The sequence below is a fragment of the Agrobacterium sp. Azo12 genome (assembly GCF_029193765.2).
Lineage (GTDB): Bacteria > Pseudomonadota > Alphaproteobacteria > Rhizobiales > Rhizobiaceae > Agrobacterium.
The window spans coordinates 390,001-505,343 of the sequence record NZ_JARFYO020000001.1 but is presented as its reverse complement, the minus strand read 5'-3'; the positions used below and the strand labels follow the sequence as shown (position 1 = coordinate 505,343).

The following is a 115,343-nucleotide window of genomic DNA, read 5'->3' as shown; positions in this document are numbered from 1 at the left end:
GATGTTCAAATTTGTCTTCAACCGCGTAATCGGTCTCGATCACACGCTCGCCATCGCGCACCCGTTTCAGAGCGGCCGGCAGGCGATGATAGGTCTGCGGGCCAATCACCACGTCAACGGCCGGCGCACGGCGCAGAATTTCTTCGCCTTCAGCCTGTGCAACACAGCCGGCGACGCCAATCATGAATTCGCGACCCTCTTCCTGACGCGACTTCTTCATGTCACGCAGGCGGCCAAGCGCGGAGTAGACCTTTTCAGCGGCCTTCTCGCGGATATGACAGGTATTGAGCAAAACGAGATCAGCCTCAGCCATGTCCTCTGTGGGCACATAACCGTCCTTCGCAAGAGCATCGCTCATGCGAACGGAATCGTAAGCATTCATCTGACAGCCGTAAGTCTTGATGAAAACCTTGCGGTTGTTGCTACCGTCACGGAGCGATTGATCTGTTTCGGCGATTGCTGTCGTTTGCTGTGTCATGGCGGTTACCTAGTCATTTTCAGGACCATATTAAACAGAAAAATATGCCGCAGGCTATTTTCGTCTTTAAAGCGCCTGCTAAGCACAGCTGCGCTGACAGACTAAAGCCAATTGATAATTGCTAAATTTTTGCGATTTTTCGTCTGTAATTCTTGTGATTTTTACTGCTTATATAAGCTTGAAAGCTATGTTGAAGTATTGATCTCAAACACTACAGTTTTACATGAGTGAAATTCACCACGATATTGTCAGTCAAATCTATGCGGCAGGGCTTCTTCCAGAACTTTGGCCTTCTGTTATCGACAGCCTGTCAGACAAGGTCAAAGGACGTGGCGGTTCGCTGTTTATCCTGACCGACGGACAATTGACCTGGGATGCACCCCAGGCGACTAAAACCATCATGGAAGAGTATATTGCCGGCGGGTGGGCGGACCGGAACGTGCGTCTTCAGCGTCTTCTCGAAAAAAGCTACCCTGCATTTGTCGTGGACAAAGACTTTTTCGAAGAAGACGAAATACAGAGCCTGGCGATTTTTCGTGACTTTCTGTCGCCAAGAGACATCGCATTTACTGCCGCGACGGTCATAAAAGGCTCTGGCGACGACATCGCGGTGTTTTCGGTCGATCGGCGGTTTGCGGAAGGTCGTTTCGCAGGTCCAGAGCTTGATTTCCTCAACACTATTCGCCCCCATCTCGGGCGAGCCGTGGCCCTCGCTGGCCGATTGAGGATGAAACAAACGATGACAGCAATGGCGACGCTGCAATTGCTTGGCATTCCGGCGGCAGTTCTGTCCCGGAATTCAAAGGTCATCGCCACCAATGCCTCGTTTGATAGGCTGGCAGGCCAGATATTCCTTCCGGCAGCTTTCGGCCGTTTGGCACTTTATGACAAACGCGCGGATGGCCTTTTACGGCAGGCGCTTGAAGGCACCATTGTGCAGCAGCGGTCGGTTCGTTCGATTGCCGTTCGCTCCGAAAACAGACTACCAACAGGCATCCTGCACGTCATTCCGGCCTGCATGCAGGCGCAGGATATTATCGGGGCTGGCGGAACATTGCTTATTCTGGCTCGTCCCATCGGGGACATCACCCTGAATGCGGAGTGGCTGAAAGGTCTTTATGATCTGTCACCCACTGAAGCACGAATTGCAGCCCAGCTGTCCGAAGGAAAAAGTTTGGAGAAAATCGCTTCGCAGACAGGGACCGCCAAGGAGACAGTGCGCACACACGTTAAACATCTGCTGCAAAAGACCGGATTTGCGCGCCAGATCGATTTCGTGCGCGCCGCTGGCAGCCTTGCGGCCATTCAACCGCAACTGTCGAACACCACAAACGCGGTGCTTTCTGAAGTGTAGCGACTACCGCCAATAACCACGAAGACTTTGCTGTAACATGCGGCGGATCGCAGCTGTGACACTGACCGCCAAATGTTTGCGGTTGTCACCACGCTTGAAAGCAACGCTATCGCCAAACGTGACATCCACTTCGAGCGCGCCTGATCTCAAGACGCCGACCAGATGCGGCAGAAGGGTTAGAGATCCCGGCCATGCGACGAGCGGACGGTGGTAACGCCCCATCGCCATTCCATGAACACCGGTATAGGCTATTGCCACCGGTTGCACATAGACAATGCCACCCGGCACCTGCTCCACGGCGGTGGATGCAGCGCCAAACAGCGATGACTTGACCTCAAGAAGCCGGTTACCGTCCGATGTCGTTCCCTCAGGAAACAGCACAACAACCTCGCCGCCCGCCATCCTTTCGGCGATCTCGTTCACCTGCGTGCCCGTGCTGCGTTTCTGCTCGCGGGTGACAAAAATGCTTTTCTGTAGACGTGCCAACACGCCGAAAACCGGCCAGTCGCGTACCTCAGTCTTGGCGATAAAAACTACATCGGTAATGCTGCCAAGGATCATGATGTCCTTCCAGGAAGCATGATTAACCGCCAGCATCAACGGGCGGTTTTTATCCGGTGTTCCATGGACGGTGATTTTCAGGCCAAGGGTGTGGCAGGCAGCACAATGCCAGAAACGCGGCAGCCAGCGTCGTATCTTTAGATCAAATGCCAGACCCAAAAGCTGAAATGGCAGCATAAGTAGGGTCAGCAACGTTAGAACGAAAACGAGATAGATAATTCGCAGCCACAGCATCATAACGTGACTACTCGCACCGCTCAGTGATCTTCAGGTTTTAGCGGTACACCGTAAAGTTCAAGACGGTGGTCCACCAGTTTGAACCCGTGCTCGCGAGCGATCTTTTCCTGGAGTGCCTCGATTTCTGCAGAGCGGAATTCAATCACAACGCCGTTCTTGAGATCAATCAGATGATCGTGATGTTCTTCTGGCACGGTTTCGTAACGAGAGCGACCATCACGAAAATCATGCCGTTCGATGATACCGGCATCTTCGAAAAGCTTTACAGTACGATAAACGGTCGAGATGGAAATGCGTGGATCAACCTCAGACGATCGTCGATACAGCTCTTCCACATCAGGATGATCTTCCGATTCTTGTAAAACGCGGGCAATGACCCGACGCTGATCGGTCATGCGCATGCCACGTTCGGCGCATAGCTCTTCGAGCGTTTTGTTCAGATCTGTCACGTTGTAAGGCCTTCATATCAACGCCCCGCCCTCACGAAGAAGGCGGGATATAGAAAATGGTCATAAACGCAACTAGCGAAGATCGCGCCGCATGACAAGCGCCGTCGACTGTGTACCGTCGGGGGCTGTATAATAGGCCTTGCGTTCCGCGACCTGCTGGAAGCCCAGCTTGCGGTATAGCCCAAGACCTGCGGCATTGCTGGTATCAACTTCGAGGAACATGGAATCGGCGCCACGGCCTGCGGCCTCACGCACCGCCGCCTGCATCAGACGCCAGCCAAGACCCGCACGGCCCAATTTTTCCTGCACGGCAATGGTCAGAATTTCTGCTTCGCCACCTGCCTCACGGGCCAGCACAAAACCGGACAATGGCTTGCTGAAGAACGCGTTGGTCTGGCGTGCTACGAAGCCATAGCAATTGGATTGCACGAGAAGATTGCCAAACTCGTCTTCACTCCACGGCCGCGAGAACCGCAGCTTGTGCAGTTCGGCTATGGCATGGCTATCGTCTTGTACCAAAGGTACAATTTCGAACTGGGGCTTTAGTGTCAAATACTGATCGATCATCGCAGGGAATCACCGCATAAATACATATCATGCCCGATTATCAGGCATGGGCACGTCGTTCCAGCGCAAATCCCGTTTGCGGTCTGGCATCAGGGCCACGCAGGTAAAGCGGAGCCGGGCGAGGTCCGCCTTGCGGCCTGGCAGCACCAAGGCGTGCGACGGCGGTAATTTCGAACCGGTCAGGCTCCGCGGCATTGGCTTCGCCATTCAGAAGAATTGCAGCCGACCCAAAAACCTCACCACCAAGGCGTGAGAATAGAGAAACCGCATCATCCAATGGCAGCAGTTCCGCATTCGTGACAGACGAGCCATCGGCCGCAAAGGACTGGATGTAAACCTCGCCACGACGCGCATCCAACGCGATGGTGACAGGTTTCTGTCCATGCTGGTCCTGCCAATCCTTGGCCATCACCTCAAGCGTGGTTAGGCCGACAGCCTCAACCCCAAGGGACAAGGCAAAGCCACGCGCGGCTGAAACACCGACACGAATGCCCGTGAAGGAACCAGGACCAATAGTGACAGCAATCCGCTGCACGGCCTTCAGGTCAAGATTGGCTGCTTCGAGTGCCTTATCGACGATTCCCATCAACCGCTCGGCGTGGCCTTTGCCGATGGTTTCACACACTCTGCCAAGGACGGCATCGCTGGCGCTGTCATAAACACAGGCGGCGCAGTCGCCTCCCGATGTATCAAGCGCCAGAACGATCATGCCATTTTGCCTTTGTATTAAACGGATTCGACAGCCTGCACTTCAGGAACGAAGTGCTTGAGCAGGTTCTGAACGCCGTGTTTCAATGTTGCGGTAGAAGATGGGCAGCCCGAGCATGCGCCCTTCATGTTAAGGAACACGGTGCCGTCCCGGAAACCACGGAAGGTGATGTCGCCACCATCCTGTGCCACGGCAGGACGAACGCGGCTGTCCAGCAGTTCCTTGATGGTAGCAACGATGGTTTCATCGCCTTCATCGAAGAACTCGTCTTCTTCGTCAGAAAACTCGGCGGTGCGTGCTTCACCCAGAATCGGACGACCCGACATGAAATGTTCCATGATCGAGCCCAGGATCGCAGGCTTCAGATGGTGCCATTCAGCACCTTCCTTGGTCACGGTGATGAAATCGAAACCGAAATACACACCAGTTACACTTGGAATTTCAAACAGTGTCTGCGCGAGCGGAGACGCCTGCGCCTGCTCTGCGTTCAGGAATTCTGCCGTGCCGGTTTCCAGCACAACGCGTCCGGGAAGAAACTTCAGCGTAGCCGGATTTGGAGTGGCTTCGGTCTGAATGAACATCACATGTCTCCTTCGGAGCGATCGGCGCCCCTGAATTTAGAATAGTTCAAAAATACGCCGGACAGGCTCATTCTTCAAGCCCGGACATGAGAATTACATTCAACAAATGAGCTTTCGGCAAAGAAAGTCAATTTGTGCGTTTAAAGCATGTCGAACCGCACATCACCAATAGAGGGTGCTTGCGCTGTTTGTTTTATCGCACGCGCCTTGCCGCTTGGCGGACGCTCAGCAAAGTGCGTCAATTTCCTCGTCGCTCAGCGTATCTGGCAATACGGTAACAGGAATGGGGAATGCAGCCCCCCTGCCCGCTATGGACGAGACCAGCGGACCTGGGCCTTCCTTGGTTGAACCGGCAGCCAGGACCAAAATGGCAATATCCCGGTCTTCTTCAATCAAACCATGGATCTGTTCGGCGGCGGCACCTTCACGAATGACCACTTCCGGCTCTATACCGACGGTCTCACGTACTTTCTGCGCCGTTTTGGCCATCGAGGCTTCTGCCTCTTCCTGTGCCTCTGCCCGCATGATCTGCTCGACACCCAGCCACTGCTGGAAATCGCCATCCGGAATTACGTAAAGCAAAACAAGGCCGCCATTGGAGTTCTTGGCACGGCGACCCGCATAATGAACGGCCCTTTCGCATTCGGGCGTCCCGTCGATGACCGCCAGAAATTTACGGCGATGACCTTCAAGTCGAGACAGCCGTTTTGAAACCATAGAGCGTGCTCCCTGTTTCTGAAATTCCAGACGATGAAACTCGCCTTTGATACGATTGAGGCGGAGCTTATAGAAATTTGCCAAGCTGACAAGCCGCCCGCACAGACTGCGGGCGGCAAGTTATCACCTCAGAAAGCCAACGATATCGCGAACTTCATTCATGGTTTTTTCCGCAATCACGCCAGCCCGTTCAGAGCCATCTCTCAGAATGGCATCGATGTGGTTGGTGTCGTCAAGCAGACGACGCATTTCAAGATTGATCGGCGCCAGAACATTCACAGCCAGATCAATCAGTGCAGGTTTGAAGGCCGAGAACTGCTGTCCGCCAAACTCATGCAACACCTCTGCCTTGGATTTATCAGCCAGAGCCGCAAAAATACCGACCAGATTTTCTGCCTCCGGGCGACCTTTCAACCCCTCGGTTTCGCTCGGCAAGGCATCCGGATCTGTCTTTGCCTTGCGAATTTTCTTCGAAATGGCATCCACATCATCCATCAGGTTGATGCGCGACAGATCCGACGGGTCGGACTTGGACATCTTCTTTGAACCGTCCTTGAGCGACATGACACGCGGCGCAGGACCACCGATCAGGGGTTCAACCATTGGGAAATAAGCGTGCACCGGCTCTTCGCCAACCACGATATCCAGCCCAAGGCCGGCACTTTTGATCTGGCCACCAAAGTCGATATTGAACTTCTGGGCAATGTCACGCGCCAGTTCCAGATGCTGTTTCTGGTCATCGCCAACTGGCACATGGGTTGCGCGATAAACGAGAATGTCAGCCGCCATGAGGCTTGGATATGCCAGAAGGCCAAGCGACACCTGCTCGGCATTCTTGCCGGACTTGTCCTTGAACTGCGTCATGCGCTCCATCCAGCCGATGCGCGCCACGCAGTTGAACACCCAAGCCAGTTCGGCGTGCTGTGGCACGGCCGACTGGTTAAACACGATGTGTTTTACCGGATCGATACCGGCTGCGATGAATGCGGCAGCGATAGACCGTGTCTGCGCCCGCAGATCTTCATGCACCAGCTGTGCCGTGATCGCATGCAGGTCAACGACGCAGTAGATGCAGTCACTGTCTTCCTGCAGCGCCACAAACTTGCGAATTGCGCCGAGATAGTTGCCAAGATGCAGATTACCGGTTGGCTGAACGCCCGAAAAAACCAGTTTCTTGAATTCGCTCATGAGTGTCCTCGAAGGCTTGTGGAGGGCCTTGCTCCTTGGTTACATTTCGCGGGCGCTTATGCACCCGCAACACCGCGCAATCAAGTGGGTGAATGACTGGGTTCCAAAAGATCCCAGCGATTGCCGTAAAGGTCTTCGAACACGGCCACTGAACCATAGATCTCATGACGCGGCTGTTCCAGGAAATGCACACCCTTGGCCAGCATGGCGGCATGGTCACGTGCGAAGTCATCCGTGTTCAAAAAGAAACCGACACGACCGCCGGTCTGATTGCCAATGGCCAGCATTTGTTCATCACCGTCCGCCTCGGCCAGCAACAGACCACAACCATCCGCCCCTTTCGGCTTCACCACCAGCCAGCGTTTGCCATCCGGCAGCGGTTCATCAGCAAGGCACTCGAAACCGAGTGTCTCGCAGTAAAATGTTTTGGCCCGATCATAGGTGTCAACAACTAACGTAACCAACGCAATGCGGCGGTTTTGCGCAAAATCGGCACTCATGCTGTTTCATCCTTGGCGGGAGTATTTTTTGCACCGCCCCGTTTGAGATTGCGTCTGACCATGGAAAGCTGCGCTCCACCGGTGGCAAAAGCCAACGCAAAATAAACCACCATGGCAACGACAATCAAACCGGCAATGGTGCCAGCCCGCACGGCGAAATGCCCATTGGACAACCAGGGATGCAGCCAGCCCATGGCAAACCAGATTAATGTCGCCATAACCGCTGACGCAAAGAGCAGGCGCGGGATACGGGTCAGAAGCGGCGTATCAATCTGCCAATGGCCACGCTTTACCAGCATTGCAAACAACATGGCGGCATTGACCCAACCAGCCACGATTTCCGCAGTGGCAATGCCAGCGCCATCAAAACGCGGAAACAGATAAAGTGCCAGCGACACGTTTACTACAACGGAAATGCCAGCAAACATCATTGGCGTTCTGGTGTCTTCCCGCGCAAAAAATCCGGGAATGAAGGCTTTGATCAGAACGAATGCCGGAAGGCCAAGTCCGTAGATACCGAGAATTTCAGCGACCTTGACCGTCGCATCGGCTGAGAAGTTACCACGCTGGTACAGCAACTGAACAATCGGCTCTGCCATAACAAGCAGGGCTGCTGCGGCAGGCAGTGTCAAAAACAGGACAAACTCGACGGATCGGTTCTGCAACGTCGCCGCTTCAACATGCTGGCCGCCACGCAGGGCGCGTGACAGTTCCGGCAGCAATACGGTGGCAACGGCAATGCCGACGACGCCAAGCGGCAGTTGATAAACGCGATCGGCATAGGCAAGCGAAGCAATAGTCCCCTCGCCGCCAGACGCGATCGCCGTATTAATCAGCAGGTTGATCTGCGTGATGCCGCCAGTAATTGCCGCAGGCAATGCCAATATCAATAGCCGGCTAACGTTTTTTGTCAAACGCGGACGCCGGAAGCCGATGCGCATGCCAGCATTGCGAACCGCTACCCAGACGATGGCAAGCTGCACGACACCGGCAACCATCACACCCCAGGACAGGCCATAACCCACTTCCAGCGGATCATGACCACCATACCATGCCCAACCGAGGACACCGATCAGGATGATATTGAGGAAAACCGGTGCGATGGCGGCTGCGAAATAACGGTGCAGTGAGTTCAGCATGCCCCCCATCATCGCGGCCAGCGACATGCAGGCCAGATAGGGGAACATGATGGTGGCAAGCTGAACGGTGTTATCGAACTTGACGGGATCTTCAACAAAGCCCGGTGCAATGATGGTGCGCACCAGAAGCGGCATGGCCAGCTCCATGGCGATTGTCAGCGCCATCAGCACAGTAAACAGAACGCCGAAAACCTCTTCGGAAAACCGTCTTGCACCCTCCATGCCGCTCGCTTCGATTTCCTTGGCAAACAGCGGCACGAAGGCCGAATTGAAGGCACCTTCGGCAAACAGGCGTCGGAAGGTGTTGGGAAACCGGAATGCGGCGTTAAACGCATCCGCCACCGGTCCCGTACCAAGTGCCGCAGCCATCAGCATTTCACGCATGAAACCAAACACGCGGCTGCCCAGCGTGCCAGCGCCAACCGTTGCGAATTTTTTGAGAAGGCTCATGCCTGTGCTTTCATGCGATTGTTTGCGGCTTCCGCTGAGGAAACAGTGGCCGCCTCACCGGTTGCGGCCAACAAATCCTCGGGGTCGGCCATGATGTTTTTCAAACGCGCCACAATTGTGGACTGACGGTTGTCATTCATCACCTTCTGGCCGGTCAGATCGGTGACATAGAACGTATCGATGACCTTTTCACCGAACGTCGTGATGCGTGCCGAGGCAATATCGAGCGACAGATCGGCAATGGTCGCGGTGATGTCGGCCAGCAAACCCGTACGATCAAGGCACTCGACCTCAACAACCGTGAACTTGTTCGACAGACCGTTGGAGATGATAACCGACGGCGGAATGTTGAAGGTCCGGTTCTTTTTCTTCGACTTAGTGCGTGTCGCAATAACTTCCGGCAAACGTTTGGTGCCGGACAGCACTTCTTCGATCAGCTTGCAGATATTGGCGCCACGGCGCATCTCGTCCTCATCGATCGGGAATTCGCGATTGATAAGAATGGTGTCGAGCGCGCGGCCGTCAGAGGTCGTGAAAATCTGCGCATCAGCAATGTTGGCACCGGCAGCGGCACAAGCGCCGGCAATCACCGACAGAAGACGCGGATGGTCAGGCGCCAAAATGGTGATTTCGGTAATGGCATGGAAGGAGTGGGTGCGTACCATGGTGGCAAGCGCTTTTTCTTCCTTGTCGGCCGCCCTCAGGAACTTTGTGTGGCGTATCTGGTCATCGAGATCGACCGACAGAAGATAGGGTTCATAATGCAGACCGGTATATTTGCGACGTGCCTTCTGGCCCCAGTCGGTAAGCGCGTCATAGAGTTTTTCGCGAGCAACCTTTGCGCGTTCTTTACGGGAAACTTCAGAAAAACCGCCAGATAGCAGCAGTTCTGTTTCGTAATAGAGTGTGCGCAGAAGCTGGCCTTTCCAGCCGTTCCAGACATCAGGCCCTACGGCACGAATATCGCAGACCGTCAGGATTAGCAGCATTTTCAGCCGTTCCATCGACTGTACCTTGTCGGCAAAATCGGCAATGGTTTTGCGGTCATGCAGATCGCGTGTCTGCGCGACCATCGACATCAGCAGGTGCTGTTCGATGAGCCAGGTCACGGTTTCCGTCTGCTTTACGTTCAAACGGAAACGTTGGCAGAATTTACGGGCGACGCGTGCACCGGCAATCGAGTGATCTTCCTGCCGTCCCTTTGCAACGTCATGCAGCAGCACAGCAACGTAAAGCGCTTCGCGGTCTTCGATCATCGGCATCAACTGGTTGACCAGCGGATGCGTATCGATGGCTTGGCCCTTTTCGATTTCCGAGAGAACCGCAACAGAGCGGATAAGATGTTCATCAACCGTGTAGTGGTGATACATGTTGAACTGCATCATCGCGACGATCTTGCCAAATTCCGGAATGAATTTGCCGAGAACACCCGCCTCGTTCATGCGTCGCAGCATCAAAGCGGGGTCGCGCCGCGATGTCAGGATCGACAGGAAAAGACGGTTGGCCTCGTCATTTTCCCGCACCTTGTTATCGATCAGCGACAATGAGCGAGTGAGAACACGCAGTGCATCCGGATGCAGTTCCAGATCATTGATGTCGGCAATGTGGAACAGACGAATGATGTTGACAGGATCGCGCTTGAAGACATCGGGATCGGCCAGTGCAATACGACCGCGGTCTTCTACAAATTCCACGCTGCCAGCAATCTTACGCACGCGGTTGGTAAACCGGTTCAGAACACCGGTGAGGCCGGGAACAGCCTTGGCCTGCCGGTCTTCCAGCGCCGCGCAGACGATGCGCGTCAGATCGCCCACGTCCTTTGCGACAAGAAAATAGTGCTTCATGAAACGTTCAACGGCGGACAGGCCGGGACGCGGCTGATAGCCAAGCGCGGCGGCAATTTCCCGCTGTATATCAAAAGACAGCCGCTCTTCTGCTTTATTGGTCAGAAAGTGCATCTGGCAGCGAACGGCCCAGAGAAAATCATCTGCTTTTTCGAACAGCTTCAATTCGCGGCGTGAGAGCACGCCGAGTTTTACGAGTTCAGCGGCGTCGCGTACGTGGTAATAATATTTGGCGATCCAGAACAGCGTGTGCAGGTCGCGCAGACCGCCCTTGCCTTCCTTGACGTTTGGCTCGACAAGATAACGCGTGTCACCTGCCTTGCGGTGGCGCTGGTCGCGCTCAGCCAGCTTGGCGGCAATAAATTCCGGCCCGGTACCGGTGATCACTTCGGCGTCAAAGCGTTTTTGCAGATCGTCGGACAATGCCATCTTGCCGCAGATGTAGCGCATTTCCAGAATGGCGGTGCGGATGGTCATGTCGGATTTTGAAAGGCGGATACATTCCTCAACCGTGCGGGTGGCATGGCCAACCTTGAAGCCCAGATCCCAGAGAATGTAGAGAACAAACTCGACTGCCTTTTGCATATCCTGCGAATTCTTGGGTGGCAGAAGAAACAGAAGGTCGATGTCGGAGCCAGGCGCCAGCGTATCACGGCCATAACCGCCGACGGCGGTCACGGTAATTTCAGCAGCATCGCGTGGATAAACGTAACTGACCGCCAGATGGTACAACACCTCGATCAGACGGTCCTGCAACCAGGATATACGGCGTGCACAATCCAGTCCCCCACCGTCCGCATCCAGAATCTGGCGTGCCGTTTTCCGTCCATCGTTGCTTGCCTTGCGGAAGATTGGCAATAGTTGCGAACGTGCATCCAGAAGCGGTTTGCCGCTTCCGGCAAACACTGCGTCGCATTCCTTCTGAAAAGCCTCGACGTCGAGGATTTCGGAGTAATCGATTTCCTTGTGGGCCATAAAGCCTGCATCCATTCTGCTTAAGGGTCGCCATAGCCTACCGTAATGGCAAAGGCCTATAGCGATTTTGGGGCGTCATGGACAGGCAATTTAGCGCTCAAGCATTGCCAAGTTGTTTCTTGAGCGCATAAAGCGCGTCCAGAGCCTCACGAGGCGTCATCTCATCGGGATTGAGGGCCTTAACCGCTTCCTCTACCTTGGAAGCGCTGGTTTTACGGGTGTCCTCACGACGCACGGCCATCTGGAACAGTGGCAGGTCATCGATCAACTGGCTTGCCGGATTCTTGCGATCGGCATCTTCAAGTCGTGTCAACACATCGCGCGCACGATCCACCACCGAGGCTGGCAAGCCAGCCAGTCGCGCCACCTGAATACCGTAGGAGCGGTCTGCCGCACCGGGGCCGACTTCGTGCAGGAAAATAACCTCGCCGTCCCATTCCTTGACGCGCATGGTAGCGTTGGACAGTCGGCCAAGTTTTTCCGACAACACGGTCAGTTCATGGAAATGCGTGGCAAACAGACCGCGGCAGGCATTGATTTCATGCAGATGCTCAACGGCTGCCCATGCGATGGAAAGACCATCAAATGTCGCTGTGCCACGACCGATTTCATCAAGAATAACCAAGGAGCGTTCGGTCGCCTGATTGAGAATCGCAGCGGTCTCCACCATCTCAACCATGAAGGTCGAACGGCCGCGAGCCAGATCATCGGATGCGCCAACCCGCGAAAACAGACGGTCGACGATACCGATATGAGCAGTCTCGGCCGGTACGAAAGACCCTGCCTGTGCCATGATGGCTATCAAAGCGTTCTGGCGCAGGAAGGTCGATTTACCGCCCATGTTCGGGCCTGTCAGCAACCAGATTGCACCATTCTTGTCGCCGTTCTGCGCAGAAAGATCACAATTATTGGCGATGAACGGACCGACAGACTGGCGTCGCAGCGCCTGTTCGACCACCGGGTGGCGTCCGCCCTTGATTGCAAATGTCATCGAGCCATCAACGACCGGACGGCAGTAGGCCTGCTCAACCGCCAGATAGGCCAGACCAGCCGCGACATCGATAACCGCCAGCGCCAGCGCGCCGGCCTTGATGGCTTCAGCTTCTGAAACCACCGCCAATGTCATCTGCTCGAATGCCTCAAGCTCCATGGTCAAGGCCTGGGCTGCTGCATTGGCAATGCGGCTTTCCAGATCCGCCAGTTCTGTGGTGGTAAAGCGCATGGCACCGGCCATGGTTTGACGATGGATAAACCGGGCCTTTGCCTCATCGGTCGCCATCATGACGTCGGCATTACCGGCCGTCACCTCAATGAAATAACCAAGCACATTGTTGTGTTTGATCTTCAACGATTTGATGCCGGTTTCCTCGGCATATTTCAGCTGCAAACTAGCCACCACCCGCCGTGACTGGTCACGCAGTGCTCGGACTTCGTCCAGTTCCGGGTTGGCACCGTCGCGCAGAAAACCACCGTCTCTTTTCAACAGCGGCATTTCGTCGGCTAGCATGGAGCCGAGCATGGCCTCCAAGCCGTTTGGCAGGGATTTGAGGGCCGAGAGCGCGCCAGCCAGTTCTTCCGGCAACAGACCTTCCTCAAGTAGCGAGGCAATGCTGGATGCGATCGAAAGGCCTTGGCGGATGGCACCGAGATCACGTGGGCCGCCGCGTTCCAGTGCCAGACGCGACAAGGCGCGCGGCATATCCGGCATATGTTTCAGGGCTTCACGCAGCCGCTCAGCCATTGCGTTATCATCGATCAGCCATGAAACCGAATCGAGCCGCGCGTTGATCTTGTCCGGATCCGTCAGAGGTGACAGAAGGCGCTCGGCCAGAAGTCTGGCACCACCGCCGGTAACGGTGCGGTTGATTGCACTCAGCAATGCGCCTTCGCGGTCACCGGAAAGCGTTTTTGCGAGTTCCAGATTGGCGCGGGTGGCAGGATCGATAAATAGGGTTGATGCTGCACTTTCGCGCTCCGGCGCGCCCAAAGGTGGTCGCTCTGAAATCTGCGTTTTTTCGACATACGCAACGGCCGCAGCCGCTGCAGCCAGTTCCACACGCGAAAAACTGCCAAACCCATCCAACGTCGTGACGCCAAAATAACGGGCAATACGGCCTTCTGCCGTTGCGCTGTCGAACAAAACAGCAGGCTGCGGGACGGCAACACGGCCGAGCACATCAAATACCGGCTTCAGTTCGGCATCGTGAAACAACGTATCGGCAACGATCAGTTCGCGCGGGTCAATACGCCAGATATCGGCGAGAAGCCGTGTCAGGTTCGTCTCTGAAAGGCGGAAAACGCCCGTTGAAATATCGATCCAAGCCAGCGCGAACTGCACTTCGGCACCGCCACGGATGCGGGTCAGCGCCATCAGGTAGTTGGACTCGGTTGCAACGAGCAATTTTTCTTCGGTGAGTGTGCCGGGTGTAACAAGACGCACCACGTCGCGTCGGACGACGGATTTCGAACCACGCTTTTTGGCTTCTGCCGGATCTTCAACCTGTTCACAAACGGCAACCCGGAAACCGCGTGTAATCAGTTTCTGAAGATAATCATCCGCTGCATGCACGGGCACGCCGCACATCGGAATATCCTGTCCCAGATGCTGGCCGCGTTTGGTCAGCGTAATGCCAAGCGCCCGCGATGCCGCCACGGCGTCGTCGAAAAACAACTCGTAAAAATCGCCCATGCGATAAAACAGCAGCGAACCGGGATTGTTCGATTTTATCTCAATATACTGCTCCATCATCGGCGTTGCCGATGCACGGCTTTCTTCTGATATCAGCGAGGCGTGGGAATGAACGTCCATCAATGGCTTAGTCGACAATCTGGTCTGTTGCGGGAAACGAACGGCCAAACTAGCGGTTTTGCCCCTTGCAACACAACATGGGCGGCACCGCTTCCCACAGGAAGCTGGTGCGACGAGCCTTTATTCGAGCGCGGTAAGCACCCATCAATACAGGTCAGCTGGCGAAACGGCCGGCATCTGCGCCATAATAATTGACGTAACGGCCGGCGATTGCCGAAACGGGAAGCACGACCAGTACATCCGTTGTGTTGAAGGCGTGGTCGACAACGGCACCGGAACCGAACATCGCACCAAGGCGCATATAGCCCTTGACCAATGGTGGCATGGAAGACACGGCACGGCGGGCATGGACGGCCTCGACTGGCATGAGGTCCATGTCACGGTGAAGTTCGGGACGTGCACTGACTGCCCATTCGCCCTTTGCCGTGTTGTGATGATGCAGGAATGACAGCGCAAGCGCATGGCTTTCCGGGCTGACACCCGGGAACGATGCGCAACCGAACATGCCGTCCATTCTGTGGCGCAGGGCATAAGCCCAATTTCCTTGCCACAACAATTCAACGGTGCGCTTGGTGCGGTATTCCGGCAGCACGCAGGACCGACCTAGTTCCATGAACTGCTTGTCTGGGTGGCGCTCCAGGAGATCACCGATCTGGAATTCCGAAGCGGAATAAAAACCACCATGGGCCAGAGCCGTTTCCTGCCGCAGCAAACGGTATGTGCCGACGATCTGGTCTTCCGTATCGCCTTCGATAGCGCGGTCAAGCACCAGAAGATGATCACAGATAGCGTCGTAGGCATCGACGTCGCGTTTGCGCCGCATGGCGTCGGAAGGAAGGCTTGCCTTCATCTCCTCGACAAACACCCGGTAACGAACGGATTGGGCCGCATCAACCTCGCGTTCATTGACCGCAAGGCGGGTTTCCAATGTACCGATACGGCCCAGAAGACCGCTGTCACGTTGCGGCTTGCCGATGACCTGAGCGACCGATGCGCCCTGTTCGGAAATATCGCGGTTCAGTATTTCTGTGACCATGGAGAGTCGCTCCGCCACCGATTGAGTTCGGTTGTCATAAATCACTTATTGACGACAGAATAGTGACAACACAGCCCTGCGGCGAAAAGGAACATCTGTCAATTGTGAGAGGGAAATCCACTTAAGGTTGGTACCTACTGCACCATGCTTTCCATCGGCGGCAAAAGGGCGTGGATTTCCTCCAGCAGTTGCTTGGGATCGGCCGGTTTTGCCAGAACCGTACTCACACCTGCGTCTAATACGGATTTGCGCGTTTCAGCCGATGTGTCGGCGCTTAAAACGATAACCGGTACGCGCGGCCAAAGCGCATATTCCCGGCAAATATGCGGGAGAACATCCAGGGCTTCGCCGCCTGGCATATTGAGGTCCGAAATAATCAGGTCCGGACGAATGGCGGCACCGGGGACTGCGGCGGCCAGCAGCGCTGGAAAATCCGTCACCAATTGCACATCGTGGCCGGATTTTTCCAAAACAGCGCGCAGAATACGCGCGTTGACCGGATCATCTTCTGCCACCAGAACCATCGGCTTGCGGCCGGCCGGATGTTCGATATCAGCACCGCCGAAACCGGGCTGGTTGTCATTGATGGCATCACGACGCTCCATGCCACGAAGACGCCCCCTCAATACATCCGCGAGTGATTTTTCCCGCAATGGACGGATGAGCCAGGCGTCGTAACCGCCCTGAAGTTGGGTTGCACGCTCCTCGGGATTAACCATCAGGATGCGGCGCACTGGTTTTTCCGACAGGCAAGGCCAGCGTTTGACAATATCATCGAACAGGGTGGCACAGCGATGGTCGACAATGATGTCGCTGATCGCCTCGTCCTCCCGCGCGCTATCGAGATCAAGCGCCTCTATGCCTGCCATATCCGATACAACACGGCACCGCCCGCCCAAGGAGTGGATGGACGCCTTGGCGGCCATTGCTGTCATCCCCTCCGGCGATAGAACCAACACATTGCTTTTGGTCAGCATCGTGCGGCGGGCTTCATCATCCTCACCCGAGGTATCGGCAACGGCCCGAAAACGCAGGATGAAGACACTGCCCTTGCCCTTGGCGCTTTCAACGCTCAAGGAGCCACCAAATTCACGCACGATACGTGCAGAAATTGCCAATCCAAGTCCCGTTCCCGCACTGCGTTGGCGGGCAGAGCCGGCCTGTTCAAATTCTCCGAAAATCCGCGCCTGTTCCGTTTTGGTCATGCCCGGACCCGTATCGGATATCGAGAGAAGAAGATCGTCTCCATCCATCAAAGTGCGGATCAACACCCCACCTGAGGTGGTGAATTTGACTGCATTTCCGATCAGATTAAACAGCACCTGGCGCAATCTTGCCGGATCAAAATCCAGATATTCCGGCACATCGGCTGCCACCGTCGAGGCAATCTCAATGCCTTTTTCATGGGCACGATGGGCAAGCATTTCGACGATGCTTTCAATGAGCCGACGGAGATTTTCCGCACGCGGGTTCAGGCGGAAACGGCCAGCTTCCATGGTCGAAAAATCAAGTAGATCCTCGACCAGTTGCACGAGTGCCTGCCCGGACTGGCGGGTGCCATCAAGGTAGTTGCGCTGCTCATCATTGAGCTTTGTCTGCGACAACAAGTGGTTCATGCCGAGAATACCGCTGAGAGGAAGGCGAATTTCATGGGCGACAGTGGCCAAAAGCCTGCTTTTGACAGCACTTTCCTTTTCGGCTTTTTGCCGTGCTTCCTCGCGCATCATCAAGGCCCGACGTTCATCCGTCACGTCGCGTGCCACGGACTGGATAACCAGACGGTTACTTTGCCCCAGACGCACCACGGCATCCTGCCAGGTGAAAATGCGCTGTCCGTAGGGTGTGGCAATTTCCACGTCGTAACAATGCGCCTTGCCGCCGGGACGGAATGCAACGCCAATTTCCTCGCAGCTCATGCCATCAGGTGCATTGCAGCCAGTCATTTCCCGAAACGTATCATTGGCCTCAATGATACGACGATCCATGCCACGCAGAACCGCGATATCACCCATGGCATCATGGATGGCTGGCAAGAACGAGCCGCCTGCCTGCACATCAGGGCTGTCACTTGAGGTTTTGACAGAGTTATTCAGCCCGCGCAAACCCGGAACCGCGACAGCGCCCAGTGTAGCCAGAGAAGCGAGCGAAAGAGACCAGCCGGCTAGGCCGCTCCACAAAAACGGCAGAGTGGAAACAACGGCAGCACCCGCAGCAAGCCAGATGAACGGCGCTCTGCTCTGCTGACCCGCTGGGTCGAGCTGATCCGCATTGGTCGCGGTCTGCGCCTGATATCGGCCGTCTGCCTTGTCTTGCAGGGCAGACGCATCCTCAAAGACGCCGGAAATTTGCTTGCGAAGATGTGCAGGGTCGCTCATAGCCAATCTCTACCATGTCAGCGGTTTTGATTGGCTTTGCCTAAACGATAAAAGTTTAATCTTTCTGCGCGTCTTTGGCCGTTTTCATCTGCAAAACTTCATCCAGAATGACGCAGGCCGCCCCGATGCTGATAAAGCTGTCGGCAAGGTTAAACACGGCAAATGACCATGTTTGCGTGTGAAACAGGATGTAATCGATGACGTGGCCATACAGAAAACGGTCGAAGATATTGCCGAGCGCGCCGGCAATGATCAGTGCGAAACCCAGATGCGCAAAACTGCGGTCCTTGGGCGTTTTTTTCCACATCCAGATGACAAAAACCACAATGACCAGACGCATGGTCACGATGAACCAACCGTCCATGTCCGACAGCATGGAAAATGCAACGCCCAGATTATAGGTCCGGTAGAGCGCCAGCATCGGAATAACAGGCACCATTTCCTGCAGAGGCAGATAAAGCTCAACCAGTGTTTTGACGATCTGGTCGATAACCAGCAATGAGACAATGAGCGCCAAAGCCGGGACCAATCGGGAAAACATGCCTGTTTTTTCCATTACGTGCGGAGCTCCAGATCAAGCAGATGTCGCCGCGCTTCAAAAAGCATCACGGCTGTTGCCACCGCAAGGTTGAGTGAATCCGCCCTACCTTGCTGGGGAATACGCGCCAGACGATCCGCCTTGGAGGCAAGTTCCTCTGGCAGACCGGACTGTTCGTTGCCCATCATCAGCACAACCGGCTTGCCCTTGTACGCAATGGTCCGGTAATCGACCGAGCCGGCCAGATGCGTGGCGACAAGATTGACGCCGGACTGCTTTTTCCATTGCAAGAACTCGTCGACGCTGGCCCTGGTAACAGGAACAGCAAACACGGAGCCCATGGTTGCACGCACCGTTTCCAGCGAAAACGGATCCGTGCAATCGCCAATCAGGATAACGCCGGATGCGCCAGCCGCATCAGCGGTGCGGATAATCGTTCCGAGATTGCCGGGATCGCGCACTCTGTCGAGCGCCACGAAGGTCTGGCTTTCCGATGGCTGAATATCGCGCAGCGCGCGCCATTTCTGCTCGAAGATACCAACGACCATTTGTGGATTATCGCGACGGGTGATCGAAGAAATAACCTTCTCGCTGACTTCCAGAACCAGTCCGCCTGACGCAACTGTTTTTGTCGCAACCTTTTCCACCAGAGGCTTGCCCTTGGCAGCCTTGGCATAGACGAGCGTGCGGATTGTCCAGCCCAACTCCAATGCGTCGATGACCAGCTTCAGGCCTTCCGCCATGAAGGTACCGCTCTCTTCGCGACCTTTTTTCTGGGTCAGCGCCTTGATATCCTTGACGATGGGATTGGTCAGGCTGGTGACTTCCTTCACCTGGCCAACGCGCCGCGGTGTTCCGGCTTGATAGTCCTTACTCATTTCGGCTCCCACCGGCTAAACAGGGATGTAGACAGAGCACGACCCGGCGTTTTGCCATCAAGCCCCGCTTCACGAATAACGAGTTCGCCGGAGGCAATCGTTCCACCGGCCCCGCGCATGATATCCATCAGCAGCTCATGGGTGGAATAGAAACTGGCGCGGATCGAATAGGCCGTGAGAACAAGGCCTAATGCCTTTGGTGACAGGATTTCACGGCAGATATCCAGCATCAGCGGCAGGTGGTCGAAAAGCTGCCACACCTCACCATTGGTACCACGACCGAACTTCGGCGGGTCCGTCAGAATGATATCGTAGGTGCTGCCACGGCGCTCTTCGCGCTGAATGAACTTCATGGCATCTTCGCAAATCCAGCGGATTGGCGCTTTTTCAAGTCCGGCAAGTGCCTGGTTTTCCTTTGCCCAGTTGATCGCCTTTTTTGACGCATCGACGTGGGTTACTTCTGCGCCAGCAGCGGCGGCAACAAGGGAGGCAACGCCGGTATAACCGAAGAGGTTCAGAACCTTGACCGGACGGCCTGCATTTTCAACGGCATGTTTCAACCACTGCCAATGCACGATTTGCTCCGGGAACACGCCAACATGGCGAAATGCCGTGAACCGTCCGAGAAAATCGACGCCCAGCAGCGACAGCGGCCAGGTTTCACCAAGAGCCGCCTTCGGGAAACGCCAGCGTCCCATACCGTCTTCGTCGGTGTCGCCGGTAAAGACAGCGTCGACATTTTCCCAGACACGCGGGTCAAGATTTGGCCGCCACAGCGCTTGCGCTTCCGGTCTGACGATACGGTATTCACCATATTGCTCAAGCTTCAGGCCATTACCGCTATCGATCAGGTGGAAATCACCGGCACCGGTCGATTCCAGAATGACCGGCACCTGTTCTACAGGGCGTTCACCGGTGCGGTTCATCAGGCTACGCTGCGGGATGGGTGCCGCGGATGCAGCAGCAACATCCTTTTGCGCAATCTTGTCTTTTGACGCCACAGCGGGTCTGGCAGGCCGAGTGTCCTCCTGGCGGCGCTGCGTTTGCCCGCGCTCCCTGGAGGATGCGGATTTTTCCGGGCGGACCGGGCGGGATTGTTTTTTATCCTGTCCGGCAAAATTCTTGCCACCGGACCGGTTATCTTTTTTCTTCAACGGAAGTTTTCCCATTTCAGGCTATTTTGTCTTGCCAAAGCCAATAGCATCAGTGTGGCGCGTGGCAAAGGCCTCAGCGCGATTGCACGAAAAACAGCGATAGAAAAGGCGTTAATTCGCGCCAGCGTTCACTTGGCTGGCAGCTGGGCGTCTGAATGAACGACGGTTGCGCGGGCGGCGACAGCCTTCTGGCGGTCCGCTTCGGCATGCCAACGATTGGCTTCCTTCGCCTCAACACGCGCACGCTTGCGATGTTTGCCCTGTGTGACCCAGGTTGCCGCCGAGCCTACGAGAATACCGAAAATAACGGCGAGAAACAGGAAAACAAAAAACGGTGCGGAGAAAGACAAAACGCTGTCTTCCGGCCGGAACGGATTAAGCGCCAGCGTAACCGACTGGCGATTGGCAACGGACAGGACGATCAGCACGATACCCAGCGGAACCAGAACCAGAAGGTTGATGATCTTTTTCGACATGGGGTACTCCGTTCATGCTTTTCATCATGATGCGCAAAGGATGAAACCACCCAGCGGCATCCTCACAAACTCAATCTTCGTCGTCGTCTTCGACATCGCCCATACCAGGGTTCAGGCGCTCACGCAGTTCCTTGCCGGTTTTAAAGAAAGGAACCCACTTTTCTTCAACGAAAACCGATTCACCTGTACGTGGGTTGCGTCCGGAACGAGAAGGACGGTTTTTAACCGAAAAGGCGCCGAAGCCACGCAGTTCAACGCGGTTTCCACCCGCCAGAGCATCCGTGATTTCGTCAAGAACCGCGTTGACGATGTTTTCCACGTCACGGTGATAAAGGTGCGGATTACGCGCAGCAACAATCTGCACCAGTTCAGACTTAATCACGACTGCCCCCTGAAAGAATTGGCTTTTTAGTGTGGCTCAACCTGCCAAACCGAAACGAGACCGTCAAGAAACAACTTGTCGGTTGCCTCGCTTGCGGCCCCTGCAAGTGGCAGAAAATCCTCATATCCGAGCATTCTGGCAACTTTTGCCAACCCGAGAAGTGAAAATGGCGTGGATGATGACGGCGCGCGCCAGTCAGCGACCGGCAGATTTTCGTCTATACCACGCTCTTTAAGGTAAGCGCGAATCTCTTCATCGCCACCCAAACGGTCCACAAGCTTCACGGCCAGCGCCTGCCGACCGGTAAAGATCGAGCCATCTGCGAGTTTCAGAACCTCCTCGCGGGACAGTTTGCGACGATCGGCAACCAGATCAACAAACCAGTCATAGGTATCCATGATCATGCTTCGGATCATGGTTTTCGCCTCTTCAGGCGGCTCATGGAACGGTGACGGCTCTGCCTTCAACGGCGTCGATTTGATTTCCTGCAAGGACACGCCGAGCTTATCAAGAAGTGGGCCTACCTGTGGATACTGGAAAATAACGCCGATGGAACCGGTGATCGATGTTTCACCAGCTACGATAACGTCACCGGCACTGGCGATCATGTAACCAGCAGATGCTGCAAGAGTGCGGACGTCAGCGACAACCGGCTTCTTGTCAGACACGGCGCGAATTGCCTTGAAGATGCGTTCGCCGCCATAGGTCGTGCCGCCGGGCGAGGAAATGGAAACGATAAGCGCCTTGGCATTGTCGCTCTTGGCAATCTTGTCCAGCCGTTCCAGCAGTTCCGTATCGTCACGAATCAAACCGGAAATCTCAACACGGGCAACATGCGCCGAGCCGGATTTTGAGCTTGGAGTGTAAACCATGCGATATGCGGTAAAGCAGGCTGCTATAAGAAGAAGTACCGCTGCAACACGCCAGAATGTCAACTTACGGCGTAATTGCCGCCTGTCAGCGATTGCCATGCGATCCATTTTTTCACGTCCCTTGATGAGGTCTAGCGAAGGCTTAACACTATTTGCGTTACAGCCGGTTTTATATTGCCGCTCACGGGAAACAAATAAAAAAGCCTGTTTTCGGTAAAAATCACGCCCTACTTGTATGGCACGCATAAAAAACCATATTGGCAGAACCTTTCGCACATGCCAAAGACAAACGTTGAAACACAAAGGCCGACCCGGATTTATGGTATCCTGTCCGCTTTTACCCGGGACATCTAAGGAATGCTCGACAAGCTACGCGAATCGCCAGCACTTGCGTCTGTGCCCACCGATGGTGGCGCAGCCTATGGCACTGCTATGCGACATTCTTCGCGCGTTCGCCGGCTGAAAATCATTCTTCCGGCTGCTGCTCTGCTGATTTCCATGGTTTTTATTGGTGTGTCGCTGATCAAGGCCTGGTGGCCAGCTGACGTATCGGTAGAGAGCGCGACGATTGAAAACGGCAAGATCGTCATGGAAAAACCGGCTGTTGCGGGTCGAAATGATGATGGTATCGCCTATTCGATGACCGCCGATCGTGCCTTGCAGGACATTGCCAGCCCAAATTTGATGACACTTGAAAATGTGCTTGCCGCCGTTCCCATGAACGATATTGTGGCTAAGGTAACAGCAAGCGGCGGCGTGTTTGACCGCAACACCAACAAGATGCAAATGACTGCGCCGTTCGAGATCAATATGACCAACGGCATCAAGGCAAAATTCCAATCTGCAGATGTTGATTTGCGTGCTGGCAAGATGCAAACGAGTGAAGCGGTAGACATTACTACCAAAGATGGTTCGATTGTTGCACAAAGCATGCAGATCGCAGATAATGGCAGAACAATAATTTTTTCGGGGCAGGTTCGGGCACGGCTCGCTGCATCGACCATACAACAAGCTGAAAATTGAAAGCCCGACCCGATGTCACGATCCTTACGTTGTTCGATTTTCCCAATCCTCGCGCTGCTGTCCGGCTCGGCTGCGGTTTTGACGCTGGCAGGAACTGCCTCCGCGCAAAACACAACGAGCCAGATGGAGGGGCTGAAGCTCTCCAACGACCAACCGATTGCCATTGAAAGCGATCAGTTGGAAATTCAGGACCAGGAGCGCAAAGCCTACTTCACAGGCAATGTGAAAGTTGTTCAGGGAACTACAACCTTGAAGGCCGGCAAGATGACCGTGCTTTACAAGGGTGAAGGATCGTCGCTCACCAGCGGTAATGCCGATATCGAAAAGATTTTCGTCGATAACACGGTGTACCTGAATTCCGGCACACAGGAAGCAACGGCCGATCATGGCGAGTTCGACATGGCAGCCCAGACCTTTATCCTGTCGGGCAAGCAGGTGGTGCTATCTGAAGGCAAAAACGTTTTCACCGGCTGTAAGCTGACGGTGTTCATGAACACCGGACAGGCAAAGCTGGACAGCTGTGGTGGGCCGGTTCGCATTTTGCTCGACCCGAAATCACAGAAAAAACAGCCATAAGAATTGCTCGTGAAAATTCCTTCTCTATCTCGCCTGTTCTCCGACAAAGCCACGCCCGGCAACCCCCTCAATCTCTCAGGGGATAAAAGCCGTTACGAAGGCACACTGATCGCGCACAGCCTGTCGAAAACCTACAACACCCGCCGGGTAGTGAATGGGGTTTCCCTTGTGGTGCGCCGTGGCGAGGCCGTGGGCCTGCTTGGACCCAACGGTGCGGGCAAGACAACCTGTTTTTACATGATCACTGGCCTTGTGCCGGTTGATTCCGGGCGTATAGCCATCAATGGCAATGACGTGACGGGAATGCCGATGTACCGCCGCGCCCGCCTTGGCGTTGGCTACCTGCCACAGGAAGCCTCGATTTTCCGCGGCCTGACGGTCGAGGATAATATTCTTGCCGTTCTGGAAGTGCACGAGAAGGATCGCAAGAAACGCGATACTAAGCTCAACGAACTGTTGGAAGAGTTCCACATTGCGCATCTGCGCAAATCGCCGGCGGTGGCATTGTCGGGTGGTGAACGCCGACGTCTTGAAATTGCCCGTGCGCTCGCCACAGACCCAACCTTCATGCTGCTCGACGAACCATTTGCCGGTGTCGATCCTATTTCTGTGAGTGACATCCAGAACCTTGTGCGGCATTTGACGGCACGTGGCATTGGCGTTCTCATCACCGATCACAATGTGCGTGAGACGCTGGGACTGATTGACCGGGCTTACATTATTCATGCCGGTGAGGTTCTCACCCACGGTCGCGCGACCGATATCGTGAACAATCCCGATGTGCGCAGGCTCTATCTCGGAGATAATTTTAGCCTGTAATCGCTCATTCGCGAAAGAATCTTGCTTTAGACGCTCCTGTTGTGCTTGACCAAATCTCATAAAAAAGCAATTTTTGGGCCAAGTGCTATTTCATTCACCGCCAACCTTAAAAAAAGCGGTCAGGAAGGCGTTGAAGGGGAGTTTCGCGTCCGTCATGGCATTATCCGCCAGCCTTTTTCTGCGTCAAAGCCAATCGCTCGTCATGACGCCACAGCTGATGCAATCAATCCAATTGCTTCAGATGACTTATGGCGAGTTGGAACAATTCATTGCGCAGGAGGTCGAAAAGAACCCGCTGCTTGAATTTGCAGCAGGTGATGAGGGCGTGAGCAGTGACACCCCCGATGACAGCTTTGGTGTTGCCGAGCCGGATTTCGAGCCTTCAGACACACATGCTGCCGATCAGGATGAGTGGTACAACGAACGCAGCACTGGGCTTGGTGAACAGCTCGATACCAGTTTCGAAAACGTATTTCAGGATGATGGTAACCAGCGCAAGGCGGATGCCCCTGAACTGGCCGATCAATGGAAATCGATGCCAGGCAATGATAGCGGCGAGGCTTATGACCTTGACGACTTCGTCGCGGCAAAAACCAATTTGCGGGATTACATCAACCAGCAAGTGCCGTTCATTTTGCAGGATGCCACTTCTCGGGTAATTGCCGAAATCCTTGTGGATCAGTTGGATGAGACCGGCTACATCCACGCCGATACCGTGTCCGAGACAGCCGAGCGTCTGGGCAAGGATGCGCAGGATATCGAACGCATCGTTGCCGCCTTGCAAACGCTCGATCCCCCCGGGATCTTCGCCCGTTCTTTAAGTGAGTGCCTGGCGATACAGCTTCGACAAAAAGACCGGTTTGACCCCGCCATGCAGGCGCTCGTCGGCAATCTGGAGCTGCTAGCAAAGCGAGATTTTGTAACCCTGAAAAAGCTCTGCGGTGTGGATGAGGAAGACCTCCTCGACATGCTAGGCGAAATTCGTGCACTCAACCCGCGTCCCGGCTCAGGCTTTGAAGCCTCTGTTTCAGAAACGATCGTGCCTGACGTGATCGTTCGGGAAACACCTGATGGAACGTGGCTTGTCGAACTCAATCCCGACGCATTGCCGCGCGTTCTGGTCAATCAGTCCTACTATGCGCAGATTTCGCGCCTGCCCGCCCGTAAGGGCGAGGACGAAGGATTTTTGTCCGAATGCCTTCAAAATGCAAACTGGTTGACAAGAAGCCTCGACCAACGCGCCAAGACAATTATGAAGGTTGCCAGCGAAATTGTCAGGCAGCAGGATGCGTTCCTGATGCATGGTGTTGACCACCTTCGCCCTCTCAATCTCAAGACCGTGGCGGATGCGATCAAAATGCATGAATCGACCGTCAGCCGCGTCACGTCAAAAAAATATATGCTGACACCGCGCGGCATGTTCGAGCTGAAATATTTCTTCACGGTTTCCATTGGTGCCGTGGAAGGAGGCGACAGCCATTCGGCCGAAGCTGTGCGTCATCGCATAAAAGTGATGATCTCTCAGGAGACGCCCGATGCCGTTCTCTCCGATGATGACATTGTGGACAATCTGAAGCAAGGCGGGGTCGAATTGGCTCGCAGAACAGTCGCGAAATATCGTGAAGCGATGAACATTCCCTCGTCTGTGCAGCGCCGGCGGGAGAAGAAAGCCCTTGCAAAACTGGGCTAAGGGCGCCGTTTGCCACCGACAGCACATTAACGAACCGTAAATATATGCCTCCAGCCGCCTTTGGTAGCATTGACTCCTGATTGCCCCAAGAGTAGAAGCGCGCACCTTTACGGGATGATCGAGACGAACAAACTCCCTTAATCGAAAGGCAGAACGCCGCAGCAAGGCCAAAGAGGTCTGGAATCGCTTGGATGAGCGCGTGGCTTGACGTAAGCTGGTATTCGCAAATCACTACAAAAAGGAAAATTCCATGAGTGTGCGTGTATCTGGTAAGCATATGGAGATAGGTGAATCGTTCCGTCAAAGGATCGAGGATGCGGTCGGCTTGGCGGTTACGAAATATTTCGATGGGGGGTATTCTGCTCAAGTTACTGTTCAGAAATCGACGTCCCATTTTTCGTGCGACTGCAAGCTGCATCTGGACACCGGAGTGGTTCTTCATGCTGCGGGAGAAGCAAACGAGCCGCAAGGCAGCTTCGACGCAGCAGCGGCCCGAATCGAAAAGAGGCTTCGACGCTACAAGCGCAAACTGAGAGACCACCATGCTGGTGGGCACGTCCCTTCCTTCGAGGAAATTCCTTATACGGTTATGGACGCCGTTCCGGATGAAGATGATGAAGTGCCGGACGATTACGCGCCAACAATTGTCGCGGAAAGCTCGAAACAGATTAAAACCATGTCTGTGGCAAATGCCGTGATGGCACTTGATATGACAGACGAACCGGTCCTGCTTTTCCGCAGCCCGGGAACCGAATACCTCAATATCGTTTATCGTCGTCACGACGGTAATATCGGCTGGATTGATGCAGCCGCGATAAAGGGTTGAACAGTCGGAATACGTTTGGCGGACGTGGTCACCACGCCCGCCAATCACTCCGGTGATACAAAGGAAGACGAAATGGCATTGGCAGACCTGCTGCAACAAGATGCGATTATCCCCGCCCTCAAGGTCAATTCCAAGAAACAGCTTCTCCAGGAACTTGCTGCAAAGGCATCCCGGATTACAGGTGTTCCGGAACGCGAGGTATTTGACGTCATTCTGCAACGGGAACGGCTTGGTTCCACCGGTGTTGGACATGGCATTGCCATTCCGCACGGCAAACTCGAAAGCATTTCATCGATCGTCGGTGTATTTGCACGTCTGGAAAGCCCCGTGGATTTCGAGGCGCTTGACGACCAGCCTGTTGATCTGGTGTTTTTGCTGCTGGCGCCTGAAGGTGCAGGTGCTGACCACCTGAAAGCCCTCTCACGCATTGCTCGCGTTCTGCGCGACCAGGATCTTGTTGCCAAGCTGCGTGCAACCGATTCGGACACGGCAATATATGCCTTCCTGAACCAAGAGCAGGCCAACGCCGCTTGAGGCTGCACGACGGCGTGCAGCAGTCTATCAACAGCGATCTGCTTTAAAAATCCCCTTTAAATCAATTCCGATTTTTCATTCCATGCGGTAAATCAACCGTCATCAGACGTGAGCGCTGATGACGGAGGATGCATGGAGCCGGAAAAGCGTGGGGCCAGCGTTGGTGATGACTGTTCATTTGACCTCGACCAGATGCCTGATGTGCAAATGACCGGTGTAACCGGAGACCACCTGCCGGTTTTCAGTGAGCAACTGAAACAGCGACTGACCTTTTCAATGGCATGGACGCCTGAGGTCAGCGATCTCGAGGAGTGGAAGGCTCGAGCTCGAGCAAAGATCTGGGAACTCACTTGGCAGACACCAGACAGAACTGGTTTTGATCCCGAAATTGTCGATGAAATCGACCGTGGTGATTTTATTGCCCGGAAGATTGCGTTCAACCTTACGCGCGACAGCCGGGTTATTGGCTTGCTCTTGTTACCCCAGGGCAAGGGACCATTTCCGGCAACTGTTTTTTACCATGACCATGGTTCCAAATTCGATATCGGCAAAGAAAAACTAATTTCGCCTTGGGATGATCCAGATAAGCTGCACTCCGCACAAGGGTGGGCAGATAGACATTTTTCAGGAAGGTTTCCCGGTGACGAGTTGGCACGCCGCGGTTATGTCGTGCTGGCAGTTGACGCACTCGGCTGGGGCGATCGCGGGCCGTTGACGTATGATGGACAGCAGGCGCTGGCGGCCAATTTTGCCAATATGGGGAGTTCCCTTGCCGGTCTGATGGCGCTTGAGGACACCCGCACCGCAGAATTTTTGGCCAGCATGCCAGAGGTCAACAAACAACAGATCGCATCAGCAGGGTTTTCCATGGGCGCATTCCGCGCCTGGCAGGCTGCAGCTCTGACCGACACTATCACCGCGACGGTGGCGGTGAACTGGATGGCCACAGCAAAGAGTCTGATGGTGCCGGGTAACAACCAGCTGCGTGGTGGTTCTGCTTGGCACATGACCCATCCGGGCCTTATGCAGTTTCTGGATTATCCCGATGTTGCAAGCCTTGTGGCACCGCGGCCCATACTGGTCTTTGCCGGCAAGGAAGACAGGCTTTTTCCCGTCAGCTCCGTCACTGAAGCCTTGCAAAAAATGGGGCGTGTATGGGCTGCATGGCAGCGTGCAGACTGTCTGGACAGCAAAATCTGGCCAGGTGCCCATGTTTTCGAGGCCGAGCAGCAGGACTACGCCTTTGATTGGCTGGATCGGCAATTCTCCCGATCCTGACGCTAAAAAACCCCGATTGATGACCGGGGTTTAAAAGTTTCAAACGCTGGTGATCAGAGATCACGCATCTTTTTCATTCAGGCTGCCAGTCCCTGGCTCAGCCCCTGCTGCGGCTTCACCCTTTGGGCCACCCTTGGCAACACCAACCATGGCAGGACGCAGAACACGGTCACCAATGGTGAAGCCTGCCTGAACGACCTGAACCACCGTATTGTTGGGAACCGCAGGGTTTGGAATTTCAAACATCGCCTGGTGGAAGTTCGGGTCGAACTTTTCACCTTCCGCTTCGATCTTGCGAACACCGTGGCGTTCAAGGGTCGAAAGCATCGAACGCTCGGTCATTTCAACGCCTTCGATAAGACCTGCAATGCCGGCTTCAGCATTTTCCTTCAACTCGGCAGGAATTGCTTCGAGCGCACGACGAAGATTATCCGATACGGCCAGCATATCGCGGGCAAAACCAGCCACCGAATAAGCCTTGGCATCCTTCACATCGCGTTCTGTGCGGCGACGCAGGTTGTCCATTTCAGCAGCTAGGCGCAGGAACTTGTCGCGCAGGTCGTTGTTTTCCGCCTTTAGCGCCTCGGAAGGATCAGGTGTTTCTTCGACAGGCGCGGAATTTTCATCAACCGTAGCGTCCGCTACAGTTTCTTCATATGCCGTTTCCGCTTGCTTTGCGTCAGATCCGGTCTTGTTCGTGTCGTCGGTCATGACGGTCTCCAGATTAAATTTTGATGTTGCGCCCGATATCGATGTTTGACGGGCAAAAATCAAGGCTTAGCCGCCATTCGGTGCGCAAAGAACTGTCAGTTGAGGAATATGGCAGCTAACTATAGCGGTTTTCGCGATAACCGCCCCATCAACTGTGCCGTATAATCGACCATCGGCACAATACGGGAATAGTTTAGCCTTGTCGGCCCGATAACGCCAACAGCACCAACAATGCGATTGTCATCATCACGGTAAGGCGCGACGATCAGCGATGAACCGGACAGAGAAAACAACTTGTTTTCCGCCCCGATAAAAATACGTACCCCCGGCCCGCTTTCAGCCAGGTCGAGAATTTCAATCAGATTGTCCTTGCGCTCCAGATCGTCAAACAGCAGGCGCAGGCGATCCATATCTTCTTCGCTGCCAACCCCTTCCAGCAGATTGGAGCGTCCCCGAACAATAAGACGGCCGGGTTTACCCTCTTCGCTATCGCCGGCCCAAACGGCCAGACCACGTTCCACCAGATCCTGCGCCAATGTACCAAGTTCGGTCTGCACCTGTAATTTCAGCGCATTCAGTTCACTTCGCAGTTCATCCAGTGTCTGCCCGGACAAGTGGGCATTGATAAAATTGGCAGCCTCCGTCAACTGCGAAGATGTGATGCCGGCCGGCAGATCAATGATACGGTTTTCCACCTGATTGTGTTCACCGACCAGAATGGCGAGTGCTTTGAACGGCTCAAGCCGGATGAACTCGACATGTTTGATGACCACATCGTTTTTGGTGGTTATGACTAGCCCAGCGCCCCGCGACATGCCCGACAGGGTCTGGCTGGCCTGCGTCATCATTCCCTGCAGGGGTTGTTCGCGATTGGACAGTGGCGCGATATTCCGATCGATATTGGCGCGTTCGTCATCAGACAAGTTTCCGACCTGCATGAAGGCATCGACAAAAAACCGCAGACCGGAATGTGTCGGCAGGCGGCCCGCACTGATATGCGGCGAATAAATAAGTCCGAGCTCCTCCAGATCGCTCATCACATTGCGAACGGAGGCAGGTGAAAGCGACATGGGCAAAAGCCGCGACAGGTTACGCGACCCGAGCGGCTCTCCCGTCTCGAGATAACTTTCCACGATACGGCGGAAGATTTCGCGCGAACGTTCGTCGAGCGACGCGAATTGATCCTGTGCTATCGGAATGGAAAAACCCATATTGACCGTCATCTCTGTCGATTGCCTGAGACCATCAACTATAATCACTGATCGACCTTCGGCAAAACGGAAATTCCACTTCCCAAGATCGGTTTTGCGGCGCAAAACCGGGATAGATGGGCCAGAGCCTTCCAATTGCTTGGGAAAGGCACTAGAAGGCTCCGACCAATTCAAGAGGAGTCCGTCATGCGGCCGTCAGGCAGAAAAACAGACCAGATGCGCAAGGTTTCATTCGAGCGCAATTTTTCCAAGCACGCCGAGGGCTCCTGTCTCGTCAAGTTTGGCGATACGCATGTACTTTGCACTGCGAGCCTGGAAGAAAAGACCCCACCATGGCTGCGCAACAGCGGCAAGGGCTGGGTGACTGCTGAATATGGCATGCTGCCGCGCTCTACCCATGAACGCATGAAGCGCGAAGCTGCATCCGGCAAGCAGGGTGGACGCACACAGGAAATCCAGCGCCTTATTGGCCGTTCCTTGCGCGCTGTCGTTGACCTGCAGGCGCTGGGCGAACGCCAGATCAGCATCGACTGCGACGTCATTCAGGCCGACGGCGGTACCCGTACCGCTTCCATTACTGGCGCATGGATTGCCCTTCATGACTGCCTGAAATGGATGGAAAGCCGCAACATGCTGAAGGTCGAAAAGGTTCTCAAAGACCATATCGCTGCCATTTCCTGCGGCATTTTCGCCAACCAGCCAGTTATCGATCTCGATTATCTTGAAGATTCGTCTGCTGAAACGGACGCAAACTTCGTCATTACCGGTTCCGGCGGTATCGTTGAAATCCAGGGCACTGCCGAAGGCGCACCATTCAGCGAGCAGGAATTCCTGACGCTGCTCGGTCTTGCCAAGACAGGCTGCGCCGAACTGGTTTCCCTGCAAAAGCAGGCAATCGCCTGAGATCTGGATAAGACATGCGTAAACTCGACACCCGCACCATCGTCGTTGCCAGCCACAACAAGGGCAAGATTGCAGAAATCGCCGAACTGATCGGACCTTTCGGTTTTTCGGCAAAGTCGGCGGCAGAACTGAACTTCGAAGAGCCGGATGAAACCGGCAAGACTTTCGAAGAAAATGCTGCGATCAAGGCGCTGGCCTCGGCAAAGGCTTCCGGTCTTCCAGCTTTGTCCGACGACTCTGGCCTGGTGATTGATGCGCTCGACGGCGCCCCCGGCGTTTACACCGCCAATTGGGCAGAAACCGCCGATGGTACGCGCGATTTCGCCATGGCCATGGAAAAGGTTGAAAAGGCGCTTGCTGACAAAGGTGTGACGGATCCAAAGGATCGTGCCGCCCGCTTCGTCAGTGTTTTGTGCCTTGCTTGGCCTGATGGTCACACGGAAATGTTCCGTGGCGAGATCGAAGGAACTGTTGTGTGGCCGCCACGCGGCACGGCAGGTTTCGGTTACGATCCGGTGTTCCAGCCGGAAGGTTTCGGCACGACGTTCGGTGAAATGCCGTCTGAACAGAAACATGGCTGGAAGCCAGGCGACGCGACTGCACTTTCGCACCGTGCCCGCGCCTTCAAGCTTTTTGTTGAAAGCTGCCTCGAAGCATGATGACCAGCGCCGGGAGCGGTACTCTATCTGCACCCGGTGCTACTCTATTGCCTGATACCGGGGAACCCGGTTTCGGAATATATGTGCATTGGCCATTTTGCGCGGCCAAATGTCCTTACTGCGATTTCAATAGTCATGTCCGCCACAAGCCGGTCGATCAGGAGCGTTTTACAGCTGCGTTTCTGAAGGAAATGCAGACCATGCGCTCGCTTGGTGGCCCTAAGGTCGTCAGCAGCATCTTTATGGGTGGCGGCACGCCATCCCTCATGGAGCCTGCAACCGTCGGCGCCATTCTTGATGGCATTGCCAAATACTGGCATGTGCCTGACGGCATTGAAATCACTATGGAAGCCAACCCGTCCAGCGTCGAGGCTGAACGCTTCCGCGGCTACAGGGCCGCGGGCGTCAATCGCGTGTCGATGGGTGTTCAGGCTCTTAACGATCGGGATCTGAAGTTTCTGGGCCGTCTGCATGACGTTGCGGATGCGCTGAAAGCCATCAAGCTGGCACGCGAGATATTCCCACGCATGTCGTTTGACCTGATCTATGCCCGTCCCAATCAGACGGTGGAAGAGTGGGAAAAGGAACTGGCCGAAGCCATTTCCTACGCGGTGGACCATCTGTCGCTTTATCAGCTGACAATCGAAGAAGGAACAGCCTTTTACGGGCTGCACAAGGCCGGAAAACTGATTGTGCCGGATGGGGAGCATTCTGCCGTGCTATACGAGGCAACGCAGGAGATTACCGCCCGTCACGGCATGCCGGCCTATGAAGTTTCCAATCATGCCCGCCCCGGCGCTGAAAGCCGCCATAACCTGACCTATTGGCGTTATGGTGACTATGCTGGCATTGGTCCCGGCGCGCACGGACGCCTTTCGCAAAGCAAGGTGAAACTGGCGACCGCCACAGAGCGCAACCCGGAAGCGTGGCTTGAACTGGTTGAGCGGCAAGGCCACGGCATGATCGATCAGGAAATGCTGGGTTATGACGAGCAGGCAGACGAATTGCTGCTGATGGGCCTGCGCTTACGCGAAGGGATCGATCTGGTGCGCTGGCAGTCGCTGTCCGGGCGCGAACTGGACCCGGACCGCGAAGATTTCCTCATTCAGCATGGTTTCGTTGAACGTCTCGGCAATTCGCGCATTCGCTGCACGCCGTCAGGCATGTTGATCCTCGACAGCGTGGTTGCAGACCTAGCCTCTTAAGGCAGTTCAGGTATCCAATCCCTCATTGGCCTTGCGATCCGTATGGCCAAGATCACGTTCGGGATCGATCACGTCACGAATACGCTGCTTGAGATCTTTGGGTCCGGGAAACCCGCCATCTCGCTTGCGCTCCCAGATAAGAGTGTCGTTTATCGTGATCTCAAAACGACCACCGGTCGAGGGAACGAGTGCAACTTCGTGGAGGTCCTGACCAAAGGTTTGCAGCAATTCCTGCGCCATCCAGCCGGACCGCAGCAGCCAATTGCACTGTGTGCAATAGACGATGGCAACACGGGGCTTGGCGGTCGTATCGTTCACGGGCTTCTCCATCATCAAATCTCGTTCACGGAAATATTAACAAAAATAATCATGTTTTGACACGATGCTTGATTGTCTTCACGTCATACAGCTTTAGAGAAAACACCATGTTCAATTCATGGAGTTTCTTATGACGAATAATATTCAATCATCGCAGCGTCTCATCGTTCCGGCTGTCGCACCGGTCTATAACAGCACCCACCAAATCGTCGAAACCATTCTGCGTGTTGCTGCCGGTGTTCTTCTTGTGACGCATGGCTACGGCAAGATCATGGACCCCTTTCGCGCCGTTGGCATGGTGGAAAGCCTCGGATTTTATCCCGGCGTGTTCTGGTCACCTTTGCTCGCCGCGACAGAGTTTTTCGGCGGCATTCTGATTGCCATTGGTCTTTTCACGCGTCCTGCGGCTTTTGCCGCAACTATCGTTTTGCTTGTGACCGTTTACTTCCACGGCATCGTCAAAGCCGAGGGCTTGGCGGGCAGTGAGAAGTCGATCCTGTGGGCAGCTATCTTCCTGTTCTTTGCAGTGCGTGGCGGCAACAGCCAGTCCGTGGATGCCAAGCTGACAAAAGTGTTCTGATCTTTCTTACGCGCACAGAAAAATAGCTTCGACCAAAGGTGGCCAGCGCTGCCTTTGGTCTTGTCAAGCGACCAGTCGCATGGTCAATTTAGCGCGCTAAATTCGCTTACAGGTAGACTTCATGCGCGTCGCAATCATTGAGAACATGGCAGGTACACCCCACGGACAAGTGGGCGCCGCCCTGGCCGAGGTTAACGCCGAGCTTGATGTGATCAGCGTTTATCTCGGTGAGGCTGTGCCTGACAATGCAGACAGCTACGATGCGCTTGTGGTGTTCGGTGGCGAACAAAGCGCTGTGGATGATGAAAAATATCCCTACCTGCCCAAACTTGCAAAATTGATGCGTGACTTTACCGAAGCGGACAAGCCGGTTCTCGGTATCTGTCTCGGCAGCCAGTTGTTGGCGCGTGCCCATGGCGGCGAAAACCTTCTGAAGGTGACGCGTGAATTTGGCTGGGAAAATATAGAGGTCAACGAAGAAGGCCGACGGGATCCAGTGTTTTCCAGTGTTGGCGATAACTTCCGTATTTTCCAGTGGCACTATGACAGCTTTACATTGCCACAGGACGCGGTGCGGCTAGCCTCCAATGGCGCGGCAATCAACCAGGCTTTCCGGATTGGCCGCGCCTCCTACGGTACCCAGTTTCACTTCGAGGCAGACACCTCGGTGGTTGAGGGGTGGCGCAGCAATTTTTCCGACAGTATTGAAACGATTTCGCCGGGTTGGCTGGCCGGTTATGCCGACCAGAAGGCACAAAACGGCACACAGGCTGATGTGGCGGGACTTGCCCTGGCCCGCGCCTGGGTGAAGCTGATCGAGCAGAGGGACAACACCACGCAAAAGCAGGATCAGCAACCGGTTCTCGCTGGCTCGTAACGCTCAAAAACCGCGGTTCCGGCCTTATTGTCATTTTTTCAGCAAGCTTTGCGTGTGGTTGACAAGGCTTTAACGGCGTTCACCCACATTCATCAAACCTGCCACATTTCGCGGGCCTGAATTTCAAGTCTCTAGAAATGAATGGATTTTTACCATGTGGTCTCGCCACATTTCCTAACAGATCATCATGGTTGGCAGGTTCGGTTTCCGCTGAATGCGGCGCCGAAACCTCGGAAAATAGCCGTTTTACGGCCATAAACACATTCTGGTCGGACGCAATTTAATCTTTCTTGATAATTTTTCTTTAATCCTAGCAGAACGTTAGCGAGGAGGCTTTTCTCGTATTTTCTGTTTTGTTTTGAGTACGGATTCCCATGCGTTCATCTGTTGTGCCAGCATTGCTCCTTGCCTGCCTGACACTGTCCGGCTGTACATCCAGTTCTGGGCCAGAGAGCATCATGACAGGTGTTTCCTCTCCGTCCAGAGAAGTCACCAGCTCTGTAACTCCGACATCCGGCCCCATTCCTTCGGCGACAGTTGGCGGCGCACAGGCCTCCGGCTCTAATGAGCATCAGGAACTGCTGGCATGGGGCGGTCCCGTGCCGGAAGAACCTCAGGCATTTTCCGTTGTCGCGCCAAACGTTGGCATGCCGGTTCCCGACCAGCGCCCGGTCACGATGGCGATGGCAGCAAGCCCGGCGATCATGGCAGGCCCACAGGTACGCTCTCGGATCTATAGCCGCCAGTTCCGTGACGCTAAGCCGATCAATTTCGGCAAGGTTACGCCTAATCATTACGCCGTGCACGGCGTCGACGTTTCGCGCTGGCAGGCCAATATCGATTGGCAAAAGCTGCGCACACAGGGCGCAAACTTTGCCTATATCAAAGCAACCGATGGCGGCGACCATCTTGACCCGATGTTCAAGACCAATTGGAGGCTGGCCAAGGAAGCCGGTATTCGTCGTGGCGCTTACCACTTCTTCTACTGGTGCCGCCCGGCCAGCCATCAGGCCGAATGGTTCATTCGCAACGTGCCGCGTGACCCGGATGCCCTGCCGCCGGTGATCGACGTTGAATACAACGGTGAGTCCAGCTGCAAGATGCGTCTTCCACGCGCCAAGGTTCTGGAAAAGATGCAGGTGTTTATGGACATGCTGGAACGCCATTACGGCCAGCGTCCGGTTATCTACACCGCACCTGACTTCTACAAGGATCACCTGTCCGGCGAATTCCTCAACTATCCATTCTGGCTTCGTGCCGTTGCCCAGCATCCTTCCAAGGTTTATCCGGGCCGCAAGTGGGTGTTCTGGCAGTATTCAGGTTCGGGCCTGTCACAAGGCGTGTCCGGCAAGATCGATCTGAATGTGTTCAACGGCAGCATCGAAGACTGGCATCGCTGGCTCGCCAAATCCGGTCCGGCTCGCACCGCCAGCCGCTAGGGTTACTATTAAGATAGACCTAAAAGCGCCGTGGATAGCCCCGGCGCTTTTGTCATTTATGGCCAACGTTCCTCATGTTTTTAACCCTTGTTGACCGCAACTGGAACTCTTTTGCCGATCACGCGTTCTTGATCCAGAAGGAGGAAGTAACATGACGTATGATCCAAATGACAGAAATCCTGAACTTCGCCCACGGCCGGATTTGAATCCAAATGTGCCACCGCATATTGATCCAAATCTGGCACCGCCAGCACGCTCATCATCATCATGGGTTCCGTTCGGCGCTCTGATTGTGCTCATTCTGGCGGGTGTCTTTATCTGGTCGCAGATGGGTGGTCCAACAACGGACCCAACAACAACATCGTCAACGACCACACCGCCAGCCGCAACGGAGCAGGCTCCCGCAGTTCAGCCTATGGCACCAACAACGCCAGCTGAGCCGCCAGCTAACAATGCGGCGCCTGCTGCCCCAGCAACGGGTGGTGGCACATCGACCACCCCATAACCTAACGGTTACCGGGAGGAGCGAGAGCTGTCCGTCTTTCGAGGCGGGCAGTTTTCTTTTTACAGAATGTTTATTCTGAACAAAAAAGGGAGGCGTTCGCCTCCCTTTTTTATTGTGGATTTTGATGTGTAACGCTTAGTCGTCGCTCATCTTCAGGGCAGCAATGAACGCTTCCTGCGGAATATCAACCTTGCCGAACTGACGCATGCGCTTTTTGCCTTCCTTCTGCTTGTCCAGAAGTTTGCGCTTACGGGTGGCGTCACCACCATAGCACTTGGCTGTCACGTCCTTGCGCATGGCTGAAATCGTTTCACGGGCGATGACGTTTCCGCCAATAGCCGCCTGGATCGGGATCTTGAACATGTGGCGAGGGATAAGATCCTTCAGCTTTTCGCACATGTCGCGACCGCGCTTTTCGGCAGCGGTACGGTGCACCAGCATAGAAAGCGCATCCACCGGTTCGCCGTTGACCATGATCGACATCTTGACGAGGTTGCCTTCACGATAACCATCCAGATGGTAATCGAAGGACGCATATCCCTTGGAGATGGATTTCAAGCGGTCGTAGAAGTCGAACACAACTTCGTTCAGCGGCAATTCATAGGTAATCATCGCACGCTTACCGACATAGGTGAGTTCGGTCTGGACGCCGCGGCGATCCTGACAGAGCTTCAAAATGCCACCAAGATAATCGTCCGGCGTCAGAATGGTCGCCTTGATCCATGGTTCACGAATTTCGGCAATCTTCACCACATCCGGCATATCAGCCGGGTTGTGCAGCTCGCGCTCGGAGCCATCGGTCATCGTCAACTGGTAGACCACCGAAGGTGCAGTCGCGATCAGATCGAGATCGAACTCACGTTCGAGGCGCTCCTGAATAATTTCAAGGTGCAGAAGACCAAGGAAACCGCAGCGGAAACCGAAACCGAGAGCGGCGGACGATTCCATTTCAAACGAGAACGACGCATCGTTGAGGCGCAGCTTGCCCATGGCGGCACGCAGGTCTTCGAAATCTGCCGCATCGACCGGGAACAGTCCGCAGAAAACCACAGGCTGGGCGGGCTTGAAGCCCGGAAGAGCCTTTTCGGTCGGGCGCTTATCTTCAGTGATGGTATCGCCAACGCGCGTATCCGCCACTTCCTTGATCGAGCCGGTGATGAAACCGATTTCGCCCGGGCCGAGGCTATCGACGGCGACCATCTTAGGTGTGAGGACACCGACGCGCTCCACCTGATATTTCGCATCCGTGCCCATCATGCGGATTGTTTGACCCTTGGTCAAAACGCCATCCAATACGCGCACCAGAACCATGACGCCGAGATAGGTGTCGTACCAGCTATCAACGAGAAGCGCCTTCAGCGGGCCCTTTTCACCAAGCTCACTCTTCGGTGGAGGCAGCTGATGCACGATGGCTTCCAGCACGTCTGGAATACCAAGGCCGGTCTTGGCCGAAATGAGAACGGCTTGGCTAGCATCAATGCCAATGACTTCCTCGATCTGTTCCTTGATGCGATCCGGCTCGGCAGCGGGCAGATCGATCTTGTTCAGAACGGTAACGAGCTCGTGGTTGTTATCGATCGCCTGATAGACGTTGGCCAGCGTCTGAGCTTCTACGCCCTGCGACGCATCCACCACCAGTAGCGACCCTTCGCAGGCAGACAGAGACCGCGACACTTCATAGGCAAAGTCGACGTGGCCGGGGGTGTCGATAAGATTGAGAACATAGGTCTCACCATTGTTGGCCTTATAGTGCAGACGCACGGTCTGGGCCTTGATGGTAATGCCGCGTTCGCGCTCGATATCCATATTGTCGAGCACCTGCTCGGACATATCGCGTTCGGCAAGACCACCGGTCGACTGGATCAACCGGTCGGCCAATGTCGATTTGCCATGGTCGATATGGGCAACGATCGAGAAGTTGCGGATATGGTCAAGCGGGATGCGGTTCGGATTTGTGCTCATGCCCCGGGCTATAGCAGGGGCTTCGATAGTCGAAAAGTGGGAATTCGTTAAAAGGCCACTAAATATGGGCCTTTCATACGTCAAATTGCTCCGGCCAGTCACGGAGGGTGGCCACCTGCCCCTCGGTTCGCAGTTTTGCGACGGCGTCGAGATCGATGTCGGTGATCAGCCAATGGCTATCGACCACATTGTCGCTTTTGCTTTCTGCCACAATACCCGAAGGCGGCATGCCGTAGTCAGAGGGAACGTAGAGAGCAGCGCGGCCGCGATTTTCATCAACCGCTGGTGACCAGGGTGCTTCCCCCGCTGTTGGGGAGGACAGTACGGCATACTGATTTTCCAGCGCGCGGGCCTGCGCGCCGATGCGCACCCGGAATGCACCGGCCAGCGTGTCAGTGCAGCTGGGTGCCAGAACTAGCTCTACGCCCAGCTCCGCCAGCTTGCGGCCAAGCATCGGGAATTCGTTATCGTAACAAATCAGGATGCCGAGTTTGCCAACCGGTGTATCAAAGGCTTTTAGCCCCTCGACACCGGCGGCAATGTTCCATTTTTCCCGCTCAAACCGGGTCATGATCTGCTTGTCCTGATACCCGATCAACCCGTCCGGTCCAAACAGCCAAGCACGGTTGCGATATTTGCCATCTGGGTCCTTGACCGGCGCGCTACCCGGCTGAAACACGATGCCATGGCTGCGTGCCAGTTCTTCACATAGTTCCAGCCAAGCCGGCAGCAGGGGCTGCAGCGCATCGATGGACTTGTGCAGATCGGAGCGGATATCAGCCGGCAGCAGGCCGGTCAGTGTCAGCGCGGAATATTCCGGTAAAAGCGCAAGTTCGGCACCGTCCTGCGCCGCTTGTCGTATCAAAGCGCTTAAATGTGCAACGTAATCTTCCCAGCTTTCGATAAGTTCAATTGCGTATTGGCAAGCGGCAAGTCTGGTCATGAATTACGCCTCGATCTTTCGCATCCAGAAGGAAAGGGTTTTTGGGCTTTTTGCCGTCTCATCCAAATCCTGCCAGGTGAATGTGGTGCTCAGTTCCGGCTTGTGGACGTAACCGCGATTTTCCCAGAAACTGTTGAGTGGTTTGTAGTCTGCGGGCCGTCTTGGATGATCCACAGGACGTTCCACCGCACAGAAGGTGCAATAGTCAAAACCGCCAACCCGTTTTGCCTGCGCCTCTCGTTCTTCAAAAAACCGAACACCAGCGCCCTGCCCGCGATATTGTGGCAGAAGCACGCTCTCACCGAAATAAAAGATCCGAGCAGGATTATAACCAGCTGCGATGAAAGGTTTTTTCACCTCGTCGGTTTCTGACGCCATTGGAATTCCCGTCGACATGCCAACGACTTTGCCGTCATCCAGTGCCAGCACCACAACGGCACCTTGCGAATTGGCATAGGTGGCCAGATATTCCCGCTCATGCTCGATCGTGCCGTCATACAGATATGGGAATTCCCGGAAAACACCGATACGCAAGCGGGCGAGGTCATCAAAATAAGGTACAATATCGGCACCGGATGCGGATTTGATTTCGAGTGCTTTCATGTCAGTTGAGATACTTTCCGATATACAGCATTTTCACCTTGGTTGCGCCCGGTTATATCGTGACGACCAAAGTGAGCCAAGTTGTGTTGCAGACCGATGGAGATAAAGATGACAGCAGCCGCCACCATCCACGCCTATTACGATGCTTTCAACCGTCAGGACATGGATGCTTTCCTGGCCCTGCTCGACGAAAACGTGGTTCACGACATCAATCAGGGTGAGCGCCAGACCGGCAAGGCGGTATTTGCGAAGTTCATGGATCACATGAACCGTTGCTACAAGGAAACCCTGACCGACATGGTGATTATGGCCAGCGAAGACGGCAAGCGCGCGTCTGCAGAATTTGTCGTCAACGGTGAATATCTGGTGACCGATGAAGGTCTTCCAGAGGCCAATGGACAGAAATACGTGCTTCCAGCGGGTGCCTTTTTTGAATTAAAGGACGGCAAAGTTAGCCGGGTAACAAACTACTATAATCTGAATGACTGGATCGCTCAGGTCGGCGCATAAGACTATCAAAAACAACGAACCTGCTTTCACGCAGGTTCGTCACTTTTCGAATATTCCACTATAATACCCGTTGACTCCATTATAAGAGAATGCAAATCTCTGATCATGGACATGGAAAACGACATTCTCGAAAAATCGATTGGCGAGCGGGTCCGCACGTTGCGTGCTGAAAACGATATGACGCTCGACCAGCTCAGTCTTGCTTCGGGCGTCAGCCGGGCGATGATCTCGCGTATTGAACGCGGCGAGGCGAGCCCTACCGCCTCGCTCCTGGCCCGGATTTGCGCCGCACTTGGCCTTTCGCTGTCAGGCTTTTTTTCTGAAGACGAGACAGTCACTCCAATTGTCCGCAAGGCAGAACAGAAAATCTGGCAGGATCCGGAAACCGGATATGTACGCCGCGCCATTTCACCGCCGCGCGTCGGCTCGGATGTCGATATTGTTCAGGTGGAGTTTCCAGCTGGCGCAAAAGTCAGTTTTCCACCGCACTCTGCTTCGCATGGCATGACCCAACATGTCTGGCTGCTGCAAGGCACGCTGGAAATGACGACACAACAGGATGTCTATCTCCTTTCGCCGGGCGATTGCCTGTTCATGCCGGTTGGCGAAGGCCACGTTTTTCACAATCCGGGTGAGCGGCCCGCCCGCTATTGCGTCGTTTTGGACCGGCGAGCCCGCTGACACGCCGATAAAACACATCACAAATTTCTCAATGACAGTCCCTCATCGATTTACGTTTACCGGCAGGTACCTATGGCAACGATCCGAATTTTAGATGCAGCAGATACATTAAATGCCCTGCCTCACCTGTGCGAGGTTTTGTCGGATTGCGTCAATGACGGGGCATCGGTTGGTTTCATGCTGCCCTTCACTCCGCAAGACGGGGCAGACTTCTGGCGGAATGTGGCTGCCGGCGTCGATACCGGTGACATCATCCATGTTGTCGCGGAGGTTGACCGCGTTGTTGTCGGAACCGTTCAGGTGGGTCTGGCGTCAAAACCAAACCAGCCACATCGCGGCGACCTGATGAAACTGCTCATTCATCGCTCGCAACGCGGACAAGGACTTTCTCGTCTGCTGATGGATGCGGTAGAAGCAGAAGCTGCCAAACGCGGGCGCACGCTTCTCGTTCTTGATACGGCAACCGGTAGCGATGCTGAAGCAATCTATCCACGGTTCGGGTGGCAACGGGTAGGCGTTATCCCCGATTACGCTCTGTTCCCCGATGGCCGGTATTGCAGCACGACGATCTTTTACAAACGCATCGCGTGATAAAACGCCGGGTTTTCCCGGCGTTTTGTTTTACTGACATTTGGTTCAATGGCCGTTTTTCAGGGTGCGGGTGAAGCTATCGACAATGGTTTTAATGAGTTCCTGATGAATTTCAGCACGGTCCCGCAGACCGGCATCGCTGCAAATGGGGTCCAGTTCACCAATGGATTCAAGAAAAGCATTGGCGTCCTTTTTGCAAACCGGCAGAAAGCTGAAATGGTCGGCACCGCCGAGCCGAACATAATTTGCCGAGGAGATCTGATGCGACAGCTCATCCGCTTTGACGGCAACCGGAACCTTGCCCTCATCGCCGAGATTGATGAAGGTCAGTGGGATCGTCACGTCCTTGATGCTTTCGGGCTGGATGACCGTTGCCAGAGCGGGATCAACAAGAACCGCCGCCTTTATGCGCGGGTCCCTGTTGGATTGCTCAAACCGTCCCTTGTCGACGGTGCGCAAATCAAGCTTCGGCACGGATACCGCTTCGTCATTCACATAACCGCGCCCACCGGCAAACCAGCGGCAATCCATCATGTCTGAATGGTCTTCACAATAACGCACAAACGAATCAAGATCTGCACGCAAACCGGAAATTTCCATGGCCGCCGCACCGCCCAGCGAAAAACCCAAGACACCTACACTGCTCTGGCTGATGGAAGACACCCAGGCCTTGTCGGTGGTCAGGCTTGTGACTAGGTTTGAGAGGTCTTGCGTACGCTCCCAGATTTTTGGTGTGTCCTGTGGTGTAGAATAACCGCTCGTGGTGCCGGGATGGTTGGTGCCAGCCACGATGAAACCGGCCTCAGCCAGTTTCACCGCAATCCATGCCATGCCTTCAACTCTCGAACCTGAGCCATGAGACAACAGGACGAGCGGAAACTGGCCCGTTTTGATGGTGGCATCCTTGAAAGCCTGTGAACCTTCAAAAATCCTGGTATCGCTAACCAGTGTTTTTTCACCATCCCCCGCTGACGGGTACCACACCGTCACCTCGAGATTGCTGTTACGCTGTGGGGAAAAAACATTGATGTCGCGCACACCGACTGGCTCTGCTGAAAAGGCACCCGAGCCAGCCGTGCAGGCCATAAAAAGGGCAGCGATGGGAAGTTGAAACCGCATGAAAAACCTCGTTGAGTTGGATGAACGATGGCTCATGCTGGCAAAAATCAGATATTTAGCGTCCTTAATCACGATCAAGGTCGTACCGGAACGTGATCTGGTCCATTCATTGAATACTCAACCGGAGCAATCGGCTCATCTGCTGCACTTCGCGTATAAACTTCGTTCGTCAAGGCCTTTAACGTGCTGTTTATTCCCCTGCCCTTTGTCGTTGCCCTGTTGCTCGGTCTCACCCTGATCACATTGTTCAGGGCCCGTGAAAAAAAAACCAACCGGCCATTTCTGGCACTGATCGGCCTTTGTGTGCTGCAATCGATTTCCGTCGGAGTGCGCTGGGGTTATGGTGTCGAGGACGTGCGTTATGTCTTGCCTATTATTGCCGGATGCCTGCCACCGCTTGTCTATGCCAGCTTCCGCAGCCTGATGAATGACCAACCTGCCACCCGCAACTTTACCCTGACCGGTATCGTCGTTTCTCCGCTGATCATTCTGTTGCTGATGCTGGTTTATCCGCTGGCGATAGACTTTGCTCTGATCAGTCTGTTCGTTGGTTATGCGGTTGCCATTATTGCGCTGGGTCGTTCAGGTCCTGATGGGTTGGATGAGGCGCGTTTTGCGAGTGTAGTGCCTGCCCACCGTGCACTTTACATCGCCGCGGGCGCGTTGTGCCTGTCTGCCTGCTTTGACTTTCTGGTGCTGCTGGACTTCGAGTGGACACGCGGTGCCAATGTCGCCGCCATCGTCAGCAATGCCAATCTTCTAGGCCTTTTCCTGATCGGTCTGACGGCGTCGGTTGCAGAAGGCAGCAAGGTCGAGCCGGAGGCTGGCACGGAGGCGCCCAGCGACATGCCTATTCCACCTTCGACTGAAGACCGTGAAGTGATGGAGCGGCTGGAGCATATTATGCAAAAGGACAGGCTGTACCGCGATGAGAATCTCAATCTCACACGGCTGTCGCGCCGACTTGGCCTACCCAGCCGGCAGATTTCCAATGCCATAAACCGGTCTGCCAATATGAACGTGTCGCAATACGTTAATCAGCTGCGCATCCGGGAAGCCTGCCGTCTTTTGGAAGAAACCGAACAATCGGTGACCTCGATCATGCTGGATGCCGGTTTCCAGACCAAATCCAACTTCAATCGCGAATTTCGCCGCATAACTGGCCTGAGCCCGGTAGCATGGCGCGAGCGTGAGGTGTGGAAACTGGTCTCCACCCACAAAAACGGTCACCCGGACCAAACCGGGTGACCGTTTGACTTTTCCTGATCTATGATTACAGCGTGCCGTTGCGCTGCTGGATCATCATGTAGGTGTCGTAGGTGTATTCAGCGATCTGCGCCCAGAGATAGGCGTCCTTCTTGAAAGCCTGCTGGCTGTCATAGATCTTCTTGAAGGCTGGGTTGGATGCAGAGATTTCAGCGTAGGTCTCCAGTGCTGCCTTGTGGCAAACATCGAGGATTTCCTGACTGAACGGGCGCAGGACGGCACCCTGTGCCACCAGTTCCTTCAATGCCTTCGGATTGCGCGCGTCGTAACGCTCCAGCATGCTGGCGCTTCCGGCCGCGCAGGCGTCCTTCAAGATGCGCTTGTAGTTTTCGGGTAGGCTGTTGAACTTTTCGAGATTGACGAAAGCATGAACAGCCGGGCCGCCCTCCCACCAGGCAGGGTAGTAATAATACTTGGCGACCTTGTAGAAGCCGAGCTTCTGGTCGTCATACGGCCCAACGAATTCGGTCGCGTCGATCGTGCCCTTTTCAAGCGCTGCGTAAACGTCACCGCCCGCGATCTGCTGCGGCGTGACGCCTACCTTCTGCATGACCTGACCGGTCAGACCGGCGATACGCATTTTCAGACCCTTGAGATCATCGATGGTGTTGATCTCCTTGCGGAACCAGCCACCCATCTGCGCGCCGGTGTTGCCGAGCAGGATAGAGTAAATGTTGTGCTGGGCTAGGAATTCGTTCAGCAGTTCATTACCGCCAGCCTGATTGAACCAAGCGTTTGTCTGGCGCGCATTGAGACCGAACGGAACCGACGTGCCAAGCGCGAAGGTCGGGTCCTTGCCCACGTAATAATAGGAGCAGGTATGCGCCATTTCGACCGTACCGGCCGTCACCGCATCAGCAGCCTGCAAAGCTGGAACGATCTCGCCGCCGGCAAAGTGTTGGATGGTAAAGTTACCGCCGGTTGCTTCCTTCACATGGTCAGCCACAATCTGGCCCGCGCCAAACAGAATATCCAGACCCTTGGTAAAGGATGAGGTCATGCGCCATGTGATTTTAGGGTTTTCTTGAGCGATGGCCGGAGCGGCCAATGCAGTTGCCGTGACACCGGCGCCAACCGCGCCTGCATTGCGGATAAAAGATCTGCGATCCATGTTGGTTTGCCTTGTTATGAAGAGTTTCATAAGGCGAACCGCCGGGTACGCCTCCCACAGTTTAATAATCATTTCTTCTTGGTTGCTTCAAGTGGGAAAATCGATCCTTTCGCAAAAGGCGGCTTTGGTGTTCCGAATCTTGCGCGGGAAGCATTTTAACAGCCGAGGATTGCAAGACTACGCCATATGATTGTAGCCTTCGGTCGCTAATCATAGACAAACCGCAACACCACTTGACTTGCGTCAAGGAGAAGCCGGTCCAAGCAGTATCTTCTACGCATGGAACTGCACCAGCCCGCAAAGTGGGTTTCGATTTTTGGGACCAGTCTGGTGCGTCGCAGTGAATTTTCTGGAGAATATTGTTGCGTCCAATCGGTGCGCAACTCTCCAAAACATCACCAGAGTGAGGAGCACGTATGACGCAGGCAACAAAAGCAGTATCCGGTGAAAATACATTGACGGCAGATGAGCTTTCGCTGATCGATCGCTACTGGCGCGCCGCTAACTATCTGTCCGTCGGGCAGATTTACCTTCTCGGCAATCCCCTTTTGAAAGAGCCTCTACGCGCAGAACACGTCAAACCACGCCTGCTGGGACACTGGGGCACGACCCCCGGTCTCAATTTCATCTATGCTCATCTCAATCGGATCATCAAAGCGCGCGACAGCAACGTCATCTACATTTGCGGTCCCGGCCACGGCGGCCCCGGTATGGTAGCCAGCACATATCTCGAAGGGATCTATTCGGAAATCTATCCCGGAATTACCGAGGATGAAGCCGGGATGCTGAAGCTGTTCAAACAGTTCTCGTTCCCCGGCGGTATTCCAAGCCACGCGGCACCGGAAACACCGGGTTCGATCCATGAGGGCGGCGAGTTGGGTTACGCGCTGGTTCACGCCTATGGCGCAGCCTTTGACAATCCTGATCTGGTCGTTGCCTGCGTGGTGGGGGACGGCGAAGCCGAAACCGGACCACTGGCGACCGCCTGGCATTCCAACAAGTTCCTGAACCCGGCAAGTGATGGGACCGTGCTGCCAATCCTGCATCTGAATGGCTATAAAATTGCCAATCCGACCGTGCTGGCACGCCTGTCCGACGAAGAACTGACACATCTGTTTACCGGCTATGGATATGAGCCGTTTTTTGTCGAGGGGCATGAGCCGGAAGCCATGCACCAGCAAATGGCGGCAACGCTGGATGTCATTTTCGATCGCATCAAGACAATCAAACAGAAGGCGCAAGACGACGCGTCCGAGCGTCCGCGTTGGCCGATGATCATCCTGCGTTCGCCCAAGGGCTGGACCGGCCCCAAGATGGTGGACGGCAAGATCGTCGAAGGCCATTGGCGTTCGCATCAGGTGCCGGTGGCCAATTGCCGACAGGATGCCGGGCACCGCAAGATCCTTGAGGATTGGTTGAGGAGCTACAATCCTGACGATCTTTTCGACAAAAACGGCACGCTGAAAGAGGAACTGAAGGCGCTGGCGCCCCATGGCGAACGCCGCATGGGCGCCAATCCACATGCCAATGGCGGATTATTGCGCAAGGAGTTGCATACGCCTGACTTCCGGACCTACGCCGTTTCCGTCACCACACCCGGTGCAACCGAGGGGCAAGCGACCAAGGTTCTCGGCGATTATCTGCGAGATGTTATCCGGCTAAATGAAAGTGATAAGAACTTTCGTATCTTCGGGCCAGACGAAACAGCATCAAACCGTTTGGGCAGTGTGTTTGAGGCCACCGACCGCGTGTGGATGGCGCAGACGCTGGAAACCGACGACAATCTCGCCCCGCAGGGCCGGGTGATGGAGGTACTGAGCGAACACCAGTGCCAAGGGTGGCTGGAAGGATATTTGCTCACCGGCCGACACGGTTTATTCTCTTGCTACGAAGCCTTTATCCATATTGTCGACTCCATGTTCAATCAGCATGCAAAATGGCTGAAGGTTTCGCGTGAGCTGGAATGGAGAAAGCCGGTTTCGTCCCTCAATTATCTGCTGACGTCGCATGTCTGGCGGCAGGATCATAATGGGTTCTCCCACCAGGATCCGGGCTTCGTTGATCTTGTTGCCAACAAAAGCTCGGAGATTGTGCGGGTCTATCTGCCACCGGATGCCAATACCCTTCTGTGGGTTGGCGACCATTGCCTGAAAACATGGGACCGGGTGAACGTGATCGTGGCGGGCAAACAGCCTGCCCCGCAGTGGTTGACCATGGAAGAAGCCGAGCGCCATTGCGAAGCAGGGCTTGGCATATGGGAATGGGCGGGGACCGAGGACGGGCTGGAGCCAGATGTGGTGATGGCTTGCGCCGGCGATGTGCCGACCATGGAAACACTGGCGGCGGTTGATCTGTTGAGGCAAGCATTGCCACATCTGCGCATTCGCGTGGTAAATGTGGTGGATCTGATGACACTGCAGTCACCGCAACATCATCCGCACGGCATATCCGACGAGCAGTTCGACCGGATATTCACCACAGATCGGCCGGTGATCTTTGCCTATCACGGCTACCCCTATCTCATTCACCGGCTGGTCTATAAGCGCACCAATCACCCGAACTTCCACGTGCGTGGTTTTATTGAAGAAGGAACGACCACAACGCCGTTTGATATGGCCGTGATGAATGAGCTGGACCGCTATCACCTGGCAATCGAGGCGATCAACCGGTTGCCGGTTCTCAAGGAAAAGGCCGCAGATGTCGTGACCGCGCTTCATGAAAAGCTGATGCAGCACAAGATGTTTGTGTGTGAACATGGCGAGGACATGCCGGAAATCCAGAACTGGAAATGGCCTTATCCCAAACCGTAGTCAGAAAATAAACAATTGGCGCGCGCCCTGTCGAGGGGCGTGCCCCCCTTGCCCTGTCAGGTCCGTTTTATCGCAGGATCATCCAGTGCCGGATTGTAAAACAGTGACAATGTCAGGCTGCGGGCGATACGCTCGGCCGTTGCCATGAACCAGTCATGCGCTTCACGGCTGGGGGCGATGTCACTCAGCGTTTCCGAAAAGAGCGCCAGCCATTGCGGAAACAGACCGGACGTCATGCCCTGTACGCCAACATGCGCCTGCACCGGTTTTCCCGCATAACCACCATTCTTGAATGCGATGGCCGACCAGAAACTCTTCATCTTGGCCATATGTTCAGGCCAGCGGCCGTGCAGCCTGCCATCAAACACCGGCCCCAGCTCCGGGTGAGCGAGAACACGACCGTAAAAGGTCTCCACGAGATGATCGATAAAAGCTGCATCGATCCCCATCCGCGCCATCTCACCCTCGGCACGGCGCTGAATTTCAGCATTGTGGGCGGCTCTTGCCTGTAGATCATCGCTCATGCTCGCCCCGGCGGTTCTTTCTGTACTCATGTCTTACTGCCACCCTCATATGGTCTTCATGGGCAATTTTCGCAATGCGACCTTTTGCATCCCTTGCTTCTCAGCGCGACATTGAATATATTTAGAACAATTCTAAACTAGGACATTCCCATGTTGCGCTCGCTGTTTGCCTCTTCAAAACGTGATTTTTCTTCGCTGAGCGAACAGGAGATATTGGCACTGGCCATTGCGAGTGAAGAGGACGACGCCCGGATCTACCGCGCCTATGCCAGCATTCTGAAGCAGGATTACGCGGCATCAGCCAAAATTTTCGACGACATGGCCGAGGTTGAGCAGACGCACCGCAATATGCTGATCGACATGCACATACGCCGGTTTGGCGACAATATACCGCTTATTCGCCGTGAGCATGTCAGCGGTTTTTATGACCGCAAACCGGACTGGCTGGTTAAGAACCTGTCGCTTGAGAAAATCCGCCTGCAGGCCGAGCTCATGGAACAGCAGGCGGCGAATTTTTATGACCAGGCAGTCGCCCGCGTGTCCAACGCCGATACCCGCAAACTGCTTGGCGATCTAGCAGATGCGGAACGTGGACACCAGGACATCGCCGAGATGCTGGAAAACAAACATCTGGCCGACGGCGTTGATGAGACCGAAAAAGAAACTGCGAAACGCCAGTTTCTGCTGACCTATGTGCAGCCGGGTCTTGCCGGTTTGATGGATGGTTCGGTTTCGACACTGGCGCCGATTTTCGCGGCGGCCTTTGCCACCCAGGATACTTGGCAAACATTCCTCATTGGCCTTTCCGCCTCCGTCGGTGCCGGCATCTCCATGGGCTTTACCGAAGCGGCCCATGATGATGGCAAACTTTCCGGCCGAGGCTCACCGCTCAAACGCGGCCTTGCCTCGGGTATCATGACCGCCGTTGGCGGCCTTGGCCACGCACTACCCTATCTCATTCCACATTTCTGGACGGCCACCGCCATCGCGGCCGTCGTGGTCTTTGTTGAGCTGTGGGCAATTGCTTTCATCCAGAACCGCTTTATGGAAACGCCATTCATGCGGGCGGTCTTTCAGGTGGTGCTGGGCGGATCGCTGGTGCTGGCAGCCGGCATTATCATCGGCAACAGCTGATAACGGTTTATACCGATTGCTTCCAGAAACACCTCGTCATGGCTGACGACCAGCAGCGCGCCGTCATAGGCGCGCAATCCCGCTTCCAGGGCTTCGATCGCCTCCACATCCAGATGGTTCGTCGGCTCATCCAACACCAGCAAGGGTGGCGGCGATGAACCACCCAGTGTGCAGGCAAGCCCTGCCCGCAAAAGCTGACCGCCACTGAGACTTCCGGCAATCTGCAGGGCAGCGTCGGCACGGAACATGAATCTCGCCAGTGCGGCCCTGCATTGATTGTCATCGGAATTCGGGTTCAGTCGGCGGAAGTTATCAAGAATTGAGGTCGCGCTATCCATCAGGCTGACCTGTTGGTCGAGCATGGCCCAGGGGGTGAACACACGCACCTGACCGGCCCACGGTTTCAGCGCACCTGTAACCAATGACAGAAGGGTAGATTTTCCCGCACCATTTTTGCCTGTGATGGCAATACGCTCCGGTCCGGTGATGGTAAAACTGACATCGCGCAGAACGGGTGCTTCAGGCTGATAGCCTGCTGTGACGTTTTCCATCTGCAGGACCATTTTGCTGGCTGGCAGACCGGTTGACGCCAGTGTTACCACCAATGGCTGGAGGATTTCCCTACGACGTCGTGCCGTTTCCAGTGCTGCTGTAGCTTCAGTCTGGCGGCGCTCGGTCAATCGCGCATAGCCTCCACTGGTACTTTCGCTTCGCCCTTTCATGGCGCCAAGCAAGATACGTGGCTGATCACCCTTGGCGGCTTTCTGCTTACCCGTGCTATCCTTGCGTGCCTTGGCTTCTGATCTCGCCTGCGCTTTGCGTGCAATGTCGTTAAGCTGCTTTTCGGCCTCGGACATATCCTGCTCGATAGCAGAAAGCTCCAAGGCTTTGGCTTCACGATAATCGCTCCAGTTGCCACCGTAACGATTTGCGCCAAGCGACGTCAATTCCACGATGCAATCCATCGTATCCAGCAATTCACGGTCATGGCTGACGACAAGTACACCGCCGCGCCATGTCGACACAAAATCGATGACCGCTTGGCGACCTTCACGATCCAGGTTGTTGGTAGGCTCGTCCAGAACGATAAAGTCAGGTTGCGTGAAGATCAGTGCCGCAAGGCCGGCACGGGTTCGTTGCCCACCGGACAAGCTGGAAAGCAGGGTTTCAGCCGTGACAGCAAGGCCCAGAAGATCAAGCGACGCGCGCATGCGATCTTCCAGCGTCCAATCGGCATCCGCCAGTTCTTCCATTGTCGCTTCGCCATTTTCAGCACGGCGAAGAATGGTGAGAGCACCAGACACGCCAAACAGATCCGCAACGGTTTCATCAGCTGCGATCTGCACAATCTGCTTCATGGCGCCAACGCTGCCAGAGACCGAGATATCACCCGCCAGCGGCTGCAGTGCACCGGTTATCAGTTTCAGAAGTGTCGATTTACCGACGCCGTTGCGGCCGACAAGGCCGGTCCGTTCTGCCTCGAAAGCAAGCGTAAGGTGGGAAAAAAGCGGGCGCCCCTCAGGCGTCGACCAGCTTAGATTGGAGAGTGTTATCGAAGTTGACATGAACAAGGACTTTCCCGTGAACAACAAAATTTGTGACTGTTGTTGCTGGGTTGAAATCCATGTTGCACACATCCTGTAAGCATTAAAACTGGACCATATAATAGGATCCAGTTTCCTTGGCTTCAAGAAAAATGGTTTGTGTGCCAAGTCTTACCGCACAAATCCCGTCGCTGTTAGTGATGAAGGCGGGTGGGCATGGGCCGGTAAAGCACGCAAATACCCCACGTGCTTCACCGGGAACAAACAATCAGTTCGATTGCGGAATGCGGGCAATGACCTTGATTTCGAAGTCGAAACCGGCCAGCCAGTTCACACCGACAGCGGTCCAGTTCGGATATGGCTTTTCCGAAAATGCCTTGTTTTTGGCTGCCATCACCACCTCGAACTGGTTGGCAGGGTCGGTGTGAAATGTCGTGACATCGACAATATCATCAAAGCTGCTGTTTGCTGCTTTCAGGACCGCTTTGAGATTGTCGAAAGCTAGCTGCACCTGCTTTTCGAAATCCGGTTCTGGAGATCCATCTTCACGGCTGCCGACCTGGCCGGACACAAACAGCAGATCACCGGATCGGATTGCTGCGGAGTAACCGTTGATTTCATAGAGTTCTTGCCTGCTGGCAGGGAAAATAGCATCGCGTTTGGTCATTGTGTGCTCCTTTAAAACGCACTCGTCCAATTCCAGAACACGGGTCTGCGTTACGCAGTGGCGTTCTTGGATAAATCGGTCGATTTTTCATTGCTTTAGTGAGCGGGACGCAGCATTGATATACGGCCCGTATGCTAATATATGTTAACATACATCGCGTATGTCAATACGCATACGGATCGTATGTTAATTTCAGGAGAGCCGAATGGCTGCGAAAACACGTGCCCAGATGGTTGAAGAAACCCGCGCCAAGCTTATCACTGCAGCGCGAAAAGCTTTCGCAACAAAGGGTTATGCCGCCGCGTCCATGGACGACCTGACGGCCGAAGCCGGTTTGACGCGTGGCGCGCTCTATCACAATTTTGGTGACAAAAAGGGCCTCCTATGGGCCGTCATCGATCAGATTGATGGTGAGATGCTGGCACGGTTGCGCGTCGTGCAGGAGGGTGCAGCGACGCCCTGGCTCGCATTGCTCGCTGAAAGTACCGCTTATATCGAAATGGCCCTGGAGCCTGAAATCCAGCGCATCATGCTGCTGGATGGTCCGGCGGTTCTGGGTGACCCCGCAAATTGGCCCAACCAGACGGCTTGCCTGCAACGGATTGAAAAAACCGTTCAGGGCCTGATTGACGATGGAACACTGAAAAAAGTCGATGCAAAGGCTGCGACATGGCTGCTGAATGGCGCTGTGCTGAACTCAGCACTGTGGATTGCCGCCGCTCAAAATCCGGAAGAGGCATTTCCAAGAGCTGTCGATGCTTTCCAGCATCTTGCCTCGGGATTGCTGGCCGACACATAAACTGAAGCCTGCACAGGCAGGCTTCACTTAAGACAGTTATCTCAGAGCACCAACCAGAACGTCGCGACCATCTTCGATGGAAACCCAACGGCCGGAGTTAAACGAGGCCTGGCGCTTCAGGTATGTGTATTGTGTGTCTGTCCAGAGTTTTACCTCATCCGACAGGTTGTCGAGAATGAAGTCACCTTCAGTGGTGCGCAATGTCAGTACAGCGTGTCCCTCGCCATCAGGCTTGCGAACGACGGTGATCAGAAGGTCGGACACGGAAAATCCGTTCTCGATCAGCATCTTTCTTTTCAAAAGAACATAATCTTCGCAGTCACCGGCCGTGGTCGGATATTCCCAGACCTCATCGCGACCATAGATTTCCTGATCTGTCATGGCGATGATGCTGTTGTTGACCGACGCATTGATCTCGCGCACCAGCTTCCAGCCATATTCGGTCACACGTGGTGGAGCTGTCAGTTTGCTGCGCACATTGCACTCGGCTGTGTATTTCTGACAGAACTCATAATGGCCAATTGGCTGCGAGGTAACACCGCCTGTCACCATAGACAGGCTGCCCTTGTTTTCCGCCTGCACGGAAGCCGCAGAGAATAATCCCGCGACAGCTGCTATCAACAGCGCACGCGCCAGCGGTGCTTTCATCATGAAACCGTCCCTTACATTCTTAACAAAACGTTAAAATGAGGGACGGCTTTGAGTCAATCATTAGCGATTGCTGAAGGCAGAGAGATGTTGAATATGGTTAAGACCGTTGCGGTTTTGCCGAAAACGCCATGTCTTTTACCGCCTGCAGCATACGCTCGATATCCTGCGGGCGTGAAAGCCGGTGGTCGCCATCCTGTATCATGGTCAAAACCACATCATCGGCCGGCAGAAACTGCATCAACCTTAGAGCATGGGTGTAAGGCACATCAGGATCTTGTCCACCCTGCAGAATATGCACCGGGCAACCGGTTTCGATCATGCCCTTGAGCACCCGGTTTTCGCGGCCATCCTCAATCAGCGCGCGGGTAAAGATATTTGGTTCAGGGCTGTATTCGGAAGGCTCCTCGAAATAACCACGCTCTGCAAGCGAGGCTTTTTCTGCATCCGACAGGTTTGGCTCGATCAGTTCGGCTGTAAAATCCGGCGCCGGGGCGATCAAAACCAGACCGTCTATCGTTGCTGTCTTGAGCTTCTTTAATTCCTGCACCAGGCGCAACGCGATCCAGCCGCCCATCGATGAACCGATGGCAATGATGCTCTGCGGCTTCTGATCTGCGATCACGGCCAGCGTCTCATCCAGCCAGCGCGAAATGGTGCCCTTGGTGAAATCCCCGCCGGAGACGCCATGACCGGAATAATCGAACCGAATGCAGGCCAATCCATGTTCACTTGCAAAACGATCAAGCTCGACGGCTTTGGTTCCGGACATGTCTGAACGATAGCCACCCAGCCACAAAAGGGTCGGACCCGTCGCACCAGCCTTGGCAGGACGAACTATCATTCCTATATTGCGCGCATCATCATCGTTACCGACAGTGATGTATTGAACCGGATTTTCGCTGTTTTGCATGCCTGCACTCCTCGATTTTGACGTCTTGTAGAGCAGATTCGCAAAAACCGCGACAAGTGGTGATTTTTTCCAGCACTTATGCTATTGACTTCGCCACGGCAATCACGACATTTCCGCCATTTGCTTCGGCAGGAGGTCATTGCCGCAGCCAATCCGGAAAACAGTTCAGGAGAATACGACCATTCGCAGACCTTTCAAAGCCGATGCCCCCGTCAAGGAGGGCCCGCGCTCCAACCGGGAAATTCGGGTTCCCCGCGTTCAGCTCATCAATGAAGAAGGCACAAACCTCGGCCCGATGCCGACGGATCAGGCCCTGAAACTGGCAGAGGAGGCCGGTCTCGATCTCGTTGAGATTTCGCCGAACGCCGAACCGCCGGTATGCAAGATTCTCGATCTCGGCAAACTGAAGTACTCGACCCAGAAAAAGGCCGCTGAAGCTCGCAAGAAGCAGAAGATTGTCGAAGTCAAAGAAATCAAGATGCGCCCCAACATCGACACCCATGACTATGAGGTGAAGATGAAGGCTATCAGCCGTTTCTTCGAAGAAGGCGACAAGGTGAAAGTGACCTTGAAGTTCCGTGGCCGTGAAATGGCGCACCAGGAACTCGGCATGAAGCTTCTTTTGCAGGTTAAGGAAGACACATTGGCGATCGCCAAGGTGGAAGCCGAGCCGAAACTCGAAGGCCGTCAGATGATGATGGTTCTCGCCCCCAAATAATAAAGCCTGACAGGGCTTTTTATAAAGAGTTGCGCTTTTGGCCGACTGCGGTTATAAGCGCGCGTCCGAACGGTCCGGCAGGGCATGCCGAGGCCGTTCCAGAATAGCTTGAAACAAGGCCTCATCCGCCAGTTTCGATACAAAAAACGGAGTAGCAAAATGCCCAAGATGAAGACTAAATCGGCTGCCAAAAAGCGGTTCAAAATCACCGCAACCGGCAAAGTCGTTGCAGCCGCTGCTGGCAAGCGCCACGGCATGATCAAGCGTTCCAATAAGTTCATTCGCGACGCGCGCGGAACCATGGTTCTCGCCGAGCCTGACGGCAAGAAAGTCGTCAAGAACTACCTGCCGAACGGTCTCTAAGACTTTTCCGCGTATTTGGACACTTTAAGGAGATCATGATATGGCTCGCGTAAAACGTGGCGTTACTTCCCGCGCCAAGCACACCAAGACACTCAAGGCCGCTAAGGGCTTTTACGGTCGTCGCAAGAATACCATCCGTACAGCTAAGGCTGCTGTCGACAAGTCCAGACAGTATGCAACACGTGACCGCCGCGTCAAGAAGCGCAACTTCCGCGCTCTCTGGATCCAGCGCATCAACGCTGCTGTTCGCGAATCCGGCCTGACCTACGGCCGCTTCATCGACGGCCTGAACAAGGCTGGCATCGAAGTTGACCGCAAGGTTCTGTCTGACCTGGCAATCCATGAGCCGGCAACGTTCGGCGCACTCGTAGACGCTTCCAAGAAGGCTCTCGAGTACCTCAAGGAAGCCGGTACGAAAAACGAGTTTGAAGCTGCTGTAAACTAATACGGCGCTGAACATCTTCGTTCTTATTAAACCCGCGCCGGTTCATCCGGCGCGGGTTTTTTCTTTCGATGACATGCGTCCGGAGCATTGGACCGAAAACGCCCAGCGGTTCTCGATCTGATGCCCAATGACAGCTTGGAGCGACGGAACTTAATCCAGTTCAACTCTCGCCGCTCTGCACATGAAACAGGGAGGATCGCCAGCATAACGCGACGATCGGAGGCTTATGTTAAATGCAACGGATATGGACACGAAAAAACGTGGGTTCCGCGTCACGCTGAAAGATACGGATGTTGCCGCCCTTATGCAGGCACTGCTGGCCAGTGACCGGCGCATCCAGCGGCTTGAGCTTGACAGCGGTGCTGTCTGGATCAAACGTCAGGGGACGGAGAATTCCTCCTGGTGGATTTCGCTGCAGGCTTTCCTGGCAAAGCTCCTGCCCTATTCATTTCTCAAGCCGTCACCACTTCTCAAACCTGCAGCCATGATGGCGCGGGAAATCCGTCGTATGGAGCGTTTTGCCGAAAAGGGCTTTCCTGTTGCAGAGATTGTCTATGCGTCCGATACCGCGATTGCGCTTGGTGATGTCGGACCGACCGTCGAGGTCATGCTCAAGGGTTTGAAAAACGCCTCTCCGGCAGAAAATGACGCACTGCTGGTCAAGGCAACAGAAGCGCTTGGAGCACTGCATGCCGCCGGTCTGTGCCATGGACGCCCACATGTGCGCGATTTCTTCCTGCGTGACGGCCGCGTCGGCTTCATGGATTTCGAAGAAGAGCCGGAAGCTGTCATGCCGCTTGAATCTGCGCAGGCCCGCGATCTGTGGCTACTGTTTCTGATCGTTGCGACCCGCTCCGTCGAACAACAAAAAACCTGTGATGAAGCCTTCCGCCTGTGGCGGAAGCAGGCCCCTGCCGCCACCGTTCAAGAATTGCAGCGTCTGGTGACCGTTCTTGCGCGATTTTTACCGCTTGCCCGGTTGATCGGGCGCGTGCGGATGGGTAGTGATCTGCGACGCTTTATCATGGCGACCGACTATCTGAAGAATGCTGTGAAACCGCAAGCCGCTGGAACATATCCCGGCGAGGCAGGAAAAGATGACTGAACTTGATACTTTGAAATCGCAATTGATGTCGGAGATCGCCGCAGCCGGTGATGAGGCAAGCATTGAAGCTGTGCGTGTTTCGGCGCTGGGCAAAAAGGGTTCGGTTTCCGAACTTCTCAAAACCCTGGGCACAATGACACCGGAAGAGCGCCAGACACGCGGCGCGGCCATCAACCAGCTGAAGAATGAAGTCACCGACTTTATCACTGCGCGCAAGAGCGAACTAAAAGATGCAGCCATCACGGCCCGCCTGAAAGCGGAAACAGTCGATGTCAGCCTGCCTGTTCGTCAGTCCCCTGCCGAGCGCGGCCGCATCCATCCGATCAGCCAGATCGTTGATGAGATCACCGCGATTTTTGCCGATATGGGTTTCTCGATTGCCGAAGGTCCGGATATCGAAACCGACTATTACAACTTCACGGCTCTGAATTTCCCGGAAGGCCACCCTGCCCGCGAAATGCACGACACCTTTTTCCTGCCTGCCAATGACAAGGGCGAGCGCAAGGTTCTGCGCACGCATACCTCGCCAGTGCAGGTGCGTACGATGGAGGCCCAGAAGCCACCGATCCGTATCGTCATTCCGGGCAAGACCTACCGTCAGGACTCTGACGCCACCCATTCGCCGATGTTCCATCAGGTCGAAGGTCTGGTGATCGACAAAAAGGCAAATGTCAGCAATCTGCGCTGGATTCTGGAAGAGTTCTGCAAGACCTTCTTCGAAGTCGACAGCGTTGTGATGCGCTTCCGCCCGTCATTCTTCCCGTTCACGGAGCCATCTTTCGAAGTGGATATCCAGTGCGACCGCTCCGGCCCGATCGTTAAGTTCGGCGAAGGCAAGGACTGGATGGAAATTCTCGGCTGCGGCATGGTACATCCCAATGTACTGCGGGCAGGCGGACTGGATCCGGACGAATATCAGGGCTTTGCCTGGGGTATGGGTCTCGACCGCATTGCCATGCTGAAATACGGCATGCCTGATCTGCGTGACTTCTTCAACGCCGACGTTCGCTGGATGAACCACTATGGCTTCCGCCCTCTCGACATCCCGACCCTGTTCGGCGGCTTGAGCCAGTAAGGAGAAAAGACGATGAAATTCACACTCTCCTGGCTGAAAGAGCATCTTGAAACCGATGCCACGCTTGATGAAATCTGCGAGCGCCTGACAGCCATCGGTCTTGAGGTTGAAGACGTGGATGACAAGGCGGCCTACAAGCCCTTCGTTATTGCCAAGGTTCTGACGGCTGAAAAACACCCAGAGGCAGACCGCCTCAAGGTATTGAGCGTTGATGCCGGTGACGGCAAGCCGGTTCAGATCGTCTGCGGTGCACCAAACGCGCGCGCCGGTCTTGTGGGTGCACTGGCACGTCCGGGCACCTATGTTCCGGGTATCGATGTGACCCTTTCGGTTGGCAAAATTCGCGGCGTGGATAGCCACGGCATGATGTGCTCCGAAAAGGAACTCAACATCTCCGACGACCATAATGGTATTATCGATCTACCGGAAGATGCGCCAATCGGCACATCCTTCGCAGCCTATGCCGGTCTTGATGACCCGGTTATCGAAATCAACCTGACGCCAAACCGTCCGGACTGCACGTCGATCTACGGTATTGCCCGCGATCTGGCCGCATCCGGCCTTGGCACGCTGAAGACAAAACCGGCACCGGCTTTCAAGGTCGAGGGCCTGACACCGGTCGACGTAAAGCTGGATCTGGAAGACGCGGCCCTTTGCCCCGGCTTCTCCCTACGCATCGTCCGTGGCGTGAAAAATGGCCCCAGCCCAAAATGGATGCAGCAGCGCCTGATGGCGATTGGCCTGCGCCCGATCAACGCGCTGGTTGATATCACCAACTACATGACTTTCGATCAGGGCCGTCCGATGCACGTGTTTGACGCTGCAAAGGTCAAGGGTAATCTGGTGGTCCGTCGCGCTCAGGAAGGTGAAACTATCCTGGCGCTTGACCAGCGAGAATACAAGCTTGGTCCCGCCAACATTGTCATCGCTGATGACAATGGTCTGGAATCCATCGGTGGCATCATGGGCGGCGAACATTCCGGCTGCGATGAGAACACCACAGACGTGCTGATTGAATCGGCTCTGTGGGACCCGATCAACATAGCCAAGACCGGTCGTACACACGGCATCATCACCGATGCCCGTTATCGTTTCGAACGCGGTGTCGACCCGGAATATATGGTTCCGGGCCTTGAGCGCACCACGGAACTGGTTTTGGAACTGTGCGGAGGCACAGCGGGTGAAGCCAAGATCGTTGGTTACAAGGGTTTTGAACCCAAGTTCGTTGACTTCCCGCTGTCCGAGGTCAAGCGCCTCACCGGTCTCGACGTTTCGACGCAAGAAAGCCTTGAGATCCTCAAGGGGCTTGGTTTTGGCATTGAAGGTTCGGGTGAGCGCGTTAGCGTTTCAGTTCCATCATGGCGTCCAGACGTGGAAGGCAAAGCCGACCTGGTTGAAGAGGTCATGCGTATCCATGGCGTGGACAACATCAAGCCACAGCCACTGGAAAGCCTTGGTGCCGTCAACGGCCGTATCCTGACCACGCTTCAAATTCGCACGCGCACCGCGCGCCGCGCATTGGCCAGCCGTGGCATGCTCGAAGCCGTGACATGGTCGTTCATTCCCGAGGCACAGGCCAAGCTGTTTGGTGGCGGATTGCCTGCCCTGAAGCTTGCCAACCCGATTGCGGCCGACATGTCCGACATGCGGCCTTCGCTGCTGCCAGGTCTGTTGACCGCCGCTCAGCGTAATGCCGACAAGGGTCATGGCGACGTTGCCATCTTCGAAGTGTCCGGCACCTATGAAAACGACACCCCGGAAGGTCAGCGTCGTGTTGCTGGCGGCGTTCGTCGCGGCACAGCATCGCTTTCCGGCGCTGGCCGCATGTGGTCCAACGCAGCGAAGGGCGGCGGCAAGCCGGTAGACGTCTATGATGCAAAGACCGATGCACTGGCCGTGATTGAAGCTTGTGGATTGCCAATGTCCAATGTCCAGATCGAGGCAGGTGGACCGGACTGGTACCATCCGGGCCGTTCTGGCACCATCAAGATGGGGCCGAAGATTGTGCTTGGGTATTTCGGTGAATTCCATCCGAAAACACTCGGTGAACTCGACGTGGCGGGCGTCTATGCCGGTTTCGAGATTTATCTCGATGCCATGGCAGAGCCTAAGAAGAAGGCCACCCGCACCAAGCCGGCGCTTGAACTTTCGCCATTTCAGGCTGTTAAGCGCGACTTTGCTTTTGTGGTCGACAAGTCGGTGGAAGCTGGTGCGGTCATCAAGGCTGCAACAAGTGCGGACCGCAAGCTGGTGACCGGTGTGAACGTGTTCGATGTTTTCGAAGGTGCGTCCCTTGGCGAGAACAAAAAGTCCATCGCAATCGAAGTTCAGATCCAGCCGGTCGACAAGACCCTGACGGATGAGGATTTCGAAGCGCTGACTGCCAAGATCGTCGGCAATGTCGAAAAGACAACCGGCGGCGTGCTGCGCGCCTGAGACAGCATTGATTTTAAACGATCAAGGCCCGCGAAAGCGGGCCTTTTTGTTTTGGTTGGCTGTTGTTGCGGCAGACGTTTCAAGCCGTCGCCGTTTTTCGGGGTGTAGGTTGTTTTGCAAAGATCACCACATTGCCGGCCAGCGTCAGCAGCAGGCCAATGCCGCCAAGCAAAGTCCACTGATACCCTTCATAAAGCGTCGAAAGCGACAGCGCGACCACTGGAAACAGCACTGTGGCATAAGCGGCCCGCGACGATCCGATGCGCGCGACCAGCATCAGATAGGTGGTAAAACCAACGACGGAACCAATGGCCGCGAGATAGAGCATGGCCAGCAGGTAGCGTGTGTCGGGCGGTGCAACGACCGGCGTTCCAGTGGCCGCAATCAAAACCAGCAGAATGATTGCCCCATAGGTCATGCCCCAGGCATTAGCTGTGGCCGGTGTAATGCCAGCCGCGCTGTTGCGGCGTGACACCATGTTGCCGAGGGAAAAGAACAGCGTGCCGAGCGCCGACAGGCTGACACCTTTCCACGTGTCGACATTGTAGTGGATGAGGATATCAGGCCCAAACAGCAACACCAGACCCGATGCGCCAAGAGCGGCCGCTACCAGCGTGCGCCCGGTAATCGCATCGCCGAAAAACAGCCGAGCATTAATGGCGTTGTAGATCGTCGCCAGCGAAAAGATCACCGAGATCAGGCCCGATGGCACGTAGCTTGCGGCATTGTAGAAACAGATGAAGTTGAGGCTGAACAGGCAAAATGCCTGCGCCAGAATAAAGGGCTGATTTTTCAGTGCCGGAATTTTCAGTTTTCCCATCACTATCAGGACGATGATAAACAGAACTGCTGCGGTGGCAAAGCGGTAAAAGACCGAAACCAGGACCGGCACCGGCCCGACCTGCATGGCAATTGCGATCCAGGTGGTGCCCCAGATCAAGACGGTGGAAATAAATAGAATGATGTTGGCCATTTGGTCCTCGCGGTATTGCGAGAAAGATATGCGCCGCCAGTGAACCGCATTCTTGCATATTCTTGCGGTGAAATGATCTCGGCTTACCTGAACCGTTGCGTAGATTGTGACAGGACCCAAACTATTCGGTAGAATGGCCTCATCGTCAGGGTTCATCATGCAGGCTCAACCGCAATCCGTTTTCAGTTTTCTCAAGGCGTCGCCTTCCGCAGATGTGGTTGGTGCGATCGATCTTTCGTTTGGGCGCTCGGCAGCAATCTGGCGCAATGCGCATGACCGCATGAAATATGAGCGGACTGACGGACACACATTTAGCCTTTACCTGCAAGGCGGCACCGGCACGCGGCGGTTGGACAATGGCGGTGTGAACGGTTGGCCGGGGGCCTTGTGTGTCATGCCGCAAGGCGCCTCGTCGGAATGGGAAATCACTGATACCTTCGAGTTTGTGCATCTCTACGTAGAGGATGACGACCTGCGCCGTTTCTATACGGAAATGTTTGATCGGGACGCCAGATTGATGGTGTTGCCCGAGGCAACCTTCGACAATGCGCCTGAAATGGCAAAGGCTTTGCAGCGCATTGCAGAGGCAACCCGGCAAAGTGATAGGATGGCCGCAGATGCAGCCGTGACCAGCGCATTGACTCAACTGTTTACCGATCCGCGTTACGGCGGAAAGCAGTTCCCTTCGATCAAGGGTGGCCTGACGCCAGCGGTACGGCGACGGCTGATTGATTATATCGATGCCAATCTTGGTCAGACGCTGGCCCTGCATGATCTGGCAGGGATTGCCGGCCTCAGCGAATTTCATCTGCAGCGCATGTTCCAAGCCAGCTGTGGGGTTTCCCCACATGTCTGGGTGATGCACAGACGCATCGCCCAGGCCAAAGTGCTTTTGGCGGGACGCGATCCGATTGCTCAGATCGCGTCCGCCTGTGGTTTCAGCAGCCAGAGCCATTTGACACGGGTGTTCAAGTCCCTTGTCGGCACTACGCCTTCAGCCTACCGCCAGGGTGTCCTCACTCACGCCTGAGGCCGCCTGTCAGCGGCTTGCCATCGAAGCCAGTTGCTGCGGATAACGACCGCCTGCAACTTTTGCCGGAGACAGCATATCGCCAAGCTCCTTGACCTCTTCCTTGGTCAACACAACGTCTGCCGCAGCAATGTTCTTTTCCAGATTGGCAATCTTGGTGGTTCCGGGGATTGGCACGATAAAATCACCCTGCGCGAGGACCCAGGCCAGAGCCAGTTGACCGGCTGTTACACCCTTTTGTTCTGCCATCTCTTCCAGCAGTGTAACCAGCGCCAGGTTGGCATCGAAATTCTCCGCCTGAAAACGCGGAAGCGAACGACGGAAATCATTATCCGACAGGCCATCCAGCTTTTTCAGCGCTCCGGTCAGTACACCACGACCAAGCGGGCTGAACGGCACAAAACCGATACCCAGCTCGCGGCAGGTGTCCAGCACGCCATTTTCTTCGACATCGCGTGTCCAGAGCGAATATTCGCTTTGCAATGCCGTGATCGGATGTTCGGCATGCGCCTTGCGGATGGTATCGGCACTGGCTTCGGAGAGACCGAGATATTTGACCTTACCCTGCTTCACCAGATCAGCCATAGCGCCCACCGTCTCTTCAATCGGCACATTGGGGTCGACACGGTGCTGGTAAAACAGGTCGATGACATCAACGCCCAGACGTTTCAGAGAGGCTTCGGCCACGGCGTGGACATTTTCAGGGCGGCTGTCGGTGCCCCCCATCATCTGGCCGGCCGGTTTGCTGGTATCGATCTTGAAACCGAACTTGGTGGCAATCACCACCTTGTCGCGGTAGGGCTGCAGCGCCTTTCCGACAAGGATTTCATTGTCGTAGGGACCGTAAACTTCCGCCGTATCGAAAAAGGTGACACCAAGCTCCACCGCCCGGTGCAACGTGGCAATCGAACCACTGTGATCTGTTGAGGGACTGTAGGCGTGGGTCATGCCCATGCAGCCAAGGCCAAGCGCCGAGACAGAAAGATCTTCTCCGAGAGTTCTGTTTTTCATTTTGTCCGTCCTTTCAGGAAGGAAATATTCTTTGAGGAACAGACACACCATATGACGATGCGCGGATAAAAATAATCGCTGCAAAATCGCGTGGGTTGTTCTAAATAATAGAACAATGAATCGTGTTCAGCTTTCACAACTGGCCGTTCTGGCCACCGTCGCAGAAGAAAAAAGCTTCCGCAAGGCGGCCGCTGAACTGGGCATTGCGCCATCCGCGGTCAGCCATGCGGTCTCTGCACTGGAGGCTAGCGTTGGCCTGCGGCTGCTTCACCGCACCACCCGCAGCGTTTCACCGACAGAAGAAGGCCGGCGGCTTCTTGAAACACTGGCACCAGCGTTGAGCGATATAGACACAGTCATCAGCACGCTTGCCGAACAGGGTGGTCGCCCGGCCGGACCGTTGCGCGTGACCTTGCCGCGCCTTGCAGCAGAAGAATTGCTGATGCCGCGGCTAAGCGAGTTTCTGGAGCTTTATCCCGACATTTCCCTTGAAGTCGCCACCCATGACAGCTTTGAGGATATTGTCGCCAAGGGTTTTGATGCCGGATTCCGGCTGGGCGAAAATCTGGAAGCAGACATGATTGCCGTTCGTGCCAGTGGCCCGTGGCGCGGCGCGATTGTCGCGTCACCTGGTTATTTCGAGAAACATCCAGCTCCCCAACATCCACGCGAACTGATGCAACATCGCTGCATAAGCCGTCGTTTTTCAAGTGGGCGGATTTATCGATGGGAACTGGAAAAGGACGGAAAACCGCTGGTCGTTGATGTGCAGGGCCAACTGATCCTTTCGGACCAAAACCTCATTTGCCGTGCGGCAATTGACGGTGCAGGTCTTGCTTTCGTGTTCGAACAACGGGTCGAAGACCACATAAGGGCTGGTCGTTTGGTGCGTGTGCTGGAGGACTGGTGTGCACCGTTTGACGGTTTTTATATCTATTACCCCTCGCGCCGGCAGATGCGGCCGGCGCTGAGGGCCTTCGTCGATTTTTTCCGCTTCAAGGGCTGATCAGAACTTGAGGCGGTAGCGGATATGGCCATCGCTTTCGACATAGCTGTCATAAAGCTTGCGAGCGCGCTGATTGTTTTCATCGGTATGCCAATAGAGGCGTGACCAGCCCTTTTCCTTGCTGATGGCAATCAGATCATCAATCAGGGCGCGGCCGATACCCTTGCCACGAATGGTCTCATCGATGAACAGGTCTTCCAGGTAACAATCCGGGGTCTTAACCCAGGTGGAGTCATGAAAATGGTGAATGGCAAATCCCACCGTCTGCCCATCCAGGACCGCCAGACGCATGGACAGACGCGAGACCGGGTCCATCACCCGGGCCCAAGTATGAGCCGTTACCTCTTCAGCAAGATCAACATTGTAAAAGGCGAGATAATCGCGCCACAGTTTTAGCCAGTCGGCCTGATCCTGTGGCTGGGCATCACGAATTTGCAGGCTCATTATGCACCTGCCTTATCGAGAAGCGTCATCATGTCGTCTGTCAGTTTCAGGTCCGTTGCCCGCTTGAAACTCTCCAGCTGCGACAGGCTTGTGGCGCTGGCAATCGGTGCAGTTACCGCTCTCTTGCGCAGCAACCATGCCAGCGCGATATCGGCAAGTTTGGCACCGGTCTCGGCAGCAACCGTATCCATTGCACCGAGAACAGCCAGTCCGCGATCATTGACGTAACCTTCCACCCGATACGAGCGTGCAGCACCTTCCGTATCGACCTTGGCACGGTATTTTCCGGTCAGGAAGCCGGCAGCAAGGCTGTAATAGTTGATGACGCCAATATCTTCCTTCACGCAGAGTTCAGCCAGCGGGCCTTCAAAATCGGCACGGTTATAAAGGTTATATTCCGGCTGAAGCACATCATAACGTGGCAGGTTGGTGCGTGCGGCAACATCCAGCGATGCCTGAAGCTGTTCGGCACTATAGTTCGAGCAACCGATTGCGCGGATCTTGCCCTGCTCTTTCAGCCGCGCAAATGCGCCAAGCGTCTCCTCAAGCGGTACATCCTCATCCGGCTTGTGGGCCAGATAAAGGTCGATGTAATCGGTCTGCAGGCGCTTGAGCGATGCATCGACAGCCTCGTTTATCCACTTGGCGCTCAGACCTGTCTTGCGCTCATTATTATCGAAGCCGACTTTGGTGACGATGACAGCATCTTCGCGTTTTACCGAACTCTGTTTCAACCACTTGCCGATGATTGCTTCTGACTCACCACCCTGATGGCCGGGAACCCAGGCGGAATAGACATCTGCCGTGTCGATGGCATTAAAACCCGCGTCAAAAAAAGCATCCAGAAGCTGGAAAGAGGTTTTTTCGTCGGCAGTCCAGCCAAACACGTTACCACCGAAAACAATGGGTGCGATGGATAGGCCGGTGCGGCCAAGGGCGCGTTTTTCCACGTCAAATACTCCTTTTCAAAACTGCTTTTGCCAAACTAGCAATCCTGCGGAGACATAACCATTGAATTTCCCTGATGGGATACTGCCTGCCCGCGTGATGAATCGCGGCGGTCACATCTCACGACAGATGCGAACGGTAATGACTGGGTGAGTGGGAATTATGTTCAGACCACACACGGCGAAGATGACGTGTCGAGGCAAAACCGGAGCGTTCCGCCACGCTTTCCATGTCCAGTCGGGAGTTGCTGATCAGATCGCGCGCCAGATTCACCCGCATCAGGTTCACATAGTCCACCACGCTCATGCCGGTATGTTCGCGAAACAACCGCGAGAGATGCCGCTGGCTGAGACCAGAACGTCCCGCCAGTTGCGGTAAAGACCACTCTTCAGCGGGAGCAGCCATAATGGCATCCTGCGCCTTATGGATTGACGGATGAATATGGTTGCGACCGCTCAGCCATGGCGAAATCTGCGGATCATGGCCACTGCGACGGAGATAGACGACCATGGTTTGCGCGATGCGCGCCGCGACAATGGGTGTCGTCAGACCCGACACGATATGCAGCAGCAGATCAATGCCGGTCGAAATTCCCGCACTTGAGAGACGTTTGCCATCCTCGACAAACAACCGGTTTTCCAACACCTGCGCCAGAGGCGCTACACGGCGCAATTCACTTATACAGTCGGTATGGGTGGTGCATTGGTGTTTGTCGAACAGTCCAGCTTGCGCTGCGATCAATGCACCGGAGCAGATGGAAATAATGACGGTATCGTCTCTGACGGTGCTGCGCAGCCAATCGGCCAAAGCACGCCTTTCCCGGCTGATATCACTGTCTGAACCGGCACCGGGCGGCGTGACAGAAGAACTGCCTGAAATCAGCACCATGGCATTATCAGGCAACTCGTTCGGCAGAGTCTCAAGCCCCGCCAAGGTCAGGCCAATGGTGGTGGACTGTGTTTCGCCTGACGCGATGAAATGGCAATCAAAATGAATGTCGTTTTGCTGTTGATTGGCATAACGCAGCACCTCCAGTGGGCCAGCGACGTCCAGCAGCAGAGTTTGCGGCGGCAGAACCACAAAGACAGAAATAATTGTTTTTGAAGCGCCGCCGCTTGTGTTCATCATGCTGTTGCTTTCGTTCCTGCCAAAACGTCATCGACCGTGGCGATACGTGCAAAACGCCCGGCGAGGACCAACTCGGTTCGTCTGGCAATCTGTTCGGCAGAAAAGACTTCACCGGAAGCATGTGTCATCGGGAAGGTTAGCGTCGCCTCGGTTACGTAGTCCACGCTGTAACCAATATCGGAGCCATGGCGGGTTGTCGTTTCGCAGCATTGCTCAGTGCGAATACCCGAAACGATCAATCGCGTGATGCGATTTTCTTTCAGCCAAGCGTCAAGCTGCGTGCCGACAAATGCCGAATGGCGGTTTTTGCGAAACGTCACGGCGGGGTTGATCTGAATGCCATCAAGCGTGCGAACAAATCCGTTTTCTTCGGAAAATGCGTGGTCACCATCAACGTGAAAAATCTGGACGACCGGAATACCAGCAGTGTCTGCACCATCGATCAGTTTCTGCTGTGCCGAAAGATAGGTATTCAGACCGCTTTCCTCGAAATACGGTGTGTGCCGGAACGATTCCTGCACATCGATCACCAAAAGCGCTGTTTTCTCATCGGACATTTTCTGTATCTCCAGTTTTCAATGGATACAGTTTTTCGCATTTCTATAAAAGTAAAAAGTCGGCTACACGCCAAATGCAGGACATATCCGGCCATCAATGTGATCAACATATCTGGTCCTTCGTCTTCGGTTGCTTGTCTATCATGGCATGCTAAGGTGCGGTCCACATTCTAGGGAGATGAGCATGCTACGTTTTGGAGTTCTGTCGACAGCGAAAATCGGCCGGGATCTGGTTATTCCTGCCATTCAGGATGCAGAAAATGCCGTTGTCACAGCGATTGCCAGCCGCGATCTTGCCAAAGCACGTCAATTGGCAGACCGCTTTTCGGTGCCACACGCCTTTGGTTCCTACGAGGAAATGCTGGCTTCCGATGTCATCGACGCCGTCTACATTCCTTTGCCCACTTCCCAGCATGTTGAATGGACGATCAAGGCCGCTGACGCTGGCAAACATGTATTGTGCGAAAAGCCGATTGCCCTGAAGGCCGGTGACGTCGATAACCTGATTTCCGCGCGTGATCGCAACAAGGTGTTAGTGTCGGAAGCCTATATGGTTACCTACGCTCCTGTGTGGCTGAAAGTGCGCGAACTGCTCTCCTCTGGCGCGATTGGCACGCTGAAACATGTGCAGGGCGCATTTAGCTATTTCAATCGGGATCCAGGCAATATGCGCAATATTCCGGAACTTGGTGGCGGCGCCCTTCCCGATATCGGCGTATACCCCACCATCACCACCCGTTTCACAACCGGCAAGGAGTCTAAGAGGGTGCAGGCCGTGGTGGAGCGTGACCCGGTTTTCGGAACCGATATCTATTCCAGCGTCAAAGCTGACTTCGGTGATTTTGAACTGAGCTTTTATGTCTCGACACAGATGGCCAACCGCCAGGTCATGGTGTTCCACGGCACCGAAGGTTTCATCGAGGTGAAATCACCCTTCAATGCCGACCGTTACGGCGCCGAAGAGGTCGAGTTGACCAACCAGAGCCACGGCCTGTCACAGATCTTCCGTTTTCAGGACAGCCGCCAGTACCGATGCGAAATTGAAGCCTTTGCGGCCGCCGCAAAGGGTGGCGATGCCGATGTCGTGTCACTCGAAAGCTCTAAAAACAGCCAGCGTTTTATCGATGCGATTTATCGCGCGGCTGACAAGGATGGTTGGGAAACGGTGTAAACCTTTTCCTGTTCCTCGAACACTATCAGCCACCTTCGCGACGGCGAAAGACGAACCTTGAGTAACCTAAGTAGCTGAATGCCATTGCCGACAGCGATGACAGAAATAGCGCGATGAACGGTTGCAGGTCGGGATTGCGCAGCAAAAGAAGAGCGTAAATGCCGTAATTGATGAGGGCCGCGACGACGCCAACAAAGGCATATAAAAAGCCCTCATGCAAAACACGGCGATCCGACTTGCCAAAGGTGACATGGCGATTGACCAGCCAGGTGAACAACATGGCAGTGGCAATCGCAAAAATACGGGCGATGAAGGGACCAGCTGACGTGTAGGCGATCAGCAACAGCGTTACGCCGGCATCCACGGCAAAACCCGAGCCGCCCGCTATCACAAACCAGAAAAGTTTTTTCACGCCACCCTCACATCCTTGTCGTTGCCGTTCTTGCGCGGGACAGGTGTTTCGGCAAGGGCTTTGGCCGATATTTGTTTCTGATTCAGATAATGGATGCGCAGCTGTTCGTTACGCGAGCGCGCAACGGAATCGAGAACCAGACCGGCTGTAAAGATCAGGAACGAAATCATCAGGAGAGCCATGGAGAGAACCCAGGTCGGCATTTTGCTGACCAGACCGGTGGCTAAATACTCCGCCAGAACCGGCGTCATAAAGGCCATGCTGATCGACAGCGTTACAGCGCTTATCATCGAGAAGAACGCGAAAGGCCGCGTCTCCTTCATCAGCATGGCGAACATCCATAGAATGCGCACACCGTCCTTATAGGTGGAAAGTTTGGAGTGCGATCCTTCCGGGCGGCGACCGTAATCCAGCTCCAGCTCACATACCGGTAACTTGAGACGCGATGCATGCACCGACATTTCGGTTTCAATTTCAAAGCCTGCCGACACCGCTGGAAAGCTTTTTACGAAACGTCGAGAAAACGCCCGGTAGCCGGAGAAAATATCGGTAAAATCGGTGCCAAAGATACTGCGATACAGGATATTGAACATACGATTGCCAGCAGCGTGGCCCTGACGTCCCGCATCAGCCGTGACGCCACGTCGTGTACCCACGACCATATCGGCGCGTTCCGTCAGCAATGTGCGGATCAGTTCTTCGGCATCTGCTGGAGAATAAGTGCCGTCTCCATCCGCCATAACGTAGATATCGGCCTCGATGTCTGCGAACATGCGGCGCACGACGTGACCTTTGCCCTGACGGCGCTCACGCAGAACTTCCGCGCCCGCCAACATAGCCTGAAGGGCCGTCCCATCAGTGGAGTTGTTGTCATAGACCACGATGCGGGCACTTGGCAGAGCCTCGCGAAAACCTCTCACGACACCGGCAATTGTTGCCGCTTCATTATAGCACGGCAATAACACGGCCACGGTTACATCGCTGCTGGGCGCAAAGGTCATGATTTCTACTCAATACAACAGAAAATCTTCAGCCGGAGAACAAGAACCAGCCCGTTTTACTATTTCTTGAGAAGGTTAAATCTAGGTTGAAGAGACTAGTAAACACATACGGAAAATAACAGCATGACAGACGAGACCCTGCCGGGACTTTCGAGGGAAACATGCAGGTCCAACCTGACAGAGGCAAACGGCAGCACTCTCTCCAATGGGCGTTTCTGGCTTATTGTGCTGGCCTATTTCCTGATCACGGCCGGTATTATTTTCTTCGGTAACCTGTCCACGGCAACGGATTATGTCGGCCTCGATAATGACGACACAATGCGTCTGGTGGAAGTACGCGACCTGCTTGCCGGTCAGGGATGGTTTGACCTGATGCAATATAGGCTTGGCCTTACCGGCGGAACGCTGATGCACTGGTCGCGCGTCATCGATGTGCCTATCGCCGCCTTGATCAGCTTTTTTGGCCTGTTCCTATCGCCTGAAGGTGCGGAGAGGGTCGCACTTGCTGTCTGGCCACTTTCGCTGCTGTTTCCGCTTTTTGCAGCAACGGCTCTTGCCGGTCGTCGCATGGGTGGAGAAGCCACCATGCATATCAGCCTGCTGATGGCCGCCCTGCTCGCCTTCGGCAGCAGTCGCTTCTATCCCGGTGCGATTGACCATCACAATGTGCAGCTTGTGCTGACGATGGTAATTGTCGCCATGCTTCTTGACCCCAAACTTCGAGCCTCAAACTACGCGGTGGCCGGTGCTTGTGCCGCCTTTGCCATTGCAATTGGTGCAGAAACAACGCCGCTGATTGCAGCAACGGCTCTTGCGGTCGCCTTGTCGTGGGCCATCATTGGTGAAGCATTCCGCGCTGCTGCCAAGGCGTTCGGCCTTTCTCTGACGCTCACGATATCAGCCCTGTTCTTTCTAACCGTTCCATCGTCATCCTATTCACTGGTAACCTGCGACAGCCTTTCTCTCGGCTTTTACGGGCTGTCCGCAATCGGTGGAACGCTACTTTTCCTTTCCGCCAGCGCCGCCTCAGCTCTTTCCAGGACAAAACGCTTCGCACTTCTGGCGATCAATGGCGTTGCCATTCTCAGCACAGCATCGGTGCTGGCACCACAGTGCCTGCAAAGCCCACTTGCAAACCTCGATCCGCTGCTGGTCAAATTATGGCTCAACAATGTGGGTGAGGCACGCAGTGTCATCGCGCAGGCACGGATCGAGCCGGAGGGACTTGGTGCATTTTATGCGCCGGGCTTCCTGGCTATGGGGCTCTGCCTTTACCGAATTACCAGCGGTCACAAGGCCCTTCCTCACGCCGTGCTGTTTCTTCTGATCCTGATCTGCTGGGTAATTTCATTGATCCAGCTTCGCGTCGCAGTTTTCGCAAATCTGATTTCCATTCCCGTTCTCGCGGTTACGATTGCGAACCTGCGCGAAGCAGCAATGCAAAAACGGTCTTCTGGTACAAGCTTCGGCTATCTTCTGCTGTTTGCCATTTCCACGCCGCTGATCTGGGCTCTGGCGGCCTCTTGGTCTATTACCGGGTGGAATATGATTGGCGGTCGCACTGTTGCTGCCGTCGTAGGTAACACAGCCTGCGTGAGCAGAGGCGATCTCGCGCAATTGGCACACCTGCCAGCTACCGTTGTCGCGGCCCCTGTCGATAGCGGCGCACCTATCCTTCGATTTACCGATCACAGGGTGCTCAGCGCACCTTATCACCGCAATCAGGGTGGCATGCTGGCGGAAATCCATATTGGCCTGTCATCGCCCACGGAAGCAGAGGCTTTCCTGCGTGGTGCAGATGTTGGCATTCTTGCCTTCTGCCCCAGTGATATTGGCACGAAAAATCTTGTCGAAGCGGCACCGGATGGGCTGTACGCGTCGCTGGCGCGTGGTGTTGTCCCGGATTATCTGGAGGCTCTGCCCAAGGATGAAACGTCCAGCCTGCAGCTTTACACGGTTCGCCCCTGAGGCGGACCTGTTGGGTGATGACTTGAGTGTTAGGCGGCGCGCAGTCTGTGAACCAGCAGCATGCCGCAAAGCAGGCTGATGATACCGGTATTGTATCCGGCAACAGCGATCACCAACGGCAAGAAGGCGACAGGACCGGCTGAGACAAAAGCTGCAGCTGCGAAGGTGCCACCGATCATCAAACAGATGAGGATGATGCAAAATGCCGAGCGAAGCATAACGGCTGTCATGCCCAAAACCATGGCGGTTAAGAAGATCATTTGTCCGCCTCCTGTGCGACTTTAACTGACCTCAAAATGGCCCGCATATCCTAAAGAAACATTGCGATAGGTCATGGAAGCAAGCAGGTTTCAGCCCTTTGTAGGGTTATGGTTTCACCGTCATTAATCGTCACGTTACAATCTATCCATAAACGTTCACAAACCGGTCATCATTGGCTAGAAACGGGAATGAGCAATTTTTTCGAGAGCGATTCTGGCAGCAATCTCACCGAGTTTTCCGTTTCGGAACTATCCGGTTCCATCAAGCGGACGGTTGAGACGGCGTTTGATCATGTGCGGGTGCGCGGTGAGATTTCCGGTTATCGTGGGCCACATTCTTCGGGCCATGCGTACTTCTCCTTGAAGGACGACAAGGCGCGGATCGATGCAGTGATCTGGAAAGGCAGTTTCAGCAAGCTGAAGTTCCGGCCGGAAGAAGGCATGGAAGTGATTGCCACGGGCAAGATCACCACATTCCCTGGCTCGTCCAAGTACCAGATCGTTATCGAAAACCTGGAACCGGCCGGCGCCGGTGCGTTGATGGCGCTTCTGGAAGAACGTCGCCGCCGGCTTGCTGCCGAAGGGCTGTTTGATCAGGGGCGAAAACAACTGCTGCCGTTCATGCCCAGGGTTATAGGCGTCGTAACTTCGCCCACCGGAGCAGTTATTCGCGACATCCTTCACCGTATTGCCGATCGTTTTCCGGTTCACGTCATTGTCTGGCCGGTGAAAGTGCAAGGTGACGGTTCGGGAGAGGAAATTGCAAATGCCATCAGGGGCTTTAATGCGATCGCCCCCGGCAGCGCTATTGCCAGACCGGATGTCCTGATCGTTGCGCGCGGCGGCGGCAGCCTTGAAGACCTATGGAGCTTCAACGACGAAATTGTGGTTCGTGCAGCCGCTGACAGCGATATTCCACTGATCTCAGCCGTTGGCCATGAAACCGACTGGACGCTGATAGACCACGCAGCCGATGTGCGTGCACCAACTCCAACCGGTGCTGCCGAAATGGCGGTTCCTGTTCGTGCAGATTTGCAAGCGCAGCTTGCTGGACTTGCTGCACGACTTGCCGGTTCAACGACACGGCAAATGGACAATCGTCGCCAGGGTCTGCGGGCGCTGGTTCGTGCATTGCCTTCGCTAGACCAGCTTCTGGCCCTGCCCCGTCGTCGTTTTGACGAGGCTGCCAGTGGGCTTGGTCGCGGGCTTGAGTTGAATACGCTGAACAAGCGGCGCACCTTTGAACGCATCGCCTCGGGTCTACGGTTAGACATGCTGGTTCACCGCCTGCAAGTGCAGCGTCAGACGCTTACTGAGCGTATGCAGCGGGCTGATCGCATTGTCGAACGTCGGCTATTACAGGCTACCTCTCGCGTATCGTCGTTTGATTCCGCCCTACGCTCCTTGCCTGTGCGGCTGCTGGGACAAGTTGAACGCCAAAAAGAACGGGTCACCGGTATTTCGCGGCGCGCCGATACAGCGGTTCTGCACCGCATGGCACAGAACCGCTCAGGACTGGCGGCACATGAGCGTATTCTACAATCTCTGTCTTATAAAAATGTTCTGAAACGTGGTTATGCTGTCATCCGCGATGAGGAAAACCGGACATTGACGCGCGCCGAAGCCATAAGCAGCGGCATGTTTGTGTCAATGGAATTTGCCGATGGTCGTGTGTCAGCCGTTACCACGGATGAGGCCGGGGCTTCATCTCCAACGGAGACGTCGGCGCCTAAAAAGAAGCCGACAAAGCCAGCATCATCCACCCCGACGGATCAGGGCAGTCTGTTCTAAAGGTCATCGCGCAAAGCTGGCTGGCAACTTTGCGCGATGAATGATCGGTTTAGATCGAATTGGCATCCGAGAAACGACGGCTGACGGTGAAGGCCTTTTCGAGATCCGGGTGCAGTTCCATGCCGAGGCCGGCACCGGGTGGCACAGTGATCATGCCGTTTTTCACTTCAGGCAACGCCGTCACCAGATCGCGGTACCAAGTCTTGTAGAAGGCACGGACACTTTCCTGAACCAATGCGTTTGGCGCATTGAGCGAGAGGTGGGTAGAAGCGCACAGCACAACCGGACCGGTGCAGTCATGCGGCGCGACCGGCAGGTGCCAGGCTTCAGCCATGGAAGCGATCTTGCGGGCTTCTGAAATACCACCGCACCAGCTGATATCCAGCATCATCACGCCAGCGGCACCGGTTTCTAGCAGGTCACGGAACGCCCAACGAGAGCCGAGCGTTTCAGACGCCGAAATTGGTGCCGGCGATACGGCAGCGTAACGTGCGAGGCTGGACAGGCTGTCCATTTTGATCGGGTCTTCGTGCCAGAAGGTGTTGTAGGGCTCCAGTGCCTTGGCAATCTGCATGGCGGGCAGAAGTTGCCACATGGAGTGGAACTCCACCATGATGTCCATTTTGTCGCCAACGGCCTTGCGGATTTTCTCAAACGGTACCAGTGCGCTTTTCAGATCCGGCATCGAGATATACTGACCACGGGTCTTTTCGGCGGCCGCGTCAAACGGCCAGATTTTCATGGCTGTGATGCCTTCTTCCAGCAGTGAATGCGCAAGCTCATCGGCATTGTGCAGGAAGCCGTTGAGATCGTCATATTCCTTGCCGCCGGACAGGCCGTAATTGCCGGTCTGCTGACCGGTCGCCTTTTTGATATATTCCGTGCCTGCGCAGGTGTTGTAGGTGCGGATTTCTTTGCGGCTGAAACCGCCAAGGAGCTGAGCAATCGGCTGGTTCGTTACCTTGCCGAATATATCCCAAAGCGCGATGTCAAAAGCCGAGTTTCCGCGTACTTCGGCACCGGACGACCGGAAACCGAGGTAACCGACCAGATCCTGCGCCAACAGGTCGATCTCCAGAGGATTACGCCCGATCACTCGTGGTGCAATATATTCATGAACATAGGCTTCGACGGTTTCAGCACCGTAGAAGGTTTCACCCAGACCGGTTATGCCTTCGTCCGTGTGAACCAATACCCATAGAAGGTTCGCCCGTTCCGCGACGCGGACGGTTTCAAGTTTCGTAATTTTCATAGATTTCCTCCTGGAAAGCGGTTCAGGGAAAATCAGCTGCCCCTGAACCACATAAGACAGATTATGCTATTCCTGCTGCGATGAGTGCGTGCACGCTCTCGTCGAAATGTTTCGCCATCAATGTCGCGGCGATTTGCGGATCACCTGCGGCAATGGCCTGCCCGATCGCAATGTGAAGTTGGCCTGCCGCATGGCGTTGTTCGTCCGATGTGCGGCTTTTCCAGCCAATCGGCCATGTCTGGCGTGTGACATTCTGGAACGCACCCAGAATGAGCTCAAACACCGGATTTTTAGAGGCTTTTGCAACGGCAAGATGGAAGGCGAGGTCGTGTTCCATGACCTTTTCATTGTGGCCAAAATCGACTTCCATCTGGTTGGCATGGTGCAGAATGTCCAGCGCCTCGCTGTCGGTGCGGCGTAGCGCAGCCAGCGTAACCGTCCGCACCTCTATGGTACGACGAACATCGTAGATCTGCTGAATAGTGATCTGTTCGGTATGAATGCCATGTTCGAACATCAGCGACATTGCACCATGATCAAGCGTGGCAACTGTTGCACGCTTGCCGGGACTCATATCAATCAGCCGCATGGCGGAGAGCGACCGGAATGCCTCACGCACAACCGTGCGCGACACACCAAGCTGCTGCGACAGCGTCATTTCGCTTGGCAATTTTTCACCCGGAGCCAATTCATTTTCTCTGATATGGCGGGTGATGGCGCTGATGGCACCACTGACAAGGCCAAGGTCCTGCGAAACCTCTGTAAACATTTCTCCTCCAACCTGTACTACAGGTTTATGGATTATTGCGTACAAGAGTTCGTTGATATGCGCAAGGTCACGTTACGGCATAATTCGCCAAATCGTAGCCTAATTTAGGAAAAAATTATGCAGTGAATTGCCGAATAGCAGGATTCCCAATGTACTATCGGCGGCAATACCAGTGAAAGATTGTCCAGGCTTGCCCAAACTCACCGGGCGACCGCTGCGTGGTCTTGTCGTGTTCTAGGGCACGGTCATCACGCCGATCCAGCAAATCGACGATCAGGACGACACATCCGTTTTCTTTCTCGGCCACCTTACCCAGACAACGCTAAATACAACTGACTCAGAAGGTGGTTCAGGTCAGTTCAGCCGCTAGACTGCCATTGTTCTGGGAACGCGGTCGGGAGTTCGCATTGGGCCTCCAAACTTCAAACTAACTGGCCGATAAAAATATCTTGACATCAAGATAAAATACGTCAATCCTAATTTATCTTGATGTAGAGTTTGTTTTATAATGCGAAATTTCCGGTACACAACCGATGTTGCAGCGACGGCCATTGCCCCAGGGATCTGGGGCAGCACCTATTTCGTCACCACGTCGTTTTTGCCGCACGGCTACCCATTAACTGTTGCTATGTTGCGCGCCCTCCCCGCTGGCCTGCTTTTACTGTTGCTGGTGAGAAAACTGCCGAACGGTATCTGGTGGGGGCGCAGCTTCCTTCTCGGAAGCCTCAACTTCTCGTTCTTCTGGGCCATGCTGTTTGTTTCAGCATATCGATTGCCCGGCGGTGTCGCCGCTACAGTTGGCGCAGTTCAGCCTTTGATCGTGATTGCCCTTTCACGCGCCTTCCTTGGCACGCCAATCCGTTTTCTTGCGATTGTTGCTGGCCTAATCGGCATAGCGGGCGTGGCACTGCTGGTTTTGACACCTCAGGCCGCACTTGATCCCATCGGTGTCGCTGCGGGTATCGCAGGTGCGGTATCAATGGCGTTTGGCACGGTTCTGACGCGTCGCTGGCAACCGGCAGTTTCCAGTCTAACCTTTACAGCGTGGCAATTGACGGCCGGTGGAATTTTGCTTGTACCAGTGGCGCTGCTGCTGGAGCCAGCCCTGCCGACGCCCAGCACAGCAAATATTCTGGGTATTGCCTATCTCGGCCTGATAGGTGCAGCATTCACCTATCTGCTCTGGTTCCGCGGGCTCTCCCGTATTGAACCGTCAGCCGCTGCTTCTCTTGGCTTTCTTAGCCCACTGGTCGCAACATTGCTCGGCTGGCTGGCGCTTGGTCAAAGCCTAGCGCCAGTCCAAATTGTCGGCTTCATAATGGTGCTGGGCAGCGTCTGGTTAAGTCAGCGCAGCCAGATGCCCCGATAAAGATCAGGCCCATTCGCCCTTGCGCATGACGGGCACCTTCGTACCGTCTGCGCGAACACCATCGATATCGACCTTGTCGGAACCGATCATCCAGTCGATGTGAATAAGGCTTGAATTGCCGCCTTGGGCCTTGATCTGCTCCTGGCTGAGCGAGGCACCATCAAGGAAGCACTTTGAATAGCATTGGCCAAGGGCAATGTGGCAGGATGCATTTTCATCAAACAGCGTGTTGTAGAACAGAATGCCGCTGGCCGAGATCGGCGAAGAATGTGGCACCAGCGCCACCTCGCCCAACCGGCGAGCACCTTCGTCTGTATCCAGTACCTTGTTCAGGACCTCTTCACCCTTGCTTGCCTTGGCCTCTACGATACGGCCAGCCTCAAACTTCACCTGGATGTTGTCGATCAAGGTGCCCTGATGCGACAAAGGTTTGGTACTCGAGACATAACCATCGACCCGCAGCGCATGCGGTGTGGTGAACACTTCTTCCGTCGGAATATTCGGATTGCAGGTCACGCCATTTTTTGCCGTCGATGCACCGCCGTGCCATTCATGGCCATCAGCAAGGCCGATCGTCACATCCGTACCGGGGCCGGTAAAGTGCAGGCTGGCGAAACGTTCGCCATTCAACCACTTTGAACGTTTGGCAAGGTTGGCATTGTGCTGAACCCACGCAGCGACTGGATCAGCCACGTCAACACGCGATGCCGCAAATATCGCATCGGCCAGTTTCTTGACCGCCTCGTCTTCCGGCACATCGGGAAATACCAACTTGGCCCAAGAAGGGTTGGGGTAGGAAATGATGTTCCAGTTGATATCAAAATTGGAAATCTTCTCCAAAGCAGGTTTGTAAGCCATGGAGTTGGCCTTGTTGGCGCGAGCAACCTTTGCCGGATCTTCCGCCGAAAGCAGCATTGGATTGTCGCCGGAAATAGCCAGGCGTGCAGCGCCGTTTGCATAGGCTTTTGCCATGCCTTCGTACAGCCAGCCGGACGCTCTGTCGAAATTGCCATCGCTGGCATGGCGATAGCGCGCCAGCGTGGTTTCCTCATCCGAATAGAATGTCGTCACCAATCCGCTGCCAGCCAGATAGGCGTGCTTGGTCAAAAACCGAACCAGAGGCAGGGCAGCGAGCGGCGCCGTGATGACCAGATCCTGATCCTTCTGCAATTGCAGACCCACCTTGATGGCCACTTCGGCCAGCTTTTCAAGTTTGACAGGATCAATGGATGACGAAGATGAGAGTGTCATGATTTACCTCGAACTTTGTTACCAGAACGGAACGCAGGGCTGGATTCTTAGAGCCTGCGGCCCGACTTGGGAACCATGAACGTGATAAATTTCAGGCGGCGAACAATCACCTCTCTCCGTCGACCCGCAACACCACCCTGTCTTGAGAATAACTATTCCGCGACAATCGGGGCGACAATGGCATTGAGTGTTGTGACAGCATCTTGTGGCGACAGGCGCACCTGAAGGCCACGCTGACCACCATTGATGTAGACATACGCCTCAGTCATCGCCTGCTGCTCAACTGCTGTTGGCACTTTCTTTTTCTGTCCAAACGGGCTGATACCCCCGACGTGGTAACCGGTGATGCGCTCCGCTTCCGCAGGCTTCATCATCTGGGCCGACTTGCCACCAAAGGCCAATGCCAGCTTTTTCATGCTGACTTCCTTATCTGACGGAACTACGACGCATACAGGTTTGCCGTCCAATTCAGCCATCAATGTCTTGAGAACGCGATGCGGAGGCTCACCGATCGCCTCTGCCGCCTGCAGACCGATGCGATCCGCCCCGGGGTCATAGTCATAGGTGACGGTCGAAAACGTGATCTTGTTCTGGCTGAGAGCCTTAGTCGCTCGCGTGGTCTTGGACATTATTTCTCACTTCAAGCGGAAAACAGGCGCTCGTAAATTTCAGGCTTAAAACCGACTGTTACGGTTCCGTCCTTTTCGAGCACCGGACGTTTGATCATCGAGGGTTGTTCGAGCATGAGGGCAACTGCCTTATCTCTCGACAAATCAGCCTTAGATGCATCGTCCAGCTTTCTGAAGGTCGTGCCGGCGCGATTTAGCACCGTTTCCCATTCCGCCTTGTCACACCAGTTTTCAAGGTGCGCACGGTCAATGCCTTCCGCCTTGTAGTCGTGAAAACGATAATCGATGTTGTGCACTTCCAGCCACGTGCGGGCCTTTTTCATCGTGTCGCAATTCTTGATGCCATAAATGGTGACTGTCATCGGCTTCCCGTATTCTTGATCAAACAGATGCAAGCCATAACAAATTCTAGCGACTGTGCAAATTTCCCGAGCAGCTTTTGCGCCAGATCAAACATTTCTGCATGGCTTGCCTGCTATATCATCGGTTGTAAACAGTCTCTTTGAGGACCATTATTAGGGCGTAAAAGAAACGGAGAGTAAAATGCGTAATATCGCAAAGAATTCGCGTAATTTCATTGGCCAGACGATCGCTATCTTTGGTGCCGCTGCATCGGTTTCTGCCGCTGTTCGCGCTCACCGCAAGCCAGCGCAGTCCGACCTTGAAGCCCTTGGTATCGATGCTGCTACTTTCGACAAGGTGCAGCTTTAATTCCGAGTCTACAGCCTGTTGCGTGGCGAGACATCTGTCTCGCCCTGTTGAGAAAGATTAGGCGCATCTAGCCTTAAAACACTTGAAGCCTCACCATATTGCTTAAAACCACGCAAGGTGATGCACTGAAAATATAACGATATATATTTTCACTTTATTTCCCGTATAAATTTTTCGTTAATGATATACTTGGATCGCATGAGGCCGCCGTCATACGCCGCGCCCATACCATGCGCTAGGCATCGTCATATTCATCGGCTAAACAAAGGCCTTTCAGCACGTTGAAAGGTATAGTCATATGGATTTTCAACTTCTTGATATTGCCGGGAAATCAATTCTTTTTGCCATGGCAGCAGAAGCGGAGTACGGCCCACACCTCAAAGCAAGAATATCGCCACTGATGATTGGCGTTGGACCGGTCGAAGCTGCTGTGTCCCTGACCGCCGCCCTGTCTCTGCTCAAGACCAAGGGTGAGCTGCCTGACCTTGTTGTTTCACTTGGCTCTGCCGGCTCGCGCAGTTTGGAGCAAACAGGTGTTTACCAGGCTACGTCCATTTCCTACCGCGACATGGACGCATCACCCCTCGGTTTTGAGAAGGGCCGCACTCCATTTCTCGACCTTCCAGCAGAAGTAAAGCTACCGCTTTTCATTCCCGGAATTGAGGGTGCTCGACTATCGACCGGAGGCAACATCGTGTCCGGTTCCGTCTATGATACGATCGACGCGGATATGGTGGAGATGGAGAGTTTTGCCGTGTTGCGCGCCTGCCAATATTTCGGCATTCCGATGGTCGGGCTGCGGGGAATTTCCGATGGCAAGGCAGAGCTTCACCACGTCAATGACTGGACGGAATATCTTGACATCGTTGATGAGAAACTGGCGCTGGCCATTGACCGGCTGACATCTGCAGTTGAACAGGGCCAGATTGCCCTTTGAACCATTGCCTCACCGCAGAAATTCTGCTGTTTGGAGTCATCTGACAGTTGCCTAATCTGCCGGATTTCTTTAAAGGCTCGCCATGGAAAACACAGCACATCCCGACAGCGTTCTCATCATCGATTTCGGTAGCCAGGTCACGCAGCTCATTGCGCGCCGTGTCCGTGAAGCCGGCGTGTATTGCGAAATCGTTCCCTTCCAATCAGCTGAAGACGGTTTCAAACGTCTGCAGCCCAAAGCGGTTATCCTTTCTGGCAGCCCAGCCTCGACACTGGAAGACGGTAGCCCACGCGCTGCACCAGTTCTGTTCGATAGCGGCGTTCCAGTTTTTGGTATCTGCTATGGTCAGCAGACCATGTGTATGCAGCTCGGTGGCAAAGTCGAAAGCGGGCACCACCGCGAATTCGGTCGTGCCTTCCTCGAGATCGACAAGGACTGCGCCCTGTTTGACGGCGTCTGGTCTGTTGGTTCTCGCCACCAAGTGTGGATGAGCCATGGTGATCGCGTAACGGCTCTGCCAGACGGTTTTGAGGTGGTTGCTACCTCATCCAATGCGCCGTTTGCATTCATCGCCAACGAAAAGAAGAAATATTACGCCGTTCAGTTCCACCCGGAAGTCGTGCATACGCCCGATGGCGCTAAACTGATTTCCAACTTTGTTCACAAGGTTGCGGGCATCAAGGGCGACTGGTCGATGTCGGCTTACCGTGCCAAAGCTGTTCAGGCTATCCGTGACCAGGTTGGCGACAAGCGTGTTATCTGTGCCCTCTCTGGCGGCGTAGACAGCTCTGTCGCAGCGCTGCTCATCCATGAAGCCGTTGGTGACCAGCTCACCTGTATCCTCGTGGATCATGGCCTGATGCGCAAGGACGAGGCAGCCAATGTGGTTGCCATGTTCAAGGAACACTACAACCTGCATCTCATTCACGTTGACGCTGTTGATCGCTTTATCGGCGAGCTCGAAGGCGTCAGCGATCCTGAGACAAAACGCAAGATTATTGGTCGCCTGTTCATTGAGACCTTTGAGGACGAGGCCAAGAAACTTGGCGGCGCCGATTTCCTCGGCCAGGGCACTCTTTACCCTGACGTTATCGAAAGCGTCTCCTTTACCGGCGGCCCTTCCGTGACCATCAAGTCGCACCACAATGTCGGCGGTCTGCCTGAGCGTATGAACATGCAGTTGGTTGAGCCGCTGCGCGAACTGTTCAAGGACGAAGTGCGTGTGCTCGGCCGTGAACTTGGCTTGCCGGACAGCTTTATCGGCCGCCATCCTTTCCCAGGCCCTGGTCTTGCCATTCGTTGCCCAGGCGGCATTACCCGCGAGAAGCTTGAAATCTTGCGCGAAGCAGACGCCATCTATCTGGATGAAATCCGCAAGGCTGGCCTTTACGATGCTATCTGGCAGGCATTTGCTGTTTTGCTGCCGGTTCAAACCGTTGGCGTCATGGGCGATGGCCGCACATACGAGTTTGTTTGCGCTCTGCGCGCTGTAACCTCCGTAGACGGCATGACAGCGGATTTCTATCACTACGATATGGAATTCCTCGGCCGTGCCGCAACGCGCATCATCAACGAAGTACGCGGTATCAATCGCGTTGTTTATGATGTGACCTCGAAGCCACCTGGCACAATCGAGTGGGAATAAGGCTCGTCCTTTGAGAGATGCTTCTTGAACCAAGTAACTGAGGGCCGCCGCTGGAGATATCCATCGGCGGCTTTTCTCTGGCCGGCGCTGGGGGCGTTTTTCCTGAATGGGCTTGTCGGGAGCAGAAGTGAAATCCGGCCGTCTAGTGCTGCCGCATTCTCCTCACCTATTCTGATACGCTGGCCGCCTGCTTTCTGCTTTTGCTTCATAGCGATTTGTACGCCTTCTCTCTGACCGTTTCGTTCGTCCACGATGAACATAGGAGCTGGCCTGTTGCAGCGGTTCCTATGCCTGTGTGGCCCGTCCGACTTTTGCTTTTAGGTGATTGAGGTTTGCCCCGTGATTTAGGTTTGCGCCTTCCAGTTCGCCGCCAGAGGCCGAGCGCGCAGCGCTATTCACAAAGAGGTTGAGAGGCGGCGCTAATTGCAGTCATTGTCGCCCTCTGAGGGGCAAGCAAGTCGATCGATCAGCTCTATTACGCCCTGCCTTTCGCACCGGGCCGATCATAAGAAGTGGTGCAGCACGTTGTGCTGCCTTTTTTGGCGCCGGCCGTCGTGTTGTTCGGTCTCCGCTGCGTGCCTACAATGATTTCGTCAAGGCGATGCGGCGATTGTGCCTTGATGGTTTAGGCTTGGGCCGTGTTGGCGGTTTTCATGTGGAGGAAGATATTGAAGCGGGCAGACTTGTGTCTGTTCTGGACGATTATAATCCACGTGATGCCGAGGTTATCTGGTGTGTCTATGGTGGTTCGGGACCATTGTCTGGCCGGGTACGCGCCTATTTGGATTTTCTGAGCGAGCATGTTGTGCGAGCGTGGCCTTGATTTTCTTGCGGGACGTCTACCATTGGTTATTGAGCGTTTTGTCGCCGGCGGTTTTTCCAGGCTTTGACTTTCGCATTGGGCAGCTTTGGTGTGCCTTGGTCGTTGTGCTTTGAGCAGGGTTATTTTCGCGGGCGCGTAGGTGCCGGCAATGGTCTGCGGTTTCTTTTAGTTTTGAGATTTTGATTTTTTGGGGGATGTTTTGGTGATTTGGTTGCGGGGCAGGATTTGGGATTTTTCTGTCCCGTTGCGTCGGCTGTGCCTCCTTGCGGGCCCCTGAGGAGGCGTTAACTCCTCGACGCGTTACCAACAAAAAAGCCCGCTTGCTGCGGGCTTGTTTTATTGGTTGCGGGGGCCTAAGACCACAGAGACTTGTAACTAAAAATTTCTGTGAACCCCATTGGCAAGAGAATCATATTTACTTCTCATACGCGAGCGACAATCAGTTCGGCTTAATTGCGGCCTTTACTGACTTTCGATGAGCTTCTGCGACAGAGCCAACCCCCATCATCGGGCCGTAAACCGCGGTCATGCGTTCCATTATGTCAACGACAACTTCGCTGAGAAGTTCGCCTTGGGACGGCAATGTCAGTCGATACAGCGTGAGTGTGTGAGGCCGGAGGTATTTTTCCAAGTGTTGACGCTGCGCAGCCGACACCGGTGCGGCAAAGCAGGCCTGTATACACCAGTAACACGTCGCCCAGCACTCTAGGAGATCGACCGGTACTTGGCCGTCGATGTTCTGAAAATAGAGCTGCCGGAGCGGCGAGTTCGCGCCGTGTATCAACCCGAAAATTAAACGGCCTACGATATCGGTCCAACCATTGCGATTATCCTCAGCCGCCAAAACCTTGTCCGATGAAGGCTGCCTCACCACTTTGATATCCGCAGAATAGGCAGCCTGGCAGATAATCATTAGCATTAGTCGGAAACGCAGAATTTCAATCGTATCAACGCTTCCAGCCTCCTGTTTCTCCTTGAGCCGCTTTTGAAATTGGGAAACCGCCTTGAGCAGGCGATCGCGTTCCGCTCGGCGGTTTCGGCTTTGCACCAGCTCGGCTTCCTTCAAGGACCGCGTCGGCTTCAATGGCTCGGCCATCGTTCCGCCCGCGAATTCCCTGCCCCCAAAATCGGAAACGGCAGGGTCGAACGCTTCATCACTTTGAGTGAGTTCGTGAACGCCTGCGTCTTCATTCTCCACCTCCAGCACCGTCTCTGACGCGCCCAGCAGTCGGTTCAGCGCGCTACGGATGCTTAAATGCGAACTGCCAGCAAGTGTGTTGTGGAGGCTCTTCCCCGGCGCTGCACCAATGTCCTGCCGAGAATTCAAAAATTCTTCATAGGACAAGACGTGGTAGGTCCCGCCCACATCCTTAGTCTCGCGCCGCGTGCGCGGTACAAATGCAGCTCCCTTCCCTCCTTGATCGGCCTGATCCAGTCGCTGAAGCAGGTCAAAGATTTCTAGCGTCTGCAATGTAGCGACTGAGGTGTCCTCCAAGCCGGTCAGCGCTTGCTCCAGTTGGCGGAGCCCTCTCTCACGCGACGCAACTTGGATGTCCTGCGGATAGGCAATGATGGCGGGCGAGGACCATTTCTCGCCTGGTTGCTTCGCGATGGCAAAGACGGGCACAACATCCCTCACGGATGCGCCGAAGCGGTATCTCAGCACATTGCCATCACTCTGAAGCGGCACAAGTTCTATAGCGACTTCGTCGCCTCTCTGATCTAGCAGGGCTAGATCGCAAACGAGATTGGCGTAGTTAGGCGACGGACACCAACGTAGTTGGTCGCCAAGGATTCGGAACTCGCCGGGATTTGCCGAGGCGAGGCGCTCTAGTTCGATCTCGTCTTCTGGAAGTCCGCGGGAAGGGATATCGGCAATCGAAAGTGGTTTGCTTGAAAATACTTCGGTTAGACCAAGTTCGATCAGCGCCGAACCGGACGGGAGACGACGATAGAGCGATGCTTCCGCATTTACCCCGGGTAGGGTGCCGGTACCGAGCGCCGCCAGGGTGCAATTGGCGCTTCCAAAAAGAACGTGGTCTGAATTCTTGCCCTGGGCGATGATCACCTTCGCGTGAATGAACCGCGATTTGAACGCCTTGCCGCGATCATAGAGGCGTAACACCGATAAAACCGCAGAAGGAACTGACGGAAATGCAGTCACTTCCTTGTCGATAAGCACGGAGACCTCGGACGGCTTCCAAGTGGACGTCAAATACTGAAGCGCGACGAGTTGCTCGTCCCAGTAGGGACTAATGATGAACAAGCGTTGTATAGGTTCATCGACAAGACCAATAAAGCGATCGGCAATCGCAATGCCTGCACCGCTTGCCAGGAAAGCGGCTAGCGTTCCGTCGGTCAGTGAGATTGCTCCCTGAACAGACTCCGTTTCGGACAGCCAAGGAGTACGTCGGCGCAGAAATTCCAGCTGTGCCTCTACCGCTGGATCGCTTTGATCGAGATGGCGGAGTAGATAATCTAACGCTTGGCGCAGAATGCTCCGCTCGCCGCTCGGTTCAGCTGTTGCTCGGAGTTCGCTGACAATTTCGAGGTTACCTGCGATACCACTGGCGGTGAGGTTGGCCGACCCTATGAGCATCCGCCCCTTCCCGCGTCCAAGCTGAACAAGTAATTTCGTATGAAACACGCCACCAGCGTGTTCACCCAGTGCGCCTGAGACCGAATAGAGACGGCCAGCATAGCGCGGCAACCGAAAGGCTCCATCAAGAGAGGCTGTCACCATCCGACTATCGCAGAGTAGGAGATTGTTGCGGCATCCTGCGCCGCGAAGCCTAGAGAGAACAATAGTTTCGTAAGCGTCGAAATCAACGTTGAAGGTCGAAGCGATGCTGGAGTGGTAACCTCCTTCGGAATATTTCTCGTAGAGCTTCATTCTGCTGCTAAAGCCTCAAAACCGTAGGGCGTGAGGCCGTTCGCTGTAAGGACATGGATGTCCTTTAGGAATGTAATCGCCGGTTGAAGACGAGGATTGGTGTAAACGGGACCATCCTGCTTGCGCCGTCGTAACCGGCCGTTCTGCGATTCGATTAGGAAGGTGTAATCTTTCTGCTGACGCAGCTTACGCATCGCGACTGCAATATGGCGTCGGACCACACGCTCCTCAACAAGCCGGGCGACTAGCTCCCAGAACCCTTGGTTCTCGTAATGTTGTAGGAACACACGTTCGCTCAGCAAGGAGTGAAACGCTTCATTTGTAACCGGCCCTAGTTCCGCTTCGAGCGGCCAAGCCTCTATAAGACTGCGCTTGTGCAACGCCGCCAGGAGCCTAACGGCCTTAAATGCTGTTTCACCGTCTACAAAGCCATTGGCACGACGGGCCGTTCGCATAATGTCTTCAGCCAGCGACCACTCGCTATCAGACCGGCGTCGGTCGCTTGCATTGTTTGTGAGTTCGATCCCGTCAAGAAAAGCCCGCCAACTCTGCGGAGCTGCGCCCGAAGCCTCCCGCATATCAACAACGAGTTGTTCCAGTAACTGCCTCGGAGGAATACCCGCCGGTTCCGCGCCCAGCACATCAAGGACAAATCGCAAAAGTGTTTCGAGCGCGACGTGGCAGAGATCGTTGGCCTGATAAATGCGCCACCGTTCGCAGTGCGCTATCAAAGCCGTATTGGCGAGTTCGAGACGCTCACCGTTTTGGGTCTGCCCGGCATAAAGCGCCCAACGGAGTTCCTCGGGATCAGGAGGGCTGCCAAGTATCTCCGCAACCCTGAGTACGAGGACTAGGGTTTGCGTCCGAAATGACCCTGGCGCATCATCAGCAGATTTTCCAAACATTACGCGCTGATAGACATCCCGCTCCGCGCTACAAAAGGCAATCTTCGACGGCGCAAACGGATTCAATGCATCCAACTCTGCAAGCGTCACAAACCCGCGTGCATGAACATCTTTGAAAAGTTGGGCCGCTTCCGCCATGGCAGATTCAAAGCCTTCGGCAAGTGCCATACCCGACTCCTCGCTGGGAAGGGGGATGCCGTGGCCCTCGCCACGCGATAGAACGCCGATCTCATAGAGCTGGCTTTGATAGGCCAACCCAAAAACGCCCCAGCTCTGAGCGAAATAGTGGTCATCCGATCCCGGCGCAGCGGCCGCAGCGAAGTCGATCGGAATTGACCCGCCTCCCGTCTTCGCGGTAGTCACCGCGCGCATGGCCCAAAACGTCCCCGCAACGCCGAACTCGCCGCCAGCCTGATTCGCGATCAGGGCGTATAGAGCTTCCGCGCGACGCAGGAATACACGCCATACCTCTGGATCGGTGCTGCCATTCGTTTGCAGATAGTGGCGCAGCAGCCACGGATAGAAACCATAGTAGCGCATTCGTAGGGTCACGTTGCCCACGCCAGGAATAAGACGTTGATAGAGTGCTACACTGCTGTTTTGCATGCCGAGCGGGTCTAACCCGCCCTTCTCAGCATAGTAAGTCCATTCAGGTACATTCAGCGCATCTACCACGGTATTCCTCGCTTGCTCGTCTCAAGGAATTCCAACGCACGCGTAACGCGAGCCAACAACGGTCGGGACAAGCAGTCCACGATCGAGCCGCGTATTACGGGCTTCGCACGATGTCTCCGGTATGAGCAAACACGCGTGGCATGCAGCACCATGAAGATGTCGGTCGTCATGGTCTCCATCGGGAGAGTGCTCAGCGCAGATTGGGTCGTTCGAACATAACTGCAGTCGCTTCATCGCACGGGTTAGCAACTCGCCAACACGGTGCGCCATACCGCTGAGCCCGCCAAGAGTTCCTTGGCCACCGGCCGTAGACGTGTAGATCAGCAACCCGTACCGATCGGCTTGCCCGGCTCCACTCGAATAGACACGCTCTTTTAAAGATGACAGCGGGTAGCCACATTCCAATGAAAGCTCGGACATCAGTGCGTGAGAAAGCGAGTGGAGAGCCCAGTAGGCTATTCCTAAATGCGAAGGTGGGCGGCCAAACCGCTCGGCGTCAAGCCTTTCCCCCTCCTTCAAGACCAATGTCCGATCACCCACGGCAGGCAGTCCGCGCCAGCGCCTCAGGAACTCCGGGTTCACGTGGAGAAAGATGCCTTCGCCAAACTGCTCTATCGCGGGAAGCCATTCGACGTTCCGAGCAAGGTCAGCTCCGTCAACGGCAAGTTGGATTTCATCCAACTCGCTCTCCGCAGCCGTTGGAGGCGGCTCAAGACGGGTGAATCCATATAGGCAGGTTACTTCTCGAAGCCGATGAACCTTGACGACCCCCGCCAAAAAATCCCGCCAAGACTGATCCAGCTCTAATTCGGCAATGGGCATGGTTTCGGCGAAGAGGTGCGACGACGGACCGTCGTGTCCAATAAATCGAGCGCCGGACGCCAGAATGTCGAACTCGGCAATGCGAGGATTTGTAGACGCAGAAGCGTCCCCGGCTTCCTCATCAAGCGCCCTCAAAATGTCTGCGTCTGAAAACTCTGAAAATGCCTCCTTAGTGTGCGGCAAACTGCGAAGAACATCGATGAAGTTTGGCAACGCTCGAATTGAGTCGATGGTCGGTCGATGTTCCTGAACCGTCTGTCGAACTCGGCTGTCCGAATTGGTTAGTGAAATGACCGTGACAGTCTGAGCGAAATAGGTGTTGGTAGCAGACCTTGGCAGTAGGCGCAGATCAATGCCGCATTCTTCGTCATGCAGCCTCTGTGGCTGGAGCCACGGACTTTCGGCTCGACATGTGCCAAGGAACTTAGGCTTGTAGAGGTCCGCCATGGTTAGCATAGAACCGCAGGTACAGCGGACAGAGATATCCGACGGATCAGAACTAACGCCACGCTCAACCCAGTACATCGGTTTTCGACAAGCTTGATCGCCATTGCGGTGAACCAAATATCTCCAGCCAATGTCCTGAAGATGTCCTTTCGTGCAGGCGGCGACGAAGCGGATGGGATTCACCTCGCGTCGCTTTCCACGATCGTTCTTGTAGGAAAGCTTCCCACCCTTGGTCACAGTTAGATGGTCAAACTCAACCAACCGTCGGCGCTTCTCCATGTTGGTCGACGCCATATCGCCATCAGAGGAATTGCCATCCTCGTCTACGGTAAACCAGCTCGGAAAGAGCAGGACTTCGACGCCGGGCGCGCGGTCATCACGGCGCTCCTCGTCCTGTTCCGGCGGCTGGCGAAGACCCGAAAATGTCGGGCTCAGCTTGTCACCCAACTGATCACGAAGAAGGGCAATAAGGCGATCCTCGGCCACCGTCTTCATGTTTGGACCATAGCGCCACCCCTGCAACCCGGATACAATCACGGCTTGATCGGGAAGGTCGAGCATGGCTCCCGGCCCATAGGTCAGAAGCAACTGGCTAAAACTTTGTGTGATATCTGCCATGGTCTTCCTCGCTACTCGAACACGCGCCCGTCAGGTCTTCTGATCTTCAGCAATGCGACCGGTTCGGTATCGCGCATGGAGCGAGCCGCAACGAAGAAATTATTTCCGCGTAAGCCCAAGGTATCCTGAAGTAGACGCTGTACTGGCTCCGCTTTGGCGTAAACAAATCGATCTCCGTTCTCAGTCTGCCTGTCCGCAATCGCTATCCACGCATCCCGCAGGTCATCAAGCCGCGCGAGGCACCTGTCGACCAATTCTTGCTCAAGCTCTGCTACTACCATCTTTTCTTGAACGATCTTGCGGACCTCGGCGTAGGCAGCTGGGTTGTCCTTCAATCGGTCAACGAAATCGTTCCTACTTAGGTCAGGCTCCACGTGGCGTGCACCGGCCACCAGTGTTGCGGCAAGAGCCCGGTCGAGAGCTCGCGGAGAGAACGGCGTGACGCTGGTTGCTTCTACAGCACGATAGAAGCTCATGTGGAACGCGCGGAACTGTTCGTAATGGGTCCGATCTCGAGGCTTATGGATGTTAAGGAGAGTGATAACAAGACCGGGTTTAGAGGTCTCGCGGCCGACGCGGGATGTCGCCTGAATATACTCAGCGGCGGTCTTGGGTTGCCCCTGCACAACCATCAAACCAAGGCGGCCGATATCGAGACCGACAGAGATCATATTGGTTGCTAGTGCGACATCGACTGCATTTTTGTCGAGGACCGGATAACCAAGTCTAGTGCGCGCCTCAGACACCTGATCAGTGCTATAACGCGATGTTAGTTCCTGTACTTCCCGCAAAGCCCGGTCTGCGAAAGGCTGACCGCTCGGCTGTTTGCGTACTCGACTAGTACCATAGCTAGTGAGGTGCGCGCGTACCTCATCTTCGACGATGCGTCGTGCGCCCCCGAGCTCCCGGAGAGCGTTGAAGTAGCAAAGCGCCGTCAGATAGGGGTCCGCAGGATCATTGTCCTTGCCGGATGAAACCGCCGCGGCACCCGAAAGAATGGTCTGCAACGCACGCAAATAGACCAGTTTTGGTCCGCGCCCTGGTGATGCGATACCAGCATAGATACGCGATGGGGTTTCCCGGTCGACTTTTGCAAAGAAGGAGTCGTGGCGGCTGATACCTGGTGGCGGGAAGATTGCCGTCTTCGAGCGACCGAACAGGTTTTTGATCTGCGTCTCCGCTCGACGAACCGTCGCTGTAGATGCCACAATCTTTGGGCCACGACGCTCGCCATTAATCTGGCGCGAGGCGAGCAGATCGAATGCCGTCTCATAGAGGCCGGCGATGGTACCGAGTGGCCCGGAGATCAAGTGCAGTTCGTCCTGGATTATCAAATCAATTGGCCTGAGTTCCCGTGACATGCGGGTGCCGTCGTTTTCACCTGCACCGTAGAACCCGGAGTAATCCGAGCGGGCGACGTGAGCGAAGAATGCTCCGGAGCGCCCCTCCCAGGGAACGCTGGCGAACTTATCCACTGTGGCGATCATAAAGGCCGGTAGACGACGATAAATCTCGTCATCGACGACCACGATCGGGAGGCGGTCTGCACCCGAGAACTCACAATCTGGATTATCGCAACGGATATCCAGACGTTCTGGCTTGGTAAGGTTTGGATGTATCTGGAAACTGTTCTTGTCGAAGCGTTCACCACACCAGGGGCAGTTCTTCATCGGGGCCGGCGCAGGTCCATTTCGGCTGCGGTGCTCAGCCAACCAAGAAACGGCCGTGCTTGGGTTCTTGTTCTTCGCATCGCCAAGCGCGTTGGGAGTCGCGCCACCGCCCACCCAAAGGCCTATCTCGATAGGCCAGCTGCCGAGTTCCGGATCAGCTTTTCTCTCCAACTCAAGGGCGCATACAAGACCGGCTGCTCGCTGCAATTGGTCAAGCGTCAGAAGTCGCAACGTATAGCGCATCACGACTGAAAGTCCCGCCCCCTCCAAACCGGGATTGGCCAGACGACGACGTGCGATAGCGAAGGCAGCTAGACCAAGATACGCCTCGGTCTTTCCGCCACCAGTAGGGAAGAAGAGTAGATCAACAATCGGCCGATCCTCATGGCCCAGATCAGCCAAGCCATCGAGGTTGAGAAGGATAAAGGCGAGCTGGAACAAGCGCCAGGTCGGCGCGCGCTGCTCGGACAGCGACTTTTTGTTGTCGGCTGCCGACCTCTGACGGTTCGATCGCGCCATGACCTTGTTCATGATACGGAAGGCGTTGAGGCTCGTCGGGTCATTCACCAGCCGGTCGATGCCACCTTCAATACGGCGGCAAGCCTCTTGGATTTTTACCAAGCAGTCGCGTGCGACGTCCTGGCGACGCACGCCCGAGACATGGCCGATCAGACCGTCCTGCTCAACTGCCCATTTGGCATATTCGACCGGCAAGGCGGAGAGCGCGGCCTTCAGACTGGTAACATCAGCTGCAGCCTCCTCCAGCTTTTCCATACTCCGCTCCACACCGGGGACGGGAATGTCGGCACCGAGTTTTTCCACCTCTTGGATCGGAATCGGATTGGTAAATACGGTGACGATCCGACCACGCTCATCAGGCGCACACCAGTCCGCAGAGGTGTTATGACCTACAGCGAATGAGCAGACATCGCTGTAATGGAGATCGGCAAGGCGCTCATCGAAGTCGCTTGCATCATAGGATGCGCGGTCGTCGCGCGGGGCGAAACCATCGATGGTATGCAGCTCAAGGCGAGCCTGGAAGCAGAAGGCGATGTCGCCAAAACGGCGATAGGTTTCCGGGCGGGCGTTTACCAGAAAAACAGATACGGCTAGAACATCGTCCCGGACACCATCGACCCCTGAGGTCTGAGCCGGTCGAACAGTGACCACCAGTTCCAACCCGCCTCCCGGCACCTGCGGTGCCGCGCTCTCTCGTACTACGATGCGCTGAGGAAAGCCCTCCTGCAATGCCGAAAGGTCGATGGTTAAGAGCTCCTCTCGAGGTACCCTGCGCCAATCCAATGAGCTCTTTAGCGGTTCCTTAGGCTGCTCACCAGCCTGGACGGCTTTCTCTCTTTCCTCGGGCAGGAATACGGTTTTGTCGAGCGGCGGTTCGGTAACGTAGTCTCCCCAGGTGACACGGGCTTGGAACATCTTCGCCGAACGGGGCAACAGCACTGTTAACCCAAGTGATGAGGGAACGAAAGATCGCATAGGTGGGCGCTCGCTCGCGCCATCATCAACGGCATTGCCTGGGCCGGGTGCGCCCTCCTCCATGCCTTCCGCCGAGCGTAGCGCATCAAGCTGTGCTTCCGCCTTTTCGTCATCTGCAGCACCATTGCCGAAAATCTTGTCAGCGCGTCGCTCTCGGCTGTCTTTGCGACGAGGAGCGAGAAAGCCGGTTAGGTACCAGGTGGAAGGGCTTGTGCCCGAAATAATTTCTCGATCAAGATCGGGATCAAGGTCTGGGTGAGCGCCGACCAAATCACGGCGCAACAGGTTCATCAGGCGCTCACGAACCTCAACCGGGGATGTCGGCTTGGGAAGGATGCTCAGCGCGTCTTGCAATGAAGGCATGGATGCATTGTTCGACATTATTTCCCCTCCAACTGTGCAAGCTGTGCCAATGCCTGCTCAAGCCATTTTTGCGTATAGGGCGTCTTGAGGTCGAGCTTGGGTTTGAAGCCAACATCACCGAGCAGCCGCTCCAGCGACACCAGACGCTCGCGTAGACCAAGGCGAATGCCAATCCGGAGGCTGGCTTTGTCCGGACCACACAGTACCCAGGCGTCTTTCCTACCGATCGCATGCGCCCAGAGAGCTCGTTCGCCAGGGTCTAGGTACGCGATAGACGGGTCTCTGGTCACCGCCTCGGCGTGGTCGATATCCTTAACGGCGTGGACGGCCTTGAGAGTCTTGACCAGCACGTCGCTGTCAATCTGTTGTTCGGGTCGACGCTTCTGGAAACCGGTCTGCGTCTCGACAAAGCAGTCGCCGACCGTCTCGACCGCATAGCCTCCACAAAGCGCTCTCCATCCGGAGACGCGCCAGCACTCGATGATGACGTTGGTGTCAACGAGAACGGGACCATGATGTCGAGCCATGCAGCCTCACAACTCGTATGGCGCTTCGACGCCATGGGCTGCAAAGAGATCGGCAAAATCGTCGATGGCAAGACCGAGTATCGAAGCAATTCGGCGCATCGATGTTTGCCCCTCATCCAGTGCGGCAGCCACAATCTGGACGAACGGCCTTGAGAAGAGCGGCGGTGTTTCCGGCTTTCCCGGTTTCGCCCTACCGTTGTTTCTCAGGTCATCGCCAGAAATCGCATCGCTCTGCTCTCGGCTCAAACGCTTCATGCCGAAGAGCCTCCAGCGCAATGCCTGCGATGTCACCAGCAACTCGTCTGCCACCTCGTTGAGGCGATCGACCAAACTCTCATCTGTCAGATCACCCCAGTCGCCAAACCGATCAAGCACGCCTGCGGGCATCAGAAGCGCAGACGCGAAATTGTCTGCCAACTGCTCGACGCGGTTTCGCTTTTTTGGCATGGCCTCTTCGATATGCTCGGGCGGCATTTTCTCCCATGTCAGGATGTGAAAGAGCTCATGCGCAAGATCGAAATGGCGGCGGCCAGCGATCTCGTTGCGATTGATGAGCACGACATCCAGCTCGGGCAGCCGGCAAGCCGCTCCCGAAACTCCATCGATCGGATCGACCATCAGGACAAGGATACCGAGCTTTTCGGCCATGACATCGGCCAGCCTGCGAGCCGGCACCTCTCCGAGATCAAATTCGGCGGCGAAGCGTTCGCCGGCGGCACTCGCATCGTCAAAGCTTGACTGCTTCGATAGACTCAATGCTGACCGGATAAGCGGAGGCTTGCGGCCTGTCTGGCTCGCTAGTGTGCGGAAGGCTGCAATCAGACGCCCGGCAGACTCCTCATAGCCACGGAGTCGGTCGCCATCGACCCCGGTCTGCCGCCAGGAAAAGCGGCCTTCTCCGGCGAGCATGAATGGATCGGTGAAATAGTCGACGGATACGCCGAAGATTTGGGTGGCGCGCAGCAGTTCGTCCGCCGCGACCTTTCGGTCGCCGGTTTCTATGGCCGACAGGGTTTGGCGATCCTTGAATCCGAATTGCTCAGCTAGGTCTTCCTGAGACAGCCTTCGCTGTTCTCGCAATGATTTGATGCGTGCGCCGATGGTCATGGTCATTGGGGTTCTCCTTCGCCCCATATATTCTTGCAAAATTAAATTTGCAAGAATTTCTTGCGAAAACGGCACTGCGGTTTGGAAATACATTCAAACCAATGAGGCGATTTTTTCGCGCAACTGCTTGCTTCGCTCCTGAATGGTACTGCAACCAACATTGGGAGCGCACTCCCTATGGTCAACGAGATCGAGCTGACAGTTATGGCGGTTCCACTGAGTGCCTGCCGGATGGTTCAATCCGGGAAGCACACGGCCAATATCAATAATGCCGCGCTCTCCCAGCGCTTCGAGAACAACGGCCGGGGTGGGGCCGAACGGAACCAGCCAAGCTTTCGGAAACCGCTTTATTTCCGGCACAAAGATGTCATCGATCATTTTCCTCAGCGGGGAACGAGACATAATTTTCTCATCACCGTTGAAATCCTTCCATCCTTGTTTTCCTGTCTCAAGAACCGGGTAGCGCAAGACGGAGGTGAAGTGGGCCCTGTGGATACTTCTGGTGAACAGCTCGCCGCAGGACGCCACGCCAAACACCTTTTGAAATCCAAAGTGGTCCATGAGTTGAGAGGCGATAGTGCGCATGGTTCCTTTGAAAGAAGCTTCAAGTTTCGCCGAACGAGCGGCCTCTTCCGCTGAAACTCCCTTCTTCAATTGCCTCTGCAATTCTATGAGCGCCGCTTCCGCCTGCTGTTTGCCAGGGGTGATGCCAATCAATACGATGTCGGCTTGCTCGTTGATCCAATCAAATGGCGCGTAAAAGCAGGAGTATTTTCCTTCCGACCAAAGGGAAAAGGCGGGATCGGATAGAATAGTGTTTCTTTCAATTGCTTTGCGAACATCGTCCGGATAGCGGCTCTTCAACGCGTTTTGAAGGGAATCAATACGTTCGATTGCTCCTGCTTCAATCATGCAATGTTTGTCCTCAAATCTGAAACACAAAAAAGACCTTCAGGCCGCTTCACCGATTTCCTCGACATCTCGCTTCAGATGTTGGCTCCTGCTCACCCTTTCCAAAGCCGAGCAAAAGCGGTTTCCGATTTGGTCGGCGATCCTGACCATGTCATCACCGCCAAGGATGATTGTTCCCTGCCAAACCACATTCCCAGCTCTGTCTCTGTCGCTACACTTGAATTTGAATCCACGTAGGAGGCCGTTTGAGTTATAGGGCACAACGTTCCGAGCATCGCCGTGCGCTACTGAGTCTCGCAAGTTTTTGATGAGTTGTTGAGCGGTTCGGCCACGGAAGGACCGGCTTGCCGTGGCGGCAACAGCCGCTCGTGGCATCTGAACATCCTCCTCCTCGACTATGACGACTTCCCATGGCCTATCTGAGACGTTCTCTTCACTTAATTTCTGCCAGACGCCGTTGGCCGCGACAGCGGCAGCGGAATTATCCTGAACAGTATTGGTGCGCATTCTTTGTGATGACCAACAAAGGATTGCCGCGAAGTAGGCATAGGCGGATGTCACGCGAAAACGCGGATTGCGGTCGTGCAGCATCTCTTGGAGCCGCTGAACCACAGCATATTCCATGTGATCATCGGTGATTTCCATCAGTCCAGTCCCTCCGGTTCCTCGTTGCCCTCATCGCTCCGTGCAGAGACTTTCGGTGCGATGCCCATCCTGACCTCTTCGGCATGCCGCTCGGCATTGAGCGCCAGCAGACGGGACAGCACGCGATCACGGCCCTCGGCGTTCCAGAAGTAGCGGCCCTGATAGGTGTGGTCGTCTTCCGTCTCCTCGGTGAGAAATTCGGGACGCAGCTCATCCGCAAGATCATGCCAGCCATAGGCGCGCAATACTGCACGATCCATGTCGTTGTGAAGCCTACGCAGGCGCTGGATGGGCGTGCTTCCTTCTTCATCATTGTGGAAGCGGTTATAGGTTTTGGTCATGCCTTCATTGGCGTCGATCATCAGTGCGGCACGATGATCGTGGTAGGTCTGCCCAACCTGCTCAAGCGTTTCGTCGGTCTCATAGCCCTCCGGAAAAGGGAAGGTCTCGAAGCAGTCGGACGGCGCATAGCGCAGGTCATCTTTCATGGATGATGAGAAGAAGCGGGCCCAGATTTCATGGACGCGTGACTGGAGGACCGCCAACGGAGAGAGGTTGGGATAAGCGAAAACTACCAGACTTTCCGCTGGCACAAGCGCACTTTGTGTAACTCCGATACCTAGCTGAGGAGATATACGAGACAACACAAGAATTCTGTCCGTTGAGCTCAATGAATCAGCTAGCCCAGCCCTGCGTTCAGCAAACCTCCACCAGTACCGTTTGTAACTTTCTCGGTTATCGCGATCTCTTTTTGGCTTGACTCGCCGCTCGATGATTTCGAGCAAATTGGGCCAATCTCCAGCGACCGGACCGGGATAATCTGCGGAAACGACACCGGAACGTAGTTTGGCCTTTTGGGTCTCATCAGCCAGTTGCCGCCAAGGATAAACAGCCGATGGATCACGTCGAAGCGGAAAGTCTTCGAAGTCAATCGCATAGCGCTGATGCGCGTGAGTGGGCGAATTGTTCACCTCCTCACCCCCAAGGTATGGCTTTATCCGTTTGCTGTTACGGGGGTCTTTTTCGATCAAACGCTCCATTTCAGACGTCGTTTCCGCTTCGCCTTTGCCAGCGGCAGCGTCATCGAAAGTAAATCCCATGCCCAGTAAGTAGGAACCAATAAAAGCTCTCTTAGCATTAGTCACTAAACGCGATGGGGTGTCATCAAATCCACCACTTACCAAGTATGCGGAAATGCGGTCTATTTGGCGACCGTCGAGCATAGAAGCGCGGGCCTTGCCACTTTTTCCGACATGCACGATCGAGACGATCACGGCCGCACCCTCGTTGGGCCATTGATAGCGCTTGATCGCGCGAAAGATGTTGCCGCCCTGGCTCAAGATTTTCGCCAGCCCGCTAACGCGCGTGTCGCCCTGACCGATGGTATTGGTGGCGATGAGCCCAAATGAGCCGCCCTCGCGGAGCAAATTAAAGGCGCGCCGGAAGAAATGCGCGACAAGATCGGCATTACCGTGAGCCCCTTCGTGCAATTGCTGAAGCCACGGCAGATACCGCGCCCCTGACGCGGCGGAGATCGTATTCTTCCCGGCAAAAGGTGGATTTCCGATAATCGCGTTAAATCCGGGATTATCCCGCGCAAACACTTCCGGAAACTCAATCTCCCAATGAAACGGTCGCCAGCCCTGTTCTACCCGAAAGGCGTTTGCCTTCGCCTCCAGCAGGTCCCAGCGCGGCTGAAGATGCCCACCGATCCAGCTTTCAACCTTCGCCCGCTCCATCTCGCGCGCTTTCGCCTTATCAGCCGAAAAGAAGGCAGCGATGACGGCATCGCCGACGATACGCGCTGGCTGGCTGGCATCCTGCACGCGGCTGAAACGCGCGGCCTGCGCTTCCGTGAGCACATCATCGGCAGCATTGCGGATCGCTTCACGCCCCTCCAGTGCCTTATCGACCGCATCCTTGATCATGCTTCGGAACAGCGGCAGTCCGACTTTTGAAGCATCCCAATTGGCGGCCTCGATTTCCCGTTGCGTCAACCCAACTAGGCTATCGCCCGCCTTCAGCGCATGATCGAGGAAGGTGAATTCATGATCCCGCGCGAGCGTCGCGAGCCAAAGCGATAGTCGCGCCAAGTCCACCGCCATTGGGTTTCGGTCGACACCGTAGAGGCATTTCTGGGCCACCAGACGCCGGGCATGCAGCGCCTCATCCTCATCCGGCGGAATGGTTGGCTTTTCCGCGCCATACATATTCCAGGCCTGCTCCAGCCGCGCGCCGAGCTGGCGGCAGGCTTCGACCAGGAATGCGCCGGAGCCACAAGCAGGATCGCAGACCCTCAGCGACAGCACAGCCTCAGGCGAAGCTTGGGGGCCGATCCGTTCGAAGGCCGGCTCCAGTGCATGACGAACGATCGGTTCCGTCAGCGAACGCGGTGTATAGTGCGAGCCTGAGCGACGACGCTCCTCGGTCGGCTGCAGATAGGGCGTGCCCGGATTGATGGCGGACCCATCGGGCGTGGCACGCAGGTCGATCAGGCCGCCGAAGGCATCGAGCAGAGCCGGGACATCGGCGGCCTCCTTCACGCCCTTCGTTTGCTTGGTCGACAGCTTGATGGCGTTGTCCTTCAGCCACTTTTGGCGCTCGTTCGGCTTCTGCGCGAGAAGTGTGTCGAGCCCGATGAAGGTCGGCAGCTTCTTCTCGTCGCGCAGCGCGATCATTTGCTCCTCGGCCCGCAAGGCGGTAAAGCCCATCACCGTCTCATAGACCGAGCCAATGCTTTCCACGTCGAGCGCGCGATAGGACAACCGTTCGCGGATTTTCTCACCCGAAAGGCTGCGGGCTTCCACCGTCATTAGCCCATGCAGAATGCGCAGAATGCAGCCGTCCGAGATCGGCAGAACCTTGGCGTCGTCCGTGGCGCTGCCCCTGCCCCGTCCTTCGAGGAACGGAAAAACTTCAGGATCAAACAGCTTGCCGCCTCGGCGAGCGACCCAATCGCCATACCCCTCATGGATGATACGGAACACGGCGAGAAGTTGGCCCCAGCCGCCACGGCGCTCGTCCATTGTATCCGGATTGAGCGCTTCATCTGTCAGGAGCTTGGCGTAAAGTGTCTTGACCGAATAGGCCCCCTCCCACAGCGTCTTCAATTGCGGATCGGACGACGACGGCAAGAGGTCGCGATCTTCCGCGTAGAGCAAGAAGACGAGCCTCATCAAACAGGTGAGCAAGCCTTCATAGAGATGATGCGACTCATCTTCGGCAAGCGCCTCGATACGTTCGGGATCAGATTGGTGTATACCACGCAACAGCTCGTGCAATGCGCCGAGGACCTGTCCGGAGAGCTTTTCCGAAACCTCGTTCTGGGCCTCACGGGACTGCCTGAGGATTGGGCGAAGCCGCTTCTCAGGTGCACCGGTGAAAAATGCATTTCGCCCAAGGCAGAGCTTGAGGCCGGCCAGCATGGGGCGACCTTCAACCCGTCCCAGAGCCGCGAGCGGCCAAGTGATCCAGCCGGCGGTCTCACCACGGGGCGCATAGATGAGACGAAGGGTGTTACGGGCGATCAGTATACCGGAACCGACACCGGTCTCGCGAAGCAGCCGCTCCAACCGCTGGTGCGGGCTCGCCTCCCATTCGCTGTCACCGAACTGACCGCGACCGTCAGGGTCCAGACCCGGATGGATCGACACCAGCATCTGTGCCGGGACGCCCTCCTCTGCCACGCCGTTCCACAACACAGCCATGTCAGGCGTCAATAAAGTCTCATGCTCGGGAACGATCCGTGTGAGATCGGCTGAGACGGCGGCACCCGATGGACTGCCGGCAACGAACTTTTCAGGCCAATTGAGGACCTCTTCGAGGAAGCGCCATGGGTCCCGGAGAATAAAGAACCTGTCGTCCTCCCGCTTGGCATCCGACGGAAGCTCCAACACCTCGGCCACCGCGTCGGTATCGAGCGGCGTCTGGCGGATGGGTGTAAGTCCCAAGTTCCGGAGGACATTGGGTCCGACAACCAGGCCCTCTGGCTGCAGGTAGTTTAGCCATTCGGTGGTTTCGTCTGAACGAGCATAATAATTCATGGCTTAACTCAATTCGTGGCAGGCCAGAGATAAACGATACCGAGCGGCTCGAGCTGACGCGCCTTCACCTCATAACCGTCCTTTACCTTCTGGGGTTCGTTATCGAGGTCATGCTGCAGACGGACCAACTTTTCATCCCAGGAGCGGCGATCGGCTTCAAACTGCCTCATTTCCTTCTCTGACTGTTGCTTCTGCTCCTCGGTGGAGAAATCGAAGGCGAACTGGTCCGGAGCCTTTTTCTCCCGCATGGCTTCACGAACCTTCTGAATCTGACGATTAAGCAGATCGGTCATGGCTTCAGCCTCACGCCGACCGTTTTCCGCCAACTCAGCGAGCGCGGTTTTCTCGGAAACCTCCGCGCGGGCTTCGAGGTGTGAACGAAGATCACGGATATCCAACTCGACGGTCTTTTCGAGACGATCGATCACGCTCTGGATCGGTGTATGCCCGGTTCGTAGAGCATCATCCAATTGAGTGATCGTTGTCGTCTCTCCAGCTTCGGCAAACGGGGACAGCGGTGCTTCATTGCGACGAACATCACGCCACGCCGCGGTGATCGGAATGATTTCTTCATGCAGCCGACGCGCCCCCGGCCCAAAAAGCGATAGGCGGCCTACCAAAACGACACGGGGCTGAGCACCGGGACCGATGATGGCTGTCACCCTGCCAATGTTGGACCGAAATCCTTGCGAAGAGAACCTAGAGATCAGGCGTTTGACCAAGCGATGCTCCAAGTGGAGCTGCACCACGTCTTGCGGCTCAGGCTGCCCCTCCTTCACATAGGGAGGTTCGAAAACGAGGCCACGCACAGGTGTTCTCTGCCGCCAACGTTCTCGCTCATACGGTTTTCCCGGTCGACCTGGCCTTAGCTCGTCGAACAGAGTTGCCCAACTGCGGTCCTTGGCAAATGCAGGATGCTGAGGATCAAGCGCCACGGCCTCCGGAACGCTGAATTCTCCTGCGGAGAGGACCGCATCATCGTCTTTAAGAGCAATTTCCACCACTTGGCGAATATCTGCCCCTTCGACGCCTACCCGCTTACGGGCCTGCTCAAGCAAGCGCTGGAGCCGGTCTTGCTCGTCCTTCAGGCGAGCAAGACGCTTTTCCTGTTCGTCGCCAAGCTCCTTTTCCGCCGTGGAGACCTTCGAGGTATTCTCAGAAGCTATCTCGTCGGAAATGCGCTGGGTCTCGCCGCGGCGTATACCATCTCGGGACAAACGCTTTTCAATTGTCTGGCGAAGAACCTCACCCGACGCGCCAAGCTCCTTGCGGATCGTCTCGGTCTTTCGGACAAGCGCATCGAGAACACGGTCTTCCTCTCGCTGGGTATAGAAGAAGTAGCTGCAATTCACCGTCTTCGAGGGCTGAAGTTTTCGGTCAATTCGCCCATTGCGCTGTTCCAGGCGCGACGGGTTCCAGGGCAGGTCGAAGTGTACAAGGTCATGGCATCGCGCCTGTAGGTTCAAGCCTTCACGTGCGGCATCGGTGCACACGAGGATACGTACCGGTTCTTGAACGAAAGGAGCGTTGAATGCGATCTTAATACAGTCACGCTCTTCCAAACTTGTCTGACCGGTGAAGACAAGAATACGCCCATCGAGCTCGATCTTGTTTTTTCTACGCTTTAGCAGGCCTTCTTTGAGTCGCTCGACAAGCCAACGACGCGTATCATCCCATTCCGTGAACAAGATGAGACGACGGTCACGCCACTGGCTATCACCGTCCAGCATCTCGGACTCGATCCAGTCCAGAATCGCTTCTATCCGACCGTCGGGGCCATCTTTGGCTGCACCGGAAATTGCCAACATTCGTTCTACATGAGCGATTGCGGCATCGAGATCACCAAGTTCGCCGCGTGCGTCGACGGTTGCTACATCAATGAGATCATTGTCTTCGACAAGTTCGAGAGCCTCATCTCCGCCCAAGGCAGCCTCGTCTCGCTTCCGGTTCAGTGTTTTCCGATGTGTTCTGAGCGTTCGGTCGAACGCCGCAATGGACGAGAATAGACGCTGCTGCAGATTGGCGAATAGAAAGCGCGCTCGCGTCCCACCGGTGGACGAAGAACGATACTCGTCCAGCATAGCCGCAAGCGTCAGTTCCGGCGCGTTGTTCGGTAGGTTCTCGATTTTGATCGGCTTAACGATACGTTCCGGGAACGGCTGCCCCAATAACCGCAGGTCTTCTTTCAGCCGCCGCACCATCACTGGCTCAAGTTCCTTCGCATCAACGTTGATACCGCGAGTAAATCGCTGCGGATCGAGAATCTCCAGAAGCGTAGCGAAGGAATTCGAGTGCCCATTGTGGGGCGTCGCTGATAGGAAAAGCCGGTGCTCGAAACGGCCTGCGATCTGCCGTACCGCGCGCGTCATCTGACTTTCGGTAGCCCATACCGTTCCTGACGAGGGTGCAGCATGATGAGCCTCATCAAGGATTAGCAAGGATCGTGCTTTGAATTCACCTAGTAGGTCCCGCAGTCCCGACATGTACGTCTCGTCGGACAGGACGCTATGAGAGACCAAAAACCGTGAGCCAACGCTCCAGGGATTCGCTGAAAAGCCACGGGTGCGGCGTGTCTCTAACAAATACTCCCGATCAACAATCGTAAAATCGAGACCGAACTTCTGTGAGAGCTCATCTTGCCACTGGAGCAGCATCGACGCAGGAGCAGCAACGACCACGATCTCAACTCGACGCCGCAGAAGAAGTTCGCGGACGATGAGGCCTGCCTCCACCGTTTTGCCGAGACCAACATCGTCTGCAATAAGGAGATTTACGCGAGGCAAGTCCAGGGCTTTAGCCAAGGGCAAAAGCTGGTAGGCGTCGAGGCGAATACCAGCTCTAAATGGAGCCTGAAACAGCTTGCGATCAGCCGCAGATGCAGTCCGCCACTCGGTCGCTCTCAAAAACGCACCAAGGCGCTCGGGGCCCTCAAACTTGGTCTGAAACAAGGTCGACCAATCATTCGGATCAATAATCTGCCGGTCAACCTCTGAGCTAAGCGTTACGCGAAGAGCTTCACCCTGCGCATCATCCTCAACTGAGATGAGATCAAGGAATGGTATTGTTCCAAGTCTGCCACTCTGTTCGACGACCCAGTTCTTCGAACGTATGCGGACAAATGTTCCGGGCAACAAGTTGTCGTGAGGGTCACTGATGGTTTCGGTGTAGTTCAAGTCTAACCCTCTATCTTGTCTATCATGAACAAGCGATTCTCAGTTGATTCACACAACGCTGTTCTTAGCCGAACATTATACAAATGGCTTTCGATAACTTAAACGTGTTCGTGAATATAAGCGCAACCTCAATGGAATTTGTGGTGGTCCGCTTGATCTCAGTATTTTCGATTCCTCTGCAAACCCCGTTATCAGGAGTAATGGGGGGAAGACACTGGGAATCTATGAATCGCCGTTTGCGGTGTAATACTGTCAGCCTTCAGCAGAAATGAGAGCCTACTTCTCTATTACACCGCCATCAACATCATGGTTGACGGACCATAGGTCGAGACTTGAGATGCCATTTGGGCCGGAACGGAAACAGTCCATCCGAGTACCGATCGGCCAGTCCTTCGAAGACGTCCTCACTCTCTCGGACATCGAAGCCCTGGCGCTCCAGGTCAACGACGATGGCTTCCGACAGCTTGTCCAGAGCGAGCGGTGCATCTTCGCGTCGTTGCGCCGCCACGATCATCTGCCACAGTAGCACTCGCGCGAGATCGTCACGAGACGGACGGCGTCTGGCCTTGGCCTCGTCTCTGACACTCTGCTGGCGAACCGCCTGCTCCGCGTTGCGCTGCTTCTTCGATTTCCTGGTCATTTCGTTGTCTCCTTGTTGTGGAGCCTCAGTGTCGGTGTGGGCGATGCAAGGAACAAGCTCGGCTGGCTGCGTTGACATTTCGGAGGGGGAGGCTGGATGGCCAGGAGATCAACCGCCCGTGCGCAAACGTGGTTTGCATCGGAATCGGCATTCGAGACATTGGCAACGACAAAATTGGATCAGGAATCGCGGAAGGGTAAATTGAGATGATGTGTTTCGAATTGCCGGGAACGTCGGACAGGGTATGCCTACCTTGATTCGACGTGAGCTGACGTGCAGATGACGTCATCCAATGTAAAGCCGGTTGCTGTCGGATCAGGTTGACGCATCCCGACCAAGGGTCACCCGCCCCCGCCCGAACGACGTCGGGACCGGCGCCAGAATCGCGCTTCCGTAAATCGGTATCGATCTCCACGATTTTGGAATCGGCATTCGGGAATTCGGAATCGGAGTGGCGCCGGTCGGAATCGCGGTTTCGGAGCCACTCCGACCATTTTCCTCAGGTTTCAGGCTCGATTGAGGTCCTGAGCAGCGCCCTGACCTCTTCGCCGGTCATCACCCCGACGTCCTTCAGCCGTTCGGCAATCGCAATAAGTTCGTCCCGCCTGTTCTCCAGCAGTTTTCGCGCTGTCGCTTCGGCGGTCATCAGGCGAGCATTCACCCGATCCGCTAGGTTCCGATCAAGGCTGAGTTCATTGATCGAGCTGGCCACGGACCGATAAAGCAGTGGCTGCTGCTCGGCGAACCCGAGACGGGTCTCGGCAGCAACTGCATGGTCGGTCGCCCGCGCGAGATCGCTATCGTCGTAACCACCCGCTCCGGCGACAGTATCGCCAAATGTCAGAAGCTCTGCCGTTCGGCCCGCCAGCATACAGGCAATACTCCGCATCAGCCAGTCCTGGGTTTGAAGGAGATGGTGATGCTGCCGGCTGACCACCTGCCCCATCCCACCGATCCCGATGCTGACGGTCATGACCTCAGCAATCCCGGTGTCACAGAACGCGATTGCATGACCGACTTCATGGACCGCTATACGCCAGCGCACCTCGTCGGAGAGTTTCATCTGGCCGGCCAGCAGGGCATGCTCGAGATCGCCCCAGGTCAGGGACCGCTGTTGCCGTCTGGTTTTTCGTCTGACGTCCCGAACGAGCCGCTCAATGTCGGCTCCTGTACTGCCGGACGCCAGCAATGCCAGTCGTCGAAGATCAGCATGCTGGTTTGGTATAACCAACTGATTGGCTTCAGACATCTTGCGATACTCCTTGATTGGATTTTTTCAGGGCATCGGTGTCGCCGCCTTTATGGGCAAGATACCGCATTGTTTCACTGGCTTTGGAGCCGCTCGACGGTGCCGTTGCCAACACGCCAGCCAGGTCGGCCCCGAGGTGATGAGCCAGAATGCTGACCAGCCCCTCGGTATCCGGCATAGGGATCGCGACATGTTTTTCCAGTCGCCCTGACCGTAACAATGCCGGATCGATCTTTTCGGGGAGGTTTGTCGCCGCGACAACGATCACGCCATCGGTCTTTGTCGTGCCATCGAGAAGCTCAAGCAGCCGATTGATCAGCGACCGCCAGTAGTCATCATGCTGCTCCCGTCTCCCGCCAAATCGGCTGCCGATATTGTCGATCTCATCCACGAACAGGATGAGGGGCGCATTTTCCCGTGCCAGTTCGAACGCTTTGGACATGCGCTTGAGGACGTCACCGAGATATCCAGGCTCAAGCCAGGAAGCGACGGACGTCACCAGCAGCGGAACCTGCAAACTGTTGCAGAGCGCGCGGGCATAGGTCGTCTTGCCGGTGCCGGGCGGTCCCGACAGGATCAGCTTCGTGCTCATCTCATTCCAGGCCAGCTCACCGTTACGCCAGAGCTGAAGGTCTGTCTTGAGATCGAGCGCCCAATCCTGAGCCTCGCCATAGCCCGAGAGTGTTTCAACCCGCAGCGGACGCAGACGGTTGTGTTCCGAATTGGTCGGATCAGCGGCTACGCTGCCGCTGTCTTCCTTCCCTGATGCCTCAGCAGGCTTCACAGGCCGAACAACGTCGATCCCATCCAAGGACTTTGGTTCATCATCACCGTCCTCGATCAAAAACCTGCTCTTGACCTTCGGTCGGCCTGACCGGTCACGGCCTCTCCCGGAGCCATGATCGCCATCATCATCCGACTGTTTGGAGGAACGTGACCGCTCACCGAGAACCTTGAGGACCGACAGGATATATTCGAGACCGCGGCCTGGACGAATGGCCAGTGCCAGCATGTCGATAGACAAACCTTCCAGTTCAAGCGCCATCTTTTCCATACGTTGCAACGACTGCTTTGGCGCAATGCCGAGACAAATATGCAGAAGCTCGGCAATCAGCTCATGATCGAGTCCACCAGCCTCAAGCACGATGTCGGCGGTCATCGACACAAATGGCGGAAGCGCGGGCTGCGTTTCATCGGCAAGGACGACGGGTACTGAACGCTCAATCAGGACATCCACAAGGAACCGGCTCAGCGAGCGTTCGACGGCCTTCGGCACATCGCTGCCGGCAAGGGTCTTGATCGTCTTGCGGGTCTTTCCGCGGCGGCGATCACCATATCCGTCCGAGAGCGGGCTGCTGCGATGCACATCTTCGAGCTTCGTCCAGTACGGAAGGATCAACCCGTCCTCGAGCATCAGACCGAAGCGCCGTTCGAACCGGCCAACCGGCGCTTTGATGAGCACAAAGGCTCCTGGCTGCCGAAGAACGGCTGACAGCGCCGTCAAGTCGGGAACGCTTGTACCAACGGCACGGGCAACCAGCAGAGCCACCGCAGCATGGGCAACGCTTGGCGGCGCAATGTGCTCGCGAAGGAGCGCCAAGAGTTGTCTGGACGTCGATGACGACTTTTCCGGAACCGACATTGCATCGCCCGAGGTCGGCTTCAGGCGGGCAGCAGCGGTCGAGGTCTTCCGTTTGCTCGTGGCCTTCCGGGCAGAGCGAGCCTTTTCACGAGGCGGCTCTCCTGGAAGGTCCTGCAAAAGCACGTCGAGGGTCGTCGTTCTGTATGGCGCTTTGCCCAGACGCCGCTCGAGTTCGGCGCGCGCCTTGACCGGCTCAGCGTCGAGCAGGCGCAAGGATTGCTCCGGGACACGCCAGACCGTGCCTGATGTCTCATCGCCTTCGACGATGAAGTCGGCCTCAAGCAATCCGACGACGGCGGCGCGCTCGTAGAGATCGAGGACGGACAACCGCCTGATACGGCCAAGCAGGTAGCGGGTGATGCGATCAGTGAGGGTTTCCATCATGCGTCCTCCCCGTTTCCATGGGCCTCACCAGCTTCCGACACCCCTTTGATGGCGAGTAGCTTGCGATTGCCGTCGAGCCAATCACGCAACATCAGCGCCGTTGGATCGCCAGCGGCACACAATGCCAGCAGTTGCTCTCGGAAGATTTTGGGAACGCTACTCATCGCAATGCCTTTGCGGCGGGCAAAACCGATCACGACCTGCGCGACGATGGCCGGATCGGGCAAGGCTGCAGGCGTTGTCGCACACATTGCAATGGCCTGAGGAATGACCTGCGACCGGGACGTCGTGTTCTGGCTGGTCGCATCCAGCAACTTTGCAAGTCGCTTCGACCGGCTGGTCGTCACGGGGTGTGAGGGAACCTGTTCTGGAGGATTGTTGGGGAAAGGGATGACATTGGACGTGGGTCGGCGCATGGCAGACGTCTCCTGTCGCCGAACTTGATAGTCCGGCGTGAATGATAGAGCGGAAAGTGGAAAGACGATTGGTGGGGCCGCTCAGCCTATGCCGGCCTTTGGACTGCGGGCAAAGCCGACGCGGATTTGACCACGATCGGCGATCTGGTGGGCCTCGGTAACCGGCTCTTCTCTTGCACCCAGCACCGCGTTTCCCTCAGCGTCGGCGATGTCGGCTATGCTACCACGGCGATCAGGTTGTCTCCCTGGGGAAAAGGCATGCCTTGCCAGTGTCCAGTTCTCGTTGATCCTGGCATGGAAGCGTTCACGCAGCATGCCAAGCGCCTTGCCTGCCCCGCTAACCTCGACCAGATGATCGAGATTACTCAGCGGCCACACACCACCGTCGATGTCGGAGCGCTGGTTTTCCGCGTTCAGAATGACGACGCGAACTTCTTCAGCCACAAGCCGATGATGCTCCCGATAGAGAAGATCGGGCACGACGAGTGCCGCCGCCAGCATGCGGGATTTCAGGTCATTGATGCGGGAGAGTTCGTATAAGCCGAGGCTGCGCTTTACGTCGATGACATGAGCGAGTTTCGTCGTCTTGTTCACGAGGATCAGGTCCGGCGTATAGGTTTTGCGCCCACCAGTATCGGCATCCAGCGTCAGCGACCGAAAGTGCTTCGGGTCATTTTTTTCGACGAGTTCTAGCGCCGTCTTGGTGACCGGCAGCCGCAAATTTTGCGTCAGTACCACAAGATCGGGGTTGAGGCCCGCGATGATGCCGATACCACGCTCGAGCAGCCGTCCCTCTTGGATCGGAATGGCGCGCAGGATTGCGGCGGCTTCATTGACGCCGCCGGCAAGCGCGTTGGAAAGTGCACCCGCCGAGAACGGCTGCGCAGACAGTTCGCCGATGAGAATGTCGAAGCGAAGCTTTAGGGCGTCGAGATCGACGGCACGCGGATAGGCTGGCGCGCCAGGCGCACCGGAAAGAATGGTCGTCATGATATTGCTCCTGTTGACGATGACAATCAGACCGCGGACTTCAGGCGCACGGCCTCCGACGCGGAAATGATTTCCGCATCCGGCAGCCAGCAAGCTTCAATCAAAGCTATTCGAAGTCAGGGCTGTTTAGTTGAGTGGCCTCAGGCGGTTGCCAGTGCGAAGGCACCACCAAAAACACGAGACGCCAACCAGCGCTGTGGCAACAGGCGCTCATCAACAGGATCAGTAGACGGAGAAGCTTCCCCACTGGAAGCAAAGCAGATATGGGTCGACATAGCCCAATTCCTTCGAACATAAGGTTGCGGGTCAGGCCCTCGTAGGTGTTGGTAGCACCGGCGGGGGCCGCTAAGTGTCTGCAGTCATTCGAGTTCTGCGGACACCGTCGACATAGCCCGGAGATTCGCCTCCGGCAAGCCGGTTAGAACACACCCGGAACAAAGAGCTCCGGTATGGTTAACGAAACAGACGCCGCTCTTAACCAAGCCGCGAGATCGCTGCGCACACTCCTGCCATTTCCCTTGCCATTTCGGCAGCATTGATTATTTGATCAGTCACGACAGTGTCGCCCAAGCGGATGTGAGCGTGAGGGAGAGACGATTCTGCGTCAGAGAGCTCTCGACGGTAAATGCCGGCCACACGGCTCCGTCATCGTTTTTTTCCGACATTTCAGAAGAACAACGATGCGCAATGCGCAGGGAGACCATCATGACTGACGCCTTGAACCCCCGCCACCAAATTGACGCGGCCGCCGATCCCTATCTCCAACGCCTCCTTGCGTTTATCCAAATGAACGCCGAGATGGAGCGCGGCTTTGGACCGGCAACCGCCTTGCTGCAACACGCAAAGACCTTCGAGCCAGCGGACAAAAATCCCGCCTGGTTCACTCGCGGTCCTGCAAAGCAATGCTTCGATAACGCCACGCAGATGGTCATCGAACGGCTGGCTTCAGGCGATAACAGCGTCCGCTACGCCGAAGGCTATGCAATGGACGCCGAACTGCCAATCCCGATGCAACACGCCTGGCTCGTCGACGCGGATGACAAGGTGATTGATCCGACCTGGCGCGACGCAACGGACAATCTGTATTTCGGGATCGTGTTCGAAACGCCTTTCGTCCTCAACCTGCTGCGGATCAAGCAGAGCGCCGGTATTCTGGTGGATGCCGTCGGCATGCGCCGACACTACGGAACACTAGAGCTTTTCGAGTCCGGCATCTACCGCTCGGCAACCAATTGATCGGTTCGTTACATCCAGGCCGGCGCGCAACAAATTTCGCGCGCCGGCTTGGAAAGGGAAAATTTCCCTCTAGGTTTCGTCAACCCTGATACCGTGTAGAGCCATCATGACCAAGACCGTTCTCTTCTATGCCCGCTTCTCGACCGATCGTCAGGATGAGCAAACCATCGAGACACAGGTGGCGCTCGGCCGGGAATTTGCGCGTGTACGCGGTTGGAACATTATTGAAGTTTTCGAGGATCGGGCGATCACCGGAACAAAGCTGAAGTCACGGCCCGGCATCCAGGCCGTGCTGCGCCGGATCAAGGGCGGTGGTGTCGACATTCTACTCTGCATGTCAGTTGACCGCATTTCGCGCGACATGGAGCACAGCTCCGGCATTCTGAAGCAGTTGCGCCATCACGGTGTTGAACTCTGGGCAGTGGATAAAGGTGGCGCGATCAGCGACATGGAACTCGGCTTCCGCGCCGTCATCAGCCATGAGATGATCGAGCAAACCCGCTTCCGGACACGCGAGGGCATGAAGACCTCAGTAACCAAAGGTCGGGCAGCAGGCGGGATTGCATACGGGTATCGTGCAAAGCTCATCTATGACGCTAAAGGCAATCGTATCCCCGGCGAACGGGAGATCGACGAAGAACAGGCCGAGATTATCCGATGGATTTTCGAGCAATACGTGCTCGGAAGGTCACCAAAAGAATTGGCTGTCGAACTCAATGGACGTTTGCCCCCCGTACCAGGTCCTCGTGGGCTTAAATGGCGCGACACGGCAATCCGCGGCCATCGAGATCGTGGTGCCGGCATTCTCAACAACGAGACCTATATTGGTCGTCTGGTCTTCAACCGGCGCAATTTCCGGAAGAACCCCGAGACGGAGAACCGTGAAGCACGGATGAATGACAAAAGCGAGTGGGTGGTCGGCGACGTACCAGAGCTCAGGATCGTGTCCGACGAGTTATGGACAAAGGCCAAGAAACGTCAGATGGAAGTTGAGGCGAGTTTCAGCCACACGACGACCAACCGACTCAATCGAACCCACCGTCCATCCTACTTGCTCAGCGGATTGCTTGAGTGCCAGCATTGCAACGGACCGTACGCTATCATGGCGAAGGATCGTTATGGCTGTACCAATCGTCAGAAGAAATTACCGATCGAACATCTGGACAACATCGTTTGCCCCAACTCCAAAACGATCAGTCGGCACGAGTTGGAAAGCCGAATCCTCGACGCAATCCCCGCGCGGCTGCTTTCAGTCGAGAGCACGGCATCGATCCAGGACGAGATCAACAGGCAGCTGTCAGCCTCAAGGAAGGCCGGCGAGCGAGATCGGGAAAAGCTGCAGGCACACCTTGTGGACGTGTCACGCAAGCAGGAGGTCATCGCCGGTCAGATCACCGAGCGCATCATGAATGGTCAACCGCAGATCGAAGCATTCAACAAGATGCTCGACGACCTCCAGACCCAGCGTGAGGAGCTTCAGGCCAGCCTGGCAAGAACCACCAAAAAGCGAAGTGGGCAGCCGAAGACTTTTATTGCGAACCCATCCATGTATTCCGCCGCCATCGAAGCCCTGACAGCAATGGTGCGCACCGGCGCAAGCGAACAGGATGACGTCCAGCGACATTTCAATTTCCTGAGGCAACTGGTTCAAAAAGTGGTCATCGCACCCTCTGCGGATCGTAAATCGGCCGATCTGACTATTCACGGCCATCTGGCCGCAGTCCTCGCGTCGGTGCAGGCGTTTCAGGAATACAGTGCCGGTCTCGCTGAGCAGCATAGAAACGAGTTCGCCCGCCGGGTCAGGGCGGGTGAGTTCAATGATCAGTCCGAGAAGCTGGCATATCTTGAACGCTTCCGCGCCGTTCTCGCCGAGGCGGAAACTGACTGGAAGCTGTTACAAGTTTCAGTGGTTGCGGGGGCAGGATTTGAACCTGCGGCCTTCAGGTTATGAGCCTGACGAGCTACCGGGCTGCTCCACCCCGCGTTACCAGGTTTTTGCCAAAGGCAAAATACCGACTGCGCAAGTTCGCAGAACTTGTCGCGACAGAGCAAACACGATGTGTTTGCATCCCCTAGGCAAACTGTAAAACAGTTTGTCCGTATTTCCAGGTTTTTGCCAAAGGCAAAATACCCCTAGGCAAACTGCATGGCAGTTTGTCCGAACCAGCGCAAGTTCGCAGAACTTGTCGCGACTACGTCGATCGCTCTAGCGATTGACGGATCTGTGCCGAGCAAATTGGGTTGCAATTTGTCTCGCGTTTCCTGAACTTGCCAGTTTTCCCGATCTATCAGCCCTCAAAGAGTTAGCTTTTCGGAATGGCAGGACGGCATTAGTCCAAGAATTGGCCTTAAACGCAAAAAGCCGCTTTGATAGCGGCCTCGTGTTGGGCATCGAGGCCCTTTTTGTGATGAGAAGATGTTTTGTAAGCTTTGAGTTGCGTTTAGCAGACCTGGCAGCGACCTACTCTCCCGCGTCTTAAGACGAAGTACCATTGGCGCTGGGGCGTTTCACGGCCGTGTTCGGAATGGGAACGGGTGCAGCCGCCCCGCAATAACCACCAGGTCGGCAAAACGCAACAACTTACGTTGTTTTCGAGAAGCTGGAGAGCTTGAAGCTCACTTTAATTTAACACGTCTTGATGGACATGAACAATGAGAACGAAGAAGTCGATCGAGCTATTAGTAACGGTAAGCTTCATACATTACTGTACTTCCACACCCGTCCTATCAACGTGGTCGTCTTCCACGGCTCTGATAGGGAATACTCGTTTTCAGGTTGGTTTCCCGCTTAGATGCCTTCAGCGGTTATCCATTCCGTATATAGCTACTCTGCTATGCCCTTGGCAGGACAACAGATCCACCAGAGATACGTCCATCCCGGTCCTCTCGTACTAGGGACAGATCCTGTCAATATTCCTACACCCACGGCAGATAGGGACCGAACTGTCTCACGACGTTCTGAACCCAACTCACGTACCGCTTTAAATGGCGAACAGCCATACCCTTGGGACCTGCTCCAGCCCCAGGATGCGATGAGTCGACATCGAGGTGCCAAACAACCCCGTCGATATGGACTCTTGGGGGTCATCAGCCTGTTATCCCCGGCGTACCTTTTATCCGTTGAGCGATGGCCCTTCCACACGGGACCACCGGATCACTATGACCGACTTTCGTCTCTGCTCGACTTGTCAGTCTCGCAGTCAGGCTAGCTTATGCCATTGCACTCGACGACCGATTTCCGACCGGTCTGAGCTAACCATCGCGCGCCTCCGTTACTCTTTCGGAGGCGACCGCCCCAGTCAAACTACCCACCATACACTGTCCCGGATCCGGATAACGGACCGCGGTTAGACATCCACGAAGATAAGGGTGGTATTTCAAGGATGGCTCCACAAGAACTGGCGTCCCTGCTTCAAAGCCTACCACCTATCCTACACATGCCTTGGCGAATGCCAGTGTAAAGCTATAGTAAAGGTGCACGGGGTCTTTCCGTCTGACCGCAGGAACCCCGCATCTTCACGGGGAATTCAATTTCACTGAGTCTATGTTGGAGACAGCGGGGAAGTCGTTACGCCATTCGTGCAGGTCGGAACTTACCCGACAAGGAATTTCGCTACCTTAGGACCGTTATAGTTACGGCCGCCGTTTACTGGGGCTTCAGTTCAGAGCTTGCACCCCTCCCTTTAACCTTCCAGCACCGGGCAGGCGTCAGACCCTATACGTCGTATTGCTACTTCGCAGAGCCCTGTGTTTTTGATAAACAGTCGCTACCCCCTGGTCTGTGCCACCCCACTATACTTGCGTACAATGGGGTCACGCTTCTTCCGAAGTTACGCGTGCAATTTGCCGAGTTCCTTCAACATAGTTCTCTCAAGCGCCTTGGTATACTCTACCTGACCACCTGTGTCGGTTTCGGGTACGGTCTATACGGTGGAGCTATTTCCTGGAACCTCTTCGCTGCACAACCAATCCAATAAGGGTGTACAACACACGAGATCCGTCACTACCACCAGGCC

General features: G+C 55.3%; 102 protein-coding genes, 1 tRNA gene, 2 rRNA genes and 3 pseudogenes (2 of these 108 only partly in view). 41 read left to right on the top strand and 67 right to left on the bottom strand.

The window, feature by feature from the left end:
- Window positions 1-478 carry the 5' end (the start) of a tRNA (N6-isopentenyl adenosine(37)-C2)-methylthiotransferase MiaB gene (gene miaB / locus PYL13_RS02220; RefSeq protein WP_275640371.1) on the bottom strand. Its footprint begins 926 nt before the window's first position, so only the first 478 of its 1,404 coding nucleotides appear in the window; the start codon lies at window positions 476-478; its stop codon lies beyond the left edge, outside the window.
- A 223-nt stretch (window positions 479-701) separates the two neighbouring features.
- On the opposite strand from miaB, the gene PYL13_RS02215 reads away from it, so the two are divergent.
- Entirely contained in the window at window positions 702-1,832 is a 1,131-nt protein-coding gene (locus PYL13_RS02215) for a helix-turn-helix transcriptional regulator (RefSeq protein ID WP_275640370.1), read from the top strand.
- A 3-nt stretch (window positions 1,833-1,835) separates the two neighbouring features.
- On the opposite strand, the gene PYL13_RS02210 is transcribed toward PYL13_RS02215, so the two are convergent.
- From PYL13_RS02210 to sppA, 19 genes are all read right to left on the bottom strand, one after another.
- A complete protein-coding gene (locus PYL13_RS02210; protein WP_275641353.1) occupies window positions 1,836-2,627 on the bottom strand; it encodes a lysophospholipid acyltransferase family protein in 792 nt (263 codons plus the stop codon).
- Window positions 2,628-2,650: 23 nt separating this feature from the next.
- Complete coding sequence (locus tag PYL13_RS02205) at window positions 2,651-3,079, bottom strand: Fur family transcriptional regulator (protein WP_250983312.1); 429 nt, start codon at window positions 3,077-3,079, stop codon at window positions 2,651-2,653.
- Window positions 3,080-3,151: 72 nt separating this feature from the next.
- A complete protein-coding gene (rimI, locus tag PYL13_RS02200; protein WP_192486653.1) occupies window positions 3,152-3,646 on the bottom strand; it encodes a ribosomal protein S18-alanine N-acetyltransferase in 495 nt (164 codons plus the stop codon).
- A gap of 40 nt (window positions 3,647-3,686) precedes the next feature.
- Entirely contained in the window at window positions 3,687-4,355 is a 669-nt protein-coding gene (tsaB, locus tag PYL13_RS02195) for a tRNA (adenosine(37)-N6)-threonylcarbamoyltransferase complex dimerization subunit type 1 TsaB (protein WP_275640369.1), read from the bottom strand.
- 17 nt (window positions 4,356-4,372) lie between these two features.
- Window positions 4,373-4,936, bottom strand: a complete 564-nt coding sequence (locus PYL13_RS02190) for a NifU family protein (RefSeq protein WP_192486651.1) — start codon at window positions 4,934-4,936, stop codon at window positions 4,373-4,375.
- A gap of 225 nt (window positions 4,937-5,161) precedes the next feature.
- The gene (locus PYL13_RS02185; protein WP_192486650.1) at window positions 5,162-5,653 is read right to left on the bottom strand and encodes a universal stress protein; all 492 of its coding nucleotides are present in this window, start codon (window positions 5,651-5,653) and stop codon (window positions 5,162-5,164) included.
- A 123-nt stretch (window positions 5,654-5,776) separates the two neighbouring features.
- The gene (gene trpS, locus PYL13_RS02180) at window positions 5,777-6,841 is read right to left on the bottom strand and encodes a tryptophan--tRNA ligase (protein ID WP_275640368.1); all 1,065 of its coding nucleotides are present in this window, start codon (window positions 6,839-6,841) and stop codon (window positions 5,777-5,779) included.
- A gap of 80 nt (window positions 6,842-6,921) precedes the next feature.
- Complete coding sequence (locus PYL13_RS02175; protein ID WP_275640367.1) at window positions 6,922-7,341, bottom strand: VOC family protein; 420 nt, start codon at window positions 7,339-7,341, stop codon at window positions 6,922-6,924.
- A complete protein-coding gene (gene murJ / locus PYL13_RS02170) occupies window positions 7,338-8,930 on the bottom strand; it encodes a murein biosynthesis integral membrane protein MurJ (protein WP_275640366.1) in 1,593 nt (530 codons plus the stop codon). Before murJ ends, PYL13_RS02175 begins: the two co-directional genes overlap by 4 nt.
- On the bottom strand, window positions 8,927-11,749 hold the full coding sequence (locus PYL13_RS02165; RefSeq protein WP_312946690.1) for a [protein-PII] uridylyltransferase: 2,823 nt from the start codon (window positions 11,747-11,749) through the stop codon (window positions 8,927-8,929). The genes murJ and PYL13_RS02165 overlap by 4 nt, the downstream gene beginning before the upstream one ends.
- 97 nt (window positions 11,750-11,846) lie before the next feature.
- The gene (mutS, locus tag PYL13_RS02160; protein ID WP_275640365.1) at window positions 11,847-14,558 is read right to left on the bottom strand and encodes a DNA mismatch repair protein MutS; all 2,712 of its coding nucleotides are present in this window, start codon (window positions 14,556-14,558) and stop codon (window positions 11,847-11,849) included.
- A gap of 154 nt (window positions 14,559-14,712) precedes the next feature.
- Window positions 14,713-15,594, bottom strand: coding sequence for a GNAT family N-acetyltransferase (locus tag PYL13_RS02155; RefSeq protein ID WP_250983307.1), 882 nt, complete (start codon window positions 15,592-15,594; stop codon window positions 14,713-14,715).
- Between the two features lie 134 nt (window positions 15,595-15,728).
- A complete protein-coding gene (locus tag PYL13_RS02150) occupies window positions 15,729-17,969 on the bottom strand; it encodes a hybrid sensor histidine kinase/response regulator (protein WP_275640364.1) in 2,241 nt (746 codons plus the stop codon).
- A gap of 55 nt (window positions 17,970-18,024) precedes the next feature.
- Window positions 18,025-18,510, bottom strand: a complete 486-nt coding sequence (gene lspA / locus PYL13_RS02145) for a signal peptidase II (protein WP_371815210.1) — start codon at window positions 18,508-18,510, stop codon at window positions 18,025-18,027.
- Window positions 18,511-18,524: 14 nt separating this feature from the next.
- Window positions 18,525-19,385: a TrmH family RNA methyltransferase gene (locus PYL13_RS02140; protein ID WP_192486642.1), complete on the bottom strand. Its 861-nt coding sequence runs from the start codon at window positions 19,383-19,385 to the stop codon at window positions 18,525-18,527.
- Window positions 19,382-20,539, bottom strand: coding sequence for a class I SAM-dependent methyltransferase (locus PYL13_RS02135; RefSeq protein WP_275640363.1), 1,158 nt, complete (start codon window positions 20,537-20,539; stop codon window positions 19,382-19,384). The genes PYL13_RS02140 and PYL13_RS02135 overlap by 4 nt, the downstream gene beginning before the upstream one ends.
- Before the next feature lie 128 nt (window positions 20,540-20,667).
- Complete coding sequence (locus PYL13_RS02130) at window positions 20,668-21,015, bottom strand: DUF1049 domain-containing protein (protein ID WP_192486640.1); 348 nt, start codon at window positions 21,013-21,015, stop codon at window positions 20,668-20,670.
- Window positions 21,016-21,085: 70 nt separating this feature from the next.
- A complete protein-coding gene (locus PYL13_RS02125) occupies window positions 21,086-21,397 on the bottom strand; it encodes an integration host factor subunit beta (protein WP_192486639.1) in 312 nt (103 codons plus the stop codon).
- 26 nt (window positions 21,398-21,423) lie between these two features.
- Window positions 21,424-22,377 (bottom strand): signal peptide peptidase SppA, encoded by a 954-nt coding sequence (sppA, locus tag PYL13_RS02120; RefSeq protein WP_275640362.1) that lies wholly within the window; start codon window positions 22,375-22,377, stop codon window positions 21,424-21,426.
- A 249-nt stretch (window positions 22,378-22,626) separates the two neighbouring features.
- Here sppA and lptC point away from each other — a divergent pair, with 249 nt between their 5' ends.
- The 8 genes from lptC to PYL13_RS02080 all read left to right on the top strand — a co-directional run bounded on the left by lptC (window position 22,627) and on the right by PYL13_RS02080 (window position 29,015).
- Entirely contained in the window at window positions 22,627-23,292 is a 666-nt protein-coding gene (gene lptC / locus PYL13_RS02115; protein ID WP_192486637.1) for an LPS export ABC transporter periplasmic protein LptC, read from the top strand.
- A gap of 12 nt (window positions 23,293-23,304) precedes the next feature.
- Window positions 23,305-23,868, top strand: a complete 564-nt coding sequence (locus PYL13_RS02110; protein ID WP_192486636.1) for an LptA/OstA family protein — start codon at window positions 23,305-23,307, stop codon at window positions 23,866-23,868.
- A gap of 33 nt (window positions 23,869-23,901) precedes the next feature.
- Complete coding sequence (gene lptB, locus PYL13_RS02105; protein WP_192487798.1) at window positions 23,902-24,687, top strand: LPS export ABC transporter ATP-binding protein; 786 nt, start codon at window positions 23,902-23,904, stop codon at window positions 24,685-24,687.
- A gap of 45 nt (window positions 24,688-24,732) precedes the next feature.
- Window positions 24,733-24,990: a hypothetical protein gene (locus PYL13_RS02100; RefSeq protein WP_275641411.1), complete on the top strand. Its 258-nt coding sequence runs from the start codon at window positions 24,733-24,735 to the stop codon at window positions 24,988-24,990.
- Window positions 24,890-26,377, top strand: a complete 1,488-nt coding sequence (gene rpoN / locus PYL13_RS02095; RefSeq protein ID WP_275641352.1) for an RNA polymerase factor sigma-54 — start codon at window positions 24,890-24,892, stop codon at window positions 26,375-26,377. The genes PYL13_RS02100 and rpoN overlap by 101 nt, the downstream gene beginning before the upstream one ends.
- 250 nt (window positions 26,378-26,627) lie before the next feature.
- Window positions 26,628-27,203, top strand: coding sequence for a ribosome hibernation-promoting factor, HPF/YfiA family (gene hpf, locus PYL13_RS02090; protein WP_192486634.1), 576 nt, complete (start codon window positions 26,628-26,630; stop codon window positions 27,201-27,203).
- A gap of 72 nt (window positions 27,204-27,275) precedes the next feature.
- Window positions 27,276-27,737: a PTS IIA-like nitrogen regulatory protein PtsN gene (gene ptsN, locus PYL13_RS02085; RefSeq protein ID WP_192487797.1), complete on the top strand. Its 462-nt coding sequence runs from the start codon at window positions 27,276-27,278 to the stop codon at window positions 27,735-27,737.
- A 132-nt stretch (window positions 27,738-27,869) separates the two neighbouring features.
- Window positions 27,870-29,015, top strand: a complete 1,146-nt coding sequence (locus PYL13_RS02080; RefSeq protein WP_275640361.1) for a dienelactone hydrolase family protein — start codon at window positions 27,870-27,872, stop codon at window positions 29,013-29,015.
- Between the two features lie 60 nt (window positions 29,016-29,075).
- On the opposite strand, the gene grpE is transcribed toward PYL13_RS02080, so the two are convergent.
- Window positions 29,076-29,726 carry a nucleotide exchange factor GrpE gene (gene grpE / locus PYL13_RS02075; protein WP_192486632.1) on the bottom strand — a complete coding sequence of 217 codons (651 nt, stop codon included), beginning with the start codon at window positions 29,724-29,726 and terminating at the stop codon, window positions 29,076-29,078.
- Window positions 29,727-29,845: 119 nt separating this feature from the next.
- The gene (gene hrcA / locus PYL13_RS02070; RefSeq protein WP_275641351.1) at window positions 29,846-30,937 is read right to left on the bottom strand and encodes a heat-inducible transcriptional repressor HrcA; all 1,092 of its coding nucleotides are present in this window, start codon (window positions 30,935-30,937) and stop codon (window positions 29,846-29,848) included.
- A gap of 186 nt (window positions 30,938-31,123) precedes the next feature.
- Here hrcA and rph point away from each other — a divergent pair, with 186 nt between their 5' ends.
- From rph to hemW, 3 genes are read left to right on the top strand one after another with little or no spacing between them, the layout of a single operon-like run.
- On the top strand, window positions 31,124-31,840 hold the full coding sequence (gene rph / locus PYL13_RS02065) for a ribonuclease PH (protein ID WP_192486631.1): 717 nt from the start codon (window positions 31,124-31,126) through the stop codon (window positions 31,838-31,840).
- A gap of 14 nt (window positions 31,841-31,854) precedes the next feature.
- Window positions 31,855-32,499 (top strand): RdgB/HAM1 family non-canonical purine NTP pyrophosphatase, encoded by a 645-nt coding sequence (gene rdgB / locus PYL13_RS02060; protein ID WP_275640360.1) that lies wholly within the window; start codon window positions 31,855-31,857, stop codon window positions 32,497-32,499.
- Window positions 32,499-33,704 carry a radical SAM family heme chaperone HemW gene (gene hemW, locus PYL13_RS02055; protein WP_275641350.1) on the top strand — a complete coding sequence of 402 codons (1,206 nt, stop codon included), beginning with the start codon at window positions 32,499-32,501 and terminating at the stop codon, window positions 33,702-33,704. Before rdgB ends, hemW begins: the two co-directional genes overlap by 1 nt.
- Before the next feature lie 6 nt (window positions 33,705-33,710).
- Here the strand turns inward: hemW and PYL13_RS02050 are convergent, their stop codons facing one another.
- Window positions 33,711-34,022: a SelT/SelW/SelH family protein gene (locus tag PYL13_RS02050; protein WP_275640359.1), complete on the bottom strand. Its 312-nt coding sequence runs from the start codon at window positions 34,020-34,022 to the stop codon at window positions 33,711-33,713.
- A gap of 130 nt (window positions 34,023-34,152) precedes the next feature.
- Between PYL13_RS02050 and PYL13_RS02045 the strand changes: the two genes are divergently transcribed.
- The 4 genes from PYL13_RS02045 to PYL13_RS02030 all read left to right on the top strand — a co-directional run bounded on the left by PYL13_RS02045 (window position 34,153) and on the right by PYL13_RS02030 (window position 37,423).
- Window positions 34,153-34,602 (top strand): DoxX family protein, encoded by a 450-nt coding sequence (locus PYL13_RS02045; RefSeq protein WP_275640358.1) that lies wholly within the window; start codon window positions 34,153-34,155, stop codon window positions 34,600-34,602.
- 121 nt (window positions 34,603-34,723) lie between these two features.
- Window positions 34,724-35,479, top strand: a complete 756-nt coding sequence (locus PYL13_RS02040; protein WP_275640357.1) for a type 1 glutamine amidotransferase — start codon at window positions 34,724-34,726, stop codon at window positions 35,477-35,479.
- A 374-nt stretch (window positions 35,480-35,853) separates the two neighbouring features.
- Window positions 35,854-36,918, top strand: a complete 1,065-nt coding sequence (locus PYL13_RS02035) for a glycoside hydrolase family 25 protein (protein ID WP_275640356.1) — start codon at window positions 35,854-35,856, stop codon at window positions 36,916-36,918.
- A gap of 151 nt (window positions 36,919-37,069) precedes the next feature.
- Window positions 37,070-37,423 (top strand): hypothetical protein, encoded by a 354-nt coding sequence (locus PYL13_RS02030; RefSeq protein ID WP_192486625.1) that lies wholly within the window; start codon window positions 37,070-37,072, stop codon window positions 37,421-37,423.
- Window positions 37,424-37,558: 135 nt separating this feature from the next.
- Here the strand turns inward: PYL13_RS02030 and lepA are convergent, their stop codons facing one another.
- The 3 genes from lepA to PYL13_RS02015 all read right to left on the bottom strand — a co-directional run bounded on the left by lepA (window position 37,559) and on the right by PYL13_RS02015 (window position 40,931).
- The gene (gene lepA, locus PYL13_RS02025) at window positions 37,559-39,397 is read right to left on the bottom strand and encodes a translation elongation factor 4 (protein ID WP_259148043.1); all 1,839 of its coding nucleotides are present in this window, start codon (window positions 39,395-39,397) and stop codon (window positions 37,559-37,561) included.
- 61 nt (window positions 39,398-39,458) lie between these two features.
- Window positions 39,459-40,328: a carbon-nitrogen hydrolase family protein gene (locus PYL13_RS02020; RefSeq protein WP_275640355.1), complete on the bottom strand. Its 870-nt coding sequence runs from the start codon at window positions 40,326-40,328 to the stop codon at window positions 39,459-39,461.
- A gap of 3 nt (window positions 40,329-40,331) precedes the next feature.
- A complete protein-coding gene (locus PYL13_RS02015) occupies window positions 40,332-40,931 on the bottom strand; it encodes a GNAT family N-acetyltransferase (RefSeq protein ID WP_275640354.1) in 600 nt (199 codons plus the stop codon).
- Window positions 40,932-41,039: 108 nt separating this feature from the next.
- Between PYL13_RS02015 and PYL13_RS02010 the strand changes: the two genes are divergently transcribed.
- The 3 genes from PYL13_RS02010 (at window position 41,040) to PYL13_RS02000 (ending at window position 42,713) form a co-directional block, all read left to right on the top strand.
- Window positions 41,040-41,441 carry a ketosteroid isomerase-related protein gene (locus PYL13_RS02010; protein ID WP_250983291.1) on the top strand — a complete coding sequence of 134 codons (402 nt, stop codon included), beginning with the start codon at window positions 41,040-41,042 and terminating at the stop codon, window positions 41,439-41,441.
- A 111-nt stretch (window positions 41,442-41,552) separates the two neighbouring features.
- Complete coding sequence (locus PYL13_RS02005) at window positions 41,553-42,122, top strand: helix-turn-helix domain-containing protein (protein ID WP_275641349.1); 570 nt, start codon at window positions 41,553-41,555, stop codon at window positions 42,120-42,122.
- Between the two features lie 72 nt (window positions 42,123-42,194).
- Window positions 42,195-42,713: a GNAT family N-acetyltransferase gene (locus PYL13_RS02000; RefSeq protein WP_275640353.1), complete on the top strand. Its 519-nt coding sequence runs from the start codon at window positions 42,195-42,197 to the stop codon at window positions 42,711-42,713.
- Between the two features lie 45 nt (window positions 42,714-42,758).
- Here the strand turns inward: PYL13_RS02000 and PYL13_RS01995 are convergent, their stop codons facing one another.
- Complete coding sequence (locus PYL13_RS01995; RefSeq protein ID WP_275640352.1) at window positions 42,759-43,832, bottom strand: alpha/beta hydrolase family protein; 1,074 nt, start codon at window positions 43,830-43,832, stop codon at window positions 42,759-42,761.
- Window positions 43,833-44,015: 183 nt separating this feature from the next.
- Here PYL13_RS01995 and PYL13_RS01990 point away from each other — a divergent pair.
- Window positions 44,016-45,105, top strand: a pseudogene (locus PYL13_RS01990) (helix-turn-helix domain-containing protein).
- Here PYL13_RS01990 and PYL13_RS01985 read toward each other — a convergent pair.
- A complete protein-coding gene (locus tag PYL13_RS01985; RefSeq protein ID WP_192486618.1) occupies window positions 45,106-46,209 on the bottom strand; it encodes a TRAP transporter substrate-binding protein in 1,104 nt (367 codons plus the stop codon). It abuts the pseudogene before it with no gap.
- Between the two features lie 416 nt (window positions 46,210-46,625).
- Here PYL13_RS01985 and PYL13_RS01980 point away from each other — a divergent pair, with 416 nt between their 5' ends.
- A complete protein-coding gene (locus PYL13_RS01980; protein WP_275640351.1) occupies window positions 46,626-49,019 on the top strand; it encodes a phosphoketolase family protein in 2,394 nt (797 codons plus the stop codon).
- A gap of 56 nt (window positions 49,020-49,075) precedes the next feature.
- On the opposite strand, the gene PYL13_RS01975 is transcribed toward PYL13_RS01980, so the two are convergent.
- A complete protein-coding gene (locus PYL13_RS01975) occupies window positions 49,076-49,543 on the bottom strand; it encodes a group III truncated hemoglobin (RefSeq protein ID WP_275640350.1) in 468 nt (155 codons plus the stop codon).
- 150 nt (window positions 49,544-49,693) lie between these two features.
- On the opposite strand from PYL13_RS01975, the gene mbfA reads away from it, so the two are divergent.
- Complete coding sequence (gene mbfA / locus PYL13_RS01970) at window positions 49,694-50,677, top strand: iron exporter MbfA (protein ID WP_275640349.1); 984 nt, start codon at window positions 49,694-49,696, stop codon at window positions 50,675-50,677.
- Here the strand turns inward: mbfA and PYL13_RS01965 are convergent.
- Entirely contained in the window at window positions 50,617-52,242 is a 1,626-nt protein-coding gene (locus PYL13_RS01965) for an ABC-F family ATP-binding cassette domain-containing protein (protein ID WP_275640348.1), read from the bottom strand. The two genes, mbfA and PYL13_RS01965, sit on opposite strands and share 61 nt — an antisense overlap.
- Window positions 52,243-52,489: 247 nt before the next feature.
- Complete coding sequence (locus tag PYL13_RS01960) at window positions 52,490-52,888, bottom strand: RidA family protein (protein WP_192486614.1); 399 nt, start codon at window positions 52,886-52,888, stop codon at window positions 52,490-52,492.
- A gap of 205 nt (window positions 52,889-53,093) precedes the next feature.
- Here PYL13_RS01960 and PYL13_RS01955 point away from each other — a divergent pair, with 205 nt between their 5' ends.
- Window positions 53,094-53,687, top strand: coding sequence for a TetR/AcrR family transcriptional regulator (locus PYL13_RS01955; RefSeq protein ID WP_275640347.1), 594 nt, complete (start codon window positions 53,094-53,096; stop codon window positions 53,685-53,687).
- Between the two features lie 36 nt (window positions 53,688-53,723).
- Here the strand turns inward: PYL13_RS01955 and PYL13_RS01950 are convergent, their stop codons facing one another.
- Entirely contained in the window at window positions 53,724-54,338 is a 615-nt protein-coding gene (locus PYL13_RS01950; protein ID WP_275640346.1) for a transglutaminase-like cysteine peptidase, read from the bottom strand.
- A 97-nt stretch (window positions 54,339-54,435) separates the two neighbouring features.
- A complete protein-coding gene (locus PYL13_RS01945; RefSeq protein ID WP_275640345.1) occupies window positions 54,436-55,248 on the bottom strand; it encodes an alpha/beta hydrolase in 813 nt (270 codons plus the stop codon).
- 181 nt (window positions 55,249-55,429) lie between these two features.
- Here PYL13_RS01945 and infC point away from each other — a divergent pair, with 181 nt between their 5' ends.
- The 6 genes from infC to pheT all read left to right on the top strand — a co-directional run bounded on the left by infC (window position 55,430) and on the right by pheT (window position 61,390).
- On the top strand, window positions 55,430-55,966 hold the full coding sequence (infC, locus tag PYL13_RS01940) for a translation initiation factor IF-3 (RefSeq protein WP_250983679.1): 537 nt from the start codon (window positions 55,430-55,432) through the stop codon (window positions 55,964-55,966).
- Window positions 55,967-56,125: 159 nt separating this feature from the next.
- Complete coding sequence (gene rpmI, locus PYL13_RS01935) at window positions 56,126-56,329, top strand: 50S ribosomal protein L35 (protein WP_192486610.1); 204 nt, start codon at window positions 56,126-56,128, stop codon at window positions 56,327-56,329.
- A 40-nt stretch (window positions 56,330-56,369) separates the two neighbouring features.
- Window positions 56,370-56,774 (top strand): 50S ribosomal protein L20, encoded by a 405-nt coding sequence (rplT, locus tag PYL13_RS01930; RefSeq protein ID WP_192486609.1) that lies wholly within the window; start codon window positions 56,370-56,372, stop codon window positions 56,772-56,774.
- Window positions 56,775-57,000: 226 nt separating this feature from the next.
- A complete protein-coding gene (locus PYL13_RS01925) occupies window positions 57,001-57,879 on the top strand; it encodes a serine/threonine protein phosphatase (protein ID WP_409515572.1) in 879 nt (292 codons plus the stop codon).
- Window positions 57,872-58,954: a phenylalanine--tRNA ligase subunit alpha gene (gene pheS, locus PYL13_RS01920; protein ID WP_192486607.1), complete on the top strand. Its 1,083-nt coding sequence runs from the start codon at window positions 57,872-57,874 to the stop codon at window positions 58,952-58,954. Before PYL13_RS01925 ends, pheS begins: the two co-directional genes overlap by 8 nt.
- Before the next feature lie 12 nt (window positions 58,955-58,966).
- Window positions 58,967-61,390 carry a phenylalanine--tRNA ligase subunit beta gene (pheT, locus tag PYL13_RS01915; protein WP_275640343.1) on the top strand — a complete coding sequence of 808 codons (2,424 nt, stop codon included), beginning with the start codon at window positions 58,967-58,969 and terminating at the stop codon, window positions 61,388-61,390.
- 79 nt (window positions 61,391-61,469) lie between these two features.
- Here the strand turns inward: pheT and PYL13_RS01910 are convergent, their stop codons facing one another.
- Window positions 61,470-62,363, bottom strand: a complete 894-nt coding sequence (locus tag PYL13_RS01910; protein ID WP_275640342.1) for a DMT family transporter — start codon at window positions 62,361-62,363, stop codon at window positions 61,470-61,472.
- A gap of 280 nt (window positions 62,364-62,643) precedes the next feature.
- Here PYL13_RS01910 and PYL13_RS01905 point away from each other — a divergent pair, with 280 nt between their 5' ends.
- Window positions 62,644-63,393, top strand: a complete 750-nt coding sequence (locus PYL13_RS01905; protein ID WP_275641348.1) for a helix-turn-helix domain-containing protein — start codon at window positions 62,644-62,646, stop codon at window positions 63,391-63,393.
- Window positions 63,394-63,402: 9 nt separating this feature from the next.
- Here PYL13_RS01905 and PYL13_RS01900 read toward each other — a convergent pair whose 3' ends face one another.
- A complete protein-coding gene (locus tag PYL13_RS01900; RefSeq protein ID WP_275640341.1) occupies window positions 63,403-64,404 on the bottom strand; it encodes an aldo/keto reductase in 1,002 nt (333 codons plus the stop codon).
- 115 nt (window positions 64,405-64,519) lie between these two features.
- On the opposite strand from PYL13_RS01900, the gene PYL13_RS01895 reads away from it, so the two are divergent.
- Window positions 64,520-65,410, top strand: a complete 891-nt coding sequence (locus PYL13_RS01895; protein ID WP_275640340.1) for a LysR family transcriptional regulator — start codon at window positions 64,520-64,522, stop codon at window positions 65,408-65,410.
- Here the strand turns inward: PYL13_RS01895 and PYL13_RS01890 are convergent, their stop codons facing one another.
- From PYL13_RS01890 to PYL13_RS01875, 4 genes are all read right to left on the bottom strand, one after another.
- Complete coding sequence (locus PYL13_RS01890; protein ID WP_275640339.1) at window positions 65,411-65,854, bottom strand: GNAT family N-acetyltransferase; 444 nt, start codon at window positions 65,852-65,854, stop codon at window positions 65,411-65,413.
- Complete coding sequence (locus PYL13_RS01885; RefSeq protein ID WP_275640338.1) at window positions 65,854-66,804, bottom strand: aldo/keto reductase; 951 nt, start codon at window positions 66,802-66,804, stop codon at window positions 65,854-65,856. Before PYL13_RS01885 ends, PYL13_RS01890 begins: the two co-directional genes overlap by 1 nt.
- Window positions 66,805-66,922: 118 nt before the next feature.
- A complete protein-coding gene (locus PYL13_RS01880) occupies window positions 66,923-67,927 on the bottom strand; it encodes a GlxA family transcriptional regulator (protein ID WP_275641347.1) in 1,005 nt (334 codons plus the stop codon).
- Window positions 67,927-68,487 carry an isochorismatase family protein gene (locus tag PYL13_RS01875; protein WP_275640337.1) on the bottom strand — a complete coding sequence of 187 codons (561 nt, stop codon included), beginning with the start codon at window positions 68,485-68,487 and terminating at the stop codon, window positions 67,927-67,929. Before PYL13_RS01875 ends, PYL13_RS01880 begins: the two co-directional genes overlap by 1 nt.
- A 184-nt stretch (window positions 68,488-68,671) precedes the next feature.
- Between PYL13_RS01875 and PYL13_RS01870 the strand changes: the two genes are divergently transcribed.
- Window positions 68,672-69,658 (top strand): Gfo/Idh/MocA family protein, encoded by a 987-nt coding sequence (locus PYL13_RS01870; RefSeq protein WP_275640336.1) that lies wholly within the window; start codon window positions 68,672-68,674, stop codon window positions 69,656-69,658.
- A 25-nt stretch (window positions 69,659-69,683) separates the two neighbouring features.
- Here the strand turns inward: PYL13_RS01870 and PYL13_RS01865 are convergent, their stop codons facing one another.
- Window positions 69,684-70,070: a GtrA family protein gene (locus PYL13_RS01865; protein ID WP_275640335.1), complete on the bottom strand. Its 387-nt coding sequence runs from the start codon at window positions 70,068-70,070 to the stop codon at window positions 69,684-69,686.
- Window positions 70,067-71,071, bottom strand: a complete 1,005-nt coding sequence (locus tag PYL13_RS01860; RefSeq protein ID WP_275640334.1) for a glycosyltransferase — start codon at window positions 71,069-71,071, stop codon at window positions 70,067-70,069. Before PYL13_RS01860 ends, PYL13_RS01865 begins: the two co-directional genes overlap by 4 nt.
- A 123-nt stretch (window positions 71,072-71,194) precedes the next feature.
- Here PYL13_RS01860 and PYL13_RS01855 point away from each other — a divergent pair, with 123 nt between their 5' ends.
- Entirely contained in the window at window positions 71,195-73,039 is a 1,845-nt protein-coding gene (locus PYL13_RS01855; RefSeq protein WP_275640333.1) for a hypothetical protein, read from the top strand.
- 29 nt (window positions 73,040-73,068) lie between these two features.
- On the opposite strand, the gene PYL13_RS01850 is transcribed toward PYL13_RS01855, so the two are convergent.
- On the bottom strand, window positions 73,069-73,299 hold the full coding sequence (locus PYL13_RS01850; protein ID WP_250983269.1) for a hypothetical protein: 231 nt from the start codon (window positions 73,297-73,299) through the stop codon (window positions 73,069-73,071).
- 189 nt (window positions 73,300-73,488) lie between these two features.
- On the opposite strand from PYL13_RS01850, the gene xseA reads away from it, so the two are divergent.
- Window positions 73,489-75,090, top strand: a complete 1,602-nt coding sequence (gene xseA / locus PYL13_RS01845) for an exodeoxyribonuclease VII large subunit (protein WP_275640332.1) — start codon at window positions 73,489-73,491, stop codon at window positions 75,088-75,090.
- Window positions 75,091-75,139: 49 nt separating this feature from the next.
- On the opposite strand, the gene PYL13_RS01840 is transcribed toward xseA, so the two are convergent.
- Together PYL13_RS01840 and PYL13_RS01835 are read right to left on the bottom strand one after the other, a co-directional pair.
- The gene (locus PYL13_RS01840; protein WP_192486594.1) at window positions 75,140-76,342 is read right to left on the bottom strand and encodes a mandelate racemase/muconate lactonizing enzyme family protein; all 1,203 of its coding nucleotides are present in this window, start codon (window positions 76,340-76,342) and stop codon (window positions 75,140-75,142) included.
- A 61-nt stretch (window positions 76,343-76,403) separates the two neighbouring features.
- Entirely contained in the window at window positions 76,404-77,111 is a 708-nt protein-coding gene (locus PYL13_RS01835; RefSeq protein ID WP_250983267.1) for a FadR/GntR family transcriptional regulator, read from the bottom strand.
- 508 nt (window positions 77,112-77,619) lie between these two features.
- On the opposite strand from PYL13_RS01835, the gene PYL13_RS01830 reads away from it, so the two are divergent.
- Window positions 77,620-78,480 (top strand): EamA family transporter, encoded by an 861-nt coding sequence (locus tag PYL13_RS01830; protein WP_275640331.1) that lies wholly within the window; start codon window positions 77,620-77,622, stop codon window positions 78,478-78,480.
- Window positions 78,481-78,483: 3 nt separating this feature from the next.
- On the opposite strand, the gene PYL13_RS01825 is transcribed toward PYL13_RS01830, so the two are convergent.
- The 3 genes from PYL13_RS01825 to PYL13_RS01815 form a co-directional block, all read right to left on the bottom strand.
- Window positions 78,484-79,731, bottom strand: coding sequence for an aminopeptidase (locus PYL13_RS01825; RefSeq protein ID WP_275640330.1), 1,248 nt, complete (start codon window positions 79,729-79,731; stop codon window positions 78,484-78,486).
- Window positions 79,732-79,883: 152 nt separating this feature from the next.
- Window positions 79,884-80,360 (bottom strand): Cys-tRNA(Pro) deacylase, encoded by a 477-nt coding sequence (ybaK, locus tag PYL13_RS01820; protein WP_275640329.1) that lies wholly within the window; start codon window positions 80,358-80,360, stop codon window positions 79,884-79,886.
- Between the two features lie 11 nt (window positions 80,361-80,371).
- Window positions 80,372-80,722, bottom strand: coding sequence for an ArsC family reductase (locus tag PYL13_RS01815; protein ID WP_275640328.1), 351 nt, complete (start codon window positions 80,720-80,722; stop codon window positions 80,372-80,374).
- 181 nt (window positions 80,723-80,903) lie between these two features.
- Here PYL13_RS01815 and PYL13_RS01810 point away from each other — a divergent pair, with 181 nt between their 5' ends.
- From PYL13_RS01810 to PYL13_RS01795, 4 genes and pseudogenes are all read left to right on the top strand, one after another.
- The gene (locus PYL13_RS01810) at window positions 80,904-81,071 is read left to right on the top strand and encodes a hypothetical protein (protein WP_250983262.1); all 168 of its coding nucleotides are present in this window, start codon (window positions 80,904-80,906) and stop codon (window positions 81,069-81,071) included.
- 298 nt (window positions 81,072-81,369) lie between these two features.
- The gene (locus tag PYL13_RS01805) at window positions 81,370-82,008 is read left to right on the top strand and encodes a 5'-methylthioadenosine/S-adenosylhomocysteine nucleosidase (RefSeq protein WP_275640327.1); all 639 of its coding nucleotides are present in this window, start codon (window positions 81,370-81,372) and stop codon (window positions 82,006-82,008) included.
- A gap of 82 nt (window positions 82,009-82,090) precedes the next feature.
- Window positions 82,091-83,653 (top strand): glutamine-hydrolyzing GMP synthase, encoded by a 1,563-nt coding sequence (gene guaA / locus PYL13_RS01800; RefSeq protein ID WP_192486585.1) that lies wholly within the window; start codon window positions 82,091-82,093, stop codon window positions 83,651-83,653.
- A gap of 598 nt (window positions 83,654-84,251) precedes the next feature.
- Window positions 84,252-84,476, top strand: a pseudogene (locus PYL13_RS01795) (LysR family transcriptional regulator); the annotation flags it as partial.
- Between the two features lie 439 nt (window positions 84,477-84,915).
- Here the strand turns inward: PYL13_RS01795 and PYL13_RS01790 are convergent.
- The 16 genes from PYL13_RS01790 to PYL13_RS01715 form a co-directional block, all read right to left on the bottom strand.
- Window positions 84,916-87,369, bottom strand: a complete 2,454-nt coding sequence (locus PYL13_RS01790; protein WP_275640326.1) for a hypothetical protein — start codon at window positions 87,367-87,369, stop codon at window positions 84,916-84,918.
- A complete protein-coding gene (locus PYL13_RS01785) occupies window positions 87,366-88,949 on the bottom strand; it encodes a hypothetical protein (protein ID WP_275640325.1) in 1,584 nt (527 codons plus the stop codon). Before PYL13_RS01785 ends, PYL13_RS01790 begins: the two co-directional genes overlap by 4 nt.
- 21 nt (window positions 88,950-88,970) lie before the next feature.
- A complete protein-coding gene (drmB, locus tag PYL13_RS01780) occupies window positions 88,971-90,836 on the bottom strand; it encodes a DUF1998 domain-containing protein (protein ID WP_275640324.1) in 1,866 nt (621 codons plus the stop codon).
- Between the two features lie 11 nt (window positions 90,837-90,847).
- Window positions 90,848-94,381, bottom strand: a complete 3,534-nt coding sequence (gene drmA, locus PYL13_RS01775; protein ID WP_275640323.1) for a DISARM system helicase DrmA — start codon at window positions 94,379-94,381, stop codon at window positions 90,848-90,850.
- Window positions 94,381-94,890: a hypothetical protein gene (locus PYL13_RS01770; protein ID WP_275640322.1), complete on the bottom strand. Its 510-nt coding sequence runs from the start codon at window positions 94,888-94,890 to the stop codon at window positions 94,381-94,383. The genes drmA and PYL13_RS01770 overlap by 1 nt, the downstream gene beginning before the upstream one ends.
- A 6-nt stretch (window positions 94,891-94,896) precedes the next feature.
- Entirely contained in the window at window positions 94,897-96,090 is a 1,194-nt protein-coding gene (locus PYL13_RS01765) for a helix-turn-helix domain-containing protein (protein WP_275640321.1), read from the bottom strand.
- A complete protein-coding gene (locus PYL13_RS01760) occupies window positions 96,091-96,909 on the bottom strand; it encodes a hypothetical protein (protein ID WP_275640320.1) in 819 nt (272 codons plus the stop codon).
- Between the two features lie 39 nt (window positions 96,910-96,948).
- Window positions 96,949-97,554: a hypothetical protein gene (locus PYL13_RS01755; protein WP_275640319.1), complete on the bottom strand. Its 606-nt coding sequence runs from the start codon at window positions 97,552-97,554 to the stop codon at window positions 96,949-96,951.
- Window positions 97,554-101,597 (bottom strand): Eco57I restriction-modification methylase domain-containing protein, encoded by a 4,044-nt coding sequence (locus PYL13_RS01750; RefSeq protein WP_275640318.1) that lies wholly within the window; start codon window positions 101,595-101,597, stop codon window positions 97,554-97,556. Before PYL13_RS01750 ends, PYL13_RS01755 begins: the two co-directional genes overlap by 1 nt.
- An 8-nt stretch (window positions 101,598-101,605) precedes the next feature.
- The gene (drmD, locus tag PYL13_RS01745; protein WP_275641346.1) at window positions 101,606-104,728 is read right to left on the bottom strand and encodes a DISARM system SNF2-like helicase DrmD; all 3,123 of its coding nucleotides are present in this window, start codon (window positions 104,726-104,728) and stop codon (window positions 101,606-101,608) included.
- Window positions 104,729-105,074: 346 nt separating this feature from the next.
- The gene (locus PYL13_RS01740) at window positions 105,075-105,410 is read right to left on the bottom strand and encodes a hypothetical protein (protein WP_275640317.1); all 336 of its coding nucleotides are present in this window, start codon (window positions 105,408-105,410) and stop codon (window positions 105,075-105,077) included.
- 499 nt (window positions 105,411-105,909) lie between these two features.
- A complete protein-coding gene (locus PYL13_RS01735) occupies window positions 105,910-106,659 on the bottom strand; it encodes an ATP-dependent Zn protease (RefSeq protein ID WP_275640316.1) in 750 nt (249 codons plus the stop codon).
- Entirely contained in the window at window positions 106,652-108,685 is a 2,034-nt protein-coding gene (locus PYL13_RS01730; protein WP_275640315.1) for an ATP-binding protein, read from the bottom strand. The genes PYL13_RS01735 and PYL13_RS01730 overlap by 8 nt, the downstream gene beginning before the upstream one ends.
- On the bottom strand, window positions 108,682-109,101 hold the full coding sequence (locus PYL13_RS01725; protein ID WP_275640314.1) for a hypothetical protein: 420 nt from the start codon (window positions 109,099-109,101) through the stop codon (window positions 108,682-108,684). Before PYL13_RS01725 ends, PYL13_RS01730 begins: the two co-directional genes overlap by 4 nt.
- Before the next feature lie 81 nt (window positions 109,102-109,182).
- Window positions 109,183-110,091, bottom strand: coding sequence for a hypothetical protein (locus PYL13_RS01720; RefSeq protein ID WP_275640313.1), 909 nt, complete (start codon window positions 110,089-110,091; stop codon window positions 109,183-109,185).
- Window positions 110,092-110,231: 140 nt separating this feature from the next.
- Window positions 110,232-110,366, bottom strand: coding sequence for a hypothetical protein (locus PYL13_RS01715; RefSeq protein WP_275640312.1), 135 nt, complete (start codon window positions 110,364-110,366; stop codon window positions 110,232-110,234).
- Between the two features lie 430 nt (window positions 110,367-110,796).
- Between PYL13_RS01715 and PYL13_RS01710 the strand changes: the two genes are divergently transcribed.
- Window positions 110,797-111,327: a hypothetical protein gene (locus PYL13_RS01710; protein ID WP_275640311.1), complete on the top strand. Its 531-nt coding sequence runs from the start codon at window positions 110,797-110,799 to the stop codon at window positions 111,325-111,327.
- 106 nt (window positions 111,328-111,433) lie between these two features.
- Window positions 111,434-112,549, top strand: a pseudogene (locus PYL13_RS26915) (recombinase family protein); the annotation flags it as partial.
- A gap of 138 nt (window positions 112,550-112,687) precedes the next feature.
- Here PYL13_RS26915 and PYL13_RS01700 read toward each other — a convergent pair.
- The 4 genes from PYL13_RS01700 to PYL13_RS01685 form a co-directional block, all read right to left on the bottom strand.
- Window positions 112,688-113,104 carry a hypothetical protein gene (locus PYL13_RS01700; protein ID WP_275640309.1) on the bottom strand — a complete coding sequence of 139 codons (417 nt, stop codon included), beginning with the start codon at window positions 113,102-113,104 and terminating at the stop codon, window positions 112,688-112,690.
- A 130-nt stretch (window positions 113,105-113,234) separates the two neighbouring features.
- Window positions 113,235-113,311: transfer RNA gene (locus tag PYL13_RS01695), tRNA-Met, on the bottom strand.
- 464 nt (window positions 113,312-113,775) lie between these two features.
- Window positions 113,776-113,890: ribosomal RNA gene (rrf, locus tag PYL13_RS01690) — 5S ribosomal RNA — on the bottom strand.
- Window positions 113,891-113,985: 95 nt separating this feature from the next.
- A 23S ribosomal RNA gene (locus PYL13_RS01685) occupies window positions 113,986-115,343 on the bottom strand; it runs 1,443 nt beyond the window's last position.

Bases quoted from the DNA above. Each gene is read 5' to 3' on its own strand.
- PYL13_RS02215 (WP_275640370.1), top strand. From the start codon at position 702: ATGAGTGAAATTCACCACGATATTGTCAGTCAAATCTATGCGGCAGGG.
- PYL13_RS02210 (WP_275641353.1), bottom strand. From the start codon at position 2,627: ATGCTGTGGCTGCGAATTATCTATCTCGTTTTCGTTCTAACGTTGCTG.
- rimI (WP_192486653.1), bottom strand. From the start codon at position 3,646: ATGATCGATCAGTATTTGACACTAAAGCCCCAGTTCGAAATTGTACCT.
- tsaB (WP_275640369.1), bottom strand. From the start codon at position 4,355: ATGATCGTTCTGGCGCTTGATACATCGGGAGGCGACTGCGCCGCCTGT.
- PYL13_RS02190 (WP_192486651.1), bottom strand. From the start codon at position 4,936: ATGTTCATTCAGACCGAAGCCACTCCAAATCCGGCTACGCTGAAGTTT.
- PYL13_RS02185 (WP_192486650.1), bottom strand. From the start codon at position 5,653: ATGGTTTCAAAACGGCTGTCTCGACTTGAAGGTCATCGCCGTAAATTT.
- trpS (WP_275640368.1), bottom strand. From the start codon at position 6,841: ATGAGCGAATTCAAGAAACTGGTTTTTTCGGGCGTTCAGCCAACCGGT.
- PYL13_RS02175 (WP_275640367.1), bottom strand. From the start codon at position 7,341: ATGAGTGCCGATTTTGCGCAAAACCGCCGCATTGCGTTGGTTACGTTA.
- murJ (WP_275640366.1), bottom strand. From the start codon at position 8,930: ATGAGCCTTCTCAAAAAATTCGCAACGGTTGGCGCTGGCACGCTGGGC.
- PYL13_RS02165 (WP_312946690.1), bottom strand. From the start codon at position 11,749: ATGGCCCACAAGGAAATCGATTACTCCGAAATCCTCGACGTCGAGGCT.
- mutS (WP_275640365.1), bottom strand. From the start codon at position 14,558: ATGGACGTTCATTCCCACGCCTCGCTGATATCAGAAGAAAGCCGTGCA.
- PYL13_RS02155 (WP_250983307.1), bottom strand. From the start codon at position 15,594: ATGGTCACAGAAATACTGAACCGCGATATTTCCGAACAGGGCGCATCG.
- PYL13_RS02150 (WP_275640364.1), bottom strand. From the start codon at position 17,969: ATGAGCGACCCTGCACATCTTCGCAAGCAAATTTCCGGCGTCTTTGAG.
- lspA (WP_371815210.1), bottom strand. From the start codon at position 18,510: ATGTTTTCCCGATTGGTCCCGGCTTTGGCGCTCATTGTCTCATTGCTG.
- PYL13_RS02140 (WP_192486642.1), bottom strand. From the start codon at position 19,385: ATGAGTAAGGACTATCAAGCCGGAACACCGCGGCGCGTTGGCCAGGTG.
- PYL13_RS02130 (WP_192486640.1), bottom strand. From the start codon at position 21,015: ATGTCGAAAAAGATCATCAACCTTCTGGTTCTGGTTCCGCTGGGTATC.
- sppA (WP_275640362.1), bottom strand. From the start codon at position 22,377: ATGGATCGCATGGCAATCGCTGACAGGCGGCAATTACGCCGTAAGTTG.
- lptC (WP_192486637.1), top strand. From the start codon at position 22,627: ATGCTCGACAAGCTACGCGAATCGCCAGCACTTGCGTCTGTGCCCACC.
- PYL13_RS02110 (WP_192486636.1), top strand. From the start codon at position 23,305: ATGTCACGATCCTTACGTTGTTCGATTTTCCCAATCCTCGCGCTGCTG.
- rpoN (WP_275641352.1), top strand. From the start codon at position 24,890: ATGACGCCACAGCTGATGCAATCAATCCAATTGCTTCAGATGACTTAT.
- hpf (WP_192486634.1), top strand. From the start codon at position 26,628: ATGAGTGTGCGTGTATCTGGTAAGCATATGGAGATAGGTGAATCGTTC.
- ptsN (WP_192487797.1), top strand. From the start codon at position 27,276: ATGGCATTGGCAGACCTGCTGCAACAAGATGCGATTATCCCCGCCCTC.
- PYL13_RS02080 (WP_275640361.1), top strand. From the start codon at position 27,870: ATGGAGCCGGAAAAGCGTGGGGCCAGCGTTGGTGATGACTGTTCATTT.
- grpE (WP_192486632.1), bottom strand. From the start codon at position 29,726: ATGACCGACGACACGAACAAGACCGGATCTGACGCAAAGCAAGCGGAA.
- hrcA (WP_275641351.1), bottom strand. From the start codon at position 30,937: ATGGGTTTTTCCATTCCGATAGCACAGGATCAATTCGCGTCGCTCGAC.
- rph (WP_192486631.1), top strand. From the start codon at position 31,124: ATGCGGCCGTCAGGCAGAAAAACAGACCAGATGCGCAAGGTTTCATTC.
- rdgB (WP_275640360.1), top strand. From the start codon at position 31,855: ATGCGTAAACTCGACACCCGCACCATCGTCGTTGCCAGCCACAACAAG.
- hemW (WP_275641350.1), top strand. From the start codon at position 32,499: ATGACCAGCGCCGGGAGCGGTACTCTATCTGCACCCGGTGCTACTCTA.
- PYL13_RS02045 (WP_275640358.1), top strand. From the start codon at position 34,153: ATGACGAATAATATTCAATCATCGCAGCGTCTCATCGTTCCGGCTGTC.
- PYL13_RS02040 (WP_275640357.1), top strand. From the start codon at position 34,724: ATGCGCGTCGCAATCATTGAGAACATGGCAGGTACACCCCACGGACAA.
- PYL13_RS02035 (WP_275640356.1), top strand. From the start codon at position 35,854: ATGCGTTCATCTGTTGTGCCAGCATTGCTCCTTGCCTGCCTGACACTG.
- PYL13_RS02030 (WP_192486625.1), top strand. From the start codon at position 37,070: ATGACGTATGATCCAAATGACAGAAATCCTGAACTTCGCCCACGGCCG.
- PYL13_RS02020 (WP_275640355.1), bottom strand. From the start codon at position 40,328: ATGACCAGACTTGCCGCTTGCCAATACGCAATTGAACTTATCGAAAGC.
- PYL13_RS02015 (WP_275640354.1), bottom strand. From the start codon at position 40,931: ATGAAAGCACTCGAAATCAAATCCGCATCCGGTGCCGATATTGTACCT.
- PYL13_RS02010 (WP_250983291.1), top strand. From the start codon at position 41,040: ATGACAGCAGCCGCCACCATCCACGCCTATTACGATGCTTTCAACCGT.
- PYL13_RS02005 (WP_275641349.1), top strand. From the start codon at position 41,553: ATGGAAAACGACATTCTCGAAAAATCGATTGGCGAGCGGGTCCGCACG.
- PYL13_RS02000 (WP_275640353.1), top strand. From the start codon at position 42,195: ATGGCAACGATCCGAATTTTAGATGCAGCAGATACATTAAATGCCCTG.
- PYL13_RS01995 (WP_275640352.1), bottom strand. From the start codon at position 43,832: ATGCGGTTTCAACTTCCCATCGCTGCCCTTTTTATGGCCTGCACGGCT.
- PYL13_RS01985 (WP_192486618.1), bottom strand. From the start codon at position 46,209: ATGGATCGCAGATCTTTTATCCGCAATGCAGGCGCGGTTGGCGCCGGT.
- PYL13_RS01980 (WP_275640351.1), top strand. From the start codon at position 46,626: ATGACGCAGGCAACAAAAGCAGTATCCGGTGAAAATACATTGACGGCA.
- PYL13_RS01975 (WP_275640350.1), bottom strand. From the start codon at position 49,543: ATGAGCGATGATCTACAGGCAAGAGCCGCCCACAATGCTGAAATTCAG.
- mbfA (WP_275640349.1), top strand. From the start codon at position 49,694: ATGTTGCGCTCGCTGTTTGCCTCTTCAAAACGTGATTTTTCTTCGCTG.
- PYL13_RS01965 (WP_275640348.1), bottom strand. From the start codon at position 52,242: ATGTCAACTTCGATAACACTCTCCAATCTAAGCTGGTCGACGCCTGAG.
- PYL13_RS01960 (WP_192486614.1), bottom strand. From the start codon at position 52,888: ATGACCAAACGCGATGCTATTTTCCCTGCCAGCAGGCAAGAACTCTAT.
- PYL13_RS01955 (WP_275640347.1), top strand. From the start codon at position 53,094: ATGGCTGCGAAAACACGTGCCCAGATGGTTGAAGAAACCCGCGCCAAG.
- PYL13_RS01950 (WP_275640346.1), bottom strand. From the start codon at position 54,338: ATGATGAAAGCACCGCTGGCGCGTGCGCTGTTGATAGCAGCTGTCGCG.
- PYL13_RS01945 (WP_275640345.1), bottom strand. From the start codon at position 55,248: ATGCAAAACAGCGAAAATCCGGTTCAATACATCACTGTCGGTAACGAT.
- rpmI (WP_192486610.1), top strand. From the start codon at position 56,126: ATGCCCAAGATGAAGACTAAATCGGCTGCCAAAAAGCGGTTCAAAATC.
- rplT (WP_192486609.1), top strand. From the start codon at position 56,370: ATGGCTCGCGTAAAACGTGGCGTTACTTCCCGCGCCAAGCACACCAAG.
- PYL13_RS01925 (WP_409515572.1), top strand. From the start codon at position 57,001: ATGTTAAATGCAACGGATATGGACACGAAAAAACGTGGGTTCCGCGTC.
- pheS (WP_192486607.1), top strand. From the start codon at position 57,872: ATGACTGAACTTGATACTTTGAAATCGCAATTGATGTCGGAGATCGCC.
- pheT (WP_275640343.1), top strand. From the start codon at position 58,967: ATGAAATTCACACTCTCCTGGCTGAAAGAGCATCTTGAAACCGATGCC.
- PYL13_RS01910 (WP_275640342.1), bottom strand. From the start codon at position 62,363: ATGGCCAACATCATTCTATTTATTTCCACCGTCTTGATCTGGGGCACC.
- PYL13_RS01905 (WP_275641348.1), top strand. From the start codon at position 62,644: ATGAAATATGAGCGGACTGACGGACACACATTTAGCCTTTACCTGCAA.
- PYL13_RS01900 (WP_275640341.1), bottom strand. From the start codon at position 64,404: ATGAAAAACAGAACTCTCGGAGAAGATCTTTCTGTCTCGGCGCTTGGC.
- PYL13_RS01895 (WP_275640340.1), top strand. From the start codon at position 64,520: ATGAATCGTGTTCAGCTTTCACAACTGGCCGTTCTGGCCACCGTCGCA.
- PYL13_RS01890 (WP_275640339.1), bottom strand. From the start codon at position 65,854: ATGAGCCTGCAAATTCGTGATGCCCAGCCACAGGATCAGGCCGACTGG.
- PYL13_RS01880 (WP_275641347.1), bottom strand. From the start codon at position 67,927: ATGAACACAAGCGGCGGCGCTTCAAAAACAATTATTTCTGTCTTTGTG.
- PYL13_RS01875 (WP_275640337.1), bottom strand. From the start codon at position 68,487: ATGTCCGATGAGAAAACAGCGCTTTTGGTGATCGATGTGCAGGAATCG.
- PYL13_RS01870 (WP_275640336.1), top strand. From the start codon at position 68,672: ATGCTACGTTTTGGAGTTCTGTCGACAGCGAAAATCGGCCGGGATCTG.
- PYL13_RS01860 (WP_275640334.1), bottom strand. From the start codon at position 71,071: ATGACCTTTGCGCCCAGCAGCGATGTAACCGTGGCCGTGTTATTGCCG.
- PYL13_RS01855 (WP_275640333.1), top strand. From the start codon at position 71,195: ATGACAGACGAGACCCTGCCGGGACTTTCGAGGGAAACATGCAGGTCC.
- PYL13_RS01850 (WP_250983269.1), bottom strand. From the start codon at position 73,299: ATGATCTTCTTAACCGCCATGGTTTTGGGCATGACAGCCGTTATGCTT.
- xseA (WP_275640332.1), top strand. From the start codon at position 73,489: ATGAGCAATTTTTTCGAGAGCGATTCTGGCAGCAATCTCACCGAGTTT.
- PYL13_RS01840 (WP_192486594.1), bottom strand. From the start codon at position 76,342: ATGAAAATTACGAAACTTGAAACCGTCCGCGTCGCGGAACGGGCGAAC.
- PYL13_RS01835 (WP_250983267.1), bottom strand. From the start codon at position 77,111: ATGTTTACAGAGGTTTCGCAGGACCTTGGCCTTGTCAGTGGTGCCATC.
- PYL13_RS01830 (WP_275640331.1), top strand. From the start codon at position 77,620: ATGCGAAATTTCCGGTACACAACCGATGTTGCAGCGACGGCCATTGCC.
- PYL13_RS01825 (WP_275640330.1), bottom strand. From the start codon at position 79,731: ATGACACTCTCATCTTCGTCATCCATTGATCCTGTCAAACTTGAAAAG.
- ybaK (WP_275640329.1), bottom strand. From the start codon at position 80,360: ATGTCCAAGACCACGCGAGCGACTAAGGCTCTCAGCCAGAACAAGATC.
- PYL13_RS01815 (WP_275640328.1), bottom strand. From the start codon at position 80,722: ATGACAGTCACCATTTATGGCATCAAGAATTGCGACACGATGAAAAAG.
- PYL13_RS01810 (WP_250983262.1), top strand. From the start codon at position 80,904: ATGCGTAATATCGCAAAGAATTCGCGTAATTTCATTGGCCAGACGATC.
- PYL13_RS01805 (WP_275640327.1), top strand. From the start codon at position 81,370: ATGGATTTTCAACTTCTTGATATTGCCGGGAAATCAATTCTTTTTGCC.
- guaA (WP_192486585.1), top strand. From the start codon at position 82,091: ATGGAAAACACAGCACATCCCGACAGCGTTCTCATCATCGATTTCGGT.
- PYL13_RS01790 (WP_275640326.1), bottom strand. From the start codon at position 87,369: ATGAAGCTCTACGAGAAATATTCCGAAGGAGGTTACCACTCCAGCATC.
- drmB (WP_275640324.1), bottom strand. From the start codon at position 90,836: ATGGCAGATATCACACAAAGTTTTAGCCAGTTGCTTCTGACCTATGGG.
- drmA (WP_275640323.1), bottom strand. From the start codon at position 94,381: ATGTCGAACAATGCATCCATGCCTTCATTGCAAGACGCGCTGAGCATC.
- PYL13_RS01770 (WP_275640322.1), bottom strand. From the start codon at position 94,890: ATGGCTCGACATCATGGTCCCGTTCTCGTTGACACCAACGTCATCATC.
- PYL13_RS01765 (WP_275640321.1), bottom strand. From the start codon at position 96,090: ATGTATTTCCAAACCGCAGTGCCGTTTTCGCAAGAAATTCTTGCAAAT.
- PYL13_RS01760 (WP_275640320.1), bottom strand. From the start codon at position 96,909: ATGATTGAAGCAGGAGCAATCGAACGTATTGATTCCCTTCAAAACGCG.
- PYL13_RS01755 (WP_275640319.1), bottom strand. From the start codon at position 97,554: ATGGAAATCACCGATGATCACATGGAATATGCTGTGGTTCAGCGGCTC.
- PYL13_RS01750 (WP_275640318.1), bottom strand. From the start codon at position 101,597: ATGAATTATTATGCTCGTTCAGACGAAACCACCGAATGGCTAAACTAC.
- PYL13_RS01740 (WP_275640317.1), bottom strand. From the start codon at position 105,410: ATGACCAGGAAATCGAAGAAGCAGCGCAACGCGGAGCAGGCGGTTCGC.
- PYL13_RS01735 (WP_275640316.1), bottom strand. From the start codon at position 106,659: ATGTCTGAAGCCAATCAGTTGGTTATACCAAACCAGCATGCTGATCTT.
- PYL13_RS01730 (WP_275640315.1), bottom strand. From the start codon at position 108,685: ATGATGGAAACCCTCACTGATCGCATCACCCGCTACCTGCTTGGCCGT.
- PYL13_RS01725 (WP_275640314.1), bottom strand. From the start codon at position 109,101: ATGCGCCGACCCACGTCCAATGTCATCCCTTTCCCCAACAATCCTCCA.
- PYL13_RS01720 (WP_275640313.1), bottom strand. From the start codon at position 110,091: ATGACGACCATTCTTTCCGGTGCGCCTGGCGCGCCAGCCTATCCGCGT.
- PYL13_RS01715 (WP_275640312.1), bottom strand. From the start codon at position 110,366: ATGTCGACCCATATCTGCTTTGCTTCCAGTGGGGAAGCTTCTCCGTCT.
- PYL13_RS01710 (WP_275640311.1), top strand. From the start codon at position 110,797: ATGACTGACGCCTTGAACCCCCGCCACCAAATTGACGCGGCCGCCGAT.
- PYL13_RS01700 (WP_275640309.1), bottom strand. From the start codon at position 113,104: ATGCTGCTCAGCGAGACCGGCACTGTATTCCTGAAACGCCTGCACCGA.